The sequence below is a fragment of the Paenarthrobacter sp. NCHU4564 genome, from assembly GCF_052156435.1.
Lineage (GTDB): Bacteria > Actinomycetota > Actinomycetes > Actinomycetales > Micrococcaceae > Arthrobacter.
Map to the genome: position 1 here is coordinate 1 of NZ_JBQLIS010000014.1, position 104,351 is coordinate 104,351.

At 61.4% G+C, this 104,351-nt stretch carries 101 protein-coding genes and 3 pseudogenes; 54 read left to right on the top strand and 50 right to left on the bottom strand.

Annotation, left to right across the window (positions count from 1 at the left end; all coding sequences use genetic code 11):
* Positions 1-988: 988 nt before the first annotated feature.
* Genes ACSVIE_RS14465 through ACSVIE_RS14480 form a run of 4 tightly spaced genes read right to left on the bottom strand, consistent with a single transcriptional unit; the run spans position 989 to position 4,697 of the window.
* Positions 989-1,369 (bottom strand): hypothetical protein, encoded by a 381-nt coding sequence (locus ACSVIE_RS14465; protein ID WP_442424277.1) that lies wholly within the window; start codon positions 1,367-1,369, stop codon positions 989-991.
* Between the two features lie 43 nt (positions 1,370-1,412).
* Positions 1,413-2,642, bottom strand: a complete 1,230-nt coding sequence (locus ACSVIE_RS14470) for a hypothetical protein (RefSeq protein WP_442424278.1) — start codon at positions 2,640-2,642, stop codon at positions 1,413-1,415.
* A 30-nt stretch (positions 2,643-2,672) separates the two neighbouring features.
* Entirely contained in the window at positions 2,673-4,301 is a 1,629-nt protein-coding gene (locus tag ACSVIE_RS14475; protein WP_442424279.1) for a relaxase/mobilization nuclease domain-containing protein, read from the bottom strand.
* Between the two features lie 3 nt (positions 4,302-4,304).
* Positions 4,305-4,697 carry a plasmid mobilization protein gene (locus ACSVIE_RS14480; protein ID WP_442424280.1) on the bottom strand — a complete coding sequence of 131 codons (393 nt, stop codon included), beginning with the start codon at positions 4,695-4,697 and terminating at the stop codon, positions 4,305-4,307.
* 237 nt (positions 4,698-4,934) lie between these two features.
* Here ACSVIE_RS14480 and ACSVIE_RS14485 point away from each other — a divergent pair, with 237 nt between their 5' ends.
* The 3 genes from ACSVIE_RS14485 (at position 4,935) to ACSVIE_RS14495 (ending at position 6,768) form a co-directional block, all read left to right on the top strand.
* Entirely contained in the window at positions 4,935-5,627 is a 693-nt protein-coding gene (locus ACSVIE_RS14485; protein ID WP_442424281.1) for a hypothetical protein, read from the top strand.
* Positions 5,628-5,658: 31 nt separating this feature from the next.
* A complete protein-coding gene (locus ACSVIE_RS14490; RefSeq protein ID WP_442424282.1) occupies positions 5,659-5,970 on the top strand; it encodes a hypothetical protein in 312 nt (103 codons plus the stop codon).
* 444 nt (positions 5,971-6,414) lie between these two features.
* The gene (locus ACSVIE_RS14495; protein WP_442424283.1) at positions 6,415-6,768 is read left to right on the top strand and encodes a VOC family protein; all 354 of its coding nucleotides are present in this window, start codon (positions 6,415-6,417) and stop codon (positions 6,766-6,768) included.
* Between the two features lie 353 nt (positions 6,769-7,121).
* Here ACSVIE_RS14495 and ACSVIE_RS14500 read toward each other — a convergent pair whose 3' ends face one another.
* The 9 genes and pseudogenes from ACSVIE_RS14500 to ACSVIE_RS14540 form a co-directional block, all read right to left on the bottom strand.
* The gene (locus ACSVIE_RS14500; protein ID WP_442424284.1) at positions 7,122-7,391 is read right to left on the bottom strand and encodes a ParB family protein; all 270 of its coding nucleotides are present in this window, start codon (positions 7,389-7,391) and stop codon (positions 7,122-7,124) included.
* The gene (gene ssb, locus ACSVIE_RS14505; protein WP_442424285.1) at positions 7,378-8,142 is read right to left on the bottom strand and encodes a single-stranded DNA-binding protein; all 765 of its coding nucleotides are present in this window, start codon (positions 8,140-8,142) and stop codon (positions 7,378-7,380) included. The genes ACSVIE_RS14500 and ssb overlap by 14 nt, the downstream gene beginning before the upstream one ends.
* Positions 8,139-8,402 (bottom strand): glutaredoxin family protein, encoded by a 264-nt coding sequence (locus tag ACSVIE_RS14510; protein ID WP_442424286.1) that lies wholly within the window; start codon positions 8,400-8,402, stop codon positions 8,139-8,141. The genes ssb and ACSVIE_RS14510 overlap by 4 nt, the downstream gene beginning before the upstream one ends.
* 547 nt (positions 8,403-8,949) lie before the next feature.
* The gene (locus ACSVIE_RS14515; protein WP_442424287.1) at positions 8,950-9,192 is read right to left on the bottom strand and encodes a hypothetical protein; all 243 of its coding nucleotides are present in this window, start codon (positions 9,190-9,192) and stop codon (positions 8,950-8,952) included.
* Positions 9,193-9,670: 478 nt separating this feature from the next.
* A complete protein-coding gene (locus ACSVIE_RS14520) occupies positions 9,671-10,009 on the bottom strand; it encodes a hypothetical protein (RefSeq protein ID WP_267218057.1) in 339 nt (112 codons plus the stop codon).
* 123 nt (positions 10,010-10,132) lie between these two features.
* Positions 10,133-10,618, bottom strand: a pseudogene (locus tag ACSVIE_RS14525) (TniQ family protein); the annotation flags it as partial.
* Positions 10,615-11,520 carry a TniB family NTP-binding protein gene (locus ACSVIE_RS14530; protein ID WP_442424288.1) on the bottom strand — a complete coding sequence of 302 codons (906 nt, stop codon included), beginning with the start codon at positions 11,518-11,520 and terminating at the stop codon, positions 10,615-10,617. The gene ACSVIE_RS14530 and the pseudogene ACSVIE_RS14525, both read right to left, overlap by 4 nt.
* 2 nt (positions 11,521-11,522) lie before the next feature.
* Positions 11,523-13,208, bottom strand: coding sequence for a Mu transposase C-terminal domain-containing protein (locus ACSVIE_RS14535; RefSeq protein ID WP_021474737.1), 1,686 nt, complete (start codon positions 13,206-13,208; stop codon positions 11,523-11,525).
* A 727-nt stretch (positions 13,209-13,935) separates the two neighbouring features.
* Positions 13,936-15,282, bottom strand: coding sequence for a ParB/RepB/Spo0J family partition protein (locus tag ACSVIE_RS14540; protein ID WP_442424289.1), 1,347 nt, complete (start codon positions 15,280-15,282; stop codon positions 13,936-13,938).
* A 492-nt stretch (positions 15,283-15,774) separates the two neighbouring features.
* Here ACSVIE_RS14540 and ACSVIE_RS14545 point away from each other — a divergent pair, with 492 nt between their 5' ends.
* On the top strand, positions 15,775-16,113 hold the full coding sequence (locus ACSVIE_RS14545; RefSeq protein ID WP_442424290.1) for a hypothetical protein: 339 nt from the start codon (positions 15,775-15,777) through the stop codon (positions 16,111-16,113).
* Positions 16,114-16,880: 767 nt separating this feature from the next.
* Here the strand turns inward: ACSVIE_RS14545 and ACSVIE_RS14550 are convergent.
* From ACSVIE_RS14550 to ACSVIE_RS14575, 6 genes are all read right to left on the bottom strand, one after another.
* Positions 16,881-17,243, bottom strand: a complete 363-nt coding sequence (locus ACSVIE_RS14550; RefSeq protein WP_442424291.1) for a cupin domain-containing protein — start codon at positions 17,241-17,243, stop codon at positions 16,881-16,883.
* A gap of 618 nt (positions 17,244-17,861) precedes the next feature.
* Positions 17,862-19,544, bottom strand: a complete 1,683-nt coding sequence (locus ACSVIE_RS14555) for a thiamine pyrophosphate-dependent enzyme (protein ID WP_442424292.1) — start codon at positions 19,542-19,544, stop codon at positions 17,862-17,864.
* A 98-nt stretch (positions 19,545-19,642) separates the two neighbouring features.
* On the bottom strand, positions 19,643-20,062 hold the full coding sequence (locus ACSVIE_RS14560; RefSeq protein ID WP_442424293.1) for a GlcG/HbpS family heme-binding protein: 420 nt from the start codon (positions 20,060-20,062) through the stop codon (positions 19,643-19,645).
* A 51-nt stretch (positions 20,063-20,113) separates the two neighbouring features.
* Complete coding sequence (locus ACSVIE_RS14565; RefSeq protein ID WP_442424294.1) at positions 20,114-21,412, bottom strand: flavin-containing monooxygenase; 1,299 nt, start codon at positions 21,410-21,412, stop codon at positions 20,114-20,116.
* A gap of 46 nt (positions 21,413-21,458) precedes the next feature.
* Positions 21,459-22,178, bottom strand: a complete 720-nt coding sequence (locus ACSVIE_RS14570) for an SDR family NAD(P)-dependent oxidoreductase (protein WP_442424295.1) — start codon at positions 22,176-22,178, stop codon at positions 21,459-21,461.
* Positions 22,179-22,196: 18 nt separating this feature from the next.
* Positions 22,197-23,576 carry an MFS transporter gene (locus tag ACSVIE_RS14575; RefSeq protein ID WP_442424296.1) on the bottom strand — a complete coding sequence of 460 codons (1,380 nt, stop codon included), beginning with the start codon at positions 23,574-23,576 and terminating at the stop codon, positions 22,197-22,199.
* A 137-nt stretch (positions 23,577-23,713) separates the two neighbouring features.
* Here ACSVIE_RS14575 and ACSVIE_RS14580 point away from each other — a divergent pair, with 137 nt between their 5' ends.
* On the top strand, positions 23,714-24,637 hold the full coding sequence (locus tag ACSVIE_RS14580) for a LysR family transcriptional regulator (protein ID WP_442424297.1): 924 nt from the start codon (positions 23,714-23,716) through the stop codon (positions 24,635-24,637).
* Positions 24,638-24,723: 86 nt separating this feature from the next.
* Here ACSVIE_RS14580 and ACSVIE_RS14585 read toward each other — a convergent pair whose 3' ends face one another.
* From ACSVIE_RS14585 to ACSVIE_RS14610, 6 genes are all read right to left on the bottom strand, one after another.
* Entirely contained in the window at positions 24,724-26,022 is a 1,299-nt protein-coding gene (locus ACSVIE_RS14585) for a flavin-containing monooxygenase (protein ID WP_442424298.1), read from the bottom strand.
* Positions 26,019-26,756 carry an SDR family NAD(P)-dependent oxidoreductase gene (locus tag ACSVIE_RS14590; RefSeq protein ID WP_442424299.1) on the bottom strand — a complete coding sequence of 246 codons (738 nt, stop codon included), beginning with the start codon at positions 26,754-26,756 and terminating at the stop codon, positions 26,019-26,021. Before ACSVIE_RS14590 ends, ACSVIE_RS14585 begins: the two co-directional genes overlap by 4 nt.
* A gap of 83 nt (positions 26,757-26,839) precedes the next feature.
* The gene (locus ACSVIE_RS14595) at positions 26,840-27,703 is read right to left on the bottom strand and encodes a substrate-binding periplasmic protein (RefSeq protein WP_442424300.1); all 864 of its coding nucleotides are present in this window, start codon (positions 27,701-27,703) and stop codon (positions 26,840-26,842) included.
* 36 nt (positions 27,704-27,739) lie between these two features.
* Positions 27,740-28,393 carry an amino acid ABC transporter permease gene (locus ACSVIE_RS14600; RefSeq protein WP_442424301.1) on the bottom strand — a complete coding sequence of 218 codons (654 nt, stop codon included), beginning with the start codon at positions 28,391-28,393 and terminating at the stop codon, positions 27,740-27,742.
* Positions 28,393-29,028, bottom strand: a complete 636-nt coding sequence (locus ACSVIE_RS14605) for an amino acid ABC transporter permease (RefSeq protein WP_442424302.1) — start codon at positions 29,026-29,028, stop codon at positions 28,393-28,395. Before ACSVIE_RS14605 ends, ACSVIE_RS14600 begins: the two co-directional genes overlap by 1 nt.
* Before the next feature lie 5 nt (positions 29,029-29,033).
* Complete coding sequence (locus ACSVIE_RS14610) at positions 29,034-29,852, bottom strand: amino acid ABC transporter ATP-binding protein (protein WP_442424303.1); 819 nt, start codon at positions 29,850-29,852, stop codon at positions 29,034-29,036.
* 192 nt (positions 29,853-30,044) lie between these two features.
* Between ACSVIE_RS14610 and ACSVIE_RS14615 the strand changes: the two genes are divergently transcribed.
* The 7 genes from ACSVIE_RS14615 to ACSVIE_RS14645 all read left to right on the top strand — a co-directional run bounded on the left by ACSVIE_RS14615 (position 30,045) and on the right by ACSVIE_RS14645 (position 34,969).
* A complete protein-coding gene (locus tag ACSVIE_RS14615) occupies positions 30,045-30,956 on the top strand; it encodes a LysR family transcriptional regulator (RefSeq protein WP_442424304.1) in 912 nt (303 codons plus the stop codon).
* 198 nt (positions 30,957-31,154) lie between these two features.
* On the top strand, positions 31,155-32,168 hold the full coding sequence (locus ACSVIE_RS14620; protein ID WP_442424305.1) for an ATP-dependent DNA ligase: 1,014 nt from the start codon (positions 31,155-31,157) through the stop codon (positions 32,166-32,168).
* 177 nt (positions 32,169-32,345) lie between these two features.
* Entirely contained in the window at positions 32,346-32,777 is a 432-nt protein-coding gene (locus ACSVIE_RS14625) for a LexA family protein (RefSeq protein WP_442424306.1), read from the top strand.
* Positions 32,770-34,068: a Y-family DNA polymerase gene (locus tag ACSVIE_RS14630; protein WP_442424307.1), complete on the top strand. Its 1,299-nt coding sequence runs from the start codon at positions 32,770-32,772 to the stop codon at positions 34,066-34,068. The genes ACSVIE_RS14625 and ACSVIE_RS14630 overlap by 8 nt, the downstream gene beginning before the upstream one ends.
* Before the next feature lie 32 nt (positions 34,069-34,100).
* Positions 34,101-34,415 carry a hypothetical protein gene (locus ACSVIE_RS14635; RefSeq protein WP_442424308.1) on the top strand — a complete coding sequence of 105 codons (315 nt, stop codon included), beginning with the start codon at positions 34,101-34,103 and terminating at the stop codon, positions 34,413-34,415.
* Positions 34,415-34,816 (top strand): hypothetical protein, encoded by a 402-nt coding sequence (locus ACSVIE_RS14640; RefSeq protein WP_442424309.1) that lies wholly within the window; start codon positions 34,415-34,417, stop codon positions 34,814-34,816. The genes ACSVIE_RS14635 and ACSVIE_RS14640 overlap by 1 nt, the downstream gene beginning before the upstream one ends.
* A 15-nt stretch (positions 34,817-34,831) precedes the next feature.
* Complete coding sequence (locus tag ACSVIE_RS14645) at positions 34,832-34,969, top strand: hypothetical protein (protein ID WP_442424310.1); 138 nt, start codon at positions 34,832-34,834, stop codon at positions 34,967-34,969.
* Positions 34,970-34,993: 24 nt separating this feature from the next.
* Here the strand turns inward: ACSVIE_RS14645 and ACSVIE_RS14650 are convergent, their stop codons facing one another.
* From ACSVIE_RS14650 to ACSVIE_RS14670, 5 genes are all read right to left on the bottom strand, one after another.
* A complete protein-coding gene (locus ACSVIE_RS14650; protein ID WP_442424311.1) occupies positions 34,994-35,251 on the bottom strand; it encodes a DUF2188 domain-containing protein in 258 nt (85 codons plus the stop codon).
* 188 nt (positions 35,252-35,439) lie between these two features.
* A complete protein-coding gene (locus ACSVIE_RS14655) occupies positions 35,440-35,649 on the bottom strand; it encodes a hypothetical protein (protein WP_442424312.1) in 210 nt (69 codons plus the stop codon).
* A gap of 61 nt (positions 35,650-35,710) precedes the next feature.
* Positions 35,711-36,415 (bottom strand): SOS response-associated peptidase, encoded by a 705-nt coding sequence (locus ACSVIE_RS14660; protein WP_442424313.1) that lies wholly within the window; start codon positions 36,413-36,415, stop codon positions 35,711-35,713.
* Positions 36,416-36,473: 58 nt separating this feature from the next.
* Positions 36,474-37,004 carry a hypothetical protein gene (locus ACSVIE_RS14665; RefSeq protein ID WP_442424314.1) on the bottom strand — a complete coding sequence of 177 codons (531 nt, stop codon included), beginning with the start codon at positions 37,002-37,004 and terminating at the stop codon, positions 36,474-36,476.
* Positions 37,005-37,118: 114 nt separating this feature from the next.
* Positions 37,119-37,589 (bottom strand): hypothetical protein, encoded by a 471-nt coding sequence (locus tag ACSVIE_RS14670; RefSeq protein ID WP_442424315.1) that lies wholly within the window; start codon positions 37,587-37,589, stop codon positions 37,119-37,121.
* Between the two features lie 283 nt (positions 37,590-37,872).
* Here ACSVIE_RS14670 and ACSVIE_RS14675 point away from each other — a divergent pair, with 283 nt between their 5' ends.
* Together ACSVIE_RS14675 and ACSVIE_RS14680 are read left to right on the top strand one after the other, a co-directional pair.
* Complete coding sequence (locus tag ACSVIE_RS14675; RefSeq protein ID WP_442424316.1) at positions 37,873-38,391, top strand: hypothetical protein; 519 nt, start codon at positions 37,873-37,875, stop codon at positions 38,389-38,391.
* A 316-nt stretch (positions 38,392-38,707) separates the two neighbouring features.
* Positions 38,708-40,012, top strand: a complete 1,305-nt coding sequence (locus ACSVIE_RS14680) for a hypothetical protein (protein ID WP_442424317.1) — start codon at positions 38,708-38,710, stop codon at positions 40,010-40,012.
* Between the two features lie 640 nt (positions 40,013-40,652).
* Here the strand turns inward: ACSVIE_RS14680 and ACSVIE_RS14685 are convergent.
* The 3 genes from ACSVIE_RS14685 to ACSVIE_RS14695 form a co-directional block, all read right to left on the bottom strand.
* Positions 40,653-40,922, bottom strand: coding sequence for a hypothetical protein (locus ACSVIE_RS14685; RefSeq protein ID WP_442424318.1), 270 nt, complete (start codon positions 40,920-40,922; stop codon positions 40,653-40,655).
* 79 nt (positions 40,923-41,001) lie between these two features.
* The gene (locus tag ACSVIE_RS14690; RefSeq protein ID WP_442424319.1) at positions 41,002-41,946 is read right to left on the bottom strand and encodes a hypothetical protein; all 945 of its coding nucleotides are present in this window, start codon (positions 41,944-41,946) and stop codon (positions 41,002-41,004) included.
* Positions 41,947-42,212: 266 nt separating this feature from the next.
* Entirely contained in the window at positions 42,213-42,593 is a 381-nt protein-coding gene (locus ACSVIE_RS14695; RefSeq protein WP_442424320.1) for a DUF7793 family protein, read from the bottom strand.
* A gap of 1,712 nt (positions 42,594-44,305) precedes the next feature.
* On the opposite strand from ACSVIE_RS14695, the gene ACSVIE_RS14700 reads away from it, so the two are divergent.
* The 5 genes from ACSVIE_RS14700 to ACSVIE_RS14720 all read left to right on the top strand — a co-directional run bounded on the left by ACSVIE_RS14700 (position 44,306) and on the right by ACSVIE_RS14720 (position 48,603).
* The gene (locus ACSVIE_RS14700) at positions 44,306-44,512 is read left to right on the top strand and encodes a hypothetical protein (RefSeq protein WP_442424321.1); all 207 of its coding nucleotides are present in this window, start codon (positions 44,306-44,308) and stop codon (positions 44,510-44,512) included.
* A 163-nt stretch (positions 44,513-44,675) separates the two neighbouring features.
* A complete protein-coding gene (locus ACSVIE_RS14705; protein ID WP_442424322.1) occupies positions 44,676-45,182 on the top strand; it encodes a recombinase family protein in 507 nt (168 codons plus the stop codon).
* Positions 45,170-45,259, top strand: coding sequence for a hypothetical protein (locus ACSVIE_RS14710; protein WP_442424323.1), 90 nt, complete (start codon positions 45,170-45,172; stop codon positions 45,257-45,259). Before ACSVIE_RS14705 ends, ACSVIE_RS14710 begins: the two co-directional genes overlap by 13 nt.
* Before the next feature lie 1,731 nt (positions 45,260-46,990).
* Positions 46,991-47,932, top strand: coding sequence for a ParA family protein (locus ACSVIE_RS14715; protein ID WP_442424324.1), 942 nt, complete (start codon positions 46,991-46,993; stop codon positions 47,930-47,932).
* A complete protein-coding gene (locus ACSVIE_RS14720) occupies positions 47,932-48,603 on the top strand; it encodes a hypothetical protein (protein ID WP_442424325.1) in 672 nt (223 codons plus the stop codon). The genes ACSVIE_RS14715 and ACSVIE_RS14720 overlap by 1 nt, the downstream gene beginning before the upstream one ends.
* A gap of 174 nt (positions 48,604-48,777) precedes the next feature.
* Here the strand turns inward: ACSVIE_RS14720 and ACSVIE_RS14725 are convergent, their stop codons facing one another.
* Positions 48,778-50,427, bottom strand: coding sequence for a MarR family transcriptional regulator (locus tag ACSVIE_RS14725; RefSeq protein ID WP_442424326.1), 1,650 nt, complete (start codon positions 50,425-50,427; stop codon positions 48,778-48,780).
* Between the two features lie 392 nt (positions 50,428-50,819).
* Positions 50,820-51,053, bottom strand: coding sequence for a hypothetical protein (locus tag ACSVIE_RS14730; protein ID WP_235521491.1), 234 nt, complete (start codon positions 51,051-51,053; stop codon positions 50,820-50,822).
* A 3,242-nt stretch (positions 51,054-54,295) separates the two neighbouring features.
* Between ACSVIE_RS14730 and ACSVIE_RS14735 the strand changes: the two genes are divergently transcribed.
* Entirely contained in the window at positions 54,296-54,691 is a 396-nt protein-coding gene (locus ACSVIE_RS14735) for a hypothetical protein (RefSeq protein WP_235521490.1), read from the top strand.
* A gap of 92 nt (positions 54,692-54,783) precedes the next feature.
* Here ACSVIE_RS14735 and ACSVIE_RS14740 read toward each other — a convergent pair whose 3' ends face one another.
* Positions 54,784-55,098: a helix-turn-helix domain-containing protein gene (locus tag ACSVIE_RS14740; protein ID WP_442424327.1), complete on the bottom strand. Its 315-nt coding sequence runs from the start codon at positions 55,096-55,098 to the stop codon at positions 54,784-54,786.
* A 482-nt stretch (positions 55,099-55,580) separates the two neighbouring features.
* Between ACSVIE_RS14740 and ACSVIE_RS14745 the strand changes: the two genes are divergently transcribed.
* From ACSVIE_RS14745 to ACSVIE_RS14795, 11 genes are read left to right on the top strand one after another with little or no spacing between them, the layout of a single operon-like run.
* Positions 55,581-56,429 (top strand): CHAP domain-containing protein, encoded by an 849-nt coding sequence (locus ACSVIE_RS14745; protein ID WP_442424328.1) that lies wholly within the window; start codon positions 55,581-55,583, stop codon positions 56,427-56,429.
* Positions 56,426-56,935 (top strand): type-specific antigen TSA56, encoded by a 510-nt coding sequence (gene tsa56, locus ACSVIE_RS14750; protein ID WP_442424329.1) that lies wholly within the window; start codon positions 56,426-56,428, stop codon positions 56,933-56,935. Before ACSVIE_RS14745 ends, tsa56 begins: the two co-directional genes overlap by 4 nt.
* A gap of 43 nt (positions 56,936-56,978) precedes the next feature.
* A complete protein-coding gene (locus ACSVIE_RS14755) occupies positions 56,979-58,484 on the top strand; it encodes a chromosome partitioning protein ParA (protein WP_442424330.1) in 1,506 nt (501 codons plus the stop codon).
* A gap of 36 nt (positions 58,485-58,520) precedes the next feature.
* A complete protein-coding gene (locus ACSVIE_RS14760; RefSeq protein WP_442424331.1) occupies positions 58,521-59,123 on the top strand; it encodes a DUF6668 family protein in 603 nt (200 codons plus the stop codon).
* Between the two features lie 18 nt (positions 59,124-59,141).
* Positions 59,142-59,411: a hypothetical protein gene (locus ACSVIE_RS14765; protein ID WP_442424332.1), complete on the top strand. Its 270-nt coding sequence runs from the start codon at positions 59,142-59,144 to the stop codon at positions 59,409-59,411.
* Between the two features lie 28 nt (positions 59,412-59,439).
* Positions 59,440-60,174, top strand: coding sequence for a hypothetical protein (locus ACSVIE_RS14770; protein ID WP_442424333.1), 735 nt, complete (start codon positions 59,440-59,442; stop codon positions 60,172-60,174).
* The gene (locus ACSVIE_RS14775) at positions 60,171-61,466 is read left to right on the top strand and encodes a hypothetical protein (RefSeq protein ID WP_442424334.1); all 1,296 of its coding nucleotides are present in this window, start codon (positions 60,171-60,173) and stop codon (positions 61,464-61,466) included. The genes ACSVIE_RS14770 and ACSVIE_RS14775 overlap by 4 nt, the downstream gene beginning before the upstream one ends.
* Positions 61,453-62,961 (top strand): SCO6880 family protein, encoded by a 1,509-nt coding sequence (locus tag ACSVIE_RS14780; RefSeq protein WP_442424335.1) that lies wholly within the window; start codon positions 61,453-61,455, stop codon positions 62,959-62,961. The genes ACSVIE_RS14775 and ACSVIE_RS14780 overlap by 14 nt, the downstream gene beginning before the upstream one ends.
* On the top strand, positions 62,961-64,556 hold the full coding sequence (locus ACSVIE_RS14785; protein ID WP_442424336.1) for an ATP/GTP-binding protein: 1,596 nt from the start codon (positions 62,961-62,963) through the stop codon (positions 64,554-64,556). Before ACSVIE_RS14780 ends, ACSVIE_RS14785 begins: the two co-directional genes overlap by 1 nt.
* Positions 64,553-66,322 carry a type IV secretory system conjugative DNA transfer family protein gene (locus ACSVIE_RS14790; RefSeq protein ID WP_442424337.1) on the top strand — a complete coding sequence of 590 codons (1,770 nt, stop codon included), beginning with the start codon at positions 64,553-64,555 and terminating at the stop codon, positions 66,320-66,322. Before ACSVIE_RS14785 ends, ACSVIE_RS14790 begins: the two co-directional genes overlap by 4 nt.
* 16 nt (positions 66,323-66,338) lie before the next feature.
* On the top strand, positions 66,339-66,767 hold the full coding sequence (locus ACSVIE_RS14795) for a DUF4913 domain-containing protein (RefSeq protein ID WP_021472046.1): 429 nt from the start codon (positions 66,339-66,341) through the stop codon (positions 66,765-66,767).
* Positions 66,768-66,959: 192 nt separating this feature from the next.
* On the opposite strand, the gene ACSVIE_RS14800 is transcribed toward ACSVIE_RS14795, so the two are convergent.
* The 8 genes from ACSVIE_RS14800 to ACSVIE_RS14835 form a co-directional block, all read right to left on the bottom strand.
* Positions 66,960-67,178, bottom strand: coding sequence for a hypothetical protein (locus ACSVIE_RS14800; protein ID WP_021472045.1), 219 nt, complete (start codon positions 67,176-67,178; stop codon positions 66,960-66,962).
* Positions 67,179-67,197: 19 nt separating this feature from the next.
* Complete coding sequence (locus tag ACSVIE_RS14805) at positions 67,198-68,295, bottom strand: ATP-binding protein (RefSeq protein WP_021472044.1); 1,098 nt, start codon at positions 68,293-68,295, stop codon at positions 67,198-67,200.
* A 349-nt stretch (positions 68,296-68,644) separates the two neighbouring features.
* Positions 68,645-68,728: a hypothetical protein gene (locus ACSVIE_RS14810; RefSeq protein ID WP_231942046.1), complete on the bottom strand. Its 84-nt coding sequence runs from the start codon at positions 68,726-68,728 to the stop codon at positions 68,645-68,647.
* A 392-nt stretch (positions 68,729-69,120) separates the two neighbouring features.
* The gene (locus ACSVIE_RS14815) at positions 69,121-69,675 is read right to left on the bottom strand and encodes a DUF305 domain-containing protein (protein WP_021472042.1); all 555 of its coding nucleotides are present in this window, start codon (positions 69,673-69,675) and stop codon (positions 69,121-69,123) included.
* Between the two features lie 74 nt (positions 69,676-69,749).
* The gene (locus tag ACSVIE_RS14820) at positions 69,750-70,160 is read right to left on the bottom strand and encodes a four-helix bundle copper-binding protein (protein WP_021472041.1); all 411 of its coding nucleotides are present in this window, start codon (positions 70,158-70,160) and stop codon (positions 69,750-69,752) included.
* Positions 70,161-70,321: 161 nt separating this feature from the next.
* On the bottom strand, positions 70,322-70,573 hold the full coding sequence (locus ACSVIE_RS14825; RefSeq protein WP_442424338.1) for a hypothetical protein: 252 nt from the start codon (positions 70,571-70,573) through the stop codon (positions 70,322-70,324).
* 666 nt (positions 70,574-71,239) lie between these two features.
* Positions 71,240-71,716 (bottom strand): hypothetical protein, encoded by a 477-nt coding sequence (locus ACSVIE_RS14830; RefSeq protein ID WP_442424339.1) that lies wholly within the window; start codon positions 71,714-71,716, stop codon positions 71,240-71,242.
* Between the two features lie 45 nt (positions 71,717-71,761).
* The gene (locus ACSVIE_RS14835; protein WP_021472039.1) at positions 71,762-73,096 is read right to left on the bottom strand and encodes a DUF2254 domain-containing protein; all 1,335 of its coding nucleotides are present in this window, start codon (positions 73,094-73,096) and stop codon (positions 71,762-71,764) included.
* A gap of 165 nt (positions 73,097-73,261) precedes the next feature.
* Between ACSVIE_RS14835 and ACSVIE_RS14840 the strand changes: the two genes are divergently transcribed.
* From ACSVIE_RS14840 to ACSVIE_RS14850, 3 genes and pseudogenes are all read left to right on the top strand, one after another.
* Positions 73,262-73,780 (top strand): DUF421 domain-containing protein, encoded by a 519-nt coding sequence (locus ACSVIE_RS14840; protein WP_021472038.1) that lies wholly within the window; start codon positions 73,262-73,264, stop codon positions 73,778-73,780.
* 454 nt (positions 73,781-74,234) lie between these two features.
* Positions 74,235-74,720, top strand: a pseudogene (locus ACSVIE_RS14845) (LapA family protein); the annotation flags it as partial.
* Between the two features lie 197 nt (positions 74,721-74,917).
* A complete protein-coding gene (locus tag ACSVIE_RS14850) occupies positions 74,918-75,148 on the top strand; it encodes a hypothetical protein (protein WP_021472036.1) in 231 nt (76 codons plus the stop codon).
* 137 nt (positions 75,149-75,285) lie between these two features.
* On the opposite strand, the gene ACSVIE_RS14855 is transcribed toward ACSVIE_RS14850, so the two are convergent.
* Entirely contained in the window at positions 75,286-76,491 is a 1,206-nt protein-coding gene (locus ACSVIE_RS14855; RefSeq protein WP_442424340.1) for a cation:proton antiporter domain-containing protein, read from the bottom strand.
* 1,295 nt (positions 76,492-77,786) lie between these two features.
* Here ACSVIE_RS14855 and ACSVIE_RS14860 point away from each other — a divergent pair.
* The 3 genes from ACSVIE_RS14860 (at position 77,787) to ACSVIE_RS14870 (ending at position 82,719) form a co-directional block, all read left to right on the top strand.
* Positions 77,787-79,001 (top strand): hypothetical protein, encoded by a 1,215-nt coding sequence (locus ACSVIE_RS14860; RefSeq protein WP_442424341.1) that lies wholly within the window; start codon positions 77,787-77,789, stop codon positions 78,999-79,001.
* 457 nt (positions 79,002-79,458) lie between these two features.
* Positions 79,459-81,858: a phosphoenolpyruvate synthase gene (ppsA, locus tag ACSVIE_RS14865; protein ID WP_442424342.1), complete on the top strand. Its 2,400-nt coding sequence runs from the start codon at positions 79,459-79,461 to the stop codon at positions 81,856-81,858.
* The gene (locus ACSVIE_RS14870; RefSeq protein WP_442424343.1) at positions 81,859-82,719 is read left to right on the top strand and encodes a pyruvate, water dikinase regulatory protein; all 861 of its coding nucleotides are present in this window, start codon (positions 81,859-81,861) and stop codon (positions 82,717-82,719) included. It abuts the gene before it with no gap.
* Between the two features lie 114 nt (positions 82,720-82,833).
* Here the strand turns inward: ACSVIE_RS14870 and ACSVIE_RS14875 are convergent, their stop codons facing one another.
* Positions 82,834-83,196 (bottom strand): response regulator transcription factor, encoded by a 363-nt coding sequence (locus ACSVIE_RS14875; RefSeq protein ID WP_442424344.1) that lies wholly within the window; start codon positions 83,194-83,196, stop codon positions 82,834-82,836.
* A 1,068-nt stretch (positions 83,197-84,264) separates the two neighbouring features.
* Here ACSVIE_RS14875 and hxlB point away from each other — a divergent pair.
* The 4 genes from hxlB (at position 84,265) to ACSVIE_RS14895 (ending at position 88,177) form a co-directional block, all read left to right on the top strand.
* Positions 84,265-84,861: a 6-phospho-3-hexuloisomerase gene (hxlB, locus tag ACSVIE_RS14880; RefSeq protein WP_442424345.1), complete on the top strand. Its 597-nt coding sequence runs from the start codon at positions 84,265-84,267 to the stop codon at positions 84,859-84,861.
* A gap of 55 nt (positions 84,862-84,916) precedes the next feature.
* Entirely contained in the window at positions 84,917-85,540 is a 624-nt protein-coding gene (hxlA, locus tag ACSVIE_RS14885) for a 3-hexulose-6-phosphate synthase (protein ID WP_442424346.1), read from the top strand.
* Positions 85,541-85,760: 220 nt separating this feature from the next.
* Positions 85,761-87,269: a glucose-6-phosphate dehydrogenase gene (zwf, locus tag ACSVIE_RS14890; RefSeq protein WP_442424363.1), complete on the top strand. Its 1,509-nt coding sequence runs from the start codon at positions 85,761-85,763 to the stop codon at positions 87,267-87,269.
* Entirely contained in the window at positions 87,266-88,177 is a 912-nt protein-coding gene (locus ACSVIE_RS14895) for a glucose-6-phosphate dehydrogenase assembly protein OpcA (RefSeq protein ID WP_442424347.1), read from the top strand. Before zwf ends, ACSVIE_RS14895 begins: the two co-directional genes overlap by 4 nt.
* A 185-nt stretch (positions 88,178-88,362) precedes the next feature.
* Here ACSVIE_RS14895 and ACSVIE_RS14900 read toward each other — a convergent pair whose 3' ends face one another.
* Positions 88,363-89,274 (bottom strand): LysR family transcriptional regulator, encoded by a 912-nt coding sequence (locus ACSVIE_RS14900; protein WP_442424348.1) that lies wholly within the window; start codon positions 89,272-89,274, stop codon positions 88,363-88,365.
* A 190-nt stretch (positions 89,275-89,464) separates the two neighbouring features.
* On the opposite strand from ACSVIE_RS14900, the gene ACSVIE_RS14905 reads away from it, so the two are divergent.
* From ACSVIE_RS14905 to ACSVIE_RS14930, 6 genes are all read left to right on the top strand, one after another.
* Positions 89,465-90,283, top strand: coding sequence for an amino acid ABC transporter ATP-binding protein (locus tag ACSVIE_RS14905; RefSeq protein ID WP_442424349.1), 819 nt, complete (start codon positions 89,465-89,467; stop codon positions 90,281-90,283).
* 5 nt (positions 90,284-90,288) lie between these two features.
* Entirely contained in the window at positions 90,289-90,924 is a 636-nt protein-coding gene (locus ACSVIE_RS14910; RefSeq protein ID WP_442424364.1) for an amino acid ABC transporter permease, read from the top strand.
* A complete protein-coding gene (locus ACSVIE_RS14915; RefSeq protein ID WP_442424350.1) occupies positions 90,924-91,577 on the top strand; it encodes an amino acid ABC transporter permease in 654 nt (217 codons plus the stop codon). Before ACSVIE_RS14910 ends, ACSVIE_RS14915 begins: the two co-directional genes overlap by 1 nt.
* A 37-nt stretch (positions 91,578-91,614) precedes the next feature.
* A complete protein-coding gene (locus ACSVIE_RS14920; RefSeq protein WP_442424351.1) occupies positions 91,615-92,478 on the top strand; it encodes an ABC transporter substrate-binding protein in 864 nt (287 codons plus the stop codon).
* Between the two features lie 83 nt (positions 92,479-92,561).
* A complete protein-coding gene (locus tag ACSVIE_RS14925) occupies positions 92,562-93,299 on the top strand; it encodes an SDR family NAD(P)-dependent oxidoreductase (protein ID WP_442424352.1) in 738 nt (245 codons plus the stop codon).
* Positions 93,296-94,591: a flavin-containing monooxygenase gene (locus ACSVIE_RS14930; RefSeq protein WP_442424353.1), complete on the top strand. Its 1,296-nt coding sequence runs from the start codon at positions 93,296-93,298 to the stop codon at positions 94,589-94,591. Before ACSVIE_RS14925 ends, ACSVIE_RS14930 begins: the two co-directional genes overlap by 4 nt.
* Before the next feature lie 84 nt (positions 94,592-94,675).
* Here the strand turns inward: ACSVIE_RS14930 and ACSVIE_RS14935 are convergent, their stop codons facing one another.
* Positions 94,676-95,599, bottom strand: coding sequence for a LysR family transcriptional regulator (locus tag ACSVIE_RS14935; protein WP_442424354.1), 924 nt, complete (start codon positions 95,597-95,599; stop codon positions 94,676-94,678).
* A 137-nt stretch (positions 95,600-95,736) separates the two neighbouring features.
* On the opposite strand from ACSVIE_RS14935, the gene ACSVIE_RS14940 reads away from it, so the two are divergent.
* From ACSVIE_RS14940 to ACSVIE_RS14970, 7 genes are all read left to right on the top strand, one after another.
* Entirely contained in the window at positions 95,737-97,116 is a 1,380-nt protein-coding gene (locus ACSVIE_RS14940) for an MFS transporter (protein ID WP_442424355.1), read from the top strand.
* A gap of 17 nt (positions 97,117-97,133) precedes the next feature.
* Positions 97,134-97,853, top strand: a complete 720-nt coding sequence (locus ACSVIE_RS14945) for an SDR family NAD(P)-dependent oxidoreductase (RefSeq protein WP_442424356.1) — start codon at positions 97,134-97,136, stop codon at positions 97,851-97,853.
* 47 nt (positions 97,854-97,900) lie between these two features.
* Positions 97,901-99,199, top strand: coding sequence for a flavin-containing monooxygenase (locus tag ACSVIE_RS14950; RefSeq protein WP_442424357.1), 1,299 nt, complete (start codon positions 97,901-97,903; stop codon positions 99,197-99,199).
* Positions 99,200-99,253: 54 nt separating this feature from the next.
* Positions 99,254-99,673 (top strand): GlcG/HbpS family heme-binding protein, encoded by a 420-nt coding sequence (locus ACSVIE_RS14955; protein ID WP_442424358.1) that lies wholly within the window; start codon positions 99,254-99,256, stop codon positions 99,671-99,673.
* Positions 99,674-99,762: 89 nt separating this feature from the next.
* Positions 99,763-101,448: a thiamine pyrophosphate-dependent enzyme gene (locus ACSVIE_RS14960; RefSeq protein ID WP_442424359.1), complete on the top strand. Its 1,686-nt coding sequence runs from the start codon at positions 99,763-99,765 to the stop codon at positions 101,446-101,448.
* Between the two features lie 331 nt (positions 101,449-101,779).
* Entirely contained in the window at positions 101,780-101,932 is a 153-nt protein-coding gene (locus ACSVIE_RS14965; protein ID WP_442424360.1) for a hypothetical protein, read from the top strand.
* Between the two features lie 346 nt (positions 101,933-102,278).
* The gene (locus ACSVIE_RS14970; RefSeq protein ID WP_442424361.1) at positions 102,279-102,641 is read left to right on the top strand and encodes a cupin domain-containing protein; all 363 of its coding nucleotides are present in this window, start codon (positions 102,279-102,281) and stop codon (positions 102,639-102,641) included.
* Positions 102,642-103,229: 588 nt separating this feature from the next.
* Here the strand turns inward: ACSVIE_RS14970 and ACSVIE_RS14975 are convergent.
* Complete coding sequence (locus tag ACSVIE_RS14975; protein ID WP_442424362.1) at positions 103,230-103,823, bottom strand: short chain dehydrogenase; 594 nt, start codon at positions 103,821-103,823, stop codon at positions 103,230-103,232.
* Positions 103,824-104,114: 291 nt separating this feature from the next.
* A pseudogene (locus tag ACSVIE_RS14980) lies at positions 104,115-104,351 on the bottom strand (hypothetical protein); the annotation flags it as partial.

The following is a 104,351-nucleotide window of genomic DNA, read 5'->3' on the forward strand; positions in this document are numbered from 1 at the left end:
GTAGCTCCTGACTTGATGAATGCGTAGAGAACATCCATCACAGCAGGGCTACGAGCCCTTCAGCTCTCAAGACACGAGACCCGATTCACCATCTACCGTGAAGAGCCACCAACCACGCCACACCACGACGAAACACCGCAACCCCCACACACCGGTGACACCCAGAAAACACTCAGGAAACCAACTAAATGTCATAACCGACGGTTGAAGCAACAGTAGTGGCATCATGACGCATACTTTTCGGACGTGACGACGGCCTACAGGGAACATACCTGGAGGCTGAATATGATCCGATGACGTTGATAGTCCTCCAGCCCGATAACTGGGCGAAATGTCGTATCGCGCCGGACGAATCTTCGGCATGAAACACCCGCATTGAGTTATTCTTGAGCAAGCGCCGTTACTCTCCGAACGTCCTGTCTCGAGTAATTCCGGCGGATCATGGTAAGACTAAGCGGACAGCTTTCTGTTCTTCCCGATGAACCGAATGTTGGGGGTTGGGATGCTTCGTCGTGTTGTTTTCGGATTGCTGTCGATGATTCTAATGGCCGTGCGCATACTCGCCAACGCGCTTCGCCTAGGCCTCGGCAAACAAGGGGGGCAGCTCGGCACGGGTAGCAGAACGCAGGACGGCAAAGTGCTGCGTTCGGCAAAACGGACTACGCCGGTGTCCCAGCATGGTGAAGGTTGTCCCCGCGCCGAATGCGTTGAAGGCTGGCTGTGGGAAGAGATCGGCGAATTTCCCTCGCCCTGCCCCACGTGCCAGCCAGTACCCTGAGTTCTGAGGCATCGTTGCCGATAACGGAGCCGGCTCATCGCGGCCGGACTCATCGAAGCTCCGGCCGATGGCAAGGTCGACTTCCCCATTCCTGGTTTGCGTGAGTACCTCCGCAAGACAAGTGAAAATTAGCCTTTCATCGCATCCCAGAGTTAACTCGTCGCGGCGGCGGTTGTGCCGTCAGTCGGTCTGCCGCATTGCTGATGGTCATTAGCTGCGGCATAGGGTCAGGGACCCTGCGTCCTCGGTGAAGATGATGCTGTTTGATGCTTGAAGACGGAAGAGTACCTCGCGTGTTTGGACGCGGTCCCACCCCATAACTTCGCGGACTTCTGCCCACGTAGGTGGGCTGTTCGCTATTTCTGACCATGGCGTCGGCGATTTCTGGTAGCGGGATCCTGGCCGGTAGCGGTCGGTGTAGGCTGCGAGTTCTCTAATGCGTTCGTCGGTGATCTTCTCGGGCGGTACAAGGCGTTCCAGCCATTTGCGGGCGTCTTCCTGCCGGCGGGCGAAGCTCTTTCGCTTCGGCCTGGGCTTGCGATCGGTGTTTGATGCCTCGACTGGCCGTTTTTGCTTGTCTTGGTCGACCATGTTCCACCCTAACTTTGAGCTCGTTTTGGGTTCGGGATTTCGGCTACCGGCTGGGACCGTTCTTGCTTCGCTCAGCACCTGCTGCGACGCCGCGGCTGGTCTTGCGCGCTTTTGCTGCCTTTGCCGTAGTGACGGCGGTACTGGGGTGGGTTCCTTCGCTTCGGGCGGCAGCGAGCCTGCCGCGTATCTGCGTTTCGTTGGCCCCAGTCCCGGCCAGTGACTGGGCGAAGCTTGCCTGGTGTTCGGCTGATCCGTAGCCGACCTGCGCAGCATTTTCGGTCTTCAATCCTTGGTCTTTCAGTCGGATGCTCTCGCTGCCGGTGACGCGGGTCTCGATCTCGGGGCCGAAGCTCTCAATGCGGGCAAACAGTTCCTTCTCGGCGCGTTCATACCGCTGTTCCTGGGTTGACCATCTGTCACCCTTGAATCCACCTTCTGCCAAGAGTTTGGCTTCGTGCAGGTTTTTGGCGGCGGCTACGAAGGCGGCGTCTTTGAAGTGTTCTTCTCCGGCGCCGTTGACGTTCGCAGTGGTTTCTTTACGGAGCTGGTCAAGGTCGGGGCCGTTGATGCCGTCCTTGCCGATCAGGAACATGCGTTCCTTCACCGCGGCGTCCGCTACCTCCAACGCTTTGGGGGTTTTCGCGTTGTGTGCCTGCTGAAGGGCTTTGGTCAGTTCGGGGCTGGCCAGGTACTCCACTGGCACCTGGTGGCGCTCCAGTTCAGGGGCGAGTTTCGCAGCTTGGGCACGGAGTTCTTCGGCGCGGGCAGCCGCCAGAAGCTGCATTGCCTTTTCATGTTCAGCAGCCGCCTTGCGTGCCTCTTCCTGACTGAGGTCCAGCGCATTCTGACGCGCCTTCTCAGTGGCGACCGTTTGGATGCCTGACTCGAGGTACATGGTGTCCATGCCGACGTCGTGGGTGTCGATGCCGTAGCGTGTCAGGACTTCCTGCCGGATCCTCTCGGCGGCTGTAAGGGCTGTGGGATCGTGGTCCTTCCACGCCTCGGCGAAAGTGTGTGCGGTTGCGATGTCGGAGGCTTGGGCTTTGTCCCACCACTGGTCTTTCTCGACCGGGGCAAGGGCTGCGTGGGCGGCGCTGCGTTCAGCTGATAAGCGCGCGGCGGCTTCGTGCGTTGCTTGTGAATCTGCGTGTTCCTGTTGGCGCTGGGATTCCTGACGTTTTCGGGCCAAGGTTTCGGCGATGCGGGAGGCAATCATCAGTGACTGTCGCAGGCCGCCGTCGACGACATCGTCCATTCCGTCTGATTCACTCATGGTGTTCCCCTTGCACTAGTGGTGTGATTCTTATCGGTCGAGTACGGGCCCGGATTCGCGTCCAGTTCGCGTCGGTGTCTTGGCTGGTGTGGCTGTTCCTGGAACAACCGAACCAGGACGGATAGGTGCCATGCCGCGCAGTCCAAGCTCCACAGGGTTCCGGGCAGCTTCACGCTCTACCGGCTGCCCGGCCGCTCCGACACCAACGGGGCGGGGCATCGTTGCCGCGAACGGTTTGAGCTGGGTTGCAACGACAGTCCGGATCCTCTCCGCTTCCCGCGTCCGCCCGGACTGCAGATGCATGTCGTAAATCGCGGCTGCCATGTTGGCCAGCTGCACCATCAGCGCCGCTTGAGCCGCTGTCTTGTTCTTGGACGATGCCGCCAGGAACAACATCGCGGTGCCGGCAATGGACGGCAGGGCAACAGGTTTGCTGTGCGCTTGGGGTGCATGGAGTTGGGCGGTGCGGGACAGCTCAGCAGCCGTAGCTGCGAGCGGCCCGGGCGTGGCTTCGAGACGGTGTGACCATGCTGCAAAGGCTCCGGAAACGTCCCGTGCTGCCTTTGCCCAGGTGGCATGATCTTCAAGCGGGATGGAGCGTAGTTGTTCGGCAAGGGCTGTGGCGTTGCGGGTGTATTCGACCCATACCTGGGGCGATGGCGTCGCCTTCTCTGGTCCGGTCCTGGTGACGGTGTGCTTGTTGCGTGCAGCGGCGTTCCATTCAGCTGCGGCCTCGGTCGCGGCGTGGGGTGAGTCCATCCAGGCTTCACGCAGGGCACCGAGCTTCAAGTCCGAGGCGAGGGTGCCACCACCGAACCAGATGGGACGCTCCCCCGGCTTAGGCCGTTCAGCCACGGAGTACCCAACGATGACGTCGGTGGTGTTCTTCGCGTACCGGGGACGGAGCAGCATTCCGGTGTCACGGGCGCGACGTACGAACTCGCCTTCGGTTGCTGACGCGCTGGCGCTGGCACGTACCTTCCGAGCCAGGGACATACGGTGCATTTCCCGTTCGTCACGTACCGCAGTTGCCTTCTCTGCCCGGTCGTAACCACGGGTGGCGTACACGGTGGACAGCTGTTCCAGGCCGTACTTAACTTCCAGTTCGCGGCAGGTCTGCTGCGCCTTCTTGTAGTCCCCATGAGTGGATGCCTTCGTGCCATCTTCACGCACCAGGGACACCGCGATGTGGATGTGGTGGTTGCCGTTTTCGCTCGTGCCGTGGTTGATCGCTGCCCAGCGGCATTGGGCTTTTCCGCTGGCCGCGGTGAAGCCCATGGCATCAACAAAGTCGTTGGCGATATCGCCCCATTGCTGGTCCGTCAGCGCACCTTCCTCGGCGCGCAAACTCAGGGAGCAGTGCCAGACGCTGGCGTCCTTGTATCCGACGTGAACACGCTGCTTCTTGGCAGCGTCCCACTGGAAATCCTTGACCTGGACCGAGACCCCGAAGAGCTTCCGTGGCTGGTCAAGGTGCTTGGCAATAGCAAGAGCGTCATCGTGGTCAAGTACGCCGTCGTCGTACCAGCTCATGATCGCCGCGTCACCGGCCACTAGGTGCGGGTCGGTGTGCGCGTTCTTCGTCCTATCCGTATCCGTGGACGCCAGGTACACCATCAGGCCAGCCATGCGCGAACCGCGAGTGATGTTCGGAATCATCCCTTACATCAACCCCTCAATGGCACGGTCAATACGCATGGCCACTGAACGGAGATGCTTCAGCGCTTCGCGGGCCTCGACTGGAAACTCATTCGTGGCGTTGGCCTGACGTGCGAGCTGGTTGATGTTGTTCGACGAACGGGCCAACAAATTGTGCAGCTGCATCAGCTCAGCGCCGATGGCCCGGCGCTCGGTCGGCGAATCAGTCCGCTCGGCCAGGGCCGACGAGACCAGCAGGTTCGGGACGGTCACTTTCTCCCGTTCGGCCCGCGCAACCAGTGCGGCTTCCTCCTCGGCCGTGACCCACACCTCCCGACGCTTCTTCGACCCTGCGGGAGAGTTCGCACGCCGACGGCGCGACAGATTGGGACGGTGTGTGCTCTCCTCTTCCGACATTTCCAATCCCCTCCCTCAAAGGCCCAGCGCAGCGACCCCGAACCGGGGACCACACTGACCAGTGTGCCGTACTCGACCACCAGTGTCGAGGACAACAAGCCACTTACACCCGTGTAAGTGTATAGCTTGCTCCGGGTCGTTTGGTTTGGCGGCACGCCCACCGATATCCCGTGGCGGGGTGCTTTTGGTGGTTAGGGTTGGTTGGGTCTGAACCAGTCACAAGCCTTTGGGGGGACCATGCTGAACGAAGACACCAACGGCGCTCCGCGCCTGGCCGAAGCCCGATACCGGGAAGCGAACGAAAGCCATCCCGAACACGTCCACGTCAGATTCGATATCGAACGTGCACCCGGCATGCACCTGCTCGACAAAGCCACCCAACTGCTCCACAGCTCCGACTACCTCGTCGGCGGTGTCATCGACGGCCTCGCTACCGAACATCTCCGCAACGCCACCGGCGCCACGGCCAGCATCGGAGAAGATGGCTACGCCGTCTTCATCACCGCAACCATTCCCCCGGGCCCCGCGGCCACGGCCGCGCCGTCCGTGGACACCGCCGCCAGGACGGCCCCGGTGGCGCTGACACCGGAACAGGCCGCGGTCCAGCCGGCCATCGAAGAAGCCCTCACCCAGGCTCTTCCCGCCTCGCGTGTACAGCACGCCGGGGTGCTCGCCGAACAGGTCGCCAAAGAACTACCCACCCGCGACCAGGTCACCGCTGCCTACCACCAGCCCACCCTGGACGAAGTCATCGACAAATACGCAGAACAATACGACCCCGACGGGCGCTTCCTCATGCCCAAAAGCCTCAGAACCGTCGCCCTCTCCTACCCCCACAGCGCCACAGCAGCACCTGCTGCAGCGGCTCCCGCCGCCGCAGCAAGCGGCCCCGCACAGAGACCAGTGATCAGTGCCGGTTACGGACGCTGAACCAACCCATCCAAGGAAAGGCAAACGCAGCATGCCCATCGATATCGAACGCACCAAAGACCAGGCCCGCGCCCTCCTCAACTCACGCATCAAAACAGTCGAAGAACTCGTCAAAGCCCGACAGCGCGTCACCGACCTCAAAGAACAACTCGCCAACGCAGAACGCGACGACAAACGCGCCTACGTCAAGGCCACCCGCGACGGCTGGAGCCCGGAAGAACTCAAGAAACTCGGCCTCGAACCAGCCGCCGCCGGACGGCGCCGGAAAACGCAGACCAAATCCACCATCACCCCCGCCGCGGACACCGACCTGGCAGGTAGCGGAACCGCCCATCAGCTCTGAAGCCCCTCGCCCACCCGGGCACGGCAAAAGCTAAAAACCTCCGGGCTTTTCCCGCACCCAGGTGGACGACGGGACCCACCTGAGCGGCTGCACACAACCACCACCACGCCACCCCTTCAAGACAAACCCTTGAGGGAGCGGTGGCCGTGCACAGCCTCCGCCCGAAGGTGGTCACCAGAACGGCCAACTTACCCGGAGGTCAAGACCCCCGCTGCCGGCTCCTCCGGGCATCGTTGGCCGGGTTCTTTTCCGCCAGGACACTGACGGCAAGAGCGCAGTTGCAACGCCTTTGGACGGAGCCCGGCACGGAAGGACCGTGTCCCGAAACACCATGGGCTGACCAATGCGTGCATGGGGTTCGGGACCGGCACGGCCCATGGCAGAACAGCCCGTACCGGAATTCGTTGGCCGATGTTGTCGAAAAGGGATGTTTAGACTCTGCTCATGACGAAGATTGGAAGCGTTTTTCTCCCCGTCAGTGACACCCGGGCATCAGCGGAATGGTTCGCCGAAACCTTCGACATGCGCCCCATCAGTGTTGAAGAACATGCCGCAGTCCTCCAGACCGGGGCCTCGGGCCACCGGCTCTCACTGCTCGGGCCGGCCAGCAGGATCAGCTCACCACCCGGCCTGCCCTGGGCGCCGTTCAACCTCCTCGCAGAAGACCTGCACGCGACACACGACCGTTTGACCCGGAACGACGGCGAACCCAGCGACGTCACCGGTGACGACCAAACATGCTTCTGGTTCACCGCCACCGACCCGGACCAGAACACCCTGCTGATCGTCGACCGCTGAACACCCTCGACGCGGCAACAACCTAGCCGACCCAACAACCCACAAGAGCATCCAGCCCCTACCGGGAACCAATCCCAAAGGCTTCTCACAGCAAGAATGCTCCACCCCACTGGGTGGAGCCTTCTGACGTGTCGTCCTGCCAGATCCAGGTGCCGGATGCCTCAACTTCATCCCGGCCGCCCGACAGCCCGGGCAAGCGTCCGTGCACCGTGTGTACGGTTCCGGGTGCGTGGAGAGTGAAGGCAGAAAAAGGGCCGGCAACTGCCGGCCCTTTTTGTTCTTCGGTGAAGACAAAAATGCCATCTCACTGAAGGTGGCGATGCGTGGCTCACCTTCCGGTGCGTCACCGGGGTTTATGAGTGGTCTTCGTGGGCTGCTGTTTCGGCGCGTGTCCGTCGTCCTGGCCGGAGGCCGCCGGCCTTGATGCCCTCCCATTCCTTCCCGCCGTTGTACTTGCGCTGGATCCGCCGCAGCTCCCGTTTCACAGCGGCTTCGACGAAATCGTTCACCGAACCATAACCCTCCAGCACGCCCACGTTCTTCACGACGGCGCGGATCTGTTCCGCGTCATCCCGGGTGAACTTGGCAGTGATGGAGTTATCGTCGCGTTTAGCCCGCTGCACGGTCCTCCCGACGTCGTCGTTGTTGGTCACGCTCAACAACGACGCCCTGGAACTTCAAGGACACCGCCACGTCTTCCACGACCAATTCCTTCACTGTTTTGGGCTGCCCGTCTTTGCCTTGGAACGTGCGGGACTTGATTGTTCCGACGGCGATGACCCGGGAACCTTTCATCAGCGACGCTTGAGCGTGCCGGGCTGTTGCGTTCCAAGCACTCGCGCGCAGGAAGACCGTCTCCCCGTCCGCCCACTGCTTGGTGTCGTCGTTGTAGATCCGTGGTGTGGAAGCGATGGTGAAGTTCGCTACCACGGCACCGGTGCCCAGTTCCGTCAGCCGCGGGTCGGCGACGAGGTTGCCGATCACCGTGACCGATTCCCCCGCGGGTGCATCACCAGGGGTTGCCGGGGCTTCCGCGGGCTCCCCTGCCGGATCCGCTGCGCCTTCGGTTCCGCTCTCAGCAGGCCCGGCACCGACGGCGTCCGTGGAGGGGTGGTGCGTGGCGGTGGTGTCCGTGAAGGGATATCCGAAAGTGGTGTCCATGGGCCAGTCCGGAAGACCTGGCATCACCAAGGACCCACCCGCCGGCGCGACATCGTACTCCGTGTCGCTTGCGGTGTCGGTGTAGGGGTTGGTGACGGGGACGTTGATCCGTCCCGTGGGGTTCGCGGTGCGGCCGAACTCTTCGAGGTCGTCCTGCCGGCGGCCGCTGAGCCGGAACCGTTCGTTGGCCTTCCAGGCCTCAAGGGCGCTCATGCCACTTTACGGCGCAGCGCCGCCTGAGTCAGCTTGTCCATCCGGATCCCCGACCAATGATTTTCACCATCGGCACTAACTACGACCGGCGCCTCAGAGTAGCCAAGATCCTCGCAGATATACGTCAGCGCTTCAGGAACTTTGGTGATGTCGACGGCGCTGTAGGTGATGCCTTTGCGGTCGAAGTACTCCATCGTCTTGACGCAGTTCGGACAGCCGGGCTTGGTGTACACCGTGTAATCAGGGGTTGAAGAGGTCATCGTCAGTCCTACGTTTCGTATCAGTTCTGGTTTCGTTCGTCTGGTCGACTTGATACCTCAATTCTACCGTTATTCAGGTAGAAAACAATGCGTTTTAGCCCGTGTTTTAGAGGTTTTGATACCTGTAGATTTCCCGCAGACAGAACCGATGCTGGGTCCGGCCAGGGTGGACATATGTCATTTTCAGAAGCTGACGGCACAAAATGTCAGAAGTCCCCTTCAATAGGTCATTCTGTGGGTACTGCGAGCAGAGATTGGCGTTCTTTGCACAGGAGTAGAGAGCACCCAGAGGTCACAAGTCCTCTGCAGAACCGATCCTGGCGTATTCAGCCCTGCCGGGAAAATCTTTGGGTTTTGGCCCGTTTGAATAGCCTTGTCACGCCTCGGCGACCTTTCATTCACCCGTAACTAAGGGGTTTCCTGAGTCGTCCCGGCTGAGAAAACCGATGTCGCGCGGTTGGTTGGCCGGGCCAGTTAGCTTCGTCCCATGGGGAAGGGGCCCAAGCGGGGCTGCCGCTCTGAAGCGACGTTCCGCCCCAAAGTGTGGTCAGAAGGTCTTGCTGCTGGCATTACACCGAGCGGCGTGGACGGTAATGCCTACGCTGACACCCAAGCTCAGAAGCAGGGCCAGGAAACCGACACTGGCTGCCGCGAAGTAGCTCACTGGCATGGGCGCGGTATCGACTACCGGTTCCATGTACGCCCAGATAGTGGCACCAGCGGTAACTCCCAAAACGGCGATCAGGCCGGTTAACACCCACACGGCAATGGCCAGAATGATCATCTTCATAGCTCCCCCAAGCCGAGTACATTCCCCTGTTGTTGATAGATCCTAACCGTGGGTCATGGCAGGTAGCCGCCGATCATTTTCTTCGGCCGTGCCGCCGTAGGCGCGGCGGACGCTGGTATTGCAACGGTTGAATGATGATCGTTGCGTCATCGCGGAGGAACATTCCGGGTGGCCGATGCCCCGGCTGGACTCATCCGCCACTTACGAAACGGGGGAATTGTGAGTACATCAACTGCGAACGCATCACTGGGCATCCCCCAACCAACAAATTGGCCATCGCGGCAACAGCGTTGGCCGGGTTTGCCTTTGCCGGCATCTGGTTCTTCGGCTTCGGGGGTTCTTGCAACCTTCGCTGCGGGCGCCGGCCAAAGTGACACCACATCCGGACCCTGACCGTTTGACGGAATTGATCACTTTACCCGCTACTTATTCTAAATTCCGCAAAGGCAAGATCCATGGGTTGAGCGATTCCTGCGCCTCACGGCTCCCCGCCGTCTCGGGTCTGTAGCCCCCGAAAGAAGGCGGAGTCTGGGCCCCTGCCGCTGACGGTGTCGCTCTCAAGCAGTTGAATCGCCGTCGCCGTTGCCTCGAGTGTCCGGATCTGGCTGTCGATCGTGTACCCCTCGTGGGGTTGCCATTTCAAAGGTCCTACCCGCCCGCCATGGCCGGCCTGATCCCAGATCCCCATGATCATGCGATTTGCTGTCCGGCACTCGGTCAGGGGTGCATTGAGCTCGTCGATGATAGTGCGCATCAATCGGAACCAGGTCCCGGCCTTGACCTGCTGGCTGAGCAGCTGGACTCTGCCAGTCGCCATGGCCTGCCAGGTTCGTGTGTCCATCGCCAACACCGTGGCCGGGACAGGCCTCGGCGATGGCGTCCTGTATTCCCAGCCAGCGAAGTAGTTGGGCGACTTCGTCCGGGTTTCCAGAAGACATCCATGGGATGGGCAGCTAAGCGTCAGCGGCAACAGCCACAACAATTGGTAAGGGTAGGGCGGTGCCGTGGTCTCGATGCAGTGCGGGCATGCCCGCACTGCCGGGCGAGTCGGACACCATGGCATCCACGGGTAGATCTCTCGCGGCCACCGTATTTCCGCTGGCAGGAGCACGGCGAATTGTCGCGTGTACTTCGCGAACAGCCCGGGGTCTGGTTCAGTCTGGTCCAGGAGCCATGGTGACCAGCCGCTGAGGCTCATTCTCCGGATCCGGCGTGTATCAACGCCGGTTCTACTCGAGAGCTCCTGGGCGAAACGTCCGGGTGGGCAGGTGTCCAGGTCCGCGGCCCATCCGGGCCAAAAGCCCAGATCAGCGACGAGATCTTCGAGGTGGACGTCGTAGCGGTCGGCGATTCGTCGAAGCCAGGACGACAGCGCTTCGCCGGGGATCGGTGCCGGGTGAACGGGCCAGCGCCGCACCACGGTCACTGCAGTTGTTTTTCGAAAAGCCTGCGCCGCTCCGTTGGCCCGATGTAGTCCGCCAGGGTCAGGGTCCGGTGGTTGATCCGTTCCTCGCCTGTTTCCACGGCAGCGACCGCGGCCGCCGTGAGGAGGTGGGCGAGTTCACCGATGGTGCCTTCACTGCGGGCCAGCAGATACCTGGCCATGTCCTCGGTTTCGATGACCGACGGTAAGCGCAAGGGGAATGCCGGGGCGAAACTGGCCAACAGCGACCGGGCCTCCATCCCCACTTCCCAGAGCGGCAGAATGAACGGTTCGAACCTGTTCTCAAGCTGGTCATCGGACCGGACAGCCAGATAGGCCTCCCGGGTGCCGACGCCGACGAGCGGGATGCGCAGCTCGTTGCCCAGATACCGGAGCAGGTTCAGGAACTCGCGTTTCTCACCGCGGCCGGCCAGAACATTGTGGAACTCATCGATCACGAGCATCCGGGCGTCGACTTCGAGCAGGAGCGAAAGAGCCAGGCGTTCGGCTTCGGGAAGACGCAGGTTTGACCGGAAGGGCGCGCCCATCGCATTAAGAAGGGCGGTGTAGAACCGAAGCTCCGAGGGTTCGGAGGGCATTTGCATGCACACGATTGGGATGTTTTCGCCGTCCGTTCCCGTGACGGGCGGATGCAATCGATGGAATCGCTCAACGATCATGGTCTTGCCATTGTTCGTTGGCCCAACCAGCAGGAGGTTGGGCATCCGCTGCTTCTTCGGCCAGCTGAGCAGTACTTCCAAACGGGCAATCGCGTCCAAGGCCTTGGGATAGCCGATCCACCGATCCGCGCGGATGCGCCGCAGTCTCTCCTGGGAGGGCAACTTTGCCACCTCCCGCGCTACGGGATGCAGATGCAGTAAATCCCCGGTCCCGTTAATTTCCACGGTCACCACTCCTCGATCTGTTCGAAGGGTTGAACGGAAACCTCTTCCGGGTCGTTTCCTCTCGCGCTGTCCGGTGGCGGCGGCACTTTCGACGGGGTGGGGTCGTGTCGGCCCGGGTCCTTGGCGTGTCTACGCCGTTCGTTTTCCCTGCGGATACGCTTGGTCGTTTTCACAGCAGTCTCGGTGACCCGGCGCATTTGCTCGATCATGCGGAACAGTGCCGCCTCGTCCACTTGGGCGGCACCGAGATCGTGTAACCGGGCCAGGGCCTGCCGGTGCTCCCACATGCTGATGGGAGGATTGGCGATCGATCGGTACGGGACCTCGACGTAGTGGCGCCCGTCCGGTTCCAACACCCAGATCCGGCTGATATCGCGGGGATCGCGTCGAATGATGAACGGCTCCAGCTTGCCGCGGTGGCTGATCCACGGTTTCAAAGCGTTCGCGAAGTAGTGGACATGATCGACGACGAAACCCGTTCGGGTCAGCGTGCGGCGGATGACCGGGAGGAAGTCCACCAGGAACGACGTCTGGTTAGCGGCAACGGCTGGCACGCCGGTGGCCGCTACCCCGACGGCCCATTTGGCCGCCGGGGTTTGTCCCAAGGTGCTGTGCACGGTGCCGTGATAGCTGGCAACAGCCAGCACCAGCCACTTCTCAAGCTCCGGCAGCGTCAGGGCAGCCAGCCTCTCCGAGTCATACCGACCCCGCTCCCCGGGGTTGGAAAACGTCGTTCCTGGAAGCTCGTGGATCCTGCGCATGGCCGTGCCGATGACGCGTTCGACGATGCCGCCGTAGTGGGGTTGTCCAAGTGGACGGTAAGACAATCCAATGCCGTGCTGCTCGCAGCCACGACGCAACGCCTCGCTCTTGAACTCGGACGCGTTATCCAGAAACAACGATTTCGGTTTGCCGCTCATCGACCAATCCACCTCCAAGCCGAGCCGCTCAAGCCAAGGACGCTTGTCACCAACGGCGTGGGCCAGGCACAAACCCACAGACACGGCCGATGGAGGTTCCAGCGTCACTACCATGCCCACAAGAGCTCTGCTGAAAACGTCGATGGCCACAGTCAGATAGGGGCGGCCTATCGACTGGCGTTCCCTTTCGTCGACGATGACCACATCGATGATCGTGTGGTCGATCTGTACCTGATCCAGAACCGAAGGGATCAGCGGCACCTTACCGCCGGCGGCCTGCAGGGTCCTCACTGCATCCGGCCCTTCCCTGCGGCGTCCCACTTCAACCGGGTTGAGCATGGAAATACGCCGATCCACCGTGTTCCGTGTCGGGGGCTTCAGGCCTTTCTGCGTGCAAGCCTGGGCAATCTCCCGGTGGAGCGCGGCGACAGAGAGTTTTTGGCGCGTCATGAACCGCCGGCGGATCAGGTCGCGGGTGATTTGCTCGACGGGTTCGGGCAGCCGGTTTCGGCCTTTGCCTCCGGTGGAACGATGGACCGCCAGGTCAGTTACGAGACCCGCTCCTTGGCGGTACCGTGCAAGCAACACGTAGACCCTGCGTGGGGAGATACCAAGCTCCGCGGCCGCTTGGTCAACGGCAGCACCGCTGGGGCTCTGGCGCTGCGCCAACGCCCCGATCACTGCGGCACGAGTCTTGGCCTGTTCCCACGCGGCATCCGACATCGTCAGCTGCCCATCGGCAGCAACACGACGCGGATCTGCATCCATGCCTGCCTCCTCTTGGGGAACAGGAGTACCGAACAAAAGCACCATAATGCACGGGACTATCGCGCAACCAGTGTTCACAAGTGCTGTGCACAACTCCCGGAATCAGCGGGAACTTTGTGCCGTCAGCTTCTGAAAATGACAAGTAGTCCGGCGGTACTCCCCCGGCGTCTTGAGGAGCTGCCCTGGACGTGGGGTTCCGGTGCCCGCGTCAGGTGATCCTGGTTATCCCAAGGTGTCGTCCCGGCTGAAAGGAACCGTTCCACAGCCGGTGGCGGGCCGGGGTCGCCTCTCGTGTCCCAGGTGCCCGGTTTATGGGGATGATGCTTTAAGAGCGGATGGGCCGGCACTGTGTGCCGGCCCATCCGTGTTTTCCCTCTGCAAAAGGAAACCTGAGCTCCACCGTACAGGACGGATCGCTTGGCCTCGTCAGCGGGGATTCCTCTGCATGCATGTTGCGGGGCTCTTGTCCTCGGTTCGGTTTGAGACCAGTAGCGTCCTGGCAACAACAGGCCTCTGGTGATCTGCGAGGCAGGCGGCCACAAAGATAGCGCGGCACCTGGATGAGTACCTGCCTGGTGGCGTTGGGTGGCGGTCCGCCGCTGGTGACCGGCTGCCATGGTTCGCCCGGGGCGGCGGACCGCCCGGCGTACGGGAGGTTCGCGGCCCTGTTCGTGGCGGGGTTGCGGGGGTTTTGCCGGGCGGTGGGGGTTCCGCCCGGCAAAGGGATCTAGGCGGCTTCGGTTTCGTCCGCTCCTTCCGCGGTTTCCTCGGTTTCCGTGGTGGGGTTGGTGAGGATGATGGTTTCTACGTCGCTGGGTTCGTATCCCCAGGCGGTGAGCTGGGTGAGGTAGTAGCGGGTGTCGCTGTTACGGCTCCGCCAGCTCGTGCGGTCGATATTTGCTTCGTAGGCGGTGATCATCGTGGCGAGGGTGACGGTTTCGGGTTTGGTGGTGGGCTTGTCCACGTAGGCGGCGAACTCGCCGTACCCGGTTCCGGTGCCCAGCAACTCGGCCGTGATTTCGGTCTTGTTCAAGGCCTTGGTCAGGATGTAGCTCGAATGGGCGATCGTGTGGGCGATGAACTTCTGGGCGTTCTTTGGCAGGGCCTTGCGGGTCAGCAGGGTTTTGATGAACTCCCTCCGTACCACCTCGGCCGAGTCCATGGCTTTGTTGTTTTCAATGATTTCCCGTCGTGCGGCCTTTTCCTCCTCGGTCATCCCTCCTGCCGGGGCTTTGCCGTCTTTCCGCAGTCCACGGGCTTTCCAGTCTGCGACGGCGAACCGCGTCACCAAACCGCTGTATCCGATGCCGATGTAAACGGCGTCGGCGTCGGCCTCGCTGAGGCGTTCGCCCTTGACGGTGGTCAGGGCGGAGATCATGGCGGCGGGTCCCTTGTAGTCGTAGTAGCCGGGGTCTTCCTCGAGCACGGTCAGGCCTTTGCTGGCAGCTTCGGCGCAGGCTTCTGCGAGCAGAGCGTTGTTCTTGCGCTCGTCCCTGAGCCGCTGCGCCCGGTGGGCGAAGTTGCCGGGGTTCTCGATGGCGAGGCTTTCGAGTAGGGCCACGGCGTCGGCGTCGTCTGCGAATTCCTCGATCACGGCGGACTGTTCCAGCGTCAGGCCTTGGTCCAGTGCCTGGGCGGCGGTGGGGTTCGCTTTGACCTTCAGCGCGGTTTCCACCAGTGCTTTCTTGGCTCCCATCTTCCGGGCAATAACGCTGGCGCTCACTCCCAACAACGCCATTTGGTGGAAGGCTTCGGCCCGGTCGCCGTCTGTCAGTGCGCTGCGGTGGTCGTTCTCGACTACCTGCGTCGCGAGTCGTTCCGCTTCTTCGGGCGTGTCCCCGACGAGCACGGGAATGGTCGTGGCTCCTGCTTCGATGGCTCCAAGGGTGCGGCGCTGCCCCATCAGGACGTGCACGGTTCCGTCCTCGGTCCGGTGGGCGACAACGGGGACCAGCACACCGTGTTCTTTGATGCTGGCTACGAACTCCTTGGTGAGTCCGGCTTCCTTGCGGACGTTGACGTCCACGGTCAGGGCGTTGGGGTCAAGCATTTCGAGCGTGGGTGTTGCGTTCATGGTTGTGTGTCCTTTGCAGAGGAATGGGTGAGGGAGCGGTGTGACCTAAGCCAGCTACTTTCTTTCCTCCCCCGTTGTTTTTTGGCTGCTGGCGAAGCTTGCGGAGCTGTGGCCGACGGAGGCCTGTCTACCCTTGGGCAAGGTGTGGGAAATTCCCGGAGGAAATAAGCGACGCAGGAGCGCCGTAGGGACATTTCCTGCACCGCAGGCCCCGGAGCTTGCGGAGGGGCTAGACGGGGTGGAGCGGACACGTAGAATCCGAAGGACAGCAGCCAAAAAACGTCGTAGACAAACAGGTCCGGGCACGGCGGAGCTCTGCGAGGCCGGGACCGGGCCCAACAGCCGGCCACGGAGCGAAGCGGAGAGGACGCCCAAACGGGTGCGAGCCCTGGCGAGCATGCTTCTTGTCAGACTGGGTTGGTACGGTGGGTGGTGTCCCGCCTGGTTCCCCCAATCCCAGGCGGGACACTTTTTCAGAAGGAGAGGTCCGCAATGGGAATACGAAACTTCCTGAACAGGCGCACCCTGCCGGCTGAGGTCGCTCACCCAGCTGCGGTGGTGCCGGACCCATCCACAGGCCAGGAACCGGCGGCGGCCTTGGAGCTGGCCACGGAGCAGCTGGCAGACCTTGAGGCCGCGCGTGCCGAATTGCTGGACCTCGCCGCCGAGGTCGGCGTGAATAGCCTGACCTCGTGCCCGCGGGACGGGAGCCGTTGGCAGGATGATCCTGTGACCATCAGGAGGATCACCGCCGTCCTCAGGGACGTGCACCTGGAGGACCGTCAGGGCGGGCCTGCCGGTGTTGGCAGACCCACCCCTGATCCGGCCTAGCTGCGGTCTTCCTTGGAGACTTTCGAGTTGGCCCGGTACGCCATGATCGAGGCTCCCAGGGCTGCGAGTCATTTCCTGTTGCTGGTATAGAGGCGGAAATCGCGGAGCTTGTTGTTTGTCCGCGGCGCGGGGTTTGCGTCCCTTCGCGCCCGGTGACCTTGCTGCAGCTTGTTCCGGCTGCTTTGGGCGCTCCGCCCATATAGGACTGCGGTGAAAGATGTGGAATCGAGTCTGGATAACCGGCCAGGCTCAGCTATTGGAGAAAGCGAAAGACGGTCATGGTTTTGCGGAGAGGACAATTTCCTGTGTGCATTGCTCCGAATGATGCACTTCTCCTGGTAGTTGCTGCACGGAAGTAGGCGGGCGACGCACATCCAAGACAGGCCAGAGTTCCTAGCCGTAATTTCTGCCAATCACTGCCATGGGCGCTGAACATGTCAGCGTCGAGTTCCTGATCATCCAGACGACTGAGAACGCGCTTCACTGCGTTAGGGGTTCCTTTTTGAATGCTGGGTGGGTTTCGGATTCGCGCGGAGCACGCCAGGGCCGGAGCGGACCCAAATAAAAACCAGGGCCTCCTGTTGCGAGCATGGAGGCCCTGGTGGCTTCTATATGGTTTTCTGCTGCTGATCGTCGGGACCGCCCGTGCCTTGGTGTTGGCCTGCCATGTCGGTCCATTGCAGCCAGGACCATGGCTATGAGTCAGCCTTGTCCGGCTCTCTCAGGTTGGGAACTTCTCAAGTCTCAGTAACAGGGACCTGACGTATCTAAGCTGTGTAGACGACGAAGACCTTCCGAAGGCGCTCGTGAACGGTCCAGGTTCCGGTCCATCCGATCGGGAAGTATGCGGTGTCACCGGGAGTGAGGAGGACTTCTTCGCCACCGTCGCGCAGGACGGTCATTTTGCCGGAGAGTACGTGAATGATTTCTCCCTTGGAGAGGAATTCCCAGCGCGACTGGCCGGTTTCCGTTTCCCAGGTGCCGGAGGCGATTCTGCCGTCTTCGCTTTCGAACTCTCGGCGGCTTCGAACGGTGATGTCTCCGCTGAGCGGTGTTGCGCTCGGTGGGGCGAGCAGTGATTCTTCCAGTTCGCTGGCATCGAGGTCTGCTGCACGGTATGCGATCGTCACTTCGTTTGTTTCTCTTTCGTTGGGACGGGCCGAAGTCGGTCCGTCATTTTAATTGACCGGTAAAGGCGTGTGCAGTAGTTGGGCAATTGCCGCTCTACATGCTTTCCGGGGATCGGGGAATTGACCTTGGCTCAGTCGGTTTCAGGGCCGTGGCAGTATGGGCATTCTTCTTCGCAATCGGGTCCCATGGGTTGGGCACTGACAGCGAGCACGGAGTGGCTGTTGATCAGAGGTCGCACTCCCGTAAATGGTTTGCGTTCCAGCAAGGCTGTTCGAGATTTCATTGCTGCAGTTCCTTATTTGATCGAGCGCTGAAGCGGGACGTTTTGAGCGCGTTGAGGTAGGACTCCGCCATGTTAGATGTCATGGTGGTTTGAGTTTTTGGGGAGCTAAAATCGTGGACCGAATTTGCATCGTTCGGGATTTTTGCTCTTAAGAATTCTGTGTGACTGCCGTCACCGGCTGATGCAATCAATTTTACGGAGCATTCCGATCGAGGTGTAGGCTCACTTTCCGATCATTCCTCAAGGAAACTCCTATGCACGGTGCGAGCGTGAGGCCATACTGAAGCCGCGTCCAGCTGGAGTGCCGGACGCGGCCTTTTGGAAGCAAGGACGGTCAGTAGGCCTTGACGCGTTGTTCAACGATGAGGTGGATCAAGGCAAACACGTTGTCTTCAATGGCCTTGAGGGCAGCCTGGAGTGCTGCGGGGACGTCCTCGTCGTTCTCGACGCGGACTCCGAATCCTCCGAAGGCGCGTGCCATCAGGGCGAAGTCGGGGTTCTGCAGTTGCGTGCCCGATACGCGGCCGGGGTAGTGGCGTTCCTGGTGGGTACGGATGGTGCCGTACTCCTGGTTGTCCATCACGATGACCAGCGGCGTGGCCCCATATTGGGCGGCCGTGGCTAGTTCCTGGCCGTTCATGAGGAATTCTCCGTCACCGGCGATGGTGACGATTCTCCGACCAGGGTGGGCCAGTGACGCGGCGATCGCTGCGGGAATGGAGTAGCCCATGGAACCGTTCCGTGCACTGAGCATGGACGCATATCGCCGCGTTGGGAAGTAGCGGTGCGCCCAGTTGGTGTGTTCGCCCGCTCCGAAAGTAACCATGGCGTCGTTGGGCAGGCTTGGGACCAGGTTCGCCATGAGGGTGTCCATACGGGCGGGCCCTTGCGTTGGTGTTTCCGGCGGCAGGGACGCGAAGGCCACTTGTTCGCCACGCATCCTGTTCGTCCAGGCTTTCCAGTCTTCACGGAAGGGGAGCTCGATCTCGACAAGGTCCCGGACGAAGACGTCGGGCTTGGCGACGATCTGCCAGGACACGGGGCCCGAGCGGCCACGGAGGGATGGGTCAATGGTGACAAGGAAGTTTTTCTTGGTCCAATCCTGACGGCAAAGGAACCCGTCGGTGATGACGTCGCCGGGGACGGTGCCGACAAAGATCAGGAGGTCGGTTTCCTCAAGAAGGTCGTAGGTGGGGCGTGGGCGGCCGTAGCCGATTGGCCCGACATAGGAGGGGGAATCGAAGGAGACGGTTCCTTGGGTCCTCCACTCGGCGGCGGCAGGAATGTGGTGCTTTTCCAGCCATTGTGTGAGTTGAGTGGCTGCTGCTTGGGACCAGTCATTGCCGCCTGTGACGAACAGGGGCTTGGACGAGTTCATGAGTGCATCCGCCACCGCCCTGCTGTCGAAGGTAGTCATGCCTCCGGTTGCGACCGGGATGCTGGGGTGCAGGGCGGGTTCGATATGTTGTTGGATGATGTCTTCGGGAAGCCCGACGACGACAGGGCCGGGACGGCCGTTCATGGCTGCGAACATGGCTTCGGCGACGATTTCGGACGCCCGTTCGGGGTGGTCCAGGACCATGACGCGCTTGGCGCCGGTGTCGAACCAGGCCTTGATGTCGAATTCCTGGAAGGCTTCCCGGTCGCGGTGCCCGAAGGGTATGAGCCCGACGAACAAAACCATGGGGGTGGAATCCTGCCATGCTGTGTGGAGACCGACGTGCGCGTTGGCAGCTCCTGGTCCGCGCGTGACCATGGCGACGCCGGGGATCTGCTTCATCTTCCCGTCGGCCTCGGCCATGTAGGCGGCACCGCCCTCATGACGGCAAACGATGGTTTCGATGGGTGAGTTGTGCAGGCCGTCGAGCACGTCGAGGAAACTTTCCCCGGGCACCACGAACGTCCGTTCCACTCCGTGGGCCACGAGCGAGTCGACGATGACGTGACCGGCCGACTTTGTCGTGGGTGGGATCTGCTCAGGGAGTCGGGGCTGGAAGTCCGTCGACTGCGTTGTCATCGTTTTCTTGGTCTCTTCTGTGGGGTTTTGTGATGTAAATAGGGGACGGCCAGGGGCGGCGCCGTCGTTGCGGCGGCAACCCCTGACCGTCAAGGAGTCTAGGCAGACGCTGCTGCCACGGAGACGGCGTTGATGCCAGCCGATGCTACGGCGTGGTCGTCCTCCACGGTGCTGCCACTGACGCCAATGGCGCCCACTACTGCACCGTCGATGGTGATCGGGAGACCGCCGGGGAAGGTGATCAGGCCTCCGTTGGAGACCTCGATGTTGAACAGTGGGCCACCCGGCTGGGACAGGGAGCCGATGGTGCCCGTAGGCATGTCGAAATAGCGCGCGGTGCGGGCCTTTTTGATCGAGATGTCGATGCTGCCCAGCCATGCGCCGTCCTGTCGGCTGAAGGCTTTGAGGTTGCCGCCGGCGTCCACGACGGCCACGTTCATGGCCAGGTTCCGAGTGGTTGCGTCCGCCAGGGCCGCAGCCAGGACTCGTTCGGCTTGCTGGAGAGTGATGTCAGTCATTGTTTCCGGTGTTTCTTTCTTTGATGGTGGTGAAGGTCTGAACTTGGCCGCTTAGGCGTGGTGTGGCTGAGTTGCTGGCGATGTTTGTGCTGCTGCGAAGGCGGTCAACAGCCGCTCGGTGTCGGCCATTTGGTCTTCCCAGATGGCCCGGACGATGTCGATGCGGTCTTCAGATTCCTGCAGCCCGCCGAGATAAGCGCCGATGTTGGCACCGCCGTCGCCGGCATTCTCGTGCAGGGCGATCATCTTGACGACGAGTTTGGTTTGCATGCCGTAGACCGGGATCTGAGGTCCGCGGGGTGCGATCATGCCAACGTAGTAGAGCTTTTCGAGGCCCTCAGGGATGATGCCCGCACCGTAACGGATCGGGGCCCCCTTCCGGCGGGGGACGAGGTTGGTGTCCAGGAACGGGACGCTGGAGTGGAAGCCGGTGGCCCAGAGGATGGTGTCGTATTCCTTGGAGCTGCCGTCTGTGAAATGCACGGTCTTGCCCTCGAAGCGTTCGATGCCAGGAACAACCCCGACGCGGCCGTGCTGGATCCAGTACGGCAACAAAGTGTTCACCACAGTGCTGCCCTCGGCCAGGGTCCGGTGCTTTGGTTCAGGCATGCCCGGGTAGTCGCTCCACTCCCCAATGGACACCCGGGCCAGCAGGCGGCTGATCAGGTCCACCTCGTCAGGGGCGAACTGCTTGAGAAAGTCCAGTTCCTGGCGAGGCTTGCCGAAATAGGCCTTGGGCTGGAAGTAGGTGCCTTTACGGATGACGATGTCAGCCTCGAAACGGTGCTGGGCAACATCAACGGCCAAGTCACACCCGGAGTTACCGGCACCGACCACCAGCACGCGGGTCCCCTCGAGATCCTCGACGTTGTTGTATTCGCTGGAGTGCAGTTGCTTTCCGGTGTACTTACCGGGGAACTGGGGGGTTTTCTTGTCCCAGAGGTGGCCGTTGGCGATGATGACACCGTCATAGGTGTCCGAGCCCAGGGTCGTGGTGACGTTCCAGCCTTCGGATCCGATCGGCCCGTCGGTGTGTACCGGGGTTACGGAGAGGACTTCGGTGTTGAATTGGATGATGTCGTAGAGGCCGTGGTGGTGCGCGTAGGACTCGATGTAGTCCCGGACCTGGTCCCGCCGCGGGAAGTGCGGGTAATGCGCTGGCATCGGGAAGTCTTCGAAATGGGTCATGTCCCGGGCGGTGATCAGGTGCAGGGCTTCGTAGTCGGTGTGCCAGTGGCCGCCGACCCGGCCGCTCTTTTCGAAGCAGTCCACGTCGTGGCCGGCCTCGCGGAGTTGCTGGAGGGCTGAGAGGCCGGCGGCACCGGCGCCGATGACGCAATAGCGAGTCATGAGGTGTATCCGTTCAAGTAGTGGGGTGAGATTTGCGGGCGTCCGCTTAGCGGATGACGTCGCCGCCGGAGAGGGTGACCGTTTCGCCGGTCATGAAGCCTGCGTGTCCGCTGCCGGTCAGGAGCCATGCCCAGCGGGCGATTTCTTCGGGCTGGGCGACCCGCCCAAGCGGGATGGAGGCAGCTGCGGCATCCATGCGGCCGGTGGCGGCGTTTCCAGGGGTGTTGACCCAACCTGGGGCGATGGCGTTGACGCGGATTTTCTTGTCGGCCAGTTCCAGCGCGGTGGCTTTGGTGATCATGATGACGGCAGCTTTGGATGCGCCGTAAACGAGTTGGCCGGGCGAGACGTGGTAGCCATCTACTGAGGCGAAGTTCACGATTGCGGAACCTTCGGGCATGTTCCGCTTGGCCGCTGCCATGACGTTCAGGACGCCGAGGACGTTGACGTCGAACACGAGCCGGTAGAGCTCATCGGTGTAGCTGTCCAGGGTCGAGGGAGGGTAAACGCCGGCGATGTTGGCGACGGCGTGGATTTCGCCGCCGATCCCGGGCAGGATCTCATCTAGCTTCTTCTCGAGCGCGGCGCGGTCGCGTACGTCTGCGACCAGTGGAGTGACATGGGCGGAGTGGCCGTTGAATTCCGGGGCGGTGACGTCGACGGCGATGACGTGCCAGCCGTCGTTGAGGAAGACTTCGGCCGTGCTGTGGCCCATGCCGCTTCCGGCTCCGGTGATGAGGGCGACGCGTGGTGTCTTGGTGTTCATGGGGGTGTCCTTGGAGTCTTAGCCCTTGACCGTGGTCAGGATTTTGGTGGTCAGTGAAGTGAGGGACTTATTGCGGGTCTCTTCGGCCCAAGCGATGGTGATCAGCAGTCCGAGGATGGTCAGGCCAACGCCGATCATCATGGTCGGGCCGGTGCCGATGCCGCTCAGGGACAGGGGAACCATGTAGGTGCCGATGGCCGCGCCGATGCGACTGATGGCTGTGGCGAGTCCGACGGCTGAGGCACGGATGCTGGTGGGGAACAACTCGTTGGGGTAGATGAAGACGAGGATCGTTCCTGCACCGCTGGCCAGTGTGAACAGGAAGAAGAAGATCATCACGAACCAGTTCGGGCCTTGGGGCCAGAGGCCGAGGGGCAACAGGAACACAGCCGCGGCGACGAAGGTCCAGATCATGAGCGGGCGGCGGCCCAGCGTTTCAACCCAGCGCAGGGCCGGCAGTGTACCGATCAGGAAGCCGAGGTTGAGGACAATCTGGCCAAGAGTTTCCTCGGCACCGCCGTGGGCGAGGCCGAACTGGGAGAGGATGATCGGGCCGTAGGTGAACAGGGCGAACTGCGGGAGTGCGATGCACATCCAGGTGATGCCGCAGAACAGGGTGCGCTTGAGGAACGGTGCCTTCAGCAGGGAGCCAAAGGTGGACTTGGTTTCCTCTTCGTCAGTGCTGACCAGGGATTTGACGTCATCAATGGTGATTTCGCGTTCCAGAGCTTTGGACAGGGCACTACGGGCTTCCTCGAACCGGCCCTTGGCTACAAGCCAGCGGGGTGATTCGTGGGCGCCGAAGCGCAGCATCATGACGATGAGGCCGAACACGGCTCCACTGGCCAGCATCCAACGCCAGGATTCGGGCCCGAAGGCAGTGGAGAGGGCGAAACCGACCAAGTAGGCGACGATGGCGCCGACGAGCCAGATCGTGGAGAGCCAGCCGATGATGGCACCACGGCGTTTCTTGGGCATCCATTCGGTCAGGAGTGCCGTGGCAATCGGGTAATCAGCTCCGACGGCAAGTCCGACCACCAGGCGCAGGAGGATCAGCTGGAAGCCGTCGCTGATGAACAGACAGGCTGCTGAAGCGATGACCATGGCCAGCAGGTCCACGGTGTACATCATCTTCCGGCCGATACGGTCCGTGATGGGCCCGAGTACGAGGCTGCCGAGGAACAGGCCCACAAGCGACGCGGCGCCGGCGAGGCCAAGCTCTACTGAGTCAAGACCCAATTCCGCGCTAGCACCGGTCAATGCGACACCCACAATGCTGAGCAGGTAGCCGTCCAGGAACGGGCCTCCCGAGCATGCGGCGATCAGCCGCCGATGGTATCTCGTCAGTGGTCCGTCGTCGATGAGATGCTTGCCTGGAGCAGCAGAGATCGCAGTCATGGCGTAGTCCTAATCAGTGAAGAAAATGTGCCGGATTCGGCTGTTTGTGATTGCCGTCACCGGCGTGGAAATAACATTACGGAAGATTAGGCTCGAGGTGTAGACTCAATTCCCGACCCTTCCTCAAGGAAACGCCTATGTCTAATTTGACGCTTCAGCAGCTCCGATATTTCCTCTCCGCGGCTAAGCACAAGACGCTGTCGGCAGCCGCCGAGGCCGAGCACATTGCCCAACCCAGCCTGTCGGAACAGATCCGCCGGTTGGAGAGCAGCTTGGGCGTGAAGTTGTTTACGCGCACCAACCGTGAGCTTCAGCTCACAGAGGCGGCGCGGCTGCTTTTGCCCAGCGCCCAGCGAGCGTTGAACGAGGTTGAGGGCCTGGCGGACCTCGTCCGCGAAGTCCGCACGCTTCAAGGCGGAACCGTTTCGTTCGGGACGTTCAACAGTGCCCACCTTTACCTGCTGACCGGCCTCATTCGTGATTTCCATGAGCAGTATCCGCTGGTAAAAATCCGTGTGGTTGGGCTGAATTCCTCGGAGGTGGCCGACGCCGTACGGGCCGGTGAGCTGGAGGCCGGGCTCGTGCAGCTTCCTGTCGATGACCGCGGACTGTCAGTGAGCCCGCCAGTGCTCAGTGATGAGGTTGTCTACGTCAGCGCGAACCCCGAACGACTGGGCGGACCCGTCTCGGTTGAGGACATGGCGGCCGCGCCGTTGATTCTCTCGGAGGCACGCTGGTCCAATTCGGATCCCCTGCGTCTATCGATGACCGAACGCGCCCAACACGCAGGAGTCACCCTGAATCCGATCGCGGAGGTCGAGTTCCAAACCCATGCCGTTGAACTGGCCGCCCAAGGCGTCGGTGACTCATTGGTTTCCTACCACGTTGCCAAATCCATGATTGAGCAGCAGGGGCTGGGCTATGTTTCGCTGGACCCGGCCTTCCATGAACACTTCGCGTTCATTACCCGCGTCAACGGGTCCCTGTCACCGGCCACCCGCGAGTTCATTAAGTACGCTCACCGACACATCGCCTTGCTGCAGGACATCAAGCCCGGATAGCCGGTTTGCACCGGGGCGTCCTGTGAGGGGAACGCCAATGCACCGGCGGTCCCCGTGAACAGGGACCGCCGGTGCATTGGCTGGGGCTAAGCGGCGGTGATCCTCTCCTGGTGTCTCCTGGCTTCAGGGTAGGCGTCCAGGAGGCGGTGGGTGTCGGCAATTTGGTCTTCCCAGATGGCACGGACGATGTCGATCCGGTCATCCGCCTGCTGCAGAGCCGAAAGGTAGGCCTCGATCCCTGCACCGCCCGGGCCGGATGCTTCGTGAAGTGCGATCATTTTCAGCGCGACCTTCGTTTGGACCCCGTATACAGGGATCTGGGGTCCGCGGGGCGCGCTCATACCTATGAGATAGAGCTTCTCAAGACCGGCCGGGACGATTCCTCCCGCGTAACGCAGTGGAATCCCCTGGCGTCGCTGAATCAGAGACTCCTCGATGAAGGGAAGGCTCGCGTGGAAGCCGGTGGCCCAGAGGATGGTGTCGTATTCTTTGGCTGTGCCGTTGGTGAAGTGAACGGTGTTGCCTTCGAAGCGTTCAATGCCAGGGACAACTCTGACGCGGCCGTGCTGGATCCAGTACGGCAGGAGCGTGTTCACCACGGTGCTGCCCTCGGCCAGGGTGCGGTGCTTGGGTTCGGGCATGCCGGGGTAGTCGCTCCATTCACCAATGGACACGCGGGCCAGGAGGCGGCTGATGAGGTCCACCTCGTCGGGGGCGAACTGCTTCAGGAAGTCCAGCTCTTGCCGGGGCTTGCCGAAGTACGCCTTGGGCTGGAAGTAGGTGCCCTCACGGATCACGATGTCGGCTTCAAGCCGGTGCTGGGCCACGTCCACAGCCAGATCACACCCGGAATTACCGGCACCCACCACCAGAACACGGGTCCCCTCAATGTCCTTGACGTTGGTGTAGGAACCTGAATGGATCTGCTTTCCAGTGAACTCTCCCGGAAAGCCAGGGATCTTTTGGTCCCACAGATGCCCGTTGGCAACCAGCACGCCGTCGTAGTCGATCCGTTCGCCGGTATCGAGTGTGACGGTCCATCCCGCCGTGCCCACGGCATCGTTCGTTGGGACGGGGACGACAGATTCGACGGCGGTGTTGAACCGGATGATCCCGTAGTGTCCATTGGCCTGGGCGTACGACTCCAGGTAGGCGCGGACCTGGTCCCGGCGGGGAAAGTGTGGGTACTCTTTGGGCATCGGGAAGTCTTCGAAGTGGGTCATATCCCGGGCGGTGATCAGGTGCAAGGCTTCGTAGTCGGTGTGCCAGTGCCCACCCACCCGGCCGGTCTTTTCAAAGCAGTCCACCTCATGGCCTGCCCGGCGCAGCTGCTCGAGGGCTGAGATGCCGGCCGCTCCGGCCCCGATGACGCAGTATCGGCTCATCGCACGGTCACTCCCCCGTCGATGAGGAAGTCCGCTCCGGTGGCATAGGAGGAGGCGTCGGAGGCCAGGTACACCACCAAGGGTGATATTTCGTTGGGGCGAGCGCGGCGGCCCAACGGTGCGCTGGAGGACGTGCCGCCCTGGGGTTCGTCGTTGTTCATGGGTGTTTCGACGCCTCCGGGACTGATGGAGTTGACCCGGATGTTGTGGGGGGCATATTCGAGCGCAGCTGCACGTGTGAGTGCGAGCACTGCGGCCTTCGAAGCGGAGTAGGCGCCGTAGGCTTCCGCACCGCGGTGTGCTGCGGTGGACGCCACGTTCACGATGGTCCCGCCTCCGCGTCGGGAAAGTGCCGGAAAAGCGGCTTTCATGCCCAAAAGCACAGAAGTGGTGTTGACCTTGAGGATCAGGTCCCACTCGCGCAGTTCGAGCTCATTCAGCGGCGTGACGCGGATGATGCCGGCGTTGTTGACCAAGGAGTCCAGTCCGCCCTCGTGCCGTTCAATGTCTGCGATTGCCTTGGCCCAGGCAGTCTCATTGGTGACGTCCAGGTTGAGATAGCGGACACTGAGTCCCTTTTCGGCCAGGGCCGCGGCGGTTTTTTCTCCTTCTTTGTCGAGGACGTCGGCGATGATGACGCGCCATCCTACCGCGGCGAGAGCTTCGGCGTGGGACGCGCCTTGACCGCGGGAACCTCCGGTAATGAGGGCGACTTTCTGCTGTTGCTCGGTCATGTCAGTTTCCTTCAAATGTTGTGTGGGTGGAAGTCGGGCCGCCGCCCCGGTTACATGATGCGCCCGGGGCGGCGGGGAAGCGACTAAAGCATGTCTGGTTCGCCGACTTCAGCAGCGCTGGAATCCATGCCGTACTTCTTCAACAGTTCGGCGATGATGCCCTCTTTGCGGAGGTCTTCAATGTTTTCGTTCAGAGCCTTCGTCAGTTCGGTGTTATCCAGCTTGGTCGGCCAGTTGAGCTGACCGGGGTGTGCTGTCACCGGGATGCGCGAATCGGGCTGCAGGGGCAAAACTTTGGCACCTTCGATGGGCTTGGACTCGAACCGTGCCGTGGTGGCACCGACACTGTCGATGATGGCATCGATACGGCCTGCGGCCAGATCGTTGAACACGGCTTCGGGGTCCTGGTAGACGGAGAACTTGTCCCCGAAGACCTGGGTGAATTCGTCGTTCCATAGGTTCCCTGCGACAGAACCGATCTTCTTGCCGTCCAATTCGGCCACGGTCTTGTATCCGGCCGTTGAGACCAAGGCGCCCTGGTCCAGGTAGACCGGGTTGCTCAGGGCCACCAGCTTCGACCGTGCCTTGGTCCGCCACCAGTCGCCTGCGGCGAGGTCGGACCTTCCGGCTTGGACGGCGGGAATGGCTGCTCCTGCACCGCCGGAGGCTTCCACTGTCACGCTCAGGCATTCACGTTTGGCGATCTCGTTCAGCAGGTCTCCTTCGACTCCGGAGAGCTTGGTTCCGTCGAGCTTCATGTGGGGTGCGAAGTCATAGGTGGAGACGGTAAGTGTCCCTTGGGTGATGGTCCTGAAGGAGTGCTTCGGGGTGCAGGAAGGGTCGACCGAGGCGTCCGCGGAGGTGCTGCAGCCTGTGAGTGCCAGGGCAGCTGCTCCAATAACGGCAGTCATGGCGGCGGAGCGGATCCAGAATTTCTCGAGCTTCATGGTGGGTCCTTTGGTGTTGGGGAGGGTTTGATGCGATTAGAGGTATCGGTTCAGTCGGCGTTCACCGAGCCGCACGAAGGCCAGCGCAATCAGGGTGATCGACCCGTAGAGCACGGATGTGAGCAGGAAAACGCTGAGGTATTCGAAGGTGATGGAACCCAAGGCGTATGCCTTGGACATCAGTTCCGGAACTGCAATGACGAAAGCCAGTGAACTGGTTTGGAAGATCGTGACCGCGAGGCTTGCCAGGGGCGGGGTGGAGATCCGGATGGCCTGAGGCAGGACGATGTACCGGAATCCATTCCACCCCTGCAGGCCGGCCGTCGCAGCTGCTTCACGCTGACCACGCGGCACGGAGGCAAGACCCGAGCGGAACAATTCGCTGGAGTAGGCCCCGGTGGTCCAAGACAAGGAGATGACTGCGGTGGTGAAAGCCGGCAGTGTGATGCCTCCTTCGGGCAGGCCAAAGTAGAGCAAGTACAGCAACACCAGAGCCGGAGCCCCTCGGCCGACTTCCACCACGACCAGTGCCAGGATCCGCAGAGGAACGAGCCGGCTTTCGATGGCGACGGCCAGCAGCAGCCCCAGTGGCATTCCAAACAGCAGGCACAGTCCCGTCAGGCCGAGGCTGACGCTGAGTCCTGGTGACAGTGCCGGTAGCCAAGAAATCCATTGATCGATGAGAGTCATCACGCCACCTCGAGTTTCTGGCGGAGGGTGCTGTCAACGCGTCGTGCGGCCAAGGCAAGCGGCAAACTGATAGCAATGTAGAGCAGACCTGCGATCGTGAATGACAACAAGCCTTGATGGGAGGCTTTGGAAGCCAAGCCTGCCTGGTAGGTGATCTCGTGGACACCGATGGTTGAAGCAAGTGCGGAGTCCTTGATAAGGGCTATGGCATAGGCGGCTACGGCCGGGAGGGTGACTTTGAAGGCTTGGGGGGTAATGATGTGCCGGGTGATCGGCATGAAACGCATGCCCAGAGCCGTCGAGGCCTCCCACTGGCCTTTGGGGATGCTAAGCAGGCCGGCGCGGTATGTTTCGGCCATGTAGGCCGAGGCGATGACGGAGAACCCGAGTATCGACGCTGACACTGAGTCCAGGCGAAGGGCGTACTGCGGCAGGCCGAAGTAGATCAGGAACAGCCACGTAATGGGAGGGATGGCCCGGACTACGTCGATGTAGGCCGTGGCAACGACCCGCAGAGGAGTCCACGGCGAACGCCGGGCGGCGACCAAAGGCAGCGCCAGGATTGCTCCGATGGCCAGTGAGGCACCTGTGATGAGCAGGGTCATTCCGATGCCGGAAGCGATTTGCGCGAGCATGACCGTCACCGGTCCAGTACTGCGCGGAGGAACTTCTTGGTCCGCTCGTGGGTGGGGTTGGTCATGACTTCCTGGCTGGGTCCCAGCTCGAGTACGCGGCCACCCGCCATGACCATGACCCGGTCGGAGACATCCCGGGCGAACTGCATTTCGTGGGTCACTACAAGCATCGTCATGCCTTCATCGGCCAGGTCTCGCATGACCGAGAGCACTTCCAGGCCGAGTTCAGGGTCCAGTGCAGAGGTTGGTTCGTCGAAGAGCATGACCTTCGGTGAAAGTGCCAGGGCGCGGGCGATGGCAATGCGCTGCTGTTGTCCGCCGGAGAGGCGGGAAGGGTGCTGATCGCTCTTCTCGACCAAGCCGACCCGGGCCAGCAGAGATTCAGCTACTGAGTGGGCCTCATCGCGGCTGCGGCCCAGCACCTTCTGCTGTGGCAGGCTGATGTTTTCCATCACCGTCAGGTGTGGGAAAAGGTTGAAGCTCTGGAACACCATCCCGGTCACGCGGCGGAGCCGTTGCAAGCTGGCCCTGTCCGGACGCTTCGCGCTGGCGTCGACGGTTGTGCCGCCAATGGTGATGGTGCCCGCCGTGGGGACTTCCAGATAGTTCAGGCACCGGAGGAACGTGCTCTTGCCCGCTCCCGAAGGGCCGATGATTGAAACTACTTCACCCTCAGCCATCTGCAGGCTGACGTCATGCAGGACTTCAATTACGCCGTAGTTCTTATGCAGGCCCTGAACGTTAACCGCGCCCAACATGGGCGGGGACTCGGCGGGGACTATCGCTGTTTCCATGAGGATTGCCTTCTTCGGAGATTGATCCATAGGTATTGACTAGGGATAAGGAAATGTAATCTGAATCACCTTTGGTTTACAAGAGTTCCGCAGCAAAAATCACCTATCTTTCCCCAATGCGCGGTCTTTTTACGGTCTCACATAGGACTTCGCTATACATGCTCAAGCAAGTACCTATAAGCTGCGGAGCACCACGACTCAAAGAAGGAGAAAGGAGAAACGGTGACGATTCTTCAGGTGAACTACTTCTTGGCCGCGTCAAGGGCAGGTTCCTTGACGCAGGCGGCCGAGGACCTGGGCGTGTCCCAGCCGACCCTCTCCGAGCAGATCCGCAAGCTCGAACAGAGCGTAGGTGTTGCGCTTTTTACCCGTGCAAAGCAAGGCCTTACCCTCACCGAGGCAGGCCACAAGTTCCTACCTCATGCCAAGAAAGTGGCTCGCGATTATCAGGCCGCCCTAGACTCTGTCACCGGCATCAGGGACCGGCAAGAGGGCACGGTCACCTTCGGCATGTTCAACAGTGGCCAGTACGTGCTCTCCGGGCTGATACCGGCATTCCGGGCGATGTATCCCAACATCAACATCCGAGTCATCGGTTCGAATTCAGCCCAGGTTGTAGAGCTGGTCCGCTCTGGTCGGTTGGAAGCCGGGGTTGTGGCCCTGCCCATTGACGCCCGGGGACTGACCATCAGCGACGTACTTTGGTCCTGCGAAGCCGCCTACTTCCATACCAAACCAGCATTGGAGGGGCCCGTGACGATCGACGGGCTGCTGCAGCGCCCACTCGTCCTTCCCGACTCAGGGTGGGCCGAAAACGACCCCACACGTCGTCAGTTGAGCGAACGTGCCCAGACACTGGGAATAGCCTTCAATCCCGACATCGAAGTCGAAACCGGCTCAGCTGCCCTGGCCGTCGCCGCCGCCGGAACGGCAGCAGCTGTCGCCTCAGTGCCGGTGGCACAAGCTCTCGGATACACGGAGAAGCTGAACTGGGTAAGCCTCGAACCACCGCTGATCGAAACTTTCGCCATCATCACCCGGGACCCGACAAGCCTCTCCCCCGGAACCCAAGCACTCATCAAGCTCACAGAAGAACACATGCGCATGTTGCATAAGGAGTACCTTCCGGCATAGTCGGAGCCTGCGCCCACCTGCACTGAACTTGGAGACGTGGCTCAGGAATCGCATTGCGGGTCACCCACCAAAGCGAACGGATAGGCGCTATACAGCTCGGCGACTGCTTCGCACCGAGAAATGACGCGCCCCTACGAGCTTTACAGGCCGGACCACAGCCAAGGTCCCTTGTGATCTTGGTCCTTTAGGCTTGGGCGTATGGGCGAGTCCATTCCGCGGGCACTGCAACCTCCGGTTGCTGTTGCCTTGGCCAAACTCATCAAGAGTTTCCCTGGCCCCGGGGCGTTGCCGGGCGGGCTGTGGGCCGAGCCCAAGTGGGACGGGTACAGGACAGTTGCCTTGGTGCAGGCGGACGGGGTGACGCTGTGGTCACGGCAGGGCAAGGAACTGACGAAGGTCCTGCCGGATCTGGCCTCAGCCCTCCAGGAGCAAGTGCCGCCCGGTGTTGTGCTCGATGGTGAGGCGGTTATCTGGAATGGGGACCGGCTGGATTTTGAGGCGTTGCAGCGCCGCATGGTCACCTCCCGGGCGGTGCTGCCGGGCCTGGTCCGTGAGCTGCCGGCCGCGTATGCGGCCTTCGACTTGCTGGCCGTTGCCGGGCAGGACATCCGGTCGGTGCCGTTCACGGGGCGGCGGCGGCTGCTCGAGGAACTGGGCCGGGAATGGACCGCGCCGTTGAACCTCTCCCCCGCCACCACCGACATGGAGCTGGCGAAGACCTGGTTGAAGGATCTGCCCGCAACAGGGGTTGAAGGGCTGGTATTCAAGGGCGGTTCCCAACCATACGACGGCTCGCGGTCTTGGTTGAAGTTGAAGACCAAAAGCACTTTTGATGCGGTCTGCGCAGCCGTCATCGGCCCGGTGACGCAGCCGCAGGCGATCATCGCCGGCTTGCCGGTCGATGGGACACTGCGGATCGTGGGCCGGTCCACGGTTCTTTCCACCCGGGCAGGGCGTGAGCTGGGCCGGCATCTGCGCCCGGGACAGCCAGGTCACCCGTGGCCGGAAGAAACCAGCGAGTCCTCGCTGAACAGATTCAGTAAAGACAAGGGCCCGGTCCACCTGACCCTGGTGGAACCGATCGTGGTCGAGGTCGCCGCCGACGTCGCATGGTCCGGGAAGTCTTTCCGCCACCCGCTTTCCCTGCTCCGGCTTCGTCCGGAACTGGACCCGGCCGACGTCGAACTTCCGCCGCATCTCCACAACCGCTAACGCCTCATTCTCGCGGTGGACGGGTTGTGCCCACTGGGGTCAGGTGGAGCCCTCCGCACAGCTCAAAGCTGTCCCCATTGGTGTGCAACCCGTCTACGCCGCCCCTGGTGCGGCTTATCTTGTCGGCCCTGTGGAGTACAGTTATTTTTCGAACAAAGTTTCGAATAAAGGTGTGTTGTGGGCGTGATAGTTGGCCCCCGTGTGATAAATGCGGGACTCTCTGCGGTGACGGTGCTGGTGGCACCGATAGCGGTGGCCGCCGGCTATCCCTCGCCCGCGCAGGACTACTTCGACGGCCGGATCGACCTCAACGCCCACCTGGTCAAGGACGTGACCAGCACGTTCATCGTCCGGGTGACCGGCCAATCCATGGAGCAGGCCGGGATCAGCGACGGCGACGAGCTCGTGGTGAACCGGGCCCTGGAACCGAAGGACGGGTCGGTCGTCGTTGCCGTCCTGGACGGGGAACTGACGATCAAACGGCTGAGGATCACAGCCACAGGGGTGGTCCTGCAGGCCGACAACCCGCGTTTCCCGGATATTAGGGTTCCGGCCTTGTCGGATCTGACGATCTGGGGCGTGGCCACGAGGTGCCTGCATCATGTCTAAGCCCGCGGTGATGCGCCGGATGCAGGAGATCGCGCACGTGGACGTGAACTGCTTCTACGCCTCGGCCGAACGCGCCTTCAACCCGGCCCTGGAGGGAAAGCCGCTCATTGTGCTCTCCAACAATGACGGCTGCGCGGTCACCCGGTCTCCGGAAGCCAAACGCCTGGGCATTGCCATGGGCGAGCCATGGTTCAAGCTCCGGCCCCGGGCGAAGGAATGGGGTCTGGTGGCCCTCTCAAGCAACTACGAACTCTACGGCGACATCAGCGCCCGGGTGATGGAGCTGCTGGGCCGCTACTCGGCCTGGTTGGAGGTCTACTCCATCGACGAGGCCTTCCTCGGGGTCAAGGGCGAACCGGACGAGCTGCTGGCGCTGGGCAGGGAAATAAGGGCCGCGTGCCGGCGGAACGTCGGCGTGCCGGTCTGCGTCGGTATCGCACCGACGAAGACGCTGGCGAAGCTGTGCAACAAGTGGGCGAAGAACAACCCCGCCTTCGGCGGGGTGTGCCGGTGGGAATCAGTCCCGGCAGCCCAGCGCGAAGCGCTGCTGTCCCGGCTGTCGGTGATTGAAATCTGGGGTGTGGCCACAAGGTTGACCACGCGGCTGAACGCGATGGGAATCTTCACCATCGCCGACCTTACCCGGGCCAACCCGGTCGCGATCCGGGACAAGTTCTCCATCGTCACGATGCGCACCGTCCTGGAACTCCAAGGCACCCCTTGCATCCCGATGGAAGAGGAACGAATAGGCCGGGACCAGCTGATCTTCTCCCGCTCGTTCTCGACACCGATCACGACGACGGCGGGGTTGCGGCAGGTCATGAGCGTATACGCGCAAATGGCCAGTGCCCGCCTGGCCAAACACGACCTCCAAGCGAAGGTGTTGACCGCGTTCGCGGCGACCTCGCACTTCAACCCGAACGAAAAATCCTTCCCCTCGGTCTGCCTGGCGCTGCCGATGCCCACAGCGGACCCGGTGATCCTGACCAAAGCCGCCCACGCCCTGCTCCCCCAAGTGTTCGAGGGCGTGAAGTACGTCCGGGCCGGGATCATGGTCACCGACCTGCGCCCGTCCGGAAACCAGAAACCCTTGGAGCTGTTCGAGAACCCGCACGAAGAACGCGGCATCGGGATCCTGCTCGAAGACGTAACCAAACGGTACGGCCGCGGATCCATCGGCCTGGGCCATGCCGGGATCAAAGGCGGCCCGGACTGGACCATGAAACGCGACATGCTCTCCCCCAGGTACACCACCCACTGGGACGAACTCCCCCTCGTCAAAGCCGCCTGACCGGCGCCAAAGCAAGAAAGGAGAGTCCACCCATGACTCTTGCCCCCGAAAAACCACAAACCCGCCAGAACGTCGCAGTCCGGTTCAGCCCCAACGGGACACCCTTGGCGATCCGGCACGACGGCCGGATCTGGATGGTCGACCCCGACGTACACACCGCGCACTGGTACACCCGGGACGCATGGTGGGAAACCCGCAACCGCGCCGCCGTCGGAACAGGCGATCTCGTCAGTGTCGAACACTGGCAGGTCCAGGCCGCGCTCCCGTCCGCCGGTGCGGAGCTGCGCACGTTCACGCTGCGGCGGGAACCCATGGCCACTCAGTGGCAGATCGAATCCATCAGCTAGTGGCAGCCAAGCTGTACCGCTCCCCCATCCCGGACCAGCTCTGGGACCGGACCCGTGACGAATTCGGCCTGCCCGGCCTGGAACAGGTCCGGGAACGCCTCTCGGCCGTTCACGAGAACCCAGAACCTGCCATGCGGCAGCTGGTCCGTGTCTTCATCGACGACGAAGGGACCTTCTGTCCTGGGTATCAGTTCCGGGCCGACCTGTCCCTGAACCCTGTCGTGACGGGCCTGTTCGAACGGGCGTTGGAGTTGCGGATCCCCCACAACTACTTCGCGCTGTGGATGATGGTCCCCTCCCCCACCCTGGGCGGGCGCCGCCCGGTGGACCTGCGGAACATCTCGGACCCTGCCCCGCTGCGGGCGGCGTTGGGCCGGGTCCGCGCGGACCTGGCGGCCTAGGCTATGGGTGTGAAAGTGACCCTGACCGTAGAAGCCGGCAACGGCGAACTGAGCCAAGTCGAAGCCGAAGGACCGACGTACGAGGAAGCCAAAGCAGCAGCCGAAGCACTGATCCCGGAAGGCTCCAAGGCCATCGCCATCCGCACGAGCTAGCAGCCGTGCGGCGCCTGGCCGTGGCTAGTGTTTGGTGTCCTTGGCGGGTGACTCGTTCTTGGATCCCGAGTCGCTGTCGATGAATGTTCCATTTTTGTTCTGGATGCGGACTTCGCCGTGCCCGCGCCCCGTGTTTTCAACGATTTCTTTGGCCCGCTTCTCAGCGGCCTTTTTCGTGGGTTCGTGAGCAGAGACCCGTTTGGCGTCTTCTTTCTTGACGTCCCAACCACCGCGGTCGTTGTTGGGAACTACGTACCGGTCGTTGTCATTGCCTTTGGTCATTTCGATCCTCTCCTACGGTACGAACTGATTTGCGTCAGCCTAACGGCCAATGGACGCACTGCCCCTTGGTACGTGCCCGTTTGTTGGCAATCGTGACGGGAAAAGTGAAAGTTTTTTGGAGGCGGCGCCATCACACACCATTTCCAGGCTTGAGGCCGTCGTTGCGTGCACGGTGGAGGGCTGCGGAGCTAGTACCCGCTGCCACTGCCGCCGTCGCTGGGCGATGCATTACGGTATGTGCCGTTCTTCCTGTAGACCCTGCCCCGCTGGGACTGGAAACTTCCCCTGTGCGCAGGCAATCTTTCCTTCCTCACAGGACGGAAGATCCTCCAGACCACGAGAATGCTCACTGCTGCCGGCACTGCCAGGACGGCACCCACGACAATAAGAGTCTCCATCAGCGAACGATCTTCCCAATCGGACGGTCCTGCTCCAAGCCGTGTCCGCGGGCGGGATGATTCACTCGGCCGGCTCGATCAGTTCGGGGCCGTTGTTGCGGACACTGTTGACGCGGGTGCTGACAATCCGGGGCGTGAGTGTTGGTTCGGGCAGCGAGTCCAGCAGGTGTTGGACGTCGGCTTTGTCGGTCAGGTCCGGGTCGAGCCATTCGGCGAACCGGTCTTTCGGGATGATGACCGGGGACCGGTCATGGACATGCCCCAAGGCGTCCTGCGTAGTAGTCGTGAGTACGGTGCAGGACAGGAGCCACCGTTCGGGGTCGTCCTCTGGCAGGTCGGGGTCGGGCCAGAATTCGTAGAGGCCGGCGAACCCCAGCAGCGACTCATTTGGAGAGTAGAGGTAGTTCGGGATCTTCTTCCCGTCCTCGGTTTTCTGCCATTCGTAGTATCCCTCGGCCGGGACGATGGCCCTGCGCTTGACCGCAGCGGACCGGAACGACGGTTTTTCCAGGATTGATTCGCTCCGGGCGTTGATGAGCTTCGAGCCGATCTTGGCATCCCTTGCCCAGGACGGGATCAGTCCCCACCGGGCGATGAGCAGGCGCCGGTCAATGGTGCCTTCGTCCAGGCGTTCGGCCACGATCGGGACGTTCTGTGTCGGGGCGACGTTCCAGCTGGGCCCCGGCGGGCTGCCTTCGACTTCCTTTGCGTCGAAGTGGCTCAGGAGATCACTCGTTGCTTTGGACATCACGTATCTGCCGCACATGTGCCTATTCTTCCCACAAAACCACCGCCCGAAACCACCGTTCAGTCCAGGGCGTCCGCTATTTATCGGCCCAGCGTTCGTGTGCGGATTGGCGGCTGATCCCTGCGGCACGGCCAATGTCTGCCCAGGAAGCCCCGGCAGCTTTGGCGGCCGCGACGGTTTTATCCAGGCGGTGCAATGCCTGCCGGTGTTCTCTGGCGGCCGCTTCAACACCCAGGAGCGCTTCGGACGGTGCGATGTGGATCATCCATTCGTCCTGAACGGCATCCTCCACAGGTCCGGAAACATAAGCTGCGTCTCCTAAAGGGCAATACTCTTTGCGGGAGCTGACGTCGGCCTCTGCGGGAGTGAGCACTCTCTGCCACAGCTCTCCCTGCCACCCGCAGGTGCAGGCACCGCGCCAACTCATGATCAGGTCGTCCGGAACAATTTCCTGATCCGGAGCAACAAAATCTCCCGCTACCTTGTACCGTCCGGTGATCCCGTGGACAAGCATCCCGTCCGCGGTTGAACCTGAAGCGAGGCGGCCATCGGGTGCGACCGCGGCGACCCAGCCCTCGTGTTGGTAGTCGTTGGAGGTCCAGCCCATAGCCTTGCGCCTTCCTGTCAGGGTTCCCTGACACACAGTCTGCATGGGAGCAGTGACATGTACCAGAAGACTTGGTGCAGTCTGGGATTCCTGGCGGAGCAGGGATTGTGGGCGTCACGTGCTTGGTGTCCATTCCGGGGATTCGCTCCATCCCGGGACTTTGGTATCGAGTTCCTGGATCCGGTCGGGGTGCCGTCCGTGCCGGGCGTGCTTTCGGTAGGCAGAGATCCACGCCGCCAGGGCACGTTCGGTCTCGTCCCCGGAGGCGTAATGCGGCGGGCGTTTGGCCTTCGTCATCCAGCGAATGAGTTCGTCCCGGCGTTGCCGCCACAAGCGTTCGCTGTTGTAGGCGTGGCCGTCCGCCCAGCCTGGAATCTTCTTCTCGAGGATCTCTGCTGCTTTGGGTTCGAGTCTTCCCTGGCGGTGAAGGAGGCGGATCCTTGCCAGGGCACGGTACAGCTCGGCCTCTTCACTGCCGGGGACTCCTGCGACTGTAGGAAGAACACCGTGGGCGCGGTCGTAGGCCACGATCAGCTTGGCTGCTGCGACTGGCCCGGAGGGTAGTGGGTTGGATCCTGCTGGCACACACCGACGATACAGCTACGCCGCAACGATCTGAGGTCGCGTCCGGTAAGGAGCGCATCCAAAATTATGCGCAGCAAGAGGAAATTAACCTCTCCCTCGCCCAATCATGCAATTCAGCTCTGCCAGGACCTTGGCTTCGCTTCCGGTGTTTCGAAGCAAAATCTGGAATTGATGGAATCTTGATCCTTTCAAGTGACTAAATCTGAGCAAAGAGCTAAATCATGGGCCCACGCGGGCGTCGTTACTCGAGCGGCCCGGTCCGTCTAGATCCTTGGAGGTAATCATGGCCTCAATCCGCTCACGTCGGCTTGGCCGTATCCAGCCAATCCACCGCCGAGGGGATAGGAGCCTTTCGACATGGGGCTGGACTGTGCCGCTCCCCTTATTAGTGCTGGCAGTGGCTGGCTGCAGCGGTGCGTCCGGCGCATCGGCGATCCAGACGTCGGCTGTAACATCCAGCGCTTCTGGTGAGCCCAGAATCCAACAGGCATACCACTCGTGTCAGCTGGACCGCAGTACCTACAGTGCCTTTGCCATCCTCGGCGATGATGGTCACACGATAACGTTGAAGGGCGAGCCAGAGGATCCCAACTGGGTAAATATCACCAAAGTAACCGGCCTTTCCGCTAAGCAAATGGCGTGCGTTCTCACCGCCGTGTCGGTGCCGGACAGCGTGTTGAGCGAGATTGATGCGACGCGCGCTTTGGACGGTATGCAAAGATCAACCTGGAACAAGATCTCTGCATCGTGGACATATCACCCGGACCACGGGCTGCGCTTGGTTCTAAACGAGGCGAAGTAAGCCCTCGCTGCCCTATACGTCAGGGCCGATTTCCACCCAGGAATTCAGCGGCCGCTCTTAGGGATATGGGGCAGCCTTCCTCGACCCTCCCAAGTTCAGGTTTCGTTGGCATTGCCCCGTCCAGCCATACATAGAGAGAAATATGTTGACGCAGTCCTATCCGGGCCATTGACGTGGCTTACGATGCCGATTGGGGGACAGAAACCAGCACAGGCTACGGTCTGGGCCCTCGAGTCAAACCAAGTGGAAACGCCCATTCGCTGACCGGGGGACTAGTGGGAATCTGGCCTTCAGCAGCATCACAGAACGGAACTTTATGCCGAAGAGCATCTTCCGCTCCTCTTCAGCCGCGCTGGCAATCGTGGCAATGGCCGCGTTGACGGCCGGATGCGGACAATCACCAGATTCGTCTTCAGCCACACCGGCGGCAGTCTCGTCACCTTCCGCGACACCGACAGTGCTTCCGGTCCCTGATGGCTGCCCACCAGAAAAGGAGCTGGGCCAGGCATGGGTGGACGACCCGAATTGGTTCACGGCCAGCATCGATGCAAAACTCCTCGACTCTGAGCTGAAGACTCCTCTGCCTGCGGGCGGCTGCGCGTATCTGTATAGCCCGCCAGGAACTTCAAATAATTCCAGCGAGAAGTACCAGCGCGTCATGGTGTGGTACTTCAACGTCAACCGCCAGGGCAAGTTAACTACCGCAGACATCACCAACTGGGCGAAGTCGGCAGGAGGAACACCCCTGAAGGGGACCGATCCCATAAACAATCAAACGACCACCGACACGACGGGTAACAACTTCGACCTTCCAGACACGTTCAGTGGCTGGACGAAGAGCACCGTGGCGCAGGTAAGCGGAGATAACGACCATTTCGGGTGGGAACAGACCGTCCTTCCCGCGTACACGCAAGGTGCTCAGGCGAAGATCGATTTTGCCCTGAAGGCTGACAAGGCCCAGGCCATGGCTCGCGCATCCGTTCCTGGTTCCACCACGAGCGCCGGCAGCGACCCGACGAAGACACTTACACTGGGGCTTGCCGCTGCATTCTCGACAACCGCCGTCGTGACCAACGACGACGGATACACCGCGCAGTTGAAGGTGCAGGGAAAGCTTGAACCGTTCACCAAGGACGTCAAAGATGCACCCCCAGGTAAGCTTCACGGAATCTCCAGCTCCACCGTCTCGGGATCAGTCACCAACACCACAACCGGGCGCCAGACCAAAACGCCCGGGGCCGGCGTCATGGCCGTCTACCCGCTGGAATCCGCCGCTTGCGATGGCTATAACGGCATCTCAGTTACAGGCGCCGACTGGCAAAAGCCGTCATATTGCGCCGTCGAACTTGGTTCGGTCGAAGGCACAACCCTTGCGCCGGATGCTTCCCAATCACTGAAGGGCACCACCCTCCCGCAGAAGCTCGGGACGTTCCCCGAGTCAGGGAATGCAATCGCCGAACTCAACGCCCCGGTCTCGTTGTACATGAAATTCGGAAATATGGGAATGGCTTCCGCCGGAACCAGCTGGAAGAGCGACAAAGGGTGCCTATCCTCCCGGCTCTACGGGGGCGCCACTTGGAACGTCGTCATGGACGGCTGGCCCGACGTACTCTGCAAATAGACGAATGGAGATGGGAAGGGGCCACCTAGGGGTGGCCTCTCCTATATCGGCGGCAGCAGGGCACGCGACGTTAGATACGAAGCAACCAGGAATGTTCCGCCCCCACTCCCCTTCCCCCTTTCTTAGCAAGGAGACGGCCGAGATTGGGATATTGCCCGGGGCGGAGACCGGGCAATATCGCAGATCTCCCTAAATGTCTGCCCGGCCTGATGGACTTGGCCTGGGTGAGCCTCGCAACTTACGCAGCCGCATAGCCCGGTATTCCCGGCGGGACATCGACGCCGCGTAGAAAGTAACGCCACCTCCCAGGGCAGTCAAGACCAGCGCGGCCCACATCGGACCATGGCCCTGCGCCAGCGGAGCGAGCAGCAGCACTATCGAAAATATGCACAGTAGTGCAGCACCGGCCGCGACGATCGCCATCCCCCACCACGTACTGACCTGGGCTTGCCCTGCGCCTGGCGTAAAGCCGATTTCATCTGCCCGGTAACTGTGCAATTCTCCGGTGCTGGTGTTGCGCAGTACGCGCTTTTCCCCGGCTGCCACTGCCGCCTGATGCGCTGCAACGACGGCTTCATTGTGCCGCCTGCGATCGGAAATCAAGATCCGTTTTCCTCCCCTGTCGGTCTGGTCAATGGCATCACAACATGCTGGGGTCAGCGGTAATCAGCGCTACCAAGGCCACTGCAGATAAGGCAACAACAACCGGACCCGCTACCAAGATCCAACTGGTGGCCGTGTACCGACGATAGCCCCCGCCGCGCAGCTTGGTTGCCCACAGGGCACCGTAGACGATGCTGGCAATGTGAAGCTCCAAAGTCAGATACTTGCTCGCCATAACCGCCTGAGCCAAGTCCTGTGTAGTACCGGTGAAGTTTTCCAAGGGAACATTCGGGGGCTTCTGAAACATGACCCATTCTTACCATCCGGATAAGACACCAACGCCCAGGGACAGAATGGGTGACTATGTCCGTCCTGGTGGTCCCCAATCAAGTTGACACAAACAGGCCGCTCTCTGGAACAATGCGAAACGCTTGACGGCGCTGGTATATGACGGGCTCTACAATCTTCAGATCGCTAAGCCGGTCCAAAGCCAAACCCGCCGCGTCATCAACCGCTGCCTCTAGGTCTACCGTGGACAAAACACGTAACAGGATCGAACTTCCACCATGAGCCGTGTCCTGTAGAGCGTCCCGGTACATGGGCCGATTGATGATTACACCATGCCCGTCATCCACAGCCCGCGGTGATCTTCCATGACGGTTTTCGGAAGAAAATTCCCTCTCCGAGTGGCTGCCGAAGAAGTCATACGATTCTTCACTCAGTCGGTTTAGCGCCTCCTCCTGAACGTCGGGATCGTAGAGCCTGCGAAGGAGGAGGGTGGCTTGCCGCTGGGCCACTGTGGACAAACCAAAGCCAATAACGATAGCCAACGTGGCGGCGATCAAGAACGGATAGAAAAATTCTGAGGGGAGCTGCAGATCGCCGACGTTGAAGTACGTCCTTAGACCATAGGCGGAGAGTATTAGCGCACCTGCTCCCGCGAACGGCCACGAACGAGCCTTGGTGAAATCAGCCGATGCCTGTGTTGCTGCGGCTTTGACATTCGTTCTCATGGTGAGGGTTGGATCCTGCCGTGATTCCGTTGCCCTGGGCTCCTTTGCCGCGCTTGTTTGAATGGCCTCCACCAGCTGGCTGACAAGCGATAGGGGAACCAGATCCGTAGACGGATAGGCCTGGGCGCTGGCCGACTCTTTAAGCTCAGCACGTGCCTTCATGAGTGCAACTTGGCGTTCGTGTTGCGCTGTGGTGGGCTGGGGCACTTGCAGGTCTTTGAGTTCGCTATCGATTGCCGACAGGAGTCGATCCTTCGTCTGTTCAGTCCCAAGGTCGATTCCCAGACGCGCAGCAGTTTCGGATAATTCGGTAGGCATCTCCAAAACTTACCGGGCATCACCGGGATTGGACCAACACGCTAAGGTGTCCCGTTTCCTTGGAAGTGGAACAGCCAGGGGTGAGACGATCCGGAGCAGTTTGACGAAATGAGTTGGTTAAGAGAAAGCTTAGGAGCCGTTGGCGTCCTTTGCCCCGGGCAGGATTAGGCGCTCCGGGCGATGAGGGGACGCCAGTTCCTGGTGTCTTCAAAACGTGCCGCGGAATCCCTGAGCGTTTCCACGCGGTGCTCTCTCAGCATTGCTGTTCAGGCAGCGGGAGTCTCCAGAAGCCAGTGCATCGCTTCGTCACGGGATGCGAAGAAGCGGGTGGGGCAAGGAAGCACACGGCGTGACATGGCAAAGTTCGCGATGACGCGATTGACCGGGTTTGAACCAAGCAGAGCAATGCGCGAAGCAGCACACCGGGTGCTGAAAACGGACTTGGCTTCCCGACTGACCGACCGGGTATGGGTGATGTCAACCAACATCGGGTATTCGGCGCCTTCGGCAAGCCCATCGATACTTGTTATTGCCGCGTGGACATCATCAGCGTTCAACTCAGTCCCCGGTTTCCACACCAGATGGTAGAAGCCCATGGCATCGAGCTCAACCGTTCCCTTGCCGCCGTCAACAGTGATCGGTTCCATTCAGGTCCCCTAGCTCGAGTGAAGCAAGCCTAGCCGCAAGACAGCGATTGCGAAGGAGCCTCAGCGGTGCGGCGTCCGGCAGGTTCCTCAGGTTCCGCTCGATGCGGAGCTGTTTGCTGCTGTCGCAACGTTGCGACAGCAGCACGCGCGTAAAAGAGATGGCTGAGTTCACGGCGAACCATGTAGGTGCTGGTGCCGGGTCCGGGCAAAAGATGAGTACCGGCTACTCGTGCGTTTGATCCCACTCAGGGTTTAAATTAATTCAGCGGGTTCATGGCAGACGGCAATACCCCCCAAATTGCCGGTGTTTGCATCGACCTGCCGGCAAGGCCGGATAGCGGTAACCAGAAGCCTGTCCGGCCTTTCGCCTGCCTGAAATTCAGCGGTCCTGCCCGCGGGCGGCTGCACTGCCGGCTGCCAGGCAAACCAAGGCAAACCCTGCCGCGACGTGAGCAGACGACTCGAAATCCCCCTTACTGACGGTGGCTCAGTTGCGCTATGTTATTTCAACCTGCGCACGGCTGGCTGGGGAGCTCGCGCCATGTCTAACTAAGCGAGGTAAAACAAATGCGAATCAGAATCCTCTCCGCGGCACTTTGTGTAGGTGCTCTGACGGCGTTGTCAGCAACACCAGCTTTCGCTGCGGGACAAATCGAGAGAGGCCCCGACAATGCCAACTCGATCTGCTCATACTCCGGGCAGAATGACACACCTGACGCAGCCCCACCTGAAGGAGGCCGTGTCCAGTCTTATGGCCAGCTCGTGCGGCAAGGGCTGAAAGCCGATCTTGCGGCTGCGGGCGAAACTCCGAGCCAACTCTGCAATGGACATAAGCTTCCATGGCAGGACGTTACGGGTAGCCACTAAGAGCCGAACGCGACAGCGCAGCCCTTGCTTCACCGCGGGGCCGCGCTGCCCGTTGGTCCACGCGTTCCTTACGAACCACGCCGTCTCTAAAACCCGCCCGTCCGGAGCAGCATTCATGTCCTCTACTCAAAGCCGCCCTCCACGGTAGCTTCCGACACCACGACCATCCCACAACCTTAAAAGGGGGACGACTCCCTAAATGTCTGCGCGGCCTGATGGACTTGGCTTGGGTGAGCCTCGCAACTTACGCAGCCGCATAGCCCGGTATTCCTGGCGGGACATCGACGCCGCGTAGAAAGTGATGCCACCTCCCAGGGCAGTCAAGACCAGCGCGGCCCACATCGGACCTTGGCCCTGCGTTAGCGGAGCGAGCAGCAGCACTATCGAAAATATGCACAGTAGTGAGGCACCGGCCGCGACGATCGCCATCCCCACCACGTACTGACCTGGGCTTGCCCTGCGCCTGGCGTAAAGCCGATTTCGTCTGCCGGGTAGCTGTGCAATTCTCCGGTGCTGGTGTTGCGCAGTACGCGCTTTTCTCCGGCTGCTACTGCCGCTTGATGCTCTGCGTAGACGGCTTCATTGTGCCGCTTGCGGTCGGAAATCATGATCCGTTTCCTTCCCTGTCGGTCTGGTCAATGGCATCACAACATGCTGGGTCAGCGGTAATCAGCGCTACCAAAGCCACTACGAAGGAGATCGTCGACCGTTCTCCAGGTCCCGCCGATACATACAGCTTCGCTTGCGCTTAAGGATTGCGCCCTCAACCGCTCAGCCCCTGCTTGATTCGACCGCAATGATCATCTCCCTATAAGTGCAAAGTCCCGCACCTCTACACAGAGGTCATGGACACCACCCTTTTGAACAACTTCATTCACTGGATCCAAACCCCGCTCGGCGCCAACATTGTCGGCCCTCTGGTCGTAGCAGGCGTTATCGAGCTTTTCCTCGCGTTCCGTCGCTGGCTCCGATCGATCCCCGGACGCCTGTTTCGATGGCTGGAGTATCAAGCCCGGCACTCCGACACCGCCCGCCCTCACAGCAAGCAATAGCCACCCGTGTCCCACTTCCTTAGAAGTGGAACACGACAAAGCTGGGACACACTCCCCTAGGTAGGATCCGTTCAACGCACGGAAATCTTTGCGTATCGGATGTTATGCCAAAACACACGACGTGAGCGAGCGTCACGGGAGCAACTTTCGGTACGGTGCACGCATGGATATCGGATACGCGCGCGTCTCAACCGCCAAACAGGATCTGAGCCGGCAGCTCGATGCCCTGGCAGCCGCCGGCATCACCAAGGTCTTTGCCGATAAAAGGTCAGGAGCCACCAGGGACAGACCAGGCCTCCACGCGGCATTCGACCACGCCAGGGCGGGAGATGTAATCGTGGTCCATACATTGGACCGTCTGGGCCGCACTGTCAGAGACACCCTGAACCTGATGCACGAGCTAAAAGAGCGCGGCGTAGGTGTCCGGACGCTGGCCGATCCGCTGCGAATCGATACCTCAGACTCGGAGAGCCCCATGGCGCAGCTGGCCGTCGTCATGCTGGCGCTCTTCGCGGAGATGGAACGCACCTACGCAGCTGAACGGGCTGCCCACGCCCGCGCCGTGGCGACCGCTAACGGCCGTCGCACGGGACGGCCCTCCGTGGTTGACGCCCCAAACTTGAGCACGCACTCATGCTTCGTGATAAAGGCGCGCCCATGCGCGAAATAGTCACCAAGACCGGCTTGGCGCGAACCACCCTGTATCGGCACCTGCCGCCTCGCTCCCCCGGCAACACGGGCGGGTGAACCAGCCCGCAAAGACCTGGTTCATCATGCCGGGCAGAGGCCGAGGACCGATAGGCTTGAGCCATCAGGCAACAGCCTGCTGTGCCGTTAACGAACTGAAGACCCGACTTAGGCCTCGGGTCTTCGTTCTGAGCGGTGCGCTCATTGGTGCGGTAAGAGGGCCATAGAACCTCGAACGCCACACTTTGAGTCTATGGCCCCGCGCACGTTAGGCGCAACGCTGTTGTGGCCTACAAACACGTGCGCGCCGTGCCCTGTTCCTCCGGGAGGAGGTGCCGGCATGGAATGCAAGCGGAAACGTGAAGAACCATGGGGCGCCTGGAACCTGGTGGTCAACATCATCCGACTAGTCGTTGATGTCGCCCGCCTGTTCTGGCACAACATCCCGTAAACGGGAGCGGAGGCCGCCAGACTATCTGGCGGCCTCCGTCACAAAGTAGTGCCGCTGCATGGTCTGCCCGCGAAGCGTGCCGATGTCACTTTCCGACTTAGAGCGTGGCGTCACCCTAACGTTTCCGGGGCACGTATAGAAAACCGTTCGGGGATCACTCAACTTGGGGCGGTTCGCTGACCTTTCACCGTCTTGGGTGAGGCAGGACGGCTGCCGGCTGTTTGAGGCAGCAGCGCTCGGCTGGAATGTAGAACGGGCATCGGACGAGGTCAGGATAACCTGACAGCTGGGGCAGTAGGCAGGAGTGCATGTGCAGTGGAATATTGGGAGCGAAAGCCATGTCGGACGCGTCTGCAGCGTCGTCCCGGATGGCCGACTGTCCTATGACATAGGTGGACTGGGCGTCCTAGTTCAAGGAGTCAGCGGGATGTATCCACGAGATACGGTTCGGCGTGATCACGAGGTCGTAAGTGACGACGATGTTATTGGCTGGCGCAGTGTTTGCTTATGCGGATGGGAAGGGTCCCACTGGTCCAGGGTTAAGGCACGTTCTGAAGCGCGACTGAGTGGCAGAACAGCATTTGTGCCTTTTCTCGGGTTCGCCACTCCCCCTGTCTCAGCTGAAGCGGAGATGCACGAAGAGTGGCTGTTGCATGCCCGTCAAGCCATAGCGATCAATGACCTTCAAAGCGCACGACGTAGGCTTGCTGCCGCGGAGGCGAGTCTTTCGAACGCCGTAGCCCGGGGACGATCCGTGGGACTGTCGTGGACGTCTGTGGCCTCAGCCTTAGGCATCACCCGCCAGTCGGCGCATGCCCGATGGCGGGCACAGGAGTAGCGTTTGACCTGATACGTGTGGGTGGCATTCACCTCTATGGTTCACAAGGCTAGAGACATCGCCCGAACTCATGCCATAAGACACGCCATAAGACATATTGGACGCCATACACGCACAGCAACATGAATCCCAACTGGAGACCTAGCTTCTTGCCCAACTACCCATAGAGCAATAGAGCCCGTAAGCAGACAGGCTTTCCATCCCATTTGCCTCTTACTTGATTGCACAACATGATTGTCAACGTCGATACGAGCCATAGGCATCGTTGCACAACATGCAATATGCCATGGCTGAGACCGAGCCAGAATTAGGGCTAAGAGTTCAATTGCGCTAGTAATCCACTGACTAGCAAGCATCACCGTATGCCGTGTAACCACAGGACACATAGGGACAACTACTTTGGATCAAACTTGAAGAACAACCCGTGTCGTAATGGCATCTCTTGCGAGGGACCCCATAAGCTGAACAACTGAAAGCAAAACCAGTAGGGGAGTCAGAACCAATGGCACGGACGTCGCTGCAAACCACCGGTAGCCCGCAGGTGAACCAGGCACGAGCAATAGATCGTGTGATCTCGTTCGCCAACGGCAAGGGGGGAGTGGGTAAGACCACCACAGCTGCCAACGTCGGTGGCTATGTCGCACTCGCTGGCTCGCGTGTCCTTTTGGTTGATCTTGATCCCCAGGGAGACCTTGCGAGGGACCTAGGTTTCGAACGCCAGACAGGACGTGAACTGTTCCAAGCACTAATTGCTGGCACGACTCCTCTGGTTCTCCGTAACGTCAGAGAGAACCTCGACGTTATCCCGGGCGGGCAGGACTTGGAGGACATACAAGGCCTCATGGTGTCCAGGTCCAGTCGTTCAGACGCTGCCGACTTCGGCGACATGCTGTACTCCGTGCTCGCGCCTCTTGCAGATGACTACGACCTGATTCTTATCGACACTCCGCCGGGGGAGAGGACACTTGTCGAAGGAGCCTTTGCCATCTCAAGCGCGGTGGTGATACCTACAAAATCTGATGACGCCAGCATTGACGGTGTCGAACGTATTGCACGAAGGTTTATGGCAGTCCGGGATCGCAACCCCTCCCTGCAGCTGGCTGGAGTCGTACTCTTCGGTGTGGGCCCAAGGTCCATGCGTCTCGAACGCAGTGTCCGTGAAACATTGTCGGAGATGCTGGGGGAGGTTGCACCGGTCTTCGAGACACGGATTCGAAACCTCGAAAGCGCAAGTGCGGATGCACGCCGCAAAGGCTTACTCTTCCACGAACTGGAAGGGGCAGTGACCGACGCACAAAAGAAGCGACTGAAGGCACTTCGTGCCGGCGAGAAGCCAGCCGACGGCTTCTTCTCCCGCAATGCCGGCGGGCTAGCCGAAGAGTTTGAGCAACTGACAGGGGAAATTCTCGCTCGACTCAACTCCATCGAAAGCGAACAAATCTGATGAGCAACGACCGTCCGAATCTTTCAGAGGCATTTGCCCCCGTCTCTCCCCGTGGCGCGAAGTTGGAAGGGCTTTTGGCCCCTAAGCGCAGGAGAGCTGAAAACGTCGAGCAGGTCGAGTCCGAGACGCAGGGGCGACCGCCTATGTCTGTTGTCCGGGATCGGGCCGAGGAGACAACGACTTCTGCTGTCGCCCCTGACGAAACCCCTATCGCTGTCATGGACAGCACCAAGCGAGCCAAGTCTCCAGCTGAACCACGGCCAATCGACGCCCAGCAACGACAGAAACAGGTCAAGGGCCCGAAGGCCAAAGCCTCCGATTCCGTTCCTGGTGCCCTTCGCAACGTGGGGGTGTATTTGGCACCAGATCTGCTACTCACGGTCAAAGAAAGAATCCACGTCGAGCGAACAACATACGCAGACCTGCTCCTGGATGCCTTTGACGCGCTACCTGCCGAAACTCTCGCTCAAGAATTTATGGCCGAGAGTGTCCCTTCTGCTTCTGGGATGCCACGCCGAACCCCTCGTCGAAGGGGAGAAGCGGGCATCCAAATTCAAGTCCGCCTAGACGGCCACCAAGTTTCTTGGCTTGATGACAAGGTCATTGAGTTTAACGCGCCATCACGCAGTGCTCTGGTATCAGCTGCCTACAGGCTGTATCTCGCGGAATAGCCTTTGCACCTCGGCTGGGAGTAGATGCCACACCGTCATGACGAGCCGACATCTACTCCCACCAATCATGGCGTAGCTACCAACAGTACTTATGGCATGCCTTATGGCACTACATATGGTAGATACGAAACCTAGGACCAGTGGTCTGCTATGAATTGGTACCCCATCGCCCACTCAGGACGCAGGTGAGAAGGCCATATTTACGAGGGACCATTCGTCTGGTGGTCCCTCGTACTCTTCCCACGGGTAGTCGTCGGTAGGGGAGAGTAGTTCAGCGAGCGTATTGACGTTTTTCGAGAGCCATTCTCGCCAAATCGTTCGTTCTATTTGGTATCGGTGAAGCTGAGCAGCCACAGCCTCCAGGACCCCGAAAGACTCCGCAAGCTCTCTCAAGGATGTCGTGGACACTACTGACCATGAACGTCCGGAATCACGAGACACCATGTTCCACGCAGCCATGAGGTCCAAGGCCTCACTCACTGCCGTTCGCGACAACCTGGTCAAAGTTACGATTTCCGCCGTGGTGAGACCTCCAGCGATACGTTCTAGAGCTTCATAAATAAAGGCGGCAGGTAGGCCTAATTCCCTGAAAACGGGCCGCAAAGCGTGAAGCTTCCCTTTCCGCCATGACAAATCTTCAGCGGCCGCTTGCAGGTCTTGGGGGATCGACAACATATACAGATCGCCCTTTGTCCCTCTGCCACGTTCTACCAACGTAACTAGGGGGTCCGCCTCAGCGCGCAACGCCCTCAGGTGAGAACCGACAGTTGTGTGATCGAGTCCCGTTGCAACTGCGAGGGAACGATCTCCAAACTCAATGAAGCGAGATGCCGTCATATGAGCAGCTTCCCCTAGTGCACGCAAGACCATCCTTCTGGCCAAGCCATTTCGGGAAGCTGTATAGCTGTGCTCCCTAAGTGCAAGTGCACTTCTCCAAGTCCGGATGTAGCGATGTTCTGAGCTGGGATCAGAGGCTAGAGCATTAGGTAGCAGGGGCTGTGTATTTGGCTGGCTTGTGGGGGATTTATGGGCATTGTCATTCGCTGTTTTGGAGGCCTGCTTTTTTTGGATGTAGCCGACGGCGTTGGTCCAGTCGCGTTTTAGCGCCGGCAGTCGGTGGCGTGCGGAGTAGCGTGCGTAGAACGATGCGAGCCCTGGCCAAGCGCCTTGGAGAATCCTCCGTTCCACATCTACGAGTTTCAAGCCGGCAGCTGCGGCTGCTGTCAGGATTGCCTGACGTGCTTCGGAGTCCGAGGAGTAACGGTTCGCATCGTAGAGGCCGGACTGCGCCATCTGCTGCATGAGACGAGACATCCGGGTGGTCGGTATGGAGTCCTCAACCCCTTGGTCTGAAGACGGAAGCGATTGAGTCAGCCTCAGGGCCCGGATTCCGGTGATCTCGTGCTCTAGCTCCGAGCGCATGGTCTCCCAAACACTCTGGCTGTTCGGGCGGCGTGCAACGTCGTAAGCCATACTCAAACTCATGGCCAATTCCTGGTAACCGCCGCGTTTGTGGGGTGACCCCGGCGTCCTCATGCAACCGTGCATCAGGTTCTGGTGCGGAGTCTTGTCCAAAGTCCGATAGCGGGTACCGAGGGCCTCAACGAAATCTCTTGCTTCAGAAAAGGGAACACGCTTACTAAGCGGAACATAGATGTGACGGCCGCCATTCGGGGATCGATCTTCGATCCAGCGAGCACCACAGTTGTGTAGCCAGGTCTGAAGTGCGCGCACGTCGACGTCGACCGAATCAATGCCAGCGACTGAGGAGTCAAAGTCTAAGAAGATTGCCGCACAAGTGCCGTCCTTGCCGAAGATTTTCACGGCGGCTGGAAATGTGGGGAGCGTCTCAGTCAGGCTGCGTTCGTGCTTTTGAGGATACGTTTTTCCGCCGTCACGTGACAGTCTGACGCGGGGTTGACCTGCGAGAAGAGGCGCAAGTGCCGCCCACGCCTGAGCGGCGTCCGAGCCGGGGGAGGAGTCGCGAGACACGCCAGCGGGTATGAGTGCTGGCAGCACGCGAGCGTGCTGATGTACGATGATTTTGTTCCTGCCAGGGAATACGTAGGGACCGATCCTGCAAGATCGGTTGTTACAACAAAAAGGGAGACCTGTCCAAGGTCTTTATATTTCGATTTACGATCTGTTCGCCGGCAAGCTTTCCGGATCGTGAATCTACAGCTTTGAAGGCCCGCTTCGTGCGGGCCTTCCTTGTTTTACGAGGCCATACGAATCGGCAACTCCTCCTGCTGGTTGAACTGATCCAGCAGTGCCAGGTCTTCGCGCAGAGATCGGTCGACTGCAGAAGCAACATAGTCGGTGACAGTCATGCCTTTTGCGGCAGCGATCTTGTGAACGTCCTCCGCAGTCTTGGCCGGGGTGCGGAAGCCAATGTATTTGCGGAGCCCTTTACTGGGTCTACCGCCTCCACGATTGATTACTGCGCTCATTGTCAGGTCCTTTGAATCTCGCACAACCATGGGTTGTAACTGGTTCATCGTTGGTGCCACATGCAGCCGACAGATGCGGAGTTTCTGTTTACAGCTATCGACTGACTTGAACCTAGCACCGCCCGGGCCGTGATCGGCGGATTTGTTTACAGAAAACAGATGCGCGTGTCGCGCACCGTCCCCTCGCGTCCAAAGGAGGCAATTCCTGCTACGCGTCGACTGCAGGCGAGACGCGCGGCGCACGCCCCCGGCTAGCAAGGGAGCCGGCGATACCGTCGCCGTCTGCCAGCGAGCACAGGTTCCCGAAGTGGATCCCGGCGGGGTAAGGCTCCTCGCCTCGATGGAGTCGAACACTTCCACGGTACGCCCCCCCTTTCATGCTGTGACAAGCGCTTGCCGACGCTCCTTGATATGGTTGGCCCGCTTTCTCCCGGCTAGCATAGGGAAAGTCGGGATGAGCGCAACATGTTTGAAACATGTTTCAGCTTGGTCTAGCTGAACTCAAGTTAGTAGAGGAGTCACCCTTGGCGCATGTGATGCCCGTTCTGTCGGTCAGTTCATCTAAAAGGGCGTTCCGGGATGCATCACGTGCTTTTACCAGCTTGCATCTGCCTTCCAGACTCAGTCTTGATGCTCTCATTAGTTCTGTCGAGGCAATGCGCGGCCGACAGATTCGTGTCCGGGCTACAGAGCAACTTGTGGGAACTTCCATATGTGGGCTCTGGTTGCCGGGCAGGCATTTCGAATGGGTCTTCTACCCTCCTACACCATGGGAACTGCAACGGCGACAGTTCGTTCTCCACGAGCTTGCGCACATGATTTTGGGGCATGACGCCCATCCTGGGGCTGGAGTTCTCCTCGACAAGGGGCTGCAAAGCCTGTCTCCCGAACTTGTACAGAGAGCGCTTATGCGGACCGAGTTCGGAACTGTTGAGGAAGCAACCGCCGAATACCTGGCGGACCTTATGGCTGAAGCGTTGCGAGAAGCCCCGGGCGAGCCTGGAGCCTTTGAAGAGGTCTTCGGCTGATGGAACTACTTACAGCGTGCCTGATGGTGACCTTGACCCTAATTGTGATGGCGACTCGGCGGCCAGGGAAGGACACGAGTATGCTCTGGGCGTCTGGGCTCATCTCCATCTCACTTGTCCTGAACATCAACTCCGCCTATGTCTTCACAGACCATTTTTTGGGACAACGAAACTACACCGATTTAGGCGCCAATCTCCTGCTCCTGGTTGGCGTCTACTTCTTGGCTCGCGCGATCCATAGGGCCGCGAGCCCGCTTACGGCAGACCGTTCTTCGCCGCGGGTTCTTGGGAAGTCGGGGGTCGTGGTGGCTACCACTCTGACGTTCTTCTTCTTCATCTGCATTGAGGCGCCGGTCACCTCAACCAGCTTTATGCGGGACTTTGGGTCTCAACCTGCTGCGGCGCTGTATTCAGCTATCCAATACGCGTACATCGGTTCGGTAATGGCCACGGCAGGCTGGACCTGCCTGAGATTTCGCAAGTCTTGGAGCACAGGTGTCTATGCCATTGCGTTCGCGCTCGTAGGGCTGGGGTGTACGTCCGCCGTTCTCCTCGTACTTCAGGTCCTAGTATTAGACGCCTTGCACGTTATGGGTCAGTTGGAAGTCATGAGTCAGCTGGGTGGTGTATACGCAATGCTGAACTTTACGACGTTCGCGTTGCTCTGTATGGGTTTGGCGATCCCTCCGGTAGGTCGGAGAGTTTTGTCGATTTTGGTTAGTGCCCGAACAAGCAAGGTGCTCAAAGACTTGCGGCCTGTCTGGGCCAAAGCTGTGGTAGGCAACTCGCAAGTCACCTTGGACCTTCACGTTGTGCCCAAGCAGGACCTAAGGCAAGGACGTGAGCTGCATCGTATGGTGGTGGAGATCCAAGACTCCTTGGTCAGAGACCCAGACGCTAAAAAACGGATTGGCACTCAGGGGATGACTAGCTTGTCAGAAGCCACAGAATTTCTAGAGGGCTTGGCTTGGCGTCAAAACTGACCACAACCTTCGTGCTGTTTACAACTGCGTGCATCACATCCGCGATTGGGACGTGGCTCATGCGGTGGGCGTCGAGGCGGGCATTCGCGCCAACGTTCAGCCGAAAATACGACATTGTTCCACTCATGGTCACAGAGGATAGAGTCGTACTGCGTTCAAGTCGTCGAACAACGGCACCCGGAACGTTTGGACTTCACATTCTTGGCGGGGAAGAGCCGGCCGTTGTCGGCGAAATCTTGTACGAGACGAAGCGTGAAGTAAGCCGGCGACTCATTCACCGGCCCACAGCTTTATCTTCAGAGTCACGATGCCTGTGGAGCGGTATCACCACTTCGTCTCCCGAGCATCCTTATATTGATGATGTGGTCACCACCTCCTTGGGCCCGGCCCCAGCGTGGATAGTAAATCCCGGCAATGCACGCTGGGCAATCCACGTTCACGGTCACGGCAGTGACCGTCGGCAGACTCTTCGCGGTGTGGCGACTGCGACCGCTCTTGGCATGACATCCCTCGTCATGTCATTCCGCAACGATGGTGAGGGGCCTGCTTCGCCTGATTCCCGTTCGCACCTTGGCGAGTCAGAATGGATGGACCTAGAAGACGCCCTGGATTTCGCCGCCTCCCGTGGAGCAACCCAGTGCATTGTTTTCGGATGGTCTCTTGGCGCCACCATGGCCGTTAATACCCTTCACCGTTCGCGTCTTGCACACATGATCAAAGGCCTCGTCCTGGTTTCGCCTGTACTTTCTTGGCTTGACGTCTTGCGGGCCAACGCTCGGCATCAAAGGTTGCCAGGGTTCATGGGGGCAATGGTCGCGCATGTCGCGGCTATAAGAGGACTGAACTGGCTGGCAGGACTCGACGAACCCCTAAGGATAAGCGCATCCGACAACGCACGTTTCACCAATCCAATTGAGGTGCCAGCCCTGATCCTTCACAGCAGAAACGATTGGTCGGTTCCTATCCAGAGCTCAAGACATTTTGCCGAGTCTCATGGGCACCTCGTCGAACTCATAGAGTTCAACTGCTCTGGCCACACACAGGAGTGGAATTCTGAACCGGTAATGTGGGATTTGGCAGTTCGCCGGTGGTATGGAAAATTGGTCCAGCCGAATACGGCCAGAGAAGAGGCGGCACGAACGGCCACCGTAACGTTGGATGGGGTTGAGTGATGGCAGGCGGTGAGCTTGCACGAGATCGGCTTGCGCGAGCAGAGACTCTTGCGCGCAAGGTGAACTTGTTGCTGGACGTCGTTGTTGCGGAGGGTGGACAACCCTACGAATTCGCTGATATCCAGGCCGGTGTTCGTGAGCATGGATATGAGCTATCTAGAACCCGGTGGTGGCGCATCAGGTCAGGAGAGTCACCGGAGGTCGTGCCAGCCGAAGCGTTGGTCGCCCTGGCCAAGTTCTTTGATATCAATCCTGCTTACCTCACGGAGGATGCCGGCGATCTTCCTGAACGTATCGAGCGGGAACTTCAGCTCCTTAAGAAAATGCGGCGTAATAGGCTCAAGAACATCGCAGCCCGCACTTTGGGTGACATTGATGTGAAGACCCTTGAAGCTATAAACGCGCTCCTGGACGAAGTGGACGAGTTGGAGAAAGACGGTCCCAACTCACCGTGAATCATGTTCGAAACATGTTTCAAACGTGTTAGTGTAGCTGCATGCTCGACGTGCAGAACACCTGGCGACGGCTCGCTCCTAAAGCGACTGCCTTAGCGACCCTCGATATATTCAAGGTAAGCCAGCGCCAGGTCACGGATGCGGCGCGTCCGCACGGCATAAGTAACGTCCTTTCCGTGGCGCAGCCCCTCAGGCGGATCCGTTTCCACCAGCCCCGCGCTAGCCAGCCCATCAAGGTGTCGATTCAAGCTCGATCGCCCTATTTGAACTACTTCTTGCAGTTGGCTGATCGTAGACGGACCGAGAACTGCCAGCTGCCGCAGGATGTCGACCTGAGCACGGCCCCCCATGTAAGTGATGGCCAACTCAACGTCGGCAGGCAGTGTCGGTCTAATCAGGCGCGGCATAAGTTCATCTTGCCTGATCTCAGCACGGGTACTACTCGTTCCATTTGCCCCACTCTTTCATTAAATAGAAGAGTAGGGACTGTTTTGACGGCTGCCAGTCCCTGGGAGCCTGCGATTCCAGCATGCCCAACACAGCTCAATGTCCCGCCCTCTGCTGGGATTCGCTTAGAGTCCGCGGGGCAACTTTCTGCAACTGGGTCTAACCCTGCATGTTCGGCTCGCCGGTCGGTTGCATTTGACGAGGGTGCCTAATGGACCAGCGTAAGTCTCTAACTGTCGTGGCGCTGACGGCTACTTTTAGCCTTTTCATTGGGCTTGTCTTCACGTTGATGCTGATTCTGACTCCGGCGAAGCCAGCGACTACAGATTGTGGTCCTGTATCAGTTGTCCTGGGCGGCACCGCAAAAGTTGCTGGGTTCTCGACGGAGCAGTTGAAGAACGCGGCCAGTGTCTTGGGAGCCGGTAAGGCTCTGAATCTCTCCGTGAAGGGTCAGACCATCAGCATCATGGTGGCCCTTGGGGAGTCGGGGCTGCGTGTTCTGGACTACGGCGACGGTCCCGGGCCGGACTCCCGTGGATTGTTCCAACAGCGCGACAACGGCGCGTGGGGCTCCTACACGGACCGGATGGACCCGACCATCAGTGCGACGAACTTCATCAAGGCGCTGCAGGGCGTGCCGGGTTGGGAGCTGTTGGAGCCGACCCTCGCCGGGAACAAGGTCCAGCGCAACGCGGACCCTTACCACTACCAGAAGTACTGGCCCGAGGCGGTCAAGATCGTCCAAGCCCTCTCCGACGGGAAGTTCTCCGTTGAGGGCGGTGAGTGCGGTATCCCGGGGAAGTCCGGCGCCGGGGATGACTACCCGTGGAAGGACTCACCGACCTGGATGCAGGCCGGAGCAGGCTCAGCTGCGGCTTCACCGTTGGGCATGTTCCACCGCGAATGCGTGGACTTCGCCCTGTGGAGGGTGAACCAGCAGATGGGTTCCTCCAGCGCACCGTTTAGGTTCCTCAACGGTAACTTCCGTCCGGACGGGCCGGCCCTCGGGTCTGCTGTGACGTGGAAGGCCGGCTGGGACGCCAAAGGCTGGCCTACCGGCAAGACACCGCGGGTCGGTGCAGTGGTCTGGTACGCACCAGGCGTCGGGGGATCGGACCCGGTTTTCGGTCACGTGGCCGTCGTCAAGGAGGTCAAGGGTGACGGCACGCTCGTCGAAGAGGGCTACAACGGCAACCCGCCACCGGATGACCACAGCTACTACACCCGGACCGTCAGCAGCAGTGCCCCTTCGGCGTTCCTGTACCTGCCCAGCCATGAGGAGAAGAAGTGAAAAGGTCCTTGGTTCTCGCCGCCGTGGCCCTCGTGTGCGCCGGGTGCGCACCGGCAGCGAACACCGCACCGGCCCCCACACAGAGATCGGCCACACCGTCTGCCCCGGTCTCCCTGGGCGCCACCAGCGGCCCGCAGGCACCGGGAGGAACCGTCCCGCCCACCGTGGGCATTCCCTGGGATCAGGACAGCAAGGACCGGGCCGTGGACGTCGCGCAGAAGGCCATGGCCGACTTCGCCCGCCCGTCCGTGGAGGAGGAGCAGTGGGCGAATGATCTTGCCCGGTGGCTCACCCCGCAGGCCACCGCCGATTACTCAGCCGTGGACCCGGCCAACATCCCGGCCAGCCGGGTGACCGGACCGGTCGCCCTGAACGTCGATGAGGCCAACGGCTACGGCGTCACAGCAGCTGTGCCCACCAACGCCGGGACCTACACGCTGCAGCTGCTCCGTACGGGCAAGGACGCTCACTGGAAGGTCAACCGGCTCGCACCACCAACGCCCTAAGCGCCGCACCTGTCCATCTCACACACGTAAAGGAAGAACGTTCATGGGTACGACACCAACCGAGGTCCTGGCCTTCCCAAGCATCAGGGCCATTGTCCGCGACAACGGAACTGCCGAGGTCGTCGTCGCGGGCAACTCCCGCGTTGTCCCCGACGGGGACACCCTGCAGGACCTTCGCAACAACGCCCTGGCTCTCGTGGTCGGAGAAGCACAAACACTCCAGCGCCCTGTCCGGGTCCAGATCGAGGACCCCGAAGGGCACGGCGAACTGGTCGTCCACCCGGACAACAAGATCGAATCCGTCGTCTACGAAGCCCGCCCGACCCGCCGCCGGGCACAAGCTCCGGAAACAACACCCGAGACCGTAGCCTCGGCCAGCAACGGGACAGTCCCCGTGGTGGCCCCGGACCCAATCCTTGCCCCCTCAGTGCCGGCAGCACGCGAAGAGGGGACGCCCCCGGTGGAGAACCAGGCCTGGGTTCCGGCCCCCAAGGAGCCCGATACGTCAGCAGTAGATGGTGCTGCTGCCCATGAGCCTGCCAGCTCGAACCGACCGACGGTCTCTGATGCCGTGGCTCCGGAGGAACCTCTGACCCGGCGCAGTTTGAAAGAAACCTCGTTTCTGGTCAGCGCTCCGGTGCTGGAACCGGCCACACAGGGCTGGCGTGGGGCATTCACCCGCCTGGGGTTCCGGATGGCCCCTTCGCCTGAGGAAGTGGCTGAGCGGGAGGATATCCGCACGGTTAGCCAGCACTGGCCAGGACCGAGGACCATTGCTGTGGTCAACCGCAAGGGCGGGGCCAACAAGACCCCTACGGTGGTGATGCTCTCGGCCATCCTTGCCCGCTACAGCGGCGCGGCAACGGTCGCCTGGGACAACAACGAATCCCAAGGCACCCTGGGATGGCGCACGGAAAAAGGCGCGCACAACCGCAGCGTCCTGGACCTCATCGATTCCTCCACGGAACTGCTGTCGCCGTCGACGAACGCGGCCGAGATCGCCAAGTTCGTCCACCACCAGACGGCCGACAAGTTCGACGTGCTGCGCTCTGATGAGAACGAAGAAGGCGACCACGAAGTCACCGCCGAGGAAGTGGACATCGCCCACCAGGTACTCACCCGCTACTACCGCCTGGTGGTCATGGACTCCGGCAACACCGCACGTGCAGCGAACTGGCGCCGGATGATCGATCACACCAACCAGCTCGTCGTCCCGGTCACCGCTATCGAAGACCGCGCAGAAGCCGCCCGGCTGACGCTGCAGACCCTCGAATCCCGCGGTGGCCACGACGCCGAACTGGCACGCAACGCCGTCGTGATCGTCTCCGAATCCACCGACGCCAAACGCAGCATGACCGGCGAAGCCCTGAAACGGGCGAAAGCGGAGGCACAGCGGATCGCCGACGGCTTCGAGCCGTTCGTCCGAGCCGTTGTCCGGATCCCCTACGACCCGGCACTGGTCAACGGCCCCATCCGCTACGAAGCCCTCCAACCCGCCACCCAGCGGGCCTGGCTGGTCGCTGCAGCCGCCGTCGCCAAGGGCTTCTAACCACCCCATCCAAACAGACCGACGAAAGGAGGAACCATGCAACTCTCTCTGAACCCCTGGATCACCAGCCCTGCCGCCGACGTCGAAGAGGACACACCCAGCGTGCACGTCCCACCAGCTGCGGCGATCAGCACCCCGCTGCGGGGCATGGTCGCCCCTGACACCGCCGACCGTCTGTCCAGCCGTGAAATGTCAGGTGCCGCGGCGCTGTGGATTATCGGTAGCCATGGAGGAGCGGGCGAGAGCCGGATCGCAGACCTGCTCCACGGGGCACGCCCGACGGGCCACGCCTGGCCCGTCCTGCAGGACGGCAGCAAGCCCCGGGTGCTGCTTGTCTGCCGCGCCGACATGCGCGGGCTCACCAGCGCTCAAAGCGCCCTGACCCAATGGGCCTCAGGAGCAGCACCCGAGGTTGAACTGATCGGACTGGCCGTCCTGGCGGACGCCCCCGGAAAGACCCCCAAGGCGCTACGGGACTTCGCAGCGATAGCCGGCGGGGGAGCACCCCGCCTCTGGATCCTTCCCTGGGTCGAGGCATGGCGGCACGGCAACCCCACGACTCCACCACCGGCAAGTCAATACCAGCGCTTCCTCACCGACATAGCTGCCCTGGCCACAGAAACCACCCCAAAGCACTAACCACTGAAAGGTCCCACCATGAACGCTCTCACCGCCATCGCCACCAGTGTCATTCCCGACCCCAAACCGGAAGTCCCCAAGGAAGCCGGCGGCCTGCTCACCGTCCTGAACTGGGCCTCCGGTATCGGCCTCGTCCTCGGCGTCCTCGGCATCATCATCGTCGGCATCACCATGGTCATCAAACTCCGTCGCGGCGAAGGCGCCGAATCCCTGGAAAAGCTCGGCTGGGTCGTACTGGGCTGCATCATCATCACCGGCGCCGCCGGAATCGTCCGAGCCTTCGTCTAAACCAGCACCAACAACGGGAGGTTCACCCTTGAGCCAGTCAACAGAGAGCACCACCGAGGCCAATCCGTTCACCAAACCCGGTTTCATCATTGCCGCCGCCCTGGTGGTCGCCCTGATCGCAGCAGCCATCGTCATCTTCCTGATCCCCAAAGGACAGGAAAACGCACAACCCGCACCCGAAGAGTCGACCAGTTGGGCCGCTGCTAGCCCCAGCAAGTCCGCCGCGGCAGACGCCAGCATCTGCGGGCTTCCCGCCTCGACGGAGAAGGCACTGGGTAAGGCTCCGGCAACGAAGTGGGAACTGGTTGGCACGATGGCGGCCCCAGCGGATCCCAAAATCGGTCCGGGCAAGACTGATGATCAAGGCATAAGGTCGTGCTTTGCCCACTCGCCACAAGGGGCCCTGTACGCAGCAGTCAACCTCTGGGCCCTGGGCAGTGATCCTTCCAAGGAACGCGCGATTGCTGACCAGCTTGCCGCTGAAGGCCCAGGCCGCGATGCCGGCATGAGAGCCCCGCAATCATCTGCACCGTCGAGTACTGTCAAAGTCCAAGTTGCGGGATTCAACGTTTCGTACACGGCGAATCAGTCGGTCGTGGATCTGGCCTTCAAAGCAGACACCGGCGCCCTCGCGTCCGTCCGCACCACCCTTCTCTGGCAAAACGGTGACTGGAAAGGTGTCGTGGCCGATACCGGTGCACCACTGGAGGAACCGAGCCAAATCCGTGACCTCTCAGGCTTCATCCCCTGGAGCGGCGCATGAGGTCAGTGTGGAACCCGGTTGGCGACTGGATCTCCGGCCTGACAGATGACGCCATGGGCAACCTGGCCAAAGCCATCCTTGAGGGCATGAGCCAGATGGTGACAACTCTGTCTACCTTCTGGGTTTCGACTCCAACGGTGAACCTGACCAGCCAGGACGGGGAGGCTCCCAGCCCGGTTGTCTCCATCGTCAACAACGAACTAACGCCATGGACCTTGGCGTTGGCAGTTCTGACCGTCATCGTGGGCGGGATCCGGCTGATCTGGGAACAGCGAGGGGCACCCCTCAAAGATCTGCTGCGTTCTCTGATGACCCTGACCTTGGTCTCGGGTCTCGGCTTGGCAGTCATCGCCATTCTGGTGACCGCGGCCGATGCTTTGGCAGCCGAGGTTATCGACCGTTCAACCGACGGCAAGGGTTTCGCTGAATCGATGCAGCTATTGATCATGACGAACCAAACCGGTGTCGGAGTGTTCATTCTCATCGTTCTAGGGCTTGTCGGCCTGCTGGCCTCTCTTATTCAGATTGTCCTGATGGTGGTTCGCAGCGGCATGCTCGTGATCCTCGCCGGGATCCTGCCCACCACTGCCTCGTTCACCAACACGGAGATGGGGAGGCAGTGGTTCCAGAAGGCCGTCGGCTGGACCATCGCTTTCATCCTCTACAAACCAGCCGCGGCGATCGTCTACTCGGTCGCGTTCCTGCTCATGGACGGCAAAGGCCAGGGTGCCTTGGTCGGTTCCATTACGGGATTCACGTTGATGGTCGTGGCCTTGTTTGCTCTGCCGGCCCTGATGCGGTTTGTGACGCCGATGGTTGGTGCCGTGGCCTCGGGCGGCGGTGCCGGGGCGGGAGCAGCGGTCGGGGCGATCGCAACCGGTGCCGTGTCCCTCGGCCGTGGCGGCAACGGCAGGGGCAACGCGTCGCCGACTCCCGCATCCTCAACGAACACCCAAACTACCCAGAGCACGCACACTGGCAGTTCGCCCAAGGGCAGCGAGGGAACATCCGCCCCCCGTGGCGGTGGAGGGCAACCCACTCCGGGCTCAACAGGTCCAGGCGGGGCCGCCGGCGCCGCTGAAACGTCCAAGGCAGGGCCCGCTGGAACCGCAGGAGCCGCAACCGGTGCCAATGGAGGTGCGGCGGCGGCCGGAGCCAGCGGGGGCGCAGCGGCAGCTGGCCCGGCCGGTGTGGCTGTCGCTGCAGGGGCACAGCTGGCGTCCAGGACGTCGCAAGCCATCGAAAAGACCGCGCAGGATTCAGCAGGGGAGGGACCCAGTGGCAGCAATTAACACCGAGTACAAAGAACCGTCCTACGGTAACTGGCGTGTACCGCGCTCGGCCGGGCTGGCCAACCTCGGCACGGTCACTACAGTCATTTTCTTTGGTGGACTCCTTATGGGCATTGTGAGCTTCGCCCTGTGGGGCCTGCTTGTTGGCCTGGGCGTTCTTGCCTTTGCCGGTGTCAGCGTGCTGCTGATGACAGTCACGGACAAGCACGGCCAGTCCATCATTGAACGCTTCGGCACGCGGATGGCCTTCAAGATCTCCAGGTCCTCCGGGACGAACATCTACCGGTCCGGCCCGCTCGGTGTCACCGGGTGGGGAATGTACCAGCTCCCCGGATTGGCGGCGAAGTCGACTCTGTACGAATTCGCTGACTCCTACAAGCGGCCCTTCGCTGTGCTGCACGTACCCACGACAAGTCACTTCACCGTGATCTTCTCCACCGAACCCGACGGGGCCTCCCTGGTTGACCCCGAGCAGGTCGATGCGTGGGTCGCGAACTGGGGCGGCTGGCTCGCGTCCTTGGCCGATGAAGCAGGACTGGACGGAGCGGCCGTGACCGTGGAAACCGCCCCCGATTCGGGGTACCGGCTGCGCAATGAAGTGCTGGCCAACATCGACCCGGCCGCACCGGCGTTTGCCCGGGACATGCTGCACGAGGTTGTGGACACCTACCCGGAAGGATCAGCCACGGTCCGGGCCTGGGTGTCGTTGACGTTCAACGCCGCCATCCGGGCCGGGGCCAAGAAACGGACCCCGGAAGATGTTGCCCGCGACTTGGCCTCGCGGATCCCGGGCCTCTCGGCACGCTTGCAGTCCACTGGTGCCGGGATTGCCCGGCCCATGTCGGCCCAGGAACTCTGCGAGGTCGTCCGGATCGCCTACGACCCGCCGTCGGCACTGATCATCGATGAAGCCCACGCGGCAGGTTCCCCCGTATCGCTGACGTGGGGTGAGGTCGGCCCCACCGCGACACAGGCCAGCTGGGAGGACTACCGGCACGATTCCGCGTTTTCGGTCTCCTGGACGATGACCGGTGCCCCGCGCGGGTCGGTGAACTCCTCGGTCCTGTCCCGGTTGCTGGCCCCGCACGGGGACATTGACCGCAAACGCGTGTCGTTGCTGTACCGTCCGATGGACTCGGCCTGCGCCGCGGCCGTGGTCGAGCGGGACCAGAACAACGCCAACGTCCGCATCACCTCCGGAACCCGCCCCTCCGCCCGTGCCCTGGTGGACGCCCGGTCAGCGGCGCAGACCGCGCAGGAAGAAGCCCAAGGAGCCGGGTTGGTGAACTTCGGCATGGTCGTCACCGCCACCGTGACCGACGCCGAGCGCCTCGCAGACGCCGTCGCGGCCGTCGAGCAGACCTCCGGCACCGCCCGGGTGTTGCTCCGCCGCGCCCACGGATCCCAGGACACCGCGTTCGCCGCGTCCCTGCCCCTGGGTCTGGTGCTGCCCCAGCACAGCATGGTCCCGTCCGAGATTAAGGACGCCCTCTGATGGCCCCGATGAAGTTCTTCACTCGTTCCTCGAAGCACAGCACTGCTCCTGCGAAGACCGCGGCGACGACGGCCGGGAAACAGCCGCGCGAGGCCGGGCCGGGCGCCCGTGGCTGGCCCGGCCGCGGTGGAGGCCTGGCCCAACTCGTCCCCTCCGTGAGGGAGTACAGGGGAACGACCGTGCAGGTCTGCGGCCTGTGGCCGTTCTCCTCCGGAGCGTCCTCGCCCATGATCGGTGTCCCGCTGGGACGGCACGAGGAAACCCAGGCCACGGTCTGCTGCGACCCGATCAGTTGGTTCCAGCGCGCCCGGCTGATCTCCAACCCCTCAGCGTTCATCCTCGGCAAACCAGGGCTGGGCAAATCCACCGTGGTGCGGCGCATGTTCATCGGGCTCTCCGCCCAAGGGGTGCACCCCTTGATCCTGGGTGACCTTAAAGGAGAGCACGTCAAAGCTGTCAAAGCCCTGGGCGGGCAGGTCATCCGGCTTGGCCGCGGAGTCGGGTACCTGAACATCCTGGACCCCGGCCAGGCTGTCGAAGCCGCCCAGCTCCTGGAAGAGAACGGCCACCCAGAGGACGCAGCCAGGGTCCGTGCCGACGCTCACGGTCGCCGCCTGACCATGGTAGTCTCGCTGATCACGATCAGCCGGAACAACCCGCCCACCGACCAGGAACAAACCATCCTGGACCGCGCCCTGCGGGTCCTCGATGACCGCTTCGACGGCATCCCGGTCCTAAAAGACCTGCTGGATGTGATCGTCTCCGCCCCCGACGAGCTACGGCAAGTCGCACTGGACCGCGGCGATATGACCATTTACCAGCGCGAGACCCGGGCGTTGGAGGCTACCCTTCTGGGGCTCACCGGTGGCGGGAAGCTGGGAGAGATCTTCTCCCGGCAAACCTCCGAGCCGATGGTCCGCGACCGTGCCGTCGTCTTCGATGTCTCCAGCATTGATGAGACCGAAACTGACCTGCAGGCCGCCATTCTGCTCGCGTGCTGGTCCTATGGTTTCGGCACGGTCAACGTCGCCAACGCCCTCGCCGACGCCGGCCTGGAACCGCGCCGGAACTACTTCGTCGTCCTGGACGAGCTGTGGCGGGCGCTCCGGGCCGGGAAAGGAATGGTGGACCGTGTGGACGCACTGACCCGGTTGAACCGTTCCGTCGGTGTCGGTCAGATCATGATCTCCCACACCATGTCCGATTTGCTGGCCCTACCGGCCGAGGAAGACCGGATGAAGGCCCGCGGCTTCGTCGAACGCTCCGGCATGGTCATCTGCGGCGGACTGCCCGCCTCGGAGATGCCCCAGCTGACCTCCGCTATTCCGCTGTCCCGGCAAGAGCAGCACAAACTCATTAGCTGGCAGGACCCGCCCGCGTGGGACTCCCGCGGTGTCGATGTCGAACCCCCGGGCAGGGGGAAGTTCCTCATCAAGGTCGGCGGCCGTCCCGGGATCCCCGTCCAGGTTGGGCTCACGTCCTTGGAGAAAGGCCCCGAAGGCATCAACGACACAAATGCCAAGTGGAGCACCACATCGAAGACCCTGCTTGAACCGGCAGCCCCGGTTCCGCCCAGTGAAGGAGGCACCCAGTGAGCGCACCAAACCGCAAAGGAATCGGGGTTGGTGACGCCCTGCTGGTCTGGCTCGCCATCGGTTTCATCGTCGTCGGCGGCGGCAGCAGCTACGCGGCACTGCACCTGGGTTCGGCGATGGCAGGCCTTCAGGCACCACCGGCGCACCCTGTTGATCTGATCGCCGGCCTGATCAAGGGCCGGGTGCCGTGGCCGACCGGGGCCACGGTCGTTGTCTGCCTGATGGCCGGTGTGGTGCTGGCCTTGGGCACTGTCGTGCTTGTTGCCTGGCGGAGTGGTGCGTCCAAGCGCGCCCGTGTCGATAAGGCAGCCCGGTACCTTGGCCGCGGGAAAGCACTGCACGCGTTCTCGGAGAAGGGAGCCAAGGCCACGGCCGAGCGCCTGGGCGTCACGGACACTCCGGGCATCGTGGTCGGCAAAGTCGTCTCAACGGGGCAGAAGTTCATCCAGTCCTGGGAGGACCTGTCCCTGGACATCTGGGGGCCGCGGACCGGTAAATCAACCTCCCGGGTCATACCGGCCATCTTGGACGCACCCGGTGCGGTGGTGTCGACCTCGAACAAGCGCGACGTCGTGGACGGCACCCGTGGCGTACGGGAGCTGGTCGCCCCGGTGTGGGTGTTCGATCCGCAGAAGATCGCCCAGGAAGAACCCACTTGGTGGTGGAACCCGCTCTCCTACGTCACCGACGAGGAGAAAGCGTACAAACTCACCCAGCACTTCTCAGCCGGGTCCCGTGTGCCCGGGTCCAAGCCCGATGCCTACTTTGATCCCAAAGCTGAGGACGTCCTCTCCTCGTACTTCCTCGCGGCCGCGCTCGGGGAACTGCCCATCACACAGGTGTATCTGTGGGTGACCGAGCAGGTGAACCGGGAACCCATCAACATCCTCAAAGAGCACGACTACGAGTTGCAGTACAAGGGCTTGGAATCCACGCTTGAACTGGCTGACAAGCAGCGCGATGGGATCTTCGGCACGGCAGAGAAGATGATCCAATGCCTCAAGAGCCGCAACACGCTCCGGTGGGTCGCCCCGACAGGGGGAGCGACAGTGGACACCGACACCCGCCGCCAGTTCAACCCCCACGCCTTCGCCACGTCGCAGGAAACGATCTACATCCTCTCCAAGGAAGGCGCCGGCTCCGCCGCGCCGCTCACCACAGCCCTGACCGTGGCGATCGCTGAGGCCATGGAAGAACGAGCCGAACGCTCCGGCGGCCGGCTTCCCCAACCTGGTCTGTTCGCGCTCGATGAGCTGGCCAACGTCGTCCGGTGGGCCGGGTTGCCGGACCAGTTCAGCCACTACGGCTCCAAAGGCCTGATCGTCATGGGCGTCCTGCAGTCTTGGTCCCAAGGTGTCGAGTTGTGGGGCGAGGCGAACATGCGGAAAATCTGGTCAGCTGCGAACGTCAAGGTCTACGGCGGCGGCGTCGCCGAAGAAGGATTCCTTCGCGCGCTCTCGGACCTGATCGGGGACTACAGCTACATCAACGTCTCCACGTCCTCCGGCAAATCCGGGTCCAGCCGCTCCCGTCAAGAAGGCAAAGAGCGCATCTTCGACGTCTCCAACCTCGCCGAGCTCGACCGCGGCCGCGCCGTCGTTCTCGCCTCCGGTGCACCGGCCACCCTGGTGCGGACCATGCCCTGGTACACAGGACCCCACAAGGACGCCGTGGAGTCCTCCATCACGAAATACAGCCCGCGCCCCGAAGAACCTGCCGCCTCCGTGCCCGCCGAACCGGCGGCTAATCCCTGGGTCACAAAGTAGGAAGGACAAGGTCCCAATGGCGAATGACTTCGACCTGTACGACACGGACACGCCGCTGCCGACTGTGAACGGCCGGGATGAAGAGAAAGCGCCGGAACTCGTCTACGGATCCGCCGAAGAATTCCTCCATGAACAGCTGCTGCCCACCTATGTTCGCAACGTCACGGGAAAGTCGGCCAAGTGGTGCACCGAATGGTACTTCCACCCCGAAGCCGTCTCCCGGGTCGCAGCACTCTGGCGGGCCTGGGAGCACCTTCGCCTTGACCCGGCAACCGGCATGAGCGTCTGGTGGCGGGACCACGCAGACCACCACATGCGCGTCCTCCTGGACCCTCAAGGGCCGTTCTACAACTGCGACATGAAAGAACACCGCGAACCCGAACTCCTCGAACCCAGGAAAGCACCCGACGGCTGGTTTCCAGACGCCAGAACCATCCAGCCCTGACCTGTACGAAAACGCCCCGTCGGGCCGTGTCCCCACAGAACAAAGCCGATAACGGTAAGAGCGTCCCATAGCGCAGCAGAGTGTTCTCGGCACCGGTTTCGTCCAAAACCTTCGGATGGTACGCCCTGGATGTGCACACGTGGTCCAGCACATGAGCCTTGACGGATGGGCGGCAAGTTAGTTGGTTGAGGCTTACCCGGGGGCGCCGCGATGCTCGGTCGTATTGCCGAAGTCGAGCATTTCCAGCAAGTCACGGAGGGATTCCAGTAGGTCCCAGTAGTGGGCTGCGTAGAAGAGTTCATTCATTTCCGCAGGGCGGGCTGAATCCAGCTCCTCAAGTATCCGGGCGGCAGCTCTTATTTTGATGAGGTCTTCGTCGGAGAGGATGAAGTGGTTCTCAGGCCTGGTCATGGCGCGCTCCGTAGCTTCGTTATCGGTCGCTTGTCTTGCGGAGGTACTCCCGCAGGCCCGGGATGGTGAAGTCGACTTTGCCGTAGGCGGGGGCTTCGATGAGTCCTGCAGCGATGAGCCGGTTCCGGTAATTGGCGACGACGTTGGACTTGGCGCCCAGCCGCTTTCCGATGTCACCGGCGGCGACAGGGCCGTCGTCTACGGCCATGGCACGCAAGAAATCCTTGTCCTTATCCGATGCCGTGGAGAGTGCGGCCTCTATCACCGTGGTCTCGTGACGGCGGATGGCGGCGTCAATGGCCTGGTGGACGTTCTTTTCTTCGAGTGCCATGTTGTTGATTTCGGCTTGTCGCCAGAGCTGGTAGCCGATGAGTTGGATCAGGAACGGGTACCCTCCGGTGGCCTTCGCCGCGTGCTGGACCAGGTCATCGCTGATGCTGATGCCGGTATCGCGGAAGGTCCTGGCGTAGGAGCGCTCGACCGCCGTGATGGTCGCGGCGTGCAGGTCAATGCGGTCTGCACGGCGCAGGAACGTTGCCACTCCCTCGTTGAGCAGGTCCGAGACTGCTGCCGGCAGTCCGGCGAAGATTAGCCCGATCGGGAGTCCCTCGCGGACGAAGTGCTGGACGTCGGCGGCGAGCTGGGACAGTTCCGTCCGGTCTGCCGAGTGGATTTCGTCAACGGTGAAAAGCAGGCCGGTCTTTTGCTCCGCGAGAACTTTCAGCAGCTGATTTCCCAGCCGCCGCCAGTCAACCTGGCGCTCCGGCGGCAACTGCGTGGTCACGGTGAAACCAGCCACCCCCAACGCTGTGACCCTCCGCCCTGCCGGGCCGGAGCCGAGCTCCTCCAAATGGACACGCATGGTCTCACCCATCCGCCCCAGGAACCCGGGCGTGGCGGTCTCCGGTATGACCACCCATCCTTGCTGGGCGGCCTTGTCCTGGGCTTCACTGAGCAGGGCAGTCTTGCCGATGCCGCGGGCGCCGGTAATGATGGTTAACAGCCCGGGCGCCCCGGAACCAAGCTGCAAGCCATACTCAAATTCATCAAGAGTCCCCTCGCGGCCGATGAGCTCAGGAGGAGTGGCGCCGGCCGTTGGCCGGAAGGGGTTCATCATCGCAGATCCTGTGAGTCCTTGTGAGTCTTGTGAGTCCCTGTGAGTCTAGACCCTCCCGGGGCACACATCGAAGAAGGGGCCCTTTCTGTCCCCCGGTGATCCGCGACCTTTCATCAGGTCGAAAGCGTGGTCCATCCCACTTCTTGATGGCATCTTGAGATGCAGCTGGCCTGGTTGATGAGTCTCGCGAAGGCACAGGGCGGGGCTGGATGGCCCGTTCTGCAGTGTGCGGGCCCTCCACGTTCCCGAGCTTCGCTTTTGTGTGGGAGGCCCAGCGGGCCTCAGTTGTCGAAGTGGGTCGTTGGCGACACGTGCACCGTTTCGTTTGCCGATGATGTCCGCGGCGACGTCATGCAGTTTCTGGTTGCGGGTTCTGCGATGCCTGATCCAGGAATTCGAAGGCCTGTTCCCGGGTACAGCGGTTTTCAGCCATGATGATTCCGGTCGACAGATCAATCACCGTCCGGCGTTACATGGCCGCTTTCAGGTCCGCAGCGAGCAGATCGGCTTACGGCAACAGCAAACGTATGGATAGCCCACGTAGCTTGCCGTGTTTCGGATTCGCGAAACCGGGTGCTGCGCAGTTGGGCGTTAGGGAGTCACTAGAGACCCCCCATCTCCACCGGGCGGGAATTAGGACCGCTCTGGCCCCGGACACTGTGCATCTCGCGGCCCCGCAAGTGGTTCTCGTAGTCTTGGCTGGCCGTAATCGCCCCGGTTGTCATGCCGGGGCTGGATCAGGGGAGTGGACCGGGCCCGGGGCCCTGTACAGCTGGCAGAGCGAGTTGCCGGCATGCCTTTTCGCGGCTTGGTGTCAGGGTCCTCTCAGTCGGGTTCGTAGCGGTCAAGGATTGCCTGCATTTGGTTGATTTCCTCTTGTTGGGACTTCACGATCGAGTTGCAGAGCTCCTTGATTTCAGGATCGGTGATGTCTGATTCCTGGCAGACCAGCAGCGCCCGGGAGTGGTGGGGAATCATCGATTTAAGAAATTGTTCGTTGCCGACGAACGTCTCGGTGCGTCCGAGGGCGAAGACGGCACCGAACAGGACGGCGAACCCGGCCAGCATGGCGATGTTGGCTTTCCGGTTCTTGAACATGGACCACATGCCGAGGGTCATGATGATGCCCATGGCTGCGACCATGAGCAGGGCCATCCAGAAGTTGCTCAGGTTGAAGTAGAAGTGGTCGATGGAGCGCACCATGGACATGGACAGCACCCACATGGTGCCGAGGCTGACCAGCATGATGATGGCGAATTTGATGTACATCCTTGAATGGTGTTCGCCGTTCCGCTGCGGGGCGGTAGTGTTGCCGTCCTTCTTGCCCGGGAGCTGGCCGTGGGCGCTGGGAGTGTCAGGGTGGTTGTCAGCTGGACTCATTGGGGTCTCCTTTGCCGGGCCGGCACCGTTCCGCCGCTACCGGGGCGGCGGAACGGCTGGCCGGTGTTGGCGGCTTATCCGAGTGCGGATAGCAGGTCTTGGCAGGCCTGTTCGCAGCGGCGGCAGGCGTCTGCACAGACCCGGCAGTGTTCGTGCATTTCTGCGTGCTGGGCGCATTCATCCCCGCAGGCCTTACACGCGGTGCGGCAGGCTTCCAAGAGGGTGCGGGTGACGTTGGCGTCATAGGCGGTGAGCCGGGACAGGACCCGCCCGGTGGTGTTGCAGATGTCAGCGCAGTCCATGTTGGTACGGATGCATGTGGTCAGCTCGGCGACCATGTCCTCGCTCAGGCAGGCGTCGGCGCAGGCCGTGCAGGTTTGGGCGCACTCAAAGCAGGCCTCGATGCATGCTGCCAGCTTTTCCTTGTCCACCCCGCCCAGGTCCTTCGGGTAGGTGTCGAGCATGGACGAAACGTGGTGTGTCATGGTGATTCTCTCCTTCTCCTTGCCGGCCAAGGACCGTAGGCCACGGCCGGAATCCACAGGGTTCGACTGAAATGGGGTGGCAGTCATGGAACAGCCCCCGGGTACTGCGGCGCCAACCAGCCCGGCCCTCTAATTGCTGGTTGGGGGAGGCAAGGGCCGGTTTACGTGCGGCTGATCGAGAGGACGAACAACGACGGCGTCAGATGGTCCCGTCTTTCCAAGACAGGATCGAAAGCACCGAGGGGTACCTGACCCGCCTTCCCGGCGGCAGTGGTCTCTACCTGGATCACAGTCGCCTGGTTGTCCGGCAGCAGCCGCTGCGTCGGAAGGACGGCAAGGAGCTGGCGCCCGTCCGCTACGCAACAGGAATCATGGGCCGGACTGCCTGAAGGCCGGGACGCTGGAACCGGCATGTCAGCCTTACTGGCCGGCTGTATGGCGTGGACTGCAGTGGTGCCGTGCGCCGCCGGGTGTTGCATCCGGGCACACAGCGCGGCGGAGCAAACGCTCACTGCGGTGACCAGCACGATCAGGCACAGTCCAATGCATGCCACCGCCCATGAGGTGGCCGGAGTCCGTGCGGACGCAGGTGCCAAAGCGGGTCAGCCCTCCGTTGTGCTGTCAGTGTCTTTTTCCTACCTTAGTAAAAGATCAGCATACTTACTAGATTGGTCGCAGCTCTTGCCGGGCTTCTGTCCTAATTTGGTGTCTCGTCAAAGCAAAATCCGCAGAAGCATCGATACGTGACCACCCTCTGGCCGGATGACGGTGTCGGCCCGGATGGATCCTGGGTGTTGGGCAGGTGGACGGGTTCCATTTTTTCGCCGCAGTGGATGTGGGTGGCCAGCATCCGACGCAGTTGCGGGTCGGCAGGGACTGTGGCGGGTGCTGTGGTTTTGTGCTGTGCCATGGTGGTGGTCCGTTTTCGCTTGGGTCAAGTATGAATGGTTTCTTCGCGCTGGCCTGGGGCCTGATTATGTTCGGGGTCCTTGGACGCAGCGCTTCCGGCGCAGGGGTTGCGGGAGGTTATCCGGCATGAAGGTGCCGGAGGTACCGGCGAGTGGAGAACGAGGGTGCTTTTACGTACGACTGACCGATAGCGTGATGAGCTTGGACGTCCGGAGCTCGGGCCCGGGTAGGGCAGGGGCGTGGGCACCCGTTTGCGTGGCGCGAGGGGGAAGATCGGGCGGATTGACAGCCCAGGCCAGCAGCGGTGCCGGTTCGCTGCGAGGGGCCGGCCGTCGTTCGCAGCAGCGTTTTTCTCCGGTATTTTGATCCGGCAGGTGCCCGGCTTGGGCGAGTGCGGTCCGGGCCTCGGGATGGGCGGGGGCCGCTTCAGAGTGTGTTTCGGTGACTCCGATGGGCTGGGCAGGGGCGGAAATTGGGGTGTCGTGTCCGGTCAGGGCGTAGCGGCTTCCGTGGGAGTAGGAGGCTGCTCCCGCTGCGAGCAGGGTCAACAGCAGGCTTATGAACGCGATCTGCAGCGGGCCGGGGCGTCCGGACGCGGCCGGTGGCCTGTGGGAAGCAGTGGCTGTGGGCCACTTCGTTGTGGACACTTCTTTAGCCTAGCTTCGCGTCAAGTGGTGCAGGTCACGTTGTTGTCACGTTTCCGCGTCGGCGACAACTGCGGCGCAGGTGTCAATGTCGTCCAGCAGCTCCTTGCGCTCCCGTTCGAGGTGCGACGAAGCGGTGATGGCATCGCGCAGGCGGTCCAAGTGTTCCAGGATCACCATCCGGAGCGATCGTTTCCTGTCGCAGAAGGCCAGCTCGTGCAAGAGCTGGAGGAGTCGGCGGGCCACTTCCGGATCTGTTGCTCCGTAGTGCCGGATTTGGGTCATGGCCAGGCCCAGGAGTTCGGGCAGGGACGGAAGGGGAAGCACCACGCGGACCCGCCCCTCGTCGTCGGTGAGCTGCTCAGGGCCGCCCTCGCGTTCGGCGAGGCGGCATAGGAGGGCAGAGAGGTGGCCGATGATGTGGACAGCGGTGGTCGGGTCGTTGATGCCCGGGGAGAGGGCGCGGACGGCGACGTCAACGAGTTGCCTGAATCCGAACCCAAGGTCTTGGACGCTGGTGCGTTCGAAGCCCGTCGCGACGGCGGCGTTGACTGCGCTGCTGAATGCGGCTCGATCCTTGGCCGTGATGGGTGTTCCCGGCTTCAGCGGCCATGCGGTAGCGAACGGAAAACCTTGTATCAGTGAGCTGCCCGGTTCCCTGTCCAGCCGCAGCACGGCGCCGTAATTGTTGGCCGCTTCCAAGAGGGCGGCTTCGTCCCAGGAAGTGAGGAAACCTGAGGATTCTGCCTGGATGCGGAAGCTTTCGGCCAAGGGCCTGGGCGCCGGGCCTTGCGCGGGCCGGTCCGCTGGAAAGATCCGGTCCATAGTGTCCTGGGTTTCTTTGTTGACGGTGCGCATCATCGTCTCCACCCGGATCTCCCGTGTCAGATGGGCGAGGAAGAGCACAAGCCCGATCACGCTGGCAATGGCCAGTACGAACGCGACCGTGACAGATATTTCCGGGACGAACGGCGCATGCCCGCTGCCCTCTCCCCGGACGCTGCGAAGCACGGTCAGGGCGAATGCGAATGCGGCCAGGAAAAGTGCCAGCGTCCCGTGCACAAACCGGTCAGCGGAGAAAGTCCGCAGCAGCCGCGGGGAGAACTGACTGCTGGCCAATTGCAGCGTGACAACCGTTAGGGAAAACGTCAATGACGTGACAGTGATCAACGAACCGGCGATCGCCTGCAATACGGCCCGCGCAGCTTCCGGGCCACCACTGAACAGGAGCACGCTCACGCTCCCGGGCAGCTGCCCATCAACTGTTGCATCCAGTGCCGGAAGGGCAGTCCCCAATGCTACGGCGAGGGCAACAGCCAGCGTCGGGACAGGCCAGAGCCGGGTCCGGATCGCGTCCGCCCAGCGGTCAGTCTTCCTGTTCACTGGTTTGCCTCCCGCCTTGATAGCCGAATTGAAGATCTCACAGCCTGACTTCGGTACCGTGACCGGCGCCGTGGCATTGACCCCGCGATGGGTACTAAGACTACTGTCCGTCCTTGCAGGGGAACATCTTTTTCTCCACCCGTTGTGTCGAAGGAGTTTGTTGTTATGTGGTTTGATTCCTGGGCGGAGATCCTCCGCGTCGTTGTTGTCGGTTCCGCTTCCTACGCCTCGGTGGTGATCCTGCTGCGGTTCTCGGGCAAGAGAACCCTGGGACAGTTGAACGCCTTTGATTTCCTGGTCACCGTTGCGTTCGGTTCAACCCTTGCGACCATTTTGCTGAGCCAGGACGTCGCCTTCTTCGAAGGGCTGACCGCCCTGGTGGTGCTGGCCGCCCTCCAGTTCGCTGTCGCCTGGGCCTCTGCGCATGTCCCCGCCACGCGTACCGTCGTGGCGTCCAAGCCCGCAGCTTTGGTTGTATCCGGGGAAATCCAGCACTCCCAGTTGCGGAAGAACCGGCTCAGCGAATCAGAAATCCTGCAAGCCATCCGCGCAACCGGGGCAGGAGATGTGGCAGACGTTGCCGCCGTGGTGCTGGAAACAAACGGAACACTCAGCGTCATCCCCAAGAGCAAGCTCGGCAACGCCTCAGCGCTGCACGGAGTCACCGGGATGTCCGGGTCCTGACAGGCTGCCCGGCCAGCGGCACCGACCAGTGCCAGGGCCCACCCCGATAAACCCCTCAGCACCCAAACAGCACTATTGTCGCTTGCATACAAGATCAGCCAGGCAAGCACCGCTTTCGTTGCAAACCTGCAACTGCAAAGCCTCCTCGAGCACTTCCTGACGAGGCGTAGGCTGACAACAGATGGTCCACGGAGGACCCGGGAAGTAACGACGGTGACGCGACATGGCGCAGCAACCCTTACCAGTAGGACGGCACGAACCGGCCGATGCGCGCCGACGGCTGAACGTGATACCACCACGCCCCAAACGCAACCCCGCCCGAGCAAGCAGACCCGCAGAGCACACCAGGGAACCGGGGACAGTAACCCGGCTTGGCATGGCCTGGGCCGCGACCAGCGCCGGGCTGCTCGTCCTGGTCCTGCTCATTTTGCTCATCGTCTAAAACCAGGACCGCGTCACCGTCCGGTATCTCGGGGCAGCAGCGGACTTCTCCCTGGGCCTGGCGTTGCTGATCGCCGCCGTCAGCGGCGGGATCCTCGTCGCCATCGCAGGAACCGCGCGGATTCTGCAACTTCGACACCACACCTGCGCACGGCCCCTCCCCCGCCCCCCCGGCCAAGGACGGCCGATGGGCATGGCTGAACCCCGTCAATACCCTGCACCGCAAGGCACGCCAGCAGAGGACATGGTGGTGGGTTGCTCCCGCGCTGGCTGGGGCGCTCCTGATTTCCGTCACCGGATGCGCACCGACCCAGGCAGACCAACCCCCACAACCTTCCGGGGCACTGCCCTCCGCCACCTGGTCTCCCACCACGGAAGCAGAACCACCAGACCTCGAACGGTTCGCCGTCTCACATGCCAACACAGCCACCACCGGAACCTAGTGCAGGTAAAGGTGATGAGCCTGACCGATACCGGCTTATCTGCGAGAGCATGCTGAAAGTCCCTGACCTTCCGGCATTACCTGACTCCAGGAGAAACCCTTACCAGCAGCAACTGCGGAACTTGGGAACAACCCCGATAAAGCCTCTGCAATTGATTCCGATGAACGCCTTTCTCGATCGCAGTGGGAACCCTGACTTGCCGAGAACGATGCCGGTATCGATTACCGTGCGCGTAACGCCTTGAGTTAAGTAGGTGCGTGAGCTGGCGGCCCCCGGAGCGGTACGACGATTCTTTCCGTTCAATATCCGTGGTCGCACCAACCAGATCCGGGAATCCTACGGACGGGACCTCCTCGAAGACTCGGGGGCCTCCGTACCCAAGGTCAGGGCAGAGGTGCGCGATCGCAGCCTCATCGCCGTCCGCGCCCTCGTCGCCACAGAAAAAATGGAGCAGCTGAGTTTCCACCTCAGCTTCGCTCGGTAGCATCGCGTCCCGGAGGACGCCACTCCCTTCCGGGCTTTGGCGTCTTCTTCTACGGGGCGCGCACCTGTGAGGTTGCGGCTAGGGTGCCAATGAGCACTTTCCTCGTCCTCCGCCGGCGGGGTTCTCGTGGCTCCTTTTCAGTGCGGCGGGATGCGTGCTTGTCCTGTAGGGCTTTGGTTGCGGCCAAACCGGCGGGCGATGACCACGTCGGTGGAGGAATGGGACAGGATGGAGAGGACGATAACGAGGGCAACCAAGTGGTAGATCTGGTCGGCCAGGGGGATGCCTGATTCGAGGATGATCAGGCCATAGACCACCGACGCGAAGCCTTTCGGCCCGAACCACATGGCGGTGATCTGTTCTCCCCGGCTGAGTTTGGCTCCGATGAAGGAGACCAAAAGAGCGAGGGGTCTGGCAATGAGAAGGGCGAAAAGTGCGAAGACCCATCCAGAGAGGGGAATCTCGCTGAAGAGGAAAGCCGGGGTAATTAGGGCACCGAAGACCATGATGGCAGCGAGTTTGAGCAGTTCGGTGACGAGTTCTCCGAACTGCTCAAACTCGTGGCGGATTTCGGGCCCGAAGGTGGCGACCGTGATGCCCGCGGCGAAGGCGCCGAGGAAGAGGTTCGCGTGGGTTCCCTGGCAGATGGCCAGGACCAGCAGCCCGATGGACACGGCGAGCAGGGGCTGCAGGGATCGGATGGCCTGCAGAAACGGGAGGCGTTCGAGCCCGAGCACGAGGGCCGGAACGATGATACCGACAGCGATGCCGAGGACGATTTCGATGAGCAGTTCATCTCCGTGGGTGTTGTTGCCCCCGGCGCCGGCGAGCAGGATTAGCACGATGGGCAGCGCCAGGCCGTCGTTGACGCCGGATTCAACGTTGAGCAGGTGCCTGAGGCGGCCGGGGACCTCTTTCCTGCCTACGATGGCCGCGGCGAACACTGGGTCTGTGGGGGCGAGGATGGCGCCGAGGAGGAACGCTTCGAGCCACGGCAGCCCGACAATATAGTGGGCGAAAACGGCGGTCAGGGCGAGAGTTAGTGGCAAGCCGAGCAGCAAGGCCCGTCCGGGCAGCCGCCAGGCAGTGCGGAGGTCCCGGAACCCGACCTGCATCCCGTCTGTGAAGAGCACCGAAAACAATGCCAGTTCCGCCAGCCCACCCACGATCGGATCCCCCGAACTGACGGTGACGATCCCGAGAGCTCCCGGCCCCAGCAGAAATCCTCCCAGAAGGAAAAGCACCGCGGTGGACAGCACTGTCCTGTGGGCCCGTTCGGAGATCAGCACCCCGATGAGCAGCAAAACGGCGAAGGACAACAGCAACGCAGTGGCCACAGACACCTCCTCAATCTTGCCAGCCTAAACAGAAATTGGTCGCACTAGAACCTAGGGTGGGTTTCCATTCACGAACCGGCCCTGCAGAACTGGATGACGTACCGGTGCGGCGGTACGGGTGGCCCAAAGACTGCGGGTGCTGGGGAGGGGTACATATGGTCGCCGTTGTCAGCGCAGACGGCATTGCGGGGTTCCTCTGCACGGATAGTCCGGCACGACCGTCGTACTCGAGATTTCATAGCACCATCCGCACTTGCGGCTGCTGCTCGGCATCAGGTGTATGCGCCGGTGCTGCAATGACCTCGAAATTGCGGCACAGGTAGCTGACGGCAAGCGGCCACGTAAAGCCTTGACGGCATTGCTGCCCGGGGGGCAGGCCCTGGTGTGGCTCGTTGTTCAGGCCACTGGCCTCTGCGGTCGGTGGTCGTGGACCTAGCGGTCAGCCCGGCGGGCATGTTCAGCGCCCGTGGGGTGAAATTCGTGATCAAGCTTGGTGGCGAGCTGCTCCAGTGCCGTTAAAAGAAGCGCTGCGCTGCGGATGACCGCGATGGCCGCAGGCCCTGCGGCGGCATTCCGGAGGACCGTCGCAGGCGAAGTCGGACACTCCTTCAAGAGGGGCGGCCATCCGTACCTAAGGGTCGACGGCGACTGGGTCGTCGAAGCCGAGTGTAGCCAGGCTGACCAGGGACACGTACAGGGCTTCGGCGCAATCGTTGTATCGTCTCGGCTGGACTCCGCTGGATTAGGCGAATCCGTCGCGTATGTGCGGGACGTAAATCCACTGAACGTGTTCTTCTGTTTGCGTTGACAGGGCAGCTTGGTAGTCACGTTTGATGACCCCTACACGTAGGAACGCCTGGCGCCGTCGACGTTTTCGCCGATAAGCACCCATATGTTAAGCACGGGTGCAAGGACCTCCGCGTACCAATAAACGATTGTGCCGATCTACCAACGGCTTTACTCCTGGCAAGAAGCCGAATGCGCGCAACTGTGGGACGACATCATAAGGGCAGGATCAAACTCGGCTCTTGGGCGCATTTCGCAGGTCAATCGTGCATGTGGCCAAGGAGCGTCAGGCTATAGGGCCAAACAAGTAAGCTGTTTGGTGATTAGGGGCAAGGCCAAGCGCACACCACCAGTCGTCCCTGACTCGAAAGTGTGCTTACTCTCTTCGTTAGGCCCGGTTAGCCTCCGAAATTGTTGGACCGGTCACCTGGGCTGAGGGGCCTCCTTCCAAATGAAGCGGATCCTGAGAGATTGTGCATACTGTCTATCTGGTCTCACTGTCGGAAAGGTAAGCCGTGGTCGTTGATGGCGTATACACACCCCCACCAGATGAATATGTCCGCCCAACAGGACGCTATTGGTTGAACGTCACGGGGCTGGAAAGATTCGACAATCACTTCGTGCGAGGTGCTTCCTATCACCAAGACGTCCTCGGTCGATTTGTTGATGGCCAGGAATTGGAAGTCGAACTGGTACCCGAGCCTGGAAATCCCCACGATCCGTGGGCGGTTGCGTTCCATGTGAAGAGAAGGCGCATCGGTTACATGGCATCGGATCATGCCGACGGTATGCATGAATACATAGCTGGGCACAACAGACACGGCAGAGGTGTTTACGCCGCAGGTAAGGTACGAGTCCGGCCTGAAGACGGCGCGCGTTTAGTGACGGTTTTTCTTCCCTGGTGGCCCGAGAGAGACGAGTTCGAAGAAGACTCCGGCGTCCCGGCTGAATGCGACCTGCTTCTGAACGCCTTGTCGCAAGATGAGCGGGAGCGAATCATGCAAAAGTCACAGGACTTGTCCAAGGCTGATGCGCGGCTAATTCGAACCAAAAGGCACTTAGCACCCCATTTAGTTTGGAAGAAGAGTCGAAGTGCTCGTATCCCCAATGCCCTACGATTTCGCCTCATCGAACTGGATAGAGAGCGACGGAGGAGGGAGCAAGAGCTACTCCAAGCGGCCCGTGAAGAAGCTCGAGAAGCCAAACGGCAAGAGAAGGCCGCGAAGGCTGAAGCCATAATAAGGGCTCGAGAGATCCTTGAGGCGTCGATCTGTCACCTGGCTCGTCAGGGAGTAGGCACAGCCGCAATAGCACGCGAAGTGAACTGTTCTGACTCCAAAGTGCGCTCAACGCTTCAGCGCGCCGGTCTTGCAGCCAACAATGCGAATGACGTCGCTCGGAACGAACGACTTCAGCGCGGACAACGAGCACTCATCCTTCAGAAGGGCGGCCACACGCGCAATCAAATCGCTCAGATCCTGGGCTGTGGCTTCGACACCGTCAAGGACATGCTGAAGGATGCCAAGTTCTTCTCTGAACCCGCCTCGGACACTGAACGCCTTGATAGGGCTCTTGCGGTTCGCGAAGCCGGAAATTACGTAAAGCTCGCGGATGCCGCGGAGCACCTTGGATGGCCGATCAAGTTAGTGAAGGCTGCTCGCAGTGACATGGAGGTGCTCGATCAGTTGTATCCGGACCTTATGGTTAGGAACGTTCCTCAAGGAACGTGAGCCTGGTTAGACTCCGCATACCGTGAGTCCCTATGAGACTCACGGGCAGGCCTCGAACGGGAAGTCGGGCGGAGTTTCAGACACAAGGCGCCAGTCGTGCGCCGCAGGAGGGTGTAAGGATGAACTCTAGGCATCCACAGCAGATTGTCCAAAAACGCGTCACAAGAACCCTAGTCTGACGCATTTCCACACCCAATCTGACGTCAGGTTGGGGTGTGCATGTGTTGACGCGAACGCGTCTGTCTGGATCAAACGCCTATGGCAGTCCTGCCTCTGAGCATGAAATTGCATGCGAGATTTCGTTCCTGCGGCCAAAGTTCTTGGTGACCTTTCGTTACCTCACCGCCGTGTTGCGCCCATCACACCTGTTTGCTTCCGAGGATGTGGGGCCCTGATCCTTGCAAGACCTAGTTTTTTTCAGCGCTTGTCAGAGCGTGCCCAATGGAGGACACAATTTATGACTAACGTTCTTTGGTTTTCTGAGCTTGGCCTGTCCGACCTTGACCAGGTCGGAGGCAAGAATGCATCGCTCGGTGAAATGGTTCGGAATCTTGCCTCGGCGGGGGTGAAGGTTCCCGGTGGTTTCGCCACGACGGCGGACGCCTACCGGCACTTCCTGGCGGAGTCAGGCCTTGATACCCGGATTGAAAGCATCTTGGAGGGCTTGGACAGCGGCGACGTGGCCGCCCTGGCCAAGGTTGGCGGGGAGATCCGCTCGCTGATCCGTGAAACACCGTTCCCGGCCGGGTTCGAAGAGGACATCCGCTCGGCATACCAGCGTCTCACCGAGGAGCACGACGGGGATGTGTCCTGGGCGGTCCGGTCCAGCGCCACGGCCGAGGACCTTCCTGATGCTTCCTTTGCCGGACAGCAGGAGACCTTCCTGAATATCCGCGGCATCGAGAACATCCTGCACGCGATCAAGGACGTTTTCGCGTCGCTGTACAACGACCGGGCCATCGCCTACCGCGTCCACCATGGATTCACCCACTCGGAAGTGGCACTTTCGGCGGGTGTGCAGCGGATGGTGCGCTCCGACGTCGGCGCCTCCGGGGTGATGTTCACCATGGATACCGAAACCGGCTTTACGGACGCGGTATTCATCACGTCCTCTTATGGCCTCGGCGAAGCCGTAGTCCAGGGTGCTGTGAATCCCGATGAGTTCTACGTCTACAAGCCTGCCCTGGCAGCTGGACGCCCGGCGGTGCTTAAGCGCGGTTTGGGAGAGAAAGCCGTGCAGATGGTGTACACGGGTGCCGAAGAGGTCGGCAAGACAGTCGACTTCATCCCCGTGCCGCAGGAGTCGCGCAGCCGCTTCAGCCTCAGTGATGCCGAGGTGGAGCAGCTGGCGCGCCACGCCGTGGCGATCGAGGGTCACTACGGACGGCCAATGGACATCGAATGGGGCAAGGACGGGGTGGACGGGGAACTCTACATCCTGCAGGCCCGCCCTGAAACCGTTGAGTCCCGCAAAGCCGCGGGGGTAACCTCCCGCTACACCCTCACCGAACGTTCAACGGTGCTGGTGGAAGGCCGCGCGATCGGCCAGCGCATCGGGGCCGGCCAGGTCCGGGTGCTGTCCTCGATTGACCAGATGGCCTCCTTCCAGGAAGGCGATGTCCTGGTGGCCAACATGACCGATCCTGACTGGGAACCGATCATGAAGAAGGCTGCCGCTATCGTCACCGACCGAGGCGGACGGACCTGCCACGCGGCGATCATCGCCCGCGAACTGGGCATCCCCGCCGTCGTCGGAACGGGTTACGCCTCCCAGATCCTCAAGGACGGCACCCCGGTGACCGTGTCCTGCGCCGAAGGCGAAGCCGGGCTGGTGTACGAAGGGCTGCTGGAGTACTCCCTCCAGGAGACAAGCCTCGACACCATGCCTGAAGCTCCCGTGAAGATCATGATGAACGTCGGGACCCCGGAGCAGGCCTTCAGTTTCGCCAAGCTCCCCAACCACGGCGTGGGCCTGGCCCGCCTCGAATTCATCATCAACCGGCAGATCGGTGTCCACCCCAACGCCTTGTTGGCTGTCGCCGGTGAGATTGAGCGCCCGGCATCTCTGGATGACTACACCGTCCGGCAAATCCAGGAGAAAACCGCTGCTTACGACGGCCCGCGCGACTACTACGTGAGGCGTTTGGCCGAGGGTATTTCGACCATCGCGGCAGCGTTCGCCCCTGAACCGGTGATCATCCGGCTTTCGGACTTCAAGTCGAACGAGTACGCGAACCTGATCGGCGGCCCGGCCTTCGAACCTGAGGAAGAGAACCCGATGATCGGGTACCGCGGCGCTTCCCGGTACCTCTCCGAGTCCTTCCGGCAGGCGTTCGAACTTGAGTGCGAGGCCCTGAAGTACGTCCGCAACGAGATGGGCCTGACCAACATCAAGCTCATGGTCCCGTTCGTGCGCACCCTGGAGGAGGCAAGCGGCGTCATTGACCTGCTCGCAGCCAACGGACTGCGTCGCGGCGAGAACGGCCTGGAGATCGTGATGATGTGCGAACTGCCGGCCAACGCCCTCCTGGCTGATGAGTTCCTGGAGTACTTCGACGGATTCTCCATCGGATCCAACGACCTCACCCAACTCACCCTTGGCCTAGACCGTGACTCCGCCCTGGTCGCTGATGGTTTTGACGAGCGGAACCCGGCGGTGACCAAGCTTCTGGAGTTGGCCATCACCGCGTGCCGGGCCAAGGGACGCTACGTGGGAATCTGCGGCCAGGGACCCAGCGACCACCCGGACTTCGCCGAATGGCTCCTGGCGCAGGGCATCAGCTCCATCTCCCTGAACCCGGACGCCGTCACCGAGACCTGGCTGCGCCTGGCCCGCACCACCAGCACCCCGGTCTAAATGACGGATCACCAAGCCGAGGGGGCGGGCTCCGCGCCCGCCCCCACGGTGTTCTTTCTTTCCGACAGCACCGGAATTACCGCGGAAACACTGGGCAACACCCTGCTGACCCAGTTTCCCGGGCAGCGGCTGGAGCGCCGGACCATCCCGTTCATCACCACCATTGAGCAAGCACGCGAGGTGGTGGCCGTGATCGACAAAGTGGCGGCCTCAGGTCCCGTGCCGATCATCTTCTCCACTGCCGTGGGGCAGAACATCCGCGCCGTACTCTCCCAAAGCCGCGGGCAGTTCTTCGATTTGTTCGGTACCCACATCGGAGAACTCGAGAAAACCCTTGGCTCAGCGGCCAACGGCAAGCCCGGCCAGGCCCACGGAGTGGGGGATGCAGTCCGCTACCAGTCCCGCATGGCCGCCGTCGAATATGCGATCGAGCACGACGACGGCCAGTCCCTGCGCGCACTGGAGCGCGCCGAGCTGATCCTCATCGCGCCCTCCCGCTGCGGCAAGACGCCCACCACCATGTACCTTGCACTGCAGCATGGAATCCTGGCCGCCAACTTCCCCCTGGTCGAAGAGGATTTCGAGGTACTGGCCCTCCCGAAGCCCTTGTTGCCTTTCGCAGACAAGTGCTTCGGCCTGACGTCCCAACCGGTCAGACTGAGCCAGATCCGCCAAGAACGCCGGCCGGGCAGCAGCTACGCATCCTTGAACCAGTGCACCTTCGAACTCAGGAACGCCGAGGACATGTACCGGGCCAACAACATCCCGTACGTAAACTCCGCATCCATGTCCGTTGAGGAAATTTCCGCCACTGTCCTACAACGCATGCAACGGCTTCACGGATCCTCGGTCACGGACTAAGCAACCACAGAGGACGCGTCAGGCCCCACGTTGGAAGGTTTTGAGGTCAGGCTGGAGTGTAAGTTCATGAAGAAGGGACATGAAGGACCGCGGCCGGATTATCTGGTAGTTCCTTCAGCGCAAACCACGGCTGTGTGCCAGAGCAATGGCCTCGCTGCGTGATGTGACTTCAAGCTTCCTGAAGAGGTTGCGGACGTGGAACTTCACCGTGTTTTCGCTGATATTTAGTGCCATCGCTATGTTTCGGTTCCGCTGGCCAGCTGCCAGTAATTGGAGTACTTCCAGTTCTCTGTTGGCGAGGTCCCAGCCGGAAACATCTCCTGGTGTGGCCGGGGCGTCCAGGGGAAGGGTTAACGGCAATGTCGGCTCCCCAGCCCTGCATGAGATCAATCTCCAGGCGACCACTAAGTGCTTGCACTCGACGCTGAAGCCTTTCCATGGCCGGTGCGTCGGTGGACATTCCGCCGTTGCCGTCATCCCTAACGTTGATGAGCAGGTTCTCGCCGTCGCAGTCCCATTGTGTTCGGATTCGTCGAACTTCCGGTTGTTCCATTATGAGCAGCAGCAGGCCCCGTACGATGGCTCTTGCCGCGATCGCAACTTCTCCTGGCAGGGCACGTCCGTTTAGTGGCGGCTCGATGAACTGTACTTCGATGCCGCTGAACTTCGTCAGAGGGTTCAGGTCGTCCCGCAGCCGTTCAAAGGCGGATGCTACCGGTTCCTCAATCAGGTCGGTTGTTTTGTCGTGATATGTGCGAAGCTCGACCAGTGCCCTTGCAGCGGTGTCTCTGACGGACGTCCGCGCAGCAGCATCGTCGAGTGTGGAGGATCGCGCGGCTGCGAGAAGCGTTTCCAAGGTGGTTGAATACACGTCGACCAACTCACTCGTAACCTTCAGCCTTTCAGCCGATGCCGCCCGGGACTCCAACAGATACGAGGGTGCGGCATCGTTGACCTTTTCTTGAATCCGGTGCGCCGCAAGTCGCCAGAGATAAGTCACCATATCCAAGGAGCCCTGTGTTTCCACGCCTGTCGTGTCCGGGTCGCTGATAACCAGAAGAGCGTTGCTTGGCTGATAAATCAGTGCCAGCACGTCACGATACCCGCCCGCTATCCTGGCCGTTCCTAACCACGGCACCTCCCCTTCGATAGAGCTCCTGAGAATCTGCAGTTCTGTGATGGAGACCTTCTCGATTACTTCCGCTGCACCAGCCTTCTTCTGTGGTCGACCGGTGCATTCCTCAGTAAAAATGACGAGCGCGTCCCCGCCCACGAAGGGTAAGGCTGCATCCCGCAACCGCTCGGCAATCTTGCCGAGGGGTGCTTCAGTGATCGCTTTTATCCTGTGGAGGAGCGGCCAAGGCGCCGTTTGCTCTATCACGTCGTGGGGTTTGCTGTTGCGGAGAGTGCCGGTCATGAGTCAAGGGTAGAGGGCCAACCGCACGGGGGACTACCCGAAAGGGTGGCTAGAACCATCCGGAAAAGGCGTTTTGCCTACCCCAAAAGCATCGAAGAATGGATGGTGAGGCACTTAAAGGAGTACTAATGCATTCGAACACAACCGAGTCCGACTATCAGGTCACTCACGAGACCATCTCGGATAACGTCTCTCTCATCCTTGGGGAGATCACGAAAACTGCCGGATCCGTTAGAACGGATCGGATGGCGGATCTTGCTTCTCTGCTGCAGCGGTCTGAGCGGATTTTCGTGGCTGGAGCTGGCCGCAGTGGCCTGGTTCTTCGGATGGCAGGCATGCGCCTGATGCACTTGGGCCTCACGGTCCACATCGCGGGCGATGCCACCACTCCGGCTATCGCTTCCGGCGACCTGCTTCTGGTGGCTTCCGGATCCGGTACCACTTCGGGCGTCGTGAAGTCCGCCGAAACCGCCACGAAGGCAGGCGCCCGTATTGCCGCGTTCACCACCAACCCGGACTCCCCGCTCGCCCGGCTGGCCGACGCGTTGGTGATTATTCCGGCAGCCCAGAAGACCGACCACGGCTCCTCGGTAACGCGCCAGTACTCGGGTTCGCTGTTTGAGCAGGCCCTCTTCGTGGCCACCGAAGCCACCTTCCAGTCCCTCTGGGACAACGATGTCCAGCCGGCTGAAGAGCTGTGGCTGCGTCACGCAAACCTCGAGTAAGAAATCTCCTGATTTTCCCACCCATTGCAGTTCACAACCAGAAAGAAAATTAATCATGAAGCTCCAAGTTGCCATCGACCTCCTGACCACCGAAGCCGCCCTGGAACTGGCCGGCCAGGTCGCCGAATACGTCGACATCATTGAACTCGGCACCCCCTTGATCAAGTCGGAAGGCCTCTCCGCCATCACCGCGGTAAAGAAGGCACACCCCGAGAAGATCGTCTTCGCCGACCTCAAGACCATGGACGCCGGCGAACTCGAAGCCGACATCGCCTTCAAGGCAGGCGCTGACCTTGTGACTGTCCTGGGTTCTGCTGACGACTCCACCATCGCCGGGGCGGTCACGGCTGCCAAGGCACACAACAAGGGTGTGGTTGTTGACCTCATCGGTGTCGAGGACAAGGTCGCCCGTGCCAGAGAAGTCCGCGCCCTGGGTGCCAAGTTCGTTGAAATGCACGCTGGCTTGGACGAGCAGGCCAAGCCCGGCTTCGACCTGAACGGCTTGCTGCGTGCCGGCGCCGAAGCCCGCGTTCCGTTCTCCGTTGCCGGTGGCGTCAAGGTGGAGACCATCGCGGACGTCCAGAAGGCCGGCGCTGACGTAGCCGTTGCCGGTGGTGCGATCTACGGTGCCGAGGACCCGGCCTTGGCTGCCAAGGCTCTCCGCGCCGCGATCGTCTAACCATCCGGCCCGAAGGTGGCGTCCCGCACTGAGCAGTACGCGGGGCGCCACCTTTTGATCCGCGACCAGATCTCCCGCGCAACCGTTGGCCGGTGCGGGGAACGCCGTCGAAAGTTGGAAGGCAACATTGTCTATTACGTTCGTTGATGCTCCGGTCGGCACCGAGTCCGCGGCGACCCCCGGCTCGAACCGCAGGAAAAACGCTGGCCTGCGGAATCCCTTGAGGGATCCGCGGGACCGCCGCCTGAACCGCATTGCCGGGCCGTCGTCGTTGGTGTTCTTCGGAGTAACCGGCGACCTCGCACGTAAGAAACTCATGCCTGCGGTCTATGACCTGGCCAACCGTGGCTTGTTGCCGCCCAGCTTTGCCCTGGTGGGTTTCGGGCGCCGTGACTGGGACAATGCCGATTTCGCGGCCGAGGTCAAGGAAAACGTCAAGGCCCACGCCCGCACGAAGTTCGATGAAGCGGTCTGGGAGCAGCTCGCTTCCGGCATCCGTTTTGTCCAGGGCGAGTTCGACGACGACGACGCTTTCGAGCGTCTCGGCGACGTGCTCGATGAGCTCGATGAAACCCGCGGTACGCGCGGCAACCATGGTTTCTACTTGTCCATCCCACCAAAGGCCTTCGAGCAGGTTTGCCGGCAGCTGTCCAAGCATGGCTTGGCGCAGGCCCAGCCTGGTCAGTGGCGGCGTGTGGTGATCGAGAAGCCCTTTGGGCATGATCTCGAATCCGCGCGCCAGCTCAACGACATCGTGGAATCGGTGTTTCCGCCTGACGCAGTGTTCCGTATCGACCACTACCTGGGCAAAGAGACGGTCCAGAACATCCTCGCGCTTCGTTTCGCGAACCAGTTGTTCGAACCCCTCTGGAACGCCAACTACGTCGACCACGTGCAGATCACCATGGCCGAGGACATCGGCACCGGTGGTCGGGCGGGGTATTACGACGGCGTGGGCGCGGCCCGCGACGTCATCCAGAACCACCTGCTGCAACTTCTTGCGTTGACCGCGATGGAGGAGCCAATCTCCTTCAACGCCGATGACTTGCGCGCCGAAAAGGAAAAGGTCCTCGCTGCAGTCAAGCTGCCCGATGACCTGTCCACCCACTCCGCACGGGGCCAGTTCACCGGCGGTTGGCAAGGCGGCGAGGAAGTCCTGGGCTATCTGGACGAAGAAGGAATTCCCGCCGATTCAAAAACCGAGACCTATGCTGCCATCCGCGTGGATATCAACACGCGCCGCTGGAACGGGGTTCCGTTCTATCTGCGCGCAGGCAAGCGTCTGGGTCGTCGTGTTACCGAGATCGCCGTGGTCTTCAAGCGTGCGCCCAACCTGCTCTTCCGGGACCATGGTGAAGACGACTTCGGACAGAACGCCGTGGTGATCCGTGTACAGCCTGATGAGGGTGCCACCATCCGATTCGGTTCCAAGGTCCCTGGTACGCAGATGGAAGTCCGTGATGTGACCATGGACTTCGGCTACGGGCACTCGTTCACGGAGTCCAGCCCCGAAGCGTACGAACGTCTCATCCTGGACGTGCTCCTGGGCGAGCCGCCGCTGTTCCCCAGGCACCAGGAAGTGGAACTGTCCTGGAAGATCCTTGACCCGTTCGAGGACTACTGGGCCGGGCTTGATGAGCAACCGCAACCCTATGCACCCGGCAGTTGGGGACCGGCCTCGGCCGATGCCCTGCTGGCCCGTGACGGACGAACCTGGAGAAGGCCATGATCGTAGATCTTCCCGATACCACTACCTCCAAGATCTCCAAGAAGATCATGTCGCTGCGCGAACAGGGCGGCGTGATCGCCCTGGGCCGGGTCCTGACACTGGTGGTGGTGACCAAGTCCGGACAGGAAGAGGAAGCCATCGAAGCGGCCAACGAGGCCAGCCGGGAGCATCCCTGCCGGATCATTGTCCTCGCCGACGCCGGTGTTGAAGGTCCGGACCGCCTTGACGCGCAGATCCGGGTAGGTGGTGACGCTGGTGCCTCCGAGGTCATCGTGCTCCGCGGACACGGTCATATGGCCCACGAAAGCGAATCCCTGGTGGCCGCCCTGCTCCTGCCGGACGCCCCGATCGTCGCCTGGTGGCCGCACGGGGCCCCGGAGAGCGCCTGCGAAACCTCTATTGGCCGCATCGCCCACCGGCGAATCACAGACTCGGCCAACGAGCCCGATCCCCGCCTGGCCCTGGAGAACATCCGGGCCACCTACAAGGCAGGCGATACGGACCTCGCGTGGACCCGCCTGACCAACTGGCGCATGCAGCTCGCTGCCGTATTCGACCAAGTGGATGGCGACCCCGTGTCCGCCATCGCGGTAGAGGGCGCTTCCGACTCCCCCAGCACGTTGCTGCTGGCAGCGTGGTTGAAGAATTCCCTGAACGTCCCGGCCACCGTCATCGCCGGACCGTCAGGGATGGGCCTCCGGAGTGTTCGGCTTAGTCGTAGGTCCGGAGATGTCATACTGTCCCGGCCGGGTCGATCAGGGGCTGAACTGACCCTACCGGGACAGCCTGACCAACACATCATCCTCCCTCGCCGTAGCCTCCAGGACTGCCTCGCAGAAGAGCTCCGCCGCCTCGACCCCGACGAGGTCTTCGGAGACACCGTCCGTGGCTTCGACTTTCAGGAATGAAACGCGGGACGCCGCAGGCACGCGGAAACGCCCCCATCGATGGAGCGATATTCGGGCGCACTAAGCAGCCAAGCATGTGCAATTGCACCGGCCGTTCTGCGCCCTCGCCGTAAGGCATGACCTGAGCTCCATCAGTCCACCAGAGCATCGACTACTCTGCGGTGGTCAGGACGCCAGAACCTTGGCTATGCGGGCGCGTACTCCTTGTGCAGCATGCGCATGTGTTCTTCTGTGAGCTTGATGAGCGCCTGGGTTGCTGGGGAGAGGCTTGTTGGGTCGCGGGTGATGATGGCAAAAGTTTCGATTAGCGGTGGTTCGAGACTGACCCAGTGCAGTTTGTCGGTGTATCCAAGCGCCTGGGCTACCGGAATTGATGCGACAGCCGCGGCTGTTCCGGCGGCTGCAACGGCCAGGGCGGCGGAGCCTGTTTCGACTTCGATGTCAGGTGTGAACGCTATGCCCTGGGCTTGGGCACGTTCGCTCAGCTGACGCCGTGTGGGGTCGTTTTCGGCCCACCCTGAATCGGGGAGGACCAGTGGGCGCTGCAGCAGCCCTTCGATTGTCACTGGCCTTTGAATTGCTGGTTTGGTATGGAAATAGGCTGCCTCGCAGGACCAGAGCACGTCACTGATGGTCAGGCCCCGGGCATCGATGGGAAGCGCAACGACGCCAGCCTCCAGCCGCCCGGAGCGAACCAGTTCTACGACTTGCGCTGAGTTTGAACCTATGACCCTGACGTGGATATTGGGATGCGCGGCACGGAATGCCGGGATGAGTCCTGAGAGTACGTAGTGGCCGCTGTTGAACATGCCGAAGGTGACGGTGCCTTCCTCCCGGTCCCGGATGCCGGTGACGGAGTCCATGGCGGCTTGGTAGTCGCGGACAACTTTTTTGGCGTGGGGTAGGAACTTGTGGCCTGCTTCGGTGAGGGTGAGGCCCTGTTTTGCGCGCGTGAAAAGTGCAACGCCTACGCTCTGTTCCAGCTTGCGGATCTGTTCGGAGAGCGTCGGTTGGGACACCCCCAGGTCTTCGGCCGCTTGCGTCAAGGAGCCAGCCTTCGACGCGGCCAAAAAGTAATTTACCTGAAGAATCGTCACCCGTATCTCCTACATCCAGCAGACCATTGTCCCCAGCAGCATATAGGCAAACGCTTGAGCATATATAGAGGCTACCTATGCTGGACTGTAAAACTACCCAGATTTCGCGAAATTTCGGAGTATTTCCGGGCAGAAGTCTTGCAAACCAAAGGTGATTCAGATTACATCTTCTTATCCCTAGTCAACCCCTATGGATCAATCTCCGAAGAAGGCAATCCTCATGGAAACAGCGATAGTCCCCGCCGAGTCGCCGCCCACGCTGGGTGCGGTGAACGTACAGGGCCTGCATAAGAACTACGGCGTCATCGAAGTCCTGCACGACGTGAGCCTGAAGATGGCTGAGGGCGAGGTCGTTTCGATCATCGGCCCCTCGGGAGCAGGCAAAAGCACGTTCCTCCGATGCCTGAACTACTTGGAAGTCCCCACGGCAGGCACCATCACCATAGGCAGCACTACCGTGGACGCCACCGCCAAGCGCCCGGACCGGGCGAGCCTGCAACGGCTCCGCAGGGTCACTGGGATGGTGTTCCAGAACTTCAACCTTTTCCCGCACCTGACCGTGATGGAGAACATCACCCTGCCGCAGCAGAAAGTGCTCGGACGCAGCCGAGAGGAGGCCCATTCCGTTGCCGAAACTCTGCTCGCGCGGGTCGGCCTGGTCGAGAAGAGCGGTCAGCACCCCTCCCGTCTTTCCGGTGGACAGCAGCAGCGCATTGCTATAGCCCGGGCCCTGGCACTGTCACCGAAGGTCATGCTGTTCGACGAACCAACCTCTGCGCTGGACCCCGAGCTGGGCCTGGAAGTGCTCTCGGTCATGCGGGACCTGGCCGATGAAGGCATGACGATGATTGTGGTGACCCATGAAATGCAGTTCGCCCGGGATGTCTCCGACCGGGTCATGGTCATGGCAGACGGTCGCGTACTCGAGCTCGGACCCAGCCAGGAAGTCATGACCAACCCCAGCCACGAGCGGACCAAGAAGTTTCTCCGCGCCGTACTGGACCGGTGACGGCAATGCTCGTGCAAATCGCTTCCGGCATCGGAATGACCTTGGCGATCACCGGAGCCTCGCTGGCCATCGGAGCCATCCTGGCACTGCCTTTGGTTGCCGCCCGCCGTTCCACATGGACACCATTGCGCGTCGTTGCCACGGCCTACATCGACGTAATCCGCGCCATCCCGCCCATCACATGGCTGTTCCTGATCTATTTCGGCCTGCCACAGTACGCTCTCCGGTTGGACTCAGTCTCAGCGTCGATACTTGGGTTCTCCGTCATCGCCTCGGCCTACATGGCCGAGACATACCGTGCTGGCCTGCTCAGCATCCCCAAAGGACAGTGGGAAGCTTCCACAGCCCTGGGCATGCGATTCCTACCGACCACTCGCCACATCATCACCCCCCAAGCCTTCAAAGTCACCCTCCCGGCAGTTGCCGCCTATGCCATAGCCCTCATCAAGGACTCGGCCCTGGCTTCCACCATCGGCGTCCACGAGATCACCTACCAGGCTGGATTGGCTTCAAAAGCCACGCATCAAGGACTGCTGTCCTTCACGATCGCTGGACTGCTTTACATTGCGATCAGCCTGCCGCTTGCCCTCGCCGCACGCCGCGTTGACAGCACCCTCCGCCAGAAACTCGAGGTGGCGTGATGACTCTCGTCGACCAATGGATTACCTGGCTACCGGCACTATCTCCAGGACTGAGCGTCAGCCTTGGCCTGACCGGACTGTGCTTGCTGTTTGGAATGCCTCTTGGCTTGTTGCTGGCCCTAGCCATCGAAAGCCCGCTGACCCTTTTGCGGGTGCCAGCTCTTGTGGTGGTGGAAGTCGGCCGCGGGGCCCCGGCCCTGGTGCTGCTCTACTTACTGTACTTCGGCCTCCCCGAAGGCGGCATCACACTGCCGGCTTTTGCAACTGCCGTCATTTCGTTGTCCTGGACCACCGGCGCCTATTCCAGCGAATTGTTCCGCTCAGGCCTGGCCTCGGTGCCCCGTGGCCAGCGCGAAGCAGCTGCGACGGCGGGCCTGCAGGGGTGGAACGGTTTCCGCTACATCGTCCTGCCCCAAGCCATCCGGATCTCCACACCACCGCTGGCAAGCCTGGCCGTCACGATCTTCCAGACCAGCTCGCTCGCTTTCGTCATCGCCGTTCCGGAGCTGATGTCCAAGGCCTACGCCCTGGGTTCCATCACCTTCGAATACCTCAGTGTTTTCCTGCTCACGTCCGTGCTCTACGGGTCGATCACACTCATCGCCCTGGCGTTCGTCCGACTCGGTGAACGCCGCCTGAACCGTTACCTCTAATCGCATCAAACCCTCCCCAACACACAAAGGACCCACCATGAAGCTCGAGAAGTTCTGGATCCGCCCCGCCGCCCTGACCACCGTCATTGGAGCAGCTGCCCTGGCCTTGACAGGTTGCAGCCCCTCCGCAGACGCCAGCGTGGACCCCTCCTGCACCCCGAAGCACTCGTTCAAGACGATCACCGAAGGCACGCTCACCGTCTCGACCTACGACTTCGCACCCCACATGAAGCTGGATGGCACCAAACTGTCCGGCGTCGAAGGAGACCTGCTGAACGAGATCGCCAAGCGCGAATGCCTCAGCGTGACAGTTGAAGCCTCCGGCGGCGCCGGTGCCGCCATTCCAGCCGTCCAGGCCGGACGGTCCGACCTGGCAGCCGGCGACTGGTGGCGCACCAAGGCCCGTTCAAAGCTGGTAGCCCTGAGCAACCCCGTCTACCTGGACCAAGGAGCCTTGGTCTCAACGGCCGGATACAAGACCGTGGCCGAACTCGACGGCAAGAAGATCGGGTCGGTGGCAGGCAACCTGTGGAACGACGAATTCACCCAGGTATTCGGTGACAAGTTCTCCGTCTACCAGGATCCTGAAGCCGTGTTCAGCGATCTTGCGGCAGGCCGCATCGACGCCATCATCGACAGCGTCGGCGCCACCACAGCACGGTTCGAGTCCAAGCCCATCGCCGGTGCCACGGTTCTTCCCCTGCAGCCCGACTCGCGCATTCCGGTGACCGCACACCCCGGCCAGGTCAATTGGCCAACCAAGCTCGAGAACAGCGAGCTGACGAAGGCTCTGAACGAAAACATCGAAGACCTCCGCAGGGACGGCACCATCGCCGAACTGCTGAAGAAGTACGGCATGGATTCCAGCGCCGCCGAAGTCGGCGAACCTGACATGCTTTAGTCCCTTCCCCGCCGCCCCGGGCGCATCATGCACCCGGGTCGGCGGCCCGGCTTCCCCTCCCACGACACCTGAAGGAACCTGACATGACCGACCAACACCAGAAAGTCGCCCTCGTCACCGGGGGATCGCGCGGCCAGGGGGCGTCCCACGCCGAAGCTATCGCCTCGGCTGGATGGCGCGTCATCATCGCCGACGTCCTCGATGCGGAAGGCGAAAAGACCGCCGCGGCCCTGGCCGAGAAGGGACTCAGCGTCCGCTACCTGAATCTCGATGTGACCAACGAGGCTGCCTGGGCCGCGGCAATTGCAGATATTGAACAGCACGAGGGCGGCCTGGATACCCTGATCAACAACGCCGGCATCATCCGCGTGACGCCCTTGAACGAACTCGAACTGCGCGAATGGGATCTGCTCCTGAAGGTCAACGCCACTTCGGTCCTGTTGGGTATGAAGGCGGTCTTTCCGGCTCTGTCCCGGCGCGGAGGCGGGACCATTGTGAACGTGGCATCCACTGCCGCCCACCGGGGTGCGGAAGCCTACGGCGCCTACTCCGCCTCGAAAGCCGCAGTGCTCGCCCTTACCCGCGCTGCTGCACTGGAATACGCACCGCACAACATCCGGGTCAACTCCATCAGCCCCGGCGGCGTCGAAACACCCATGAACAACGACGAACCGCAGGGCGGCACGTCCTCCAGCGCACCGCTGGGCCGCCGCGCCCGCCCCCACGAAATATCACCCCTGGTGATGTACTTGGCCTCCGACGCCTCCTCCTACGCCACCGGAGCGGACTTCCTCATTGATGGGGGAGTGACAGTGCGATGACCCGCTATTGCGTCATCGGTGCCGGCGCCGCCGGCATCTCAGCACTCCAGCAGCTCCGGAAGGCCGGCTACGAAGCCGACTGCTTCGAAAAGAGCAGCCGCGTCGGGGGCCACTGGCACACCGACTACGAAGCCCTGCACCTGATCACCGCCCGGGACATGACCCACTTCGAAGACTTCCCCATGCCCAAGGAGTACCCGCACTTCCCGCGTCGGGACCAGGTCCGGGACTACATCGAGTCCTACGCCCGCCACCACGGCCTTTACGACATCATCCAGTTCGACACCGAAGTCCTCTCCGTCACCCCCGTCCCCACCGACGGAGCCGTTGGGTCAGCAGGATGGAACGTCACCACCTCGCACGGCTCGGACACCTATGACGGCGTCATCGTCGCCAACGGCCACCTCTGGGACAAAAAGACCCCGCAATTTCCCGGCACCTACACGGGAAAGCAGCTCCACTCCAGCGAGTACAACAACGTCAAGGACCTGGACGGGACCCGGGTCCTGGTAGTGGGGGCCGGTAACTCCGGGTGTGACCTGGCCGTGGACGTGGCCCAGCACCGCTTCGAAGCCGACATCGTCATCCGTAAAGGCACCTACTTCCAGCCCAAGGCCTACTTCGGCAAACCCCGCCAGGAACTGGACTTCCTCAAACAGTTCGCACCCGATGAAGTAGACCTCATCAGCCGCCTCCTGGCCCGCGTGTCCATTGGTGAATGGAGCGACTACCCCGGGATGCCCGAACCCAAGCACCGCACCCTGGCCGAGGGCAGCACCGTGGTCAACACCTTGCTGCCGTACTGGATCCAACACGGTCGCGTCGGCGTCGTCCCGGGCATCGAACGATTCGACGGCAAAACCGTCCACTTCACCAACGGCACCGCCAAGGAATACGACACCATCCTCTGGGCCACCGGCTTCCACTCCAGTGTCCCGTTCCTGGACACCAACCTGGTTCCCCGCCGCAAGGGGGCCCCGATCCGCTACGGAGCCGGAATCATCCCCGAGGGCCTGGAAAAGCTCTACTACGTGGGCATGATCGCACCCCGCGGACCCCAGATCCCCGTCTACGGCATGCAAACCAAACTCGTCGTCAAAATGATCGCCCTGCACGAACGTGCAGGCGAACAGGGCGCGAACGTCGGCGCGTACCTCTCCGGACTTCAAGATTCCGAAGACCGCATCGACATCGTCCGAGCCATCTGGGAAGACCAAATGGCGGACACCGAACGATTGTTGGCCGCCTACACGGAAGCCATAAGAGACCAGCAGAAGTTCACCGCAGCTTAGCCGCCAGCGGTGTGCCAGCGGCCCATCACTGGCGACGGCTGGCGTCTTGGCGTTCCCGACACCCGCGGCCGGGGCGCTGCCTGGCTATCCGGGCTTGATGTCCTGCAGCAAAGCGATATGGCGGTGCGCGTACTTGATGAACTCACGGGTGGCGGGGGAGAGGGAGCCATTGACACGGGTAATGAACGCGAAGTGCTCATGGAAGGCCGGCTCCAGCGAAACGTAGCCCAACCCCTGCTGCTCGATCATGGACTTGGCAACGTGATACGACACCAATGAGTCGCCGACTCCCTGGGCGGCCAACTCAACGGCGTGGGTTTGGAACTCCACCTCTGCAATCGGGTTCAGTGTCACTCCCGCGTGCTGGGCACGTTCGGTCATCGACAACCGCAATGGATCCGAATTGGACCAGCGGGCCTCAGAAAGGATCAGCGGCGCGGCCGCCATTTGCTCCACCGACACCGGCCCGGCCAAGCGTTCGGGATCGGCGCTGACATAGACCACCTCATCGCTGAGAACCGGCGGGCTCACTGACAGGCCCCGGTCATCGACGGGAAGCTGCACCAGTCCGGCTTCCAGCTCACCGGCCCGGACGGCGTCGGCCACTTCCGAGGAATTCAATCCGACCACCCGGATTTTCACCAGCGGGTACCGCTCATGGAAATCTCGGATGAGACCCGTCAACAGATACAGGTGGGCGCTGTTAAAGGTACCAAAGGACACGGTTCCGCCCTGAAGCGTGCGCACCTCACGGACGAGGTCCGCCAATCCTTCGACCTCATCCAGCGCCCGCTGGGCGCTCGGCAGCAGCAGCCGCGCCGCTTCGGTGAGCTGCAGCTCCCGGTTGGTTCGCGTAAAGAGCTTTACGCCCAAGCTGTTCTCCAACCGCCGGATCTGTTCCGACAGGCTGGGCTGGGCGATGTGCTCAGCCTCAGCGGCCGCGGAAAGGGTTTTGTGTTTGGCCGCCGAAAGGAAATAGCGGAGCTGCACAAGAGTCAAATTAGACATAGGAGTTTCCTTGAGGAAGGGTCGGGAATTGAGTCTACACCTCGAGCCTAATCTTCCGTAACGTTATTTCCACGCCGGTGACGGCAATCACAAACAGCCGATTCCGGCACTCTTTCTTCACTGATTAGGACTACGCCATGACTGCAATCTCTGCTGCTCCAGGCAACCATCTCATCGACGACGGACCGCTCACGAGATACCACCGCCGGCTCATCGCCGCCTGCTCCGGAGGACCGTTCCTGGACGGCTACCTGCTCAGCATCGTGGGCGTTGCCCTGACCGGCGCAAGCGCGGAACTGGGACTGGATTCAGTGGAGCTCGGCCTGGCCGGCGCGGCTTCGCTCGTGGGTTTGTTCCTCGGCAGCCTGGTACTCGGACCCATCACGGACCGCATCGGCCGCAAGATGATGTACACCGTGGACCTGCTGGCCATGGTTATCGCCTCAGCCGCCTGCCTGTTCATCAGCGACGGCTTCCAATTGATCCTCCTGCGCCTTGTGGTAGGCCTGGCCGTCGGCGCCGACTACCCCATCGCCACGGCTCTGTTGACCGAATGGATGCCCAAGAAACGACGCGGTGCCATCATCGGATGGCTCTCCACGATCTGGCTTGTCGGAGCAATCGTCGCCTACTTGGTCGGATTCGCGCTCTCCAGCGCGTTCGGTCCTGAATCGTGGCGGTGGATGCTGGCCAGCGGCGCCGTGTTCGGCCTCATTGTCATGATGCTGCGCTTCGGCGCCCACGAATCACCCCGCTGGCTGGTAGCCAAAGGCCGCTTCGAGGAAGCCCGCGATGCCCTGTCCAAGGCCCTGGAACGTGAAATCACCATCGAAGACGTCAAGTCATTGGTGGCCACCGATGAAGAAGAAACGAAGTCCACCTTCGGCTCTTTGCTGAAGGCCCCCTTCCTCAAGCGCACCCTGTTCTGCGGCATCACCTGGATGTGCATCGCCCTTCCACAGTTCGCGCTGTTTACCTACGGTCCGATCATCCTCTCCCAGTTCGGGCTCGCCCACGGCGGCGCCGAAGAAACGCTGGGCCAGATCGTCCTCAACCTCGGCTTCCTCATCGGCACATTGCCCGCACTGCGCTGGGTTGAAACACTGGGCCGTCGGCCGCTCATGATCTGGACCTTCGTCGCCGCTGCCGTGTTCCTCTTGCCACTCGGGCTGTGGCCCGACGGCCCCAACTGGTTCGTGATGATCTTCTTCTTCCTCTTTACCCTCGCCAGCGGCGCCGGAACAATCCTCGTCTTCATCTACCCCAACGAGCTGTTCCCCACCAGTATCCGCGCCTCCGCGGTCGGACTCGCCACCGCCATCAGCCGCATCGGCGCCGCCATCGGCACCTACATGGTTCCCCTGTCCCTGAGCGGCATCGGGACCGGGCCCACCATGATGATCGGCGCCGCCCTCACCATTCTCGGACTGCTGATCACCATCGCTTGGGCCGAAGAGACCCGCAATAAGTCCCTCACTTCACTGACCACCAAGATCCTGACCACGGTCAAGGGCTAAGACTTTAAGGAACCCCCATGAACACCAAGCCATCACGCGTCGCCCTCGTCACCGGAGCCGGAAGCGGCATGGGACACAGCACCGCCGAAGTATTCCTCAACGACGGCTGGCATGTCATCGCCGTCGATGTCACTGCCCCCGAATTCAACGGCCATTCAGCCCACGTCACCCCACTGGTCGCCGATGTACGGGACCGTGCCGCGCTCGAGAAGAAGCTCGACGAGATCCTCCCCGGAATCGGGGGGGAAATCCACGCCGTGGCCAATATCGCCGGCGTCTACCCGCCGTCGACCCTCGACAGCTACACGGATGAGCTCTACCGACTGGTCTTTGACGTCAACGTGCTGGGTGTACTGAACGTCATGGCCGCTGCCAAGCGGTCCATGCCCGAAGGCTCCGCGATTGTGAACTTCGCCTCCGTGGACGGTTACCACGTTTCCCCCGGCCAGCTCGTGTACGGCGCCTCGAAGGCCGCCGTCATCATGATCACCAAGGCAACAGCACTGGAACTGGCGGAGAAGAAGATCCGAGTCAACGCCATCGCCCCGGGCTGGGTCAACACCCCCGGAAACGCCGCAACCGGGCGCATGGACGCCGCCGCCGCATCCATCCCCCTGGGCCGTGTGGCGCAGCCGGAGGAAATCGCCCGCTGGGTCCGGATCCTGGCCGACAACGAAGCCGCCGGCTTCATGACCGGCGAAACAGTCACCCTTTCCGGCGGCGACGTCATCCGCTAACCGGGCGACCACCCACCCACACCCCGCTACTTGAACGGAAAGACCCCATGACCCGCTATTGCGTCATCGGTGCCGGCGCCGCCGGCATCTCAGCACTCCAGCAGCTCCGGAAGGCCGGCTACGAAGCCGACTGCTTCGAAAAGAGCAGCCGCGTCGGGGGCCACTGGCACACCGACTACGAAGCCCTGCACCTGATCACCGCCCGGGACATGACCCACTTCGAAGACTTCCCCATGCCCAAGGAGTACCCGCACTTCCCGCGTCGGGACCAGGTCCGGGACTACATCGAGTCCTACGCCCGCCACCACGGCCTTTACGACATCATCCAGTTCGACACCGAAGTCCTCTCCGTCACCCCCGTCCCCACCGACGGAGCCGTTGGGTCAGCAGGATGGAACGTCACCACCTCGCACGGCTCGGACACCTATGACGGCGTCATCGTCGCCAACGGCCACCTCTGGGACAAAAAGACCCCGCAATTTCCCGGCACCTACACGGGAAAGCAGCTCCACTCCAGCGAGTACAACAACGTCAAGGACCTGGACGGGACCCGGGTCCTGGTAGTGGGGGCCGGTAACTCCGGGTGTGACCTGGCCGTGGACGTGGCCCAGCACCGCTTCGAAGCCGACATCGTCATCCGTAAAGGCACCTACTTCCAGCCCAAGGCCTACTTCGGCAAACCCCGCCAGGAACTGGACTTCCTCAAACAGTTCGCACCCGATGAAGTAGACCTCATCAGCCGCCTCCTGGCCCGCGTGTCCATTGGTGAATGGAGCGACTACCCCGGGATGCCCGAACCCAAGCACCGCACCCTGGCCGAGGGCAGCACCGTGGTCAACACCTTGCTGCCGTACTGGATCCAACACGGTCGCGTCGGCGTCGTCCCGGGCATCGAACGATTCGACGGCAAAACCGTCCACTTCACCAACGGCACCGCCAAGGAATACGACACCATCCTCTGGGCCACCGGCTTCCACTCCAGTGTCCCGTTCCTGGACACCAACCTGGTTCCCCGCCGCAAGGGGGCCCCGATCCGCTACGGAGCCGGAATCATCCCCGAGGGCCTGGAAAAGCTCTACTACGTGGGCATGATCGCACCCCGCGGACCCCAGATCCCCGTCTACGGCATGCAAACCAAACTCGTCGTCAAAATGATCGCCCTGCACGAACGTGCAGGCGAACAGGGCGCGAACGTCGGCGCGTACCTCTCCGGACTTCAAGATTCCGAAGACCGCATCGACATCGTCCGAGCCATCTGGGAAGACCAAATGGCGGACACCGAACGATTGTTGGCCGCCTACACGGCGGCACAGACATCCCCATCTGCTGAACGTTCCCACGCCTAGGCGACCGGGCACCAACCTCCTCCACCACTACCAAAGAAAGAAACATCAGAACCAATGACTGACATCACGCTCCAGCAAGCCGAACGAGTCCTGGCTGCGGCCCTGGCTAAAGCAACCAACCGTAACCTGGCCATGAACGTGGCCATCGTGGATGCCGGCGGAAACCTCAAGGCTTTCAGCCGTCAGGACGGCGCATGGCTGGGTAGCATCGATATCGCCATCAAGAAAGCCCGCACCGCCCGCTACTTCGACATGCCAACCGGCACCATTGGCTCCCTGTCCCAGCCCGGCGGCCCGCTGTTCAACATCGAAGTCTCCAACGGCGGACTGATTACCTTCCCCGGTGGGCTGCCCATCACCATCGACGGTGCAGTTGTCGGCGCCATCGGCGTCAGCGGAAGCACCGTCGAGAACGACCACGCCGTAGCCTCGGCAGGAGCGGACGCACTCGCCCTGGCAGCAGCACTCGCCTGAACCTCAACTCTGTCAGGGGTGCGCCGCAAGCCCGGGTCACCCCTGACTGTCTTTTTACAACGAAACCCACTAACGAGACCAGGAAAACGATGACAACGCAGTCGACGGACGTCAACCCCAGACTCCGCGAGCAGCTCCCTCCAACGACAAAGTCAGCCGGTCACGTCATTGTCGACTCGCTCGTGGCCCACGGAGTGCAGCGGACGTTCGTGGTACCCGGCGAAAGCTTCCTCGACGTTCTTGACGGCCTGCACAACTCACCCATCGAAACCATCGTCTGCCGGCACGAAGGCGGCGCCGCCTACATGGCCGAGGCCGATGGAAAAATGCAACAGACCCCCGGCATCGCCATGGTCACCCGAGGACCAGGAGCTGCCAACGCACACGTCGGCCTTCACACAGCGTGGCAGGACTCCACTCCCATGGTCCTTTTCGTTGGACTCATCCCCTTCGGACACCGCGACCGGGAAGCCTTCCAGGAATTCGATATCAAAGCCTGGTTCGACACCGGCGCGAAGCGAGTCATGGTCCTGGACCACCCGGAACGGGCCTCCGAAATCGTCGCCGAAGCCATGTTCGCAGCCCTGAACGGACGCCCCGGCCCCGTCGTCGTTGGACTTCCCGAAGACATCATCCAACGGCACATCGAACCCACCCTGCACCCCAGCATCCCCGTCGCAACGGGAGGCATGACAACTGTCGACAGCCGGGCCATAGCGGATGCACTGATGAACTCGACCAAGCCCCTCTTCATCACCGGAGGCAACGACTGGTCACAAGAGGCAGCCGACCAACTCACGCATTGGCTGGAAAAGCACCACATCCCCGCAGCCGCCGAGTGGCGAACACAAGGAACCGTGTCCTTCGATTCACCCTCCTACGTTGGGCCCATCGGCTACGGACGCCCACGGCCCACATACGACCTTCTCGAGGAAACCGACCTCCTGATCTTCGTCGGCACCGTTCCGGGCGACGTCATCACTGACGGGTTCCTCTGCCGACAGGATTGGAACAAGAAGAACTTCCTGGTCACCATCGACCCCTCCCTGCGGGGACGCTCGGGGCCGGTCTCGTGGCAGATCGTCGCCAAACCCGACGTCTTCGTCCGAGATCTCGTCGAGATCGACCTGCCCTACCGCGAAGACTGGAAGGCCTGGACGCACAGAATGCGCGGCGAACAGGTGGCCTTCGCATCACTACCGGCAAAAACACCAGCCACCGGACCAGCCCGCATGGACACCCTCATGGCAAATCTGGTCCCAACCCTACCCACCGACGCCATGGTCACCTTCGGCGCTGGAGAGCACACGAACTGGGCCCACCGCTACTTCCCAACCCGGCGCTACGCCTCCATGCTCAGCGCACGCAACGGTTCAATGGGCTACTCCATCCCCGCAGCAATAGCCGCCTCGCTGGCTCACCCTGGCCGGCGGATCGTCACCATCGCCGGCGACGGCGAATTCCTCATGAACGGACAAGAACTAGCCACAGCTGCCCAATACGGTGCCACGCCACTGGTAATCGTCATGGACAACCAGGAATACGGCACTATCCGAACACACCAGGAACGCCACTACCCGGGGCGAATATCGGGCACACAACTTCAAAACCCTGACTTCGCCATGATGGCACGCGCCTTTGGAGGTTTCGGCGTCCGCGTCGAGAACGACAAGGACGTCCCGGCCGCGCTTCACGCTGCCCTCAACGCCATAGAAGAAGACAACGTCTTCTCCCTTATCCATCTCATCGTTGAACAGCGCGTAAAGGCCTACTGACGCCAGGCCCACCCAGCCGCCCCTCGCCCGCCAAGGGCGCGGTGCGGCTGCTCATAAACGCCCGACATCTTCACACCACTGAAGGCCATTCCTTGAGGAAGGATAAGAAATTGAGCCTACACCTCGAATCAATTGCTCCGTAAAATTGATTACATCAGCCGGTGACGGCAATCACATACAGCATTATCAGATCAAAGCCTGGAACCTCGCTATTTCCTCGGTCCACGCTTAGCTACCACTCCACAAGCTCAACAGCCATGAGGGCTGGACCTCACCCCACCGCGCTCAAAACGCCGCTTTCCGCACCAGATCAGATAAGGAAATGGAAACAATGAAGTCTCGAACAGCCTTGCTGGAACGCAAGCCGGTAGCGCGAGTGCATCCACTGATCGGCAGCCACCCCGTCCCCGCTGTCAGCGCCCAGCCCATGGGACCCGACTGCGAAGATGAATGCCCCTACTGCCACGGCCCTGAAACCGACTGAACGCCGAAGGCAGCTCATCCAGAGGCGGACCTGATCGCCACGGCTTACCGGTCGAACCTAAAAACGTCCCGCGTCACTCAAACCACGGCATACCGTCAACGGCCGCGCCGGAAGTTCAAACCGTGAACTTCGGCGAGTCAGCAAAGCTAACGCTATTTCTTTTCACGATTATCACGGAAAGTCAGCTGGCTTGCCTGTAATCGGCCGCTATCTCAATCCCAAAACCCCAAATCCCCGGGAACAGCACCAAGAGAGGCAACTAAAGGGCCTCTCTCACAAGCTCTAACCGGTCAAAAAAAGACGGCGTGCCCACCAAGGCACGTCCCAACGAAAGAGAAACAACGAAGTGACGATCGCATATCGCGCAGCAGACCTCGACGCCAGCCAGTTGGAAGAATCACTGCTCGCCCCGCCCAGCGCCACACCGCTCAGCGGCGACATTACGGTTCGGAGCCGCCGGGAGTTCGAAAGCGAGGACGGCCGCATCGCCTCAGGCACCTGGGAAACGGAAACTGGACAGTCACGCTGGGAATTCCTCTCCAAGGGCGAAATCATCCACGTTCTCTCAGGCAAGATGACCGTCCAGCGCGACGGCGGCGAAGAAGTGCTCCTCACCCCTGGTGACACCGCATACTTCCCGATCGGATGGACCGGAACCTGGACCGTTCACGAGCGCCTCCGTAAGGTCTTTGTCGTCTACACCGCTTAGGGCAGCTGATAGGCATGGCGACCATCCGCTGAAAGTGATCGTCGCCAATCAGCTGGCAGGATACTCGAAACTTTCCCCACACAAAGCGGGCAAGCACGCCTGATGGCATTCACCGAGGCCGCTTCAGAGAACAGACGCAGCGCCGCAGCAAACCACCCATGAGCTACCAGGGCCTCCCCCTCGCAACAGGAGGCCCTGGTTTTGCTGTGCCCTCAGGGCAACGGTTAGCAGTAGGTAACCGACCCGAAAGGGTGCGCTGCCCGGTCGGTCCCGGCGCGGATTGCGAACGCGTAGAGAATCGGAATTGTCCCTAGCCGACGTGTCGCCCTGGCGGTTCAGTCAACGCATGTTGCTTTCGAACGATCCGGCGAACGTGGCTGCGAAGCCGTTGAGCCTCTGGTCCCATCTCATGACTCAACGTCCTTCGCCGGTTGGGTCAAAAGGCAGTGGTCCATAGACGCATTCAGGACAGCGTCGCCGTTCGGAACGAGCCCCGCGCTGTACCGAACGTTCGCGGCTCGAGTCGACATCGTCTTCGAAACGCAATTGACGCATATCGAGGGGACACCTCAAGTAGCCTAACCTAACTCAGTCAAGTGCATACACCTGTCCAGTTTGGATCCCTTCAACGCATTTCACGTAGGCGCGGCCCACTTTGTCGGCCGGAACCTGCGCAAAGCCTGGGAAATACTCGTGATAACCGGTTGCTTCGGCAAGGACAGTAGGGCTGACGGCATTGATCCGGATACCGCGGGGAAGTTCTGCGGCCGCGGCCATTACGAACGACTCCAGCCCGCCGTTCGCCAGTGATGCCACAGCACCCGTCAGAATAGGTTCACGGGACAGCACGCCCGTTGTCAGAGTCAGTGAGCCGCCGTCAGATATATAGCCGATTCCGGCGTGAACGAGATTCAACTGGCCCATTACCTTATCCTCGAAGCCAGCACGGAAGTCATCTGCTGTGAGCTCCTCCAACGGTTTGAAAGGGACCGACCCTGTACAAGAGATAACCGCGTCTACGATGCCCACTTCCTTGAACATGGACCGGACAGACTGGACGTCGGTAACATCGACGGTTATGTCCCCTGTTCGGGAAGCCTCAATTATTACGTGTCGCTGTTCCAGGGCTTTCACTGCGGCGGAGCCGAGCAAGCCGTTGCCGCCGACAATCAGAATTTTCATTCTTTTCTCCTTCTCTTGAGCGGTCCGTGACCGCACGTGAACTAAGTCCGACGGCGGTGGCAAGTCGAGTGAATTGGACTCGGCGTGCGACACCGCTGTGAGGCCCGATAATGAACTGCTGCGCAGTGGCACTGCGGTGCATTGTGACTCTGGGGGTAGTTTGTGGAAGTCCTTAAGGATCCAAGGTTCCCGGAAGCCGGCCTGGATGGAGGCTGGGTAGGGAACGAGTCAGGACCCGAAGGTGTTTCGGATCCTGACTCTTCTGTTTGGTGGCTGTCGCCGGTCTGGGTTTTATTGGTGGGTGAGTTGGGGTTCGGGTGTGGTGGTGGGGGTGTAGCGGTTTCCTCGGTGGGTTTCGGGGGAGAGGTAGGTGGCGGTGATGGTGATGATGCTCAGGCCGACGACGTAGAGGGCGACCATCCAGGGGTTTCCATGTGCCAGGTCCAGCAGGAGCACGGCCAGGACGGGGGAGAGACCGCCGGCGAGGGTGGACGCGAACTGGCTGCCGAGCGAAGCGCCGGTGTAGCG

Excerpts from the sequence above, each read along its gene's own strand:
- ACSVIE_RS14465 (WP_442424277.1), bottom strand. The coding sequence starts at position 1,369 with ATGGTCGACCAAGACAAGCAAAAACGGCCAGTCGAGGCATCAAACACC.
- ACSVIE_RS14470 (WP_442424278.1), bottom strand. The coding sequence starts at position 2,642 with ATGAGTGAATCAGACGGAATGGACGATGTCGTCGACGGCGGCCTGCGA.
- ACSVIE_RS14475 (WP_442424279.1), bottom strand. The coding sequence starts at position 4,301 with ATGATTCCGAACATCACTCGCGGTTCGCGCATGGCTGGCCTGATGGTG.
- ACSVIE_RS14480 (WP_442424280.1), bottom strand. The coding sequence starts at position 4,697 with ATGTCGGAAGAGGAGAGCACACACCGTCCCAATCTGTCGCGCCGTCGG.
- ACSVIE_RS14485 (WP_442424281.1), top strand. The coding sequence starts at position 4,935 with ATGCTGAACGAAGACACCAACGGCGCTCCGCGCCTGGCCGAAGCCCGA.
- ACSVIE_RS14490 (WP_442424282.1), top strand. The coding sequence starts at position 5,659 with ATGCCCATCGATATCGAACGCACCAAAGACCAGGCCCGCGCCCTCCTC.
- ACSVIE_RS14495 (WP_442424283.1), top strand. The coding sequence starts at position 6,415 with ATGACGAAGATTGGAAGCGTTTTTCTCCCCGTCAGTGACACCCGGGCA.
- ssb (WP_442424285.1), bottom strand. The coding sequence starts at position 8,142 with ATGAGCGCCCTTGAGGCCTGGAAGGCCAACGAACGGTTCCGGCTCAGC.
- ACSVIE_RS14510 (WP_442424286.1), bottom strand. The coding sequence starts at position 8,402 with ATGACCTCTTCAACCCCTGATTACACGGTGTACACCAAGCCCGGCTGT.
- ACSVIE_RS14515 (WP_442424287.1), bottom strand. The coding sequence starts at position 9,192 with ATGAAGATGATCATTCTGGCCATTGCCGTGTGGGTGTTAACCGGCCTG.
- ACSVIE_RS14520 (WP_267218057.1), bottom strand. The coding sequence starts at position 10,009 with ATGGCGACTGGCAGAGTCCAGCTGCTCAGCCAGCAGGTCAAGGCCGGG.
- ACSVIE_RS14535 (WP_021474737.1), bottom strand. The coding sequence starts at position 13,208 with ATGGATGCAGATCCGCGTCGTGTTGCTGCCGATGGGCAGCTGACGATG.
- ACSVIE_RS14540 (WP_442424289.1), bottom strand. The coding sequence starts at position 15,282 with ATGAACGCAACACCCACGCTCGAAATGCTTGACCCCAACGCCCTGACC.
- ACSVIE_RS14545 (WP_442424290.1), top strand. The coding sequence starts at position 15,775 with ATGGGAATACGAAACTTCCTGAACAGGCGCACCCTGCCGGCTGAGGTC.
- ACSVIE_RS14555 (WP_442424292.1), bottom strand. The coding sequence starts at position 19,544 with ATGACAACGCAGTCGACGGACTTCCAGCCCCGACTCCCTGAGCAGATC.
- ACSVIE_RS14560 (WP_442424293.1), bottom strand. The coding sequence starts at position 20,062 with ATGACTGACATCACTCTCCAGCAAGCCGAACGAGTCCTGGCTGCGGCC.
- ACSVIE_RS14565 (WP_442424294.1), bottom strand. The coding sequence starts at position 21,412 with ATGACTCGCTATTGCGTCATCGGCGCCGGTGCCGCCGGCCTCTCAGCC.
- ACSVIE_RS14570 (WP_442424295.1), bottom strand. The coding sequence starts at position 22,178 with ATGAACACCAAGACACCACGCGTCGCCCTCATCACCGGAGCCGGAAGC.
- ACSVIE_RS14575 (WP_442424296.1), bottom strand. The coding sequence starts at position 23,576 with ATGACTGCGATCTCTGCTGCTCCAGGCAAGCATCTCATCGACGACGGA.
- ACSVIE_RS14580 (WP_442424297.1), top strand. The coding sequence starts at position 23,714 with ATGTCTAATTTGACGCTTCAGCAGCTCCGATATTTCCTCTCCGCGGCT.
- ACSVIE_RS14585 (WP_442424298.1), bottom strand. The coding sequence starts at position 26,022 with ATGAGCCGATACTGCGTCATCGGGGCCGGAGCGGCCGGCATCTCAGCC.
- ACSVIE_RS14590 (WP_442424299.1), bottom strand. The coding sequence starts at position 26,756 with ATGACCGAGCAACAGCAGAAAGTCGCCCTCATTACCGGAGGTTCCCGC.
- ACSVIE_RS14595 (WP_442424300.1), bottom strand. The coding sequence starts at position 27,703 with ATGAAGCTCGAGAAATTCTGGATCCGCTCCGCCGCCATGACTGCCGTT.
- ACSVIE_RS14600 (WP_442424301.1), bottom strand. The coding sequence starts at position 28,393 with ATGACTCTCATCGATCAATGGATTTCTTGGCTACCGGCACTGTCACCA.
- ACSVIE_RS14605 (WP_442424302.1), bottom strand. The coding sequence starts at position 29,028 with ATGCTCGCGCAAATCGCTTCCGGCATCGGAATGACCCTGCTCATCACA.
- ACSVIE_RS14610 (WP_442424303.1), bottom strand. The coding sequence starts at position 29,852 with ATGGATCAATCTCCGAAGAAGGCAATCCTCATGGAAACAGCGATAGTC.
- ACSVIE_RS14620 (WP_442424305.1), top strand. The coding sequence starts at position 31,155 with ATGGGCGAGTCCATTCCGCGGGCACTGCAACCTCCGGTTGCTGTTGCC.
- ACSVIE_RS14630 (WP_442424307.1), top strand. The coding sequence starts at position 32,770 with ATGTCTAAGCCCGCGGTGATGCGCCGGATGCAGGAGATCGCGCACGTG.
- ACSVIE_RS14635 (WP_442424308.1), top strand. The coding sequence starts at position 34,101 with ATGACTCTTGCCCCCGAAAAACCACAAACCCGCCAGAACGTCGCAGTC.
- ACSVIE_RS14650 (WP_442424311.1), bottom strand. The coding sequence starts at position 35,251 with ATGACCAAAGGCAATGACAACGACCGGTACGTAGTTCCCAACAACGAC.
- ACSVIE_RS14655 (WP_442424312.1), bottom strand. The coding sequence starts at position 35,649 with ATGGAGACTCTTATTGTCGTGGGTGCCGTCCTGGCAGTGCCGGCAGCA.
- ACSVIE_RS14660 (WP_442424313.1), bottom strand. The coding sequence starts at position 36,415 with ATGTGCGGCAGATACGTGATGTCCAAAGCAACGAGTGATCTCCTGAGC.
- ACSVIE_RS14665 (WP_442424314.1), bottom strand. The coding sequence starts at position 37,004 with ATGGGCTGGACCTCCAACGACTACCAACACGAGGGCTGGGTCGCCGCG.
- ACSVIE_RS14675 (WP_442424316.1), top strand. The coding sequence starts at position 37,873 with ATGGCCTCAATCCGCTCACGTCGGCTTGGCCGTATCCAGCCAATCCAC.
- ACSVIE_RS14680 (WP_442424317.1), top strand. The coding sequence starts at position 38,708 with ATGCCGAAGAGCATCTTCCGCTCCTCTTCAGCCGCGCTGGCAATCGTG.
- ACSVIE_RS14685 (WP_442424318.1), bottom strand. The coding sequence starts at position 40,922 with ATGTTTCAGAAGCCCCCGAATGTTCCCTTGGAAAACTTCACCGGTACT.
- ACSVIE_RS14690 (WP_442424319.1), bottom strand. The coding sequence starts at position 41,946 with ATGCCTACCGAATTATCCGAAACTGCTGCGCGTCTGGGAATCGACCTT.
- ACSVIE_RS14695 (WP_442424320.1), bottom strand. The coding sequence starts at position 42,593 with ATGGAACCGATCACTGTTGACGGCGGCAAGGGAACGGTTGAGCTCGAT.
- ACSVIE_RS14700 (WP_442424321.1), top strand. The coding sequence starts at position 44,306 with ATGGACACCACCCTTTTGAACAACTTCATTCACTGGATCCAAACCCCG.
- ACSVIE_RS14705 (WP_442424322.1), top strand. The coding sequence starts at position 44,676 with ATGGATATCGGATACGCGCGCGTCTCAACCGCCAAACAGGATCTGAGC.
- ACSVIE_RS14710 (WP_442424323.1), top strand. The coding sequence starts at position 45,170 with ATGCGCGAAATAGTCACCAAGACCGGCTTGGCGCGAACCACCCTGTAT.
- ACSVIE_RS14715 (WP_442424324.1), top strand. The coding sequence starts at position 46,991 with ATGGCACGGACGTCGCTGCAAACCACCGGTAGCCCGCAGGTGAACCAG.
- ACSVIE_RS14720 (WP_442424325.1), top strand. The coding sequence starts at position 47,932 with ATGAGCAACGACCGTCCGAATCTTTCAGAGGCATTTGCCCCCGTCTCT.
- ACSVIE_RS14730 (WP_235521491.1), bottom strand. The coding sequence starts at position 51,053 with ATGAGCGCAGTAATCAATCGTGGAGGCGGTAGACCCAGTAAAGGGCTC.
- ACSVIE_RS14740 (WP_442424327.1), bottom strand. The coding sequence starts at position 55,098 with ATGCCGCGCCTGATTAGACCGACACTGCCTGCCGACGTTGAGTTGGCC.
- ACSVIE_RS14755 (WP_442424330.1), top strand. The coding sequence starts at position 56,979 with ATGGGTACGACACCAACCGAGGTCCTGGCCTTCCCAAGCATCAGGGCC.
- ACSVIE_RS14760 (WP_442424331.1), top strand. The coding sequence starts at position 58,521 with ATGCAACTCTCTCTGAACCCCTGGATCACCAGCCCTGCCGCCGACGTC.
- ACSVIE_RS14765 (WP_442424332.1), top strand. The coding sequence starts at position 59,142 with ATGAACGCTCTCACCGCCATCGCCACCAGTGTCATTCCCGACCCCAAA.
- ACSVIE_RS14775 (WP_442424334.1), top strand. The coding sequence starts at position 60,171 with ATGAGGTCAGTGTGGAACCCGGTTGGCGACTGGATCTCCGGCCTGACA.
- ACSVIE_RS14785 (WP_442424336.1), top strand. The coding sequence starts at position 62,961 with ATGGCCCCGATGAAGTTCTTCACTCGTTCCTCGAAGCACAGCACTGCT.
- ACSVIE_RS14795 (WP_021472046.1), top strand. The coding sequence starts at position 66,339 with ATGGCGAATGACTTCGACCTGTACGACACGGACACGCCGCTGCCGACT.
- ACSVIE_RS14800 (WP_021472045.1), bottom strand. The coding sequence starts at position 67,178 with ATGACCAGGCCTGAGAACCACTTCATCCTCTCCGACGAAGACCTCATC.
- ACSVIE_RS14805 (WP_021472044.1), bottom strand. The coding sequence starts at position 68,295 with ATGATGAACCCCTTCCGGCCAACGGCCGGCGCCACTCCTCCTGAGCTC.
- ACSVIE_RS14810 (WP_231942046.1), bottom strand. The coding sequence starts at position 68,728 with ATGGCTGAAAACCGCTGTACCCGGGAACAGGCCTTCGAATTCCTGGAT.
- ACSVIE_RS14815 (WP_021472042.1), bottom strand. The coding sequence starts at position 69,675 with ATGAGTCCAGCTGACAACCACCCTGACACTCCCAGCGCCCACGGCCAG.
- ACSVIE_RS14820 (WP_021472041.1), bottom strand. The coding sequence starts at position 70,160 with ATGACACACCACGTTTCGTCCATGCTCGACACCTACCCGAAGGACCTG.
- ACSVIE_RS14825 (WP_442424338.1), bottom strand. The coding sequence starts at position 70,573 with ATGCCGGTTCCAGCGTCCCGGCCTTCAGGCAGTCCGGCCCATGATTCC.
- ACSVIE_RS14840 (WP_021472038.1), top strand. The coding sequence starts at position 73,262 with ATGTGGTTTGATTCCTGGGCGGAGATCCTCCGCGTCGTTGTTGTCGGT.
- ppsA (WP_442424342.1), top strand. The coding sequence starts at position 79,459 with ATGACTAACGTTCTTTGGTTTTCTGAGCTTGGCCTGTCCGACCTTGAC.
- ACSVIE_RS14870 (WP_442424343.1), top strand. The coding sequence starts at position 81,859 with ATGACGGATCACCAAGCCGAGGGGGCGGGCTCCGCGCCCGCCCCCACG.
- ACSVIE_RS14875 (WP_442424344.1), bottom strand. The coding sequence starts at position 83,196 with ATGACGGCAACGGCGGAATGTCCACCGACGCACCGGCCATGGAAAGGC.
- hxlB (WP_442424345.1), top strand. The coding sequence starts at position 84,265 with ATGCATTCGAACACAACCGAGTCCGACTATCAGGTCACTCACGAGACC.
- hxlA (WP_442424346.1), top strand. The coding sequence starts at position 84,917 with ATGAAGCTCCAAGTTGCCATCGACCTCCTGACCACCGAAGCCGCCCTG.
- ACSVIE_RS14895 (WP_442424347.1), top strand. The coding sequence starts at position 87,266 with ATGATCGTAGATCTTCCCGATACCACTACCTCCAAGATCTCCAAGAAG.
- ACSVIE_RS14905 (WP_442424349.1), top strand. The coding sequence starts at position 89,465 with ATGGATCAATCTCCGAAGAAGGCAATCCTCATGGAAACAGCGATAGTC.
- ACSVIE_RS14910 (WP_442424364.1), top strand. The coding sequence starts at position 90,289 with ATGCTCGTGCAAATCGCTTCCGGCATCGGAATGACCTTGGCGATCACC.
- ACSVIE_RS14915 (WP_442424350.1), top strand. The coding sequence starts at position 90,924 with ATGACTCTCGTCGACCAATGGATTACCTGGCTACCGGCACTATCTCCA.
- ACSVIE_RS14920 (WP_442424351.1), top strand. The coding sequence starts at position 91,615 with ATGAAGCTCGAGAAGTTCTGGATCCGCCCCGCCGCCCTGACCACCGTC.
- ACSVIE_RS14925 (WP_442424352.1), top strand. The coding sequence starts at position 92,562 with ATGACCGACCAACACCAGAAAGTCGCCCTCGTCACCGGGGGATCGCGC.
- ACSVIE_RS14930 (WP_442424353.1), top strand. The coding sequence starts at position 93,296 with ATGACCCGCTATTGCGTCATCGGTGCCGGCGCCGCCGGCATCTCAGCA.
- ACSVIE_RS14935 (WP_442424354.1), bottom strand. The coding sequence starts at position 95,599 with ATGTCTAATTTGACTCTTGTGCAGCTCCGCTATTTCCTTTCGGCGGCC.
- ACSVIE_RS14940 (WP_442424355.1), top strand. The coding sequence starts at position 95,737 with ATGACTGCAATCTCTGCTGCTCCAGGCAACCATCTCATCGACGACGGA.
- ACSVIE_RS14945 (WP_442424356.1), top strand. The coding sequence starts at position 97,134 with ATGAACACCAAGCCATCACGCGTCGCCCTCGTCACCGGAGCCGGAAGC.
- ACSVIE_RS14950 (WP_442424357.1), top strand. The coding sequence starts at position 97,901 with ATGACCCGCTATTGCGTCATCGGTGCCGGCGCCGCCGGCATCTCAGCA.
- ACSVIE_RS14955 (WP_442424358.1), top strand. The coding sequence starts at position 99,254 with ATGACTGACATCACGCTCCAGCAAGCCGAACGAGTCCTGGCTGCGGCC.
- ACSVIE_RS14960 (WP_442424359.1), top strand. The coding sequence starts at position 99,763 with ATGACAACGCAGTCGACGGACGTCAACCCCAGACTCCGCGAGCAGCTC.
- ACSVIE_RS14965 (WP_442424360.1), top strand. The coding sequence starts at position 101,780 with ATGAAGTCTCGAACAGCCTTGCTGGAACGCAAGCCGGTAGCGCGAGTG.
- ACSVIE_RS14975 (WP_442424362.1), bottom strand. The coding sequence starts at position 103,823 with ATGAAAATTCTGATTGTCGGCGGCAACGGCTTGCTCGGCTCCGCCGCA.